Raw genomic sequence first — 113,550 nt, 5'->3', positions numbered from 1 at the left:
AGCGGTTTATCGCTACCAGTGGACTCCCCAAACCACCCCCGATGGCACCCTGCACGAAACCATCGACTACCCTGGCATTATTGTCGATCCGGCTACGGTCACCCAGATTGACGAAACCTTAGACGGGGTGAAAATTCCCCTACGGCTACACATGGGTTCGATGGGAGTTGCCCCCAGTGAAGCCGACATCGTGGATTCTATTCCTCCCAGCTACTTTGGTGGCAATATTGATAACCGCAACATTGGTATTGGCACCACCATGTATTACCCGGTGGCCGTCCCTGGGGCTCTGTTTTCTGCCGGAGATGCCCATGCCTCCCAAGGGGATGGAGAACTGGATGGCACCGCCATTGAAACCTCTATGGATGGCATCTTTCAATTTGTCTTGCACAAGCAAGCAGACTTAGCTGGCACTATTCTTGAAGGGGTGAACTATCCTTTGCTGGAAACCGCCGAAGCTTGGATTGTCCATGGCTTTACCTACCCTAACTATCTGGAGGCCCTGGGAGATGAGGCCCAATCCAGAATCTATGAATTGTCGTCTTTGGACCCAGCGCTGAAAGATAGCTCGGCTAAAATGCGCGACTTTCTAATGAACGGCATGACCATGAGCGAAGACGAGGCTTTTTCCCTGATGACCGTAGGGGCAGACTTTGCCATTACCCAAGTGGTTGATGGTAATTGGGGGGTCCACGGCATTATTCCGAAGGGAATTTTTGCCGCAGAAAACGTTAAGCCCAAACCTTCGGCAGATTAGGAGACTGCGCAAATTGCGCAGATTACTAGTAGGCTGTCAAGCCAGAAGTAACGGGTTAACAGGGTCTGCGGTGCAAGGTCTACGGTTCACGGTCTACGGCTTGCCTTAAACCGTGAACCCTAAGTCCCATCTCCCGTCATTAATTGTTTTGACTGAACACCAGCCTGGCACGCTAGTAATCTCCGGCATACGTTGGTCAACTGGTCCTGAGACCTACTACCCGGCCCCTGAAACCCTCAATCAGATTCGGTCAGATATCTATCAGCCAATCTTAGGTTGCTGGCCCACCGAGGGCTGATTGCCGTTGACGCATAAGAGCAAGATAGGCCTGTTCCCAATGGTTAGCGCTTATTTGAAGTTGACTGGGATCATCTAACCCTTGGGCCCGGTATTCACGAATCGCCTCTAGGGCGGCCTGGTTGCTTAACAGGGCCAGGTCAGCCCCATTCCAGCCTTCGGTGCGACTGGCCCAATTGTTCAGGTCTATACCCTGCAAGGGGCGATCGCTGTTGTGGACCTGCAAAATTGCCCTGCGGCTATCGGCATTGGGTAGCCCCACTTCCAACTGTAGGTCCAGTCGGCCTGAGCGCAGGATAGCTGGGTCCAGGGCGCTGGGACGATTGGTGGCGCCAATCAGCAGCACGTTAGGACAGCTCTGCAACCCATCTAGCTCTGTCAACAGTTGCCCCACCACCCGATCGCTGACTCCTGAGTCGCCTTGAAACTGCCCCCGGGCGGGCACCAGCGTGTCAATTTCATCAATGAAGATGACACAGGGAGCGGCTTGACGGGCTTTAGCAAATAGTTCGCGCACCGCTTGTTCTGCCGCCCCCACCCAACGGCTGAGCAACTCTGGGCCATTGACCGCGATAAAGTTGGCTCGGGCTTGGGCGGCTACCGCCTTCGCCAATAGGGTTTTGCCAGTACCAGGTGGCCCCCACAACAGCAACCCCCGTGGCGCCTTGGCCCCCGTTTGGGCATACAGTTCAGGATATAACAGCGCCCCTTCCACGGACTCCTGCAGGGTTTGCTTGATCGCCTCTAAGCCGCCAATATCCTCCCAGGCGATCGCCGGAGACTCCACTTCCACCGATCGCAGGACCGAGGGTTTGATTGCTTTAATCGCCTGTAAAAAGTCGGCTTGGACCAGGGTCATCTCGTCCGGCATGGGGCCCGTGAGGGAGGGCACCTGCCGCCGCAGGGCCAGATAGGCTGCCTTTTGGCACAGAGCTTTGAGGTCAGCGCCCACCAGCCCCACCGCCAGGTCAGCAATCCCTTCCAGATTCACCTCATCCAGAGGCATCTCCCGGGTTTGAATCTGCAAAATCTCTAACCGTCCCTGGCGATCCGGTACCCGAAAGGCCACTTCTCGGTCAAATCGCCCTGGTCGCCGCAGGGCTGGGTCCAAATGGTCGGGACGGTTGGTGGCCGCTAGCACAATCACCCCATTCGTTTGGGCAAAACCATCCATCAATCCCAGCAAAGTAGCGACTAGGCGTTTCTCCACTTCCCCTTCCACTTTGCTGCGATCGGGGGCGAGACTATCGATTTCATCAATGAACACCAGACAGGGAGCCGCCTTTTTAGCCTTGTCGAAAATGGCTCGCAGGCGCGCTTCGGCCTCCCCGTAATATTTACCCATCACCTCAGGGCCAACAATGGCGATGTAGTTTACCCCTAGATCCTCTGCCAGGGAGCGGGCTGTCAGGGTTTTGCCGGTCCCGGGCGGCCCCACGAGCAATACCCCCCGGGTGGGCTCTAACCCCAGCTTGGCTAGCACATCTGGACGTTTGAGGGGAATTTCCACCAGCTCGCGCAACTCCTGGAGGGTGTCAGAAAGGCCACCGACGTCTTGGATGGTGGGGGCGGGTGGAGGACTAGATGGGGAGGTAGGGGAGGTGGGGGGTGGGGTGATGATGACATCATCGTCGGGGGAAGGGGCACCGGAATTACGGCCCATTTTGCTGACCCCCATATCAGGAATGTTTCCCTGGCGGGGAATACTGCTGAGCCCGCGGGCGTTAATCTGGACGTTTGTTTTCAACTCGCCGTTTTCGGCTTTTTCTTCCAGGGTCTTGGCCAGTTCCAACAGTTGCTCAAAACCTTTAAAGAAGTCATTCATAGCAATACTAGGGCTAACAGCAGCGGAAATGGCCAAGGTATAGTCATCCCCATCGGTTAGGATGCACCGGTCAGGGACAACCCTATCGGGGACCCCCTAAGACGTTATAAAAATTGAACTAAGCCAATGGCGCAGCACCCGCCAACGGTGATGGGCGGTAGGTAACCGCAGCCAGTAGGCCCAGCGACGGGAAACAGCGCCCAGTCTGCCGGTAATACATAGGCCAAAGCCACACACCACGGCATTGTTTCGCCCTAGGGTGAGCATATCTCCCAGGTGGACATACCCAAAGGATCGCAGTGGCCGCTGCGCCGCCAATGCCCAAATATTATGGGCCACCACAGGAGCGGCCTGGTAGGCGGATTGGGCCGTCATGGGGGCGCTTGACCCTGGTCGGCGATCGCGGGTTATGATTGGCATTTCGGCCATATCCCCCAGCACAAACACGCGGTCATCCTGGGGGATCTGTAGGGTGGGACGGACTAAGCACTGCCCCAGGGGGGATGGCTTTAGGGGATCGAGCCCAGGCCAGGAGCGAGGCACGGTCCCCACGGTCCACACCACCAGATCGGCAGGTTGCTGACAGGTTTGGCCCTGGTACTGATAGGTGACAGTGGCGGCATCTACAGTCTGAATGGCAGCCCCTAAATACACAGTAACCCCCCGTTGCTTCAGGGCTTTGGCCGCAGCCTGGCGTAGGGGTTCTGGATAGGCCCGTAGAATTTTCCCCCGCCGGTCTAAGATGGTGACCTGTCCTTTGGCCCCCAGGCGATCCGCTAATTTGCAGGCCAGTTCCACGCCGCTCGGCCCCGCCCCAGCCACCACCACCTGGACCAGCCCTGTGGCGGCAGCCCGGTCTAAATCGGCCAGCTGCTGCTCTAGCCGCCATACATCTGCCAGGGTGGAAAAGGGGAGGGCCTGGCCCTGGTGGCCAACGGCTGCTGGAGGGCGCATCTGACTTCCCATCGCCACCACTAAGTAGTCATAGGGAAGGGAGTCTCCCTGGTGGAGTTTGACCAGGCGGTTAGGCAGATCAATTGTGTTCACCGTAGCTTGCCGCTGTTGAATCGAGGTGTGCCCCAGTAGCTGCTGGTAGGAGGGGGCAATTTCCCAGGGTTTGAGCTCATCGGTGAGCAGCTCATAGAGCAGGGGGGTAAATGTAAAGCGATCGCGGGGCTCCACCAGGGTGACCTGAACGGGCTGAGGCCAACGCTTTAGATATCGATGCAAGGCCAGAGCGCAGTAGAGGCCGCCAAAGCCACCGCCTAAAATGCATATCCTGGTCTGAGGTTGATGGACATCTGATGGCGTCGAGTGATTGTACGCTTGCATCTGAGGAGGCATACCCATGAACAATCCCATCACAGTACTTACAGGATCAAAGGCATTAGGGCCGCCTAATGCCTTTGCGGCCAGCGAGTGTCCCCTCGCCCCAGCCCATGCTGTTCAGCCCATGCTGTGCTGACGGCTGACGGTGATTCAAGCATGCCCACTCGGCTTGACAATATTGATAGATAGCTGCGATCGATCCATACTCAATCCGAGTCAGCAACCCCCTCAGCGTATCCCAACGAAAAGAACAGCCATGTCCAGGACGCGAACTCGGTCAGTTGGGCCCGGTCGCGGCAAGATTTCGGATAAGTTTTAGTTAGCTGGAACACGCTAAACGCATTGACAGCAATTTTCAGTCGCGATCTAGCCGGTATTTGGTGCCGACTAAGCCACTTGTCCTCCCCTGATGAAAGCTAAGTGGCATGGCTGTCCTTTTGACCCCAAATGGCCTAAATTTGGGATATGACTCAGTTCGGCTCTACCGACACCTCTGTAAGCCCAATTCCGGACTTGGGCGATGTTGTCCATGTGTGGATGATTCCGTTGACGGAGGACTCTAGTGCTGATCTTGAGGCTTTAGCGACCTGTTTATCCGCCTCAGAGCGCGGCAAACTGCAACGGCTCAGTCGACCCGCTGGTCGCCAAGCGTTTCTTGTCAGTCGAGGGGCGTTGCGCCACATTTTAGGGGGATACCTGCAACAGCCACCCAAAGCATTCGATTTCACCTACGGTCCCCAGGGGAAACCTGCCCTTAAGCTTACACACCCTACGGTCCAGCACCGGCACGACTCGCCGTCGCGTTCCCTAGAGTTCAACTTGTCCCACTCTGGTGACTGGGTCGTCATTGCCCTCTGCCAGGGGAGAGCCATCGGGGTTGATATCGAGTTGGTGCGACTTTTGTCACAGCTACCGAGTCTGTGTCAACGCTGTTTGACCCCTGCTGAAACCGCTACGGTGCAAGGGCTCGAACCAACTCAGGCGAATCTCCGATTTTTACAATACTGGACTGGCAAAGAAGCCTACCTGAAGGCCCTAGGGTTAGGACTGACCGCATCTATGACCTCTGTCGAGCTAGCGATTCCCCCTGGAGCGATCGCCCCTCAACCAGCCCCCATTACCCCTGGCCCACTGCACGATCAGGGCTGGCACATTTACCAATGGCAGCCTAGCCCAGCGTACATCGCTGCGATCGCCGTGCAGACCTCAGATTTAACCACACATCCCCAGATTCGGCTGTACCAAACCACCGCCAAACAGTTAATCCACGATGACCACCCACAGCCTACAAGGCTTCCAGTTCCGGAATGCCCAACGTAGGTGCAATATCGTCCTGGTTCCAGGAGATGTCAGGCATATTGCTGGAGGCCTCCCGTAACGCCACCTCCCAATGCTTGCGCATCTTAATTAAGTAGGGATCACCCGCCTGAAACTGAGCCCGATGGCGAACGGCAAAGGTATCGGCCTTGTACATGGCCATATGTACCGGTGGACCCACCGACAGGTTCGAGCGCATGGTGGAGTCAATGGACAGCAAGGCACATTTGGCAACCGCATCCAGCGGTGAATCGAACGTTAGGGTGCGATCCAAAATGGGCTTGCCATACTTTGTTTCACCAATTTGCAAAAAAGGAGTCTCTGGGGTGGCCTGAATGCAGTTGCCCTGGCTGTAGATTAAATACAGCCCTGGGGGCTCCCCCTGCACTTGTCCCGCTAGCAAGAAACTACATTGAAAATCAACCCGATCCTTCTCCAACCAGGGGCGATCGGTCTCTTGCATCCGACGAATGTGCTCGCCAATGTGTCGCGCCATATCATACAACGTGGGCAAGGCATATAGATTGTCCGGGCGATCGCGCTTAATATCTTCCGTTAGGTTATGCACAACGGCTTGAGTCACCGATAGATTCCCAGAGGTGCAGAGTAAAATCACCCGGTCCCCAGGCCGAGATAAGTCAAACATTTTGCGATAAGAAGAGATATAGTCAACCCCGGCATTGGTGCGCGAATCAGCCGCCAACACCAGACCCTCTTTGACTAACACCCCGAGACAATACGTCATAGGCTTGACCCCAACCCAATATCCACCAGGCCCATTGTTATTCATGCAGTCTAGACCCTGAATGGCCCAATAAAATCAGCCCTAGGGCCACCAGGGGCATGCCCTGAAAAAAAGGCGCTGATAGAACACCAGCGCCTTGAGATTTTTCACAAAGAGTATCTTTCACAAAGACTGTTTTTCACAAAAACCATCCTTGAATTCGGTCATCCCCCTGTTTAGCAAAAGCAGCTTAACAAAAGCAATGGCCAAAACCGTAATACCCATACGGGGTATCGCAATACTGTTAGCTAGGGCTAGCCTTAGCCACTATCGCCAAACAGTCTACAGCCTTTAGCCCCATAACCTTTGGCTTTATAAGAAGAGGTGTACCCCTTAGGATTAGCCCATCTGCCAAAGCTTACCTGCTGCAACTGAGCGCCATACCAGCGCCTCGATATCAACATCTCGCAGACCAAAGCCTCAATAGACCATAACGAGTCTAGGCACCCGTTTGCTTACTAGAGGTTTGGATGTACAGAATCAACAGGAACACAGTGGGAACCAGCACAAAGAGAATGCTAGCTACAAACCCAAGTTTATTTACTTCCATCGGTGCTTGCCTCTACTCTCTTACTCTCAATCAAACAGCAGTCCATCAAGTTGTAACCTAACGCTTTTAGAATACCACCTGACTTTCCTCCTGGGTGATGGAAACTTGGGAAGAGGCAAAATTGGCCTGACAGCCATTGCCCGCCGACTCGGTCCTGGGGGTACCCCCATCGGTTAAGCGGTTTTTGACTGCTGGGAGGATGAGCGACCTGATTTCTTGGGCTTAGTGGCGATCGTCACTGGTCCATGGACCGTTGTTTGACAAGCCAATCGGCAAGTTTCCGGCCATTTCTTTAGCTTACGCTCTTCTACAGCAGTGCGGGGAGACAGATTCTCATGACCATCCACCACATCCACCACACAGGTACCGCACTGGCCATACCCCCCGCAGTTCATTAGTTTGCCGCTGAAGGTATACAGGTCAATGCGATTTTCCAACGCCTTAAAGCGCAGGTTGGCCCCGTCTGGCATCGTAATCTGAGTATCTTCGTTAAGAAACTTAACAGTTGCCATGGGCCTATCTCCTTATGATTGCGGCGTCAACAATGACTGATAATTCGAGCGTTTCGCGGCTGATGTGTGTATTCCTCGGAGCTGCTCTCAGCTGAAATCTAGCCAGAATCAAGCCATAAGCTTGCGAGGAGGATTTCAACTAGTTACACTTCTTTAAGTAATTTCATTGTTACATCTCATCTGTACCAAATGAATTCTTATCCATCAACGGCCATGGCAATTGCCAAACGATCCCGGAGGATGGAGATGGGATAGGGGATTCTGTGAGCCCAATCTGATAGGCTTATCAGTATCTGGCATTCTTAAGACAATTTCAAAACAACACTGTTTTACCTAGAGGAGGAGAGTAGTCAATGGGACTACCCTGGTACCGGGTACATACGGTCGTCATCAACGATCCCGGGCGACTGATTTCTGTACACCTAATGCATACAGCCCTGGTGGCTGGCTGGGCTGGCTCTATGGCCCTGTTTGAACTAGCCACCTTTGATCCAAGCGATCCTGTGCTTAATCCCATGTGGCGGCAGGGCATGTTTGTGTTGCCTTTCATGGCGCGCCTAGGCGTTACCCAATCTTGGGGCGGCTGGAGTGTGACTGGCGAAACCGCTGTCAACCCTGGCTTTTGGTCTTTTGAAGGCGTTGCTGCTGCCCATATTGTATTGGCAGGCCTGCTATTCTTGGCCGCCTGCTGGCACTGGGTTTACTGGGATCTCGATCTATTTCGGGACCCTCGCACTGGGGAGCCTGCCTTAGATTTGCCCAAAATGTTTGGTATTCACCTGTTCCTGTCCGGGCTACTGTGCTTCGGGTTTGGAGCTTTCCACTTAACAGGGCTTTGGGGTCCTGGCATGTGGGTGTCGGACCCCTACGGTCTCACTGGCCATGTGCAGGGTGTGGCCCCAGAGTGGGGGTCGGCTGGGTTTAACCCCTTTAATCCGGGGGGGATTGTCGCCCACCACATTGCGGCTGGCATTGTCGGTATTATTGCCGGGCTATTCCACCTGACGGTACGTCCACCGCAGCGACTGTACAAAGCGCTGCGCATGGGTAATATCGAAACCGTACTGTCCAGCAGTATTGCCGCTGTTTTCTTTGCGGCCTTCGTGGTCGCAGGCACCATGTGGTATGGCAGTGCCGCTACCCCCATCGAATTGTTTGGTCCTACCCGCTATCAGTGGGATAGCAGCTATTTCCAGCAGGAAATTCAACGGCGAGTTCAGTCTGAAGTAAGCGCCGGGGCCACGTTAGCTGAGGCCTATTCCACGGTTCCTGAAAAATTGGCGTTTTACGATTACGTGGGTAATAGCCCTGCTAAGGGGGGCTTATTCCGAGTTGGCCCAATGAACCAAGGTGATGGCTTAGCCCAGGGTTGGCTAGGGCACCCCGTCTTCAAAGATGGTGAAGGCCGAGTTCTGTCCGTGCGTCGTTTGCCCAGCTTCTTCGAGACTTTTCCAGTTGTGCTGGTGGATGAAGACGGTATTATCCGAGCTGATATCCCCTTCCGCCGGGCCGAATCGAAGTATAGCTTTGAGCAAACCGGTGTTACGGCTACCTTCTATGGGGGTGAGTTGAATGGTCAGACCATTACCGAACCAGCCCTGTTGAAACGTTATGCCCGTAAAGCTCAATTGGGTGAGCCCTTTGAGTTTGACTTAGAAACCCTGGGGTCGGATGGTGTGTTCCGCACCAGCACCCGTGGCTGGTTTACCTTTGGTCATGCTGTGTTTGCGCTGTTGTTCTTCTTTGGCCATATCTGGCACGGTGCTCGTACCCTGTTCCGGGATGTGTTTGCGGGCATTGACCCCGACCTGTCTGCCGAGCAGGTGGAATGGGGCTTCTTTGCCAAAGTAGGGGATACCTCTACGCGCCAGGAAGAAACAGTTTAAGTTTGACGCCTGTTGATGAACAATGTGCCCGACCGTTGAGCCTGTCCGCCCATCTGTCGGGCACATGACATCTGAAATACCTGTAAACTAAAGATAGCTAGTTAGAGTAGGAGCCTGTTCACTATGGAAGCTGTCGCTTACATCTTCATTTTTGCTTGCGTTATCGGTACGCTCTTTTTCGCAATTGCCTTTCGTGAGCCGCCTCGCATTTCTAAGGACTAAGCTGGGGATTAAGCTGGAAATTCCCACTGCCTGGTCTAGGCTATGCCGGAACTTTGCTGAGGTGGGTAATTAATTTAGTTGCTTTTTGCACAATTTAATTAATATAGAAGCAAGTTTTCTTTTTAAGAGGGCTTGCTTCTGTCGTTGTTACTCTAAATTTCTGACAGAGGGTCCGTCGTTCGCATCTTCCGTCCCCCGGGAGCAAACCCATGCATTGTCCGTTTTGCCAACATCCCAACAACCGTGTCCTAGAATCTCGTTCCGCAGAAGCTGGACGTAGTATTCGGCGACGGCGAGAGTGCTTACGGTGCGAACGACGGTTTACTACCTACGAGCGCATTGAGTACGTGCCGATCACCGTGATTAAACGCAATAGTGACCACGAACTCTTTGAGCGATCTAAAGTGCTGCGGGGAATTGTCCGCGCCTGTGAAAAAACCCCTGTCACCCCTCAAACCATTGAAACGGTAGTGGACGACATTGAGGCAGAGCTTCAACAGCGGGCCAGTCGGGAGGTTAATAGTGCTGAAATTGGTGAAATGGTACTGGCAAAGCTGCAAACCATTAATGAAGTTGCCTTTGTCAGGTTTGCCTCGGTTTACCGCCAGTTTCAAGGTATCCGCGATTTCACCGATGCCCTAAATCTGCTCCAAGACCATGCCAGTGAGACAACATCGGAACAAGCTGATCCAGACGCATCCCCTGCTTATGCCGTTTCCGTTTTCAGATCTTAACTCTGAGAGGTTCGAGGGTGGCGAAGGGTTGGCATGACTTACATCGAGCTGTGTTCCTAGCGGCTGACAAGCCTTGGCTTCTCCGGAGATAGTTGCACCAACTATTCACCAACGCCATTTCATCAGTTATAATTTTAATCCTGTGGGTTTATCGGTCAGTCTGTGCCGATGCGTTGTCGCATGTATCTGGCGTGGGCTTCTAACTAACTGAGTTGATTGTTTTGTACGTCTGCACAGAAACCGCAGTATTTACGGAGAAAATCATAGGAAAACACTAGCATGCTCAATCAGGACGTAAAAGACTTTGACATCGGGTTTACACACGAAGATTTTGCCGCACTGCTGGATCAGTACGACTATCACTTCAACCCCGGAGATACTGTAACCGGAACCGTGTTTAGTCTTGAGCCCAGAGGCGCCCTGATTGATATCGGTGCAAAAACCGCTGCCTACCTCCCCATTCAGGAAATGTCTATCAATCGGGTAGATCATCCTGAAGAGGTACTGCGATCTAACGAGAGCCGTGAATTCTTTATTCTGACTGACGAGAATGAAGATGGCCAGTTGACCCTCTCCATTCGTCGGATTGAGTACATGCGCGCTTGGGAGCGGGTACGGCAGCTGCAACAAGAAGATGCCACCGTTCGCTCTGGCGTATTTGCCACCAACCGAGGTGGGGCCTTGGTGCGCATTGAAGGGTTACGGGGCTTTATTCCTGGCTCTCATATTAGTACTCGCAAGCCCAAGGAAGATCTTGTGGGTGAGGATTTGCCATTGAAGTTTTTGGAAGTCGACGAAGAGCGTAACCGCTTAGTCCTCAGCCATCGTCGGGCTCTGGTTGAGCGCAAGATGAATGGTTTGCAGGTGGGTGAAGTGGTTCTAGGGGCTGTACGGGGTCTTAAGCCTTACGGTGCCTTCATTGATATCGGTGGTGTTAGCGGTCTTCTGCACATTTCCGAAATCTCCCACGATCACATCAATACTCCCCATGATGTCTTTAACGTCAATGATGAAATCAAAGTGATGATCATTGACTTGGATGCGGAGCGGGGTCGCATTTCCTTGTCTACCAAGCAACTTGAACCCGAGCCTGGGGATATGGTGAAAAATCCTGACCTGGTTTACGACAAGGCCGAGGAAATGGCTGCCAAATACCGGGAGCAACTGCGTAAACAAGCGGCTGAAAAGGCGGCTGAACTGAACGGTGAGGTCTATGAGGAAGAGGTTGCCCTGGTGGCTGACTAGAGTTCCGGAGTTGAGTCTTTGAGACCCTTAGAGGGCTGCTGAGGCCGCTACCGAGGGGGGCATCAAGTAGTTTAGCGAGAAAAGGTCTTTGGACGTTTTCTCGCTTATTTTTTGGATGATCATGACTCAAGTACGCTGCCAGCAGCAGCTCATCGCTCCTGTAGCTGCCATCATTTTCGATAAAGACGGCACTCTGGCTGACTCTCGGGAGTTCTTGCGACAACTGGCGATCGCCCGAGCGGAAACGATTACCCAGTCAGTGGTCGGTAATCTACCCCTAGGGCCTAGCGCTCTCATCGAAATGTTGTTGGCTAGGGTTGGGGTCACCGCCGACGGGTTAGCCCCAGATGGGCTGATGGCGGTTGGCACCCGGCAGGCTAATGTTGATGCGGCTATAGCGGTGTTAACTCAGGCCGGATATCCGGTGGATCAGGCCTTTGAGCTGGTGAATCAAGCATTTTTTCAAGTGGATCAACAATCCCAGGGCAAAGCAGCCTATACACCTCCCTATGAAGGAACTAAGGAGCTGTTGCAGCGACTTAAGCACAGTGCTATTCAAGTGGGCGTGCTGTCGTCGGATAGTAGTGCCTATGTCAAGGAATTTTTAGATCACTATGGCCTAACCCCCTGGGTGGACCAATGGCAGGGAACCGATGCTGGCGATTTGCCGAAACCAGACCCTACACTGTTTTATGGTCTATGCGATCGCCTCCAAGTCAACCCCAGCCATACCATCATTGTGGGTGATAGCTGGGTGGATCGCAGCCTGGCAGTCCATGGGGGAGCAACATTCCTGTCTGTTTCGGAGCCATGGGGGCGATCGCCAGTCCCCGGCGCACATCTAGTGCTTCACACCTGGGATGATCTACAGGTTGATCAGTAACACGCTTTAGAGAGCTAAGGTTAGGCTGAAAGAGATGGAACCAGGAGGGTGAAGCCATGGTAGATTGGGCCTTCAAGGAATGGTCAGTGGCCGTAACCGCGTTGCTCAACGGTGACACGGTACTGCTCATCCGTAAGGGCGGCATTCGAGAACATCAGGGCCAATTTTCCCTCACGGCTCAGCAGATGTTGTTGCTACCCACCCTAGAACACCAAACCGCCGAGTTGTTAAAGCCGCAGTTTACAGCTCAACTACCCTGCTATCCAGCCTCCCCTGCTAGGGCAACAGTCAGCTTTGAGGGCTGGGCCACCGTCACCCATGCCTTTTTACTGGGGCCAGGTGCCGATCTATCCCCCCTCTTGCCTTACCTAATTTGGAATCAGCGGTTTTTGCAAGAACGCCTAGATTGGCAACCCGATCGCCCTACCTATGCCATGGTATTGCGGGCCTATCGGTTGCCCCACCCCCTGGTACTGCCCTGGCAAAAAAGCTACGGGGGCTGTCGGTCCTGGGTTAACCTGGGGCAGTCGGTGGCGGTAGAAACCACCCAGCCAGCGCTCTCAGATAGGGGCTATGGGCAGCGCGTTGACGCTGTTTTGGCGGCATTACCCGAATCGGCAACAGCCCTACCACTCAAGATCTTGACCGTGGATAGTCAAGCCAGCTATGGCACGGAAGTGTTCACAGGCTAGAAATCCTCTCTAAACCCGAATAATACCTAGGAGGCGGATAAAGCTTTTGTAAATAGCCCAAACCTGAGGATTGTCTAATGATCGGAAACCCGCTTTAATGGCGTCAGCCCAGGTGGGTTGCTTAGCTTAAACAAGCATCTTTGCCGACTCAGCTAGATTTATCCAACCTGTCTGTCAGGAAATCGTCACGCTCAGTTCTAACTAATCCAGTTCTAACTAATCCATAGGAGTTCCTCCAGAATTGGCAAAATTCTGGAACTAAGATCAAGGGTACTATCTACCAGATCGATCACACCCGATCAGCTCATGATCGTCATGGGCTAGGTTCAGCTTCTAGAGATTGTCGTTAGCGATGGAATCGATGCGTTTATGGTCTCCTCACAGTCTTCCCAGCCCCAGTTTAAGACGTCGTCCTTAGATCAGCCTTCCCGCTCACCGCTGTCTGGCCCACCCAAGGACGCTCCTTGGCTGTTAGACACATTGTTTCATAATTTTGAATACGACTTAGAGCAGGTGGCAGAGGCGATAGATCCGATCTTGACCGCTCAAAACCACTGCTGCAATTCCCCTTGGTATTTACAAGGGGTTGTTGTACAGGAACGAGCCTTTTTGAGTACTAACATTAATCACCACCAGACCATTCAGTTAACCCTTTGCGATACCCGGTGGCTGTTGGGCTACAGCACCCAATGTACCGTTGCAGTTCCCCACCAAGAGGTGGCCCTATGCCATGCCGCCATGAGTTTCGATTCAGGCCTAGGCTTCGGTATTACCGACTTGGACAGTCCATCTGGCACGTGGGTTAACCATTGCCGTTTGGCACCGATGCAGCCCTACTCTCTGAAAGATGGAGACCTAATTCAACTTGGTTCCATGCAGATTGAATTCTTACAAGAGACCTGTACTGATGTTGCCTATCCGTCCCATGGTTAGGGCTAGGGCGATCGCTGATAGCGCATGCCTGGTAGTTGAATCACCGCCCCCATCAGTTCTAACTGAACTAAGGTACTCAGTACTTCGGCGGTGGGCTGTCCGAGTTGGGTTACCAGTTGGTCGAGGGTAACGGGGTCATGGCCAATAGCATCGAATACCGCTGCCATGGCTGGCGCCAATAGGGGAATCTGAGGTGCAGACTCTGGCCGACTTTCAACTTTGGCGGCGGCGCTGTCTAACTGGGGCAGATAAGCCATCTCAGTGACCAGGGTCTTTTCATCCAAGATCATTTGGGCTCCCTGGCTGATCAACTCTAGGCAACCTCTACTACAGGGGTTATCTAGGGAGCCTGGTAAAGCAAACACATCTCGGCCATAGTCATTGGCCAGGCGAGCAGTGATTAATGCCCCAGAGCGGATTGGGGCTTCGGTCACCACCACCGCCCGGCTGAGGCCAGCAATAATCCGGTTGCGGCGGGGAAAATGTACTCGGTCTGGAGGTGTGCCGTTGGGGTGTTCACTCAGGAGCAAGCCAACGTTGGCAATCCGTTCCTGCAGAGCACGGTTTGCCCAGGGATACACGATATCGACCCCCGTGCCCAAAACAGCGATAGTTAATCCATGGCTCTCTAGGGCTTGGTAGTGAGCATGGCGATCAATCCCATTTGCTAGCCCTGACACCACAATCACCCCATGTATCGCTAGCTGCTGTGTTAACCGACGGGTCCAGCGTTGGCCATAGTCGGAGGGGCTACGGGTTCCCACTATGCCTACCGATGGCTGAGTGTTTAAGGCCTCAGCCAGTTCTGGACGACCACGGTAAAACAGCAGGGGCGGTGGATCAGTAATTTCAAACAGCAGTGCCGGGTACTGGGGATCGGCCGGGGTCCAAAAGTTGGGCTGTTGCTGCTCAAAGGTGGCCAAGGTTTGCTTAGGGCAGACGGATTGCCGGTATTGCACCAGGCTCGACCCTAACCCCAGACCAATGCCTTCAACGGCAAGCAGATCGGCGCCATCTGCCTGCCAGGCTGCTTCTAAACTGCCAAAGTGGCTATGCAGCCGCTTTAGTAAGACTGGCCCTAGACCTTTGGCCTGGGCCCACGTTAGCCAATATGCCCGCTCTGTACTCACCGGTCACCGGGATAGATGTTGCCAGCCAGTCACGTCAATCAAGACAGGCATGATTGACGTGTTGCCTGACTGTAGTATGCCCATCCCGGGTTTAGGACTGACTACCGGCGAGGCCGAGAGTATCGCTGACCCTGATTACGGCCAATCGATTGCCTAAAGGGTAGCCAATTGGGGGTCTGTCGAATTTGTCGACCAAATCTGCGAATTGGTTCTGGTAGATCCAGATTCCTGGGCTCACCGCCGGGGGTAATCCACCAGGCCCCAATGGTGCCTCCCGCTATTCCGGCGATCGCGCTAAACCCAATACTGGGGATAATGCCATAGTCCAGCAGCAAAAAGACAAATAGAAAGCCTAGCCAAATTTTTAACGCTCGCGGGATAATTTTATCGGCCATCGTGTTCTCCTCGCCTTGTCAACCTGGCTGCTATGCCCCAACTATAGCCGCTATTTGAGGTGCTAGGTCGTCGGTCGTATCGATGGTCTGTACCAGGGGTTGTTCGGTTGTGGTAAATGGTTCCATGTGTTGCTGTTGCAATACCGCTACCGTAGCGTCGGCAATATCCCCAGAGCGAGCGGCCAGGCGAGCTTCTAGCACGGCAGGGGGGGCGGTACAGTGCAGCAGGGTAATCGGTAAGTTAGCTGCTTGAGCGGCAGCGATAGCTGTTTGCCGAAAAGCTGCCCGATCATATTTAGCATCTAAAATTACTGTAAACCCAGCCTTAGCCAGGGTCAGCCCTAGGGCTAGCAGGCGATCGTACGTGGCCTGACTCATGGCTGGGGTGTACAGGCTGGAATCGCCCCGCTGATCTAGGGAAATGCCCGCCAGATGCTTGCGCACCGCATCGGATCTCAGGTGAATACCATCGAGCTGTCGGGCGACAGCTCGGGCTGTGGTGGATTTGCCAGCCCCAGACAGGCCTGCCATCAACATCAGTCGTCCTGACTTGGGTTGGACGGCGGCCCAGGCTAGGCGATAGTAGCCCGCTGCGGTAGCCTCGGCTTGGCGCTTGGTGTCAGTGTCTATGGCAGAATCCGCCAGTAAAAATGACGTCACTTTGGCTCGCACATAGGCTTGGCGGCTAATATAAAGTGGCAACAACTGGAGCCCCAGCCAATCACCGGTGCGCTCCACATAATGATTCAAAAAAGTATTAGCGAAGGGGGCGCAATCTTTAGCCAACAGGTCCATGACCACAAAGCCCACGTCGTACATCACATCCACGTAGCGAAAGGGCTCGTTAAACTCGATGCAGTCAAATAAGTAGAGTTGGTTCTGCCAATAGCAGATGTTGTTCAGGTGTAGATCACCATGGCCAGCGCGAATCCAATTTTGCTCGACCCGCTGGTGAAATAACTCTGATTGGGTGGCAAAAAAGTGATCGGTGTAGGCCTTGGTTTCGTCAAACTGACTCTGGGTTTGGGGGCCGCCAATGAACCCAGTGGTTTGCTCGTAGTTTTCGTCAAAGGCCTGCCGAATCTGACTAACCTGGCCATAGCTGCGAATATGATCATTGGTCTCGGCCGCCAGGTGAAACGCCGCCACTGTTGTCGCCAATTCCTGCATCAGGGTGTCACTCAGTTCGCCGCGATCGTACAGGGCACTCAACAGGGTGTCCTGGGGAAACTGCACCATCTTGACGGCGTACTCGACTGGGTTGTCTCCCTCCAGGCTGTAAGTGTCACCAGTTTGACTAATGGTCACCACCTCCACATACAAGGGAGCTGCTCCCCGCTGGTTCAGGCGTAACTCTTCCTGGCAAAAGTGGTGCCGCTTTTCTAGGGTGGAATAGTCTAAAAAGCCAAAGTTAACTGGCTTTTTCACTTTGTAGGCATAGTCCCCGGTCAGCAGCACATAGGACACATGGGTCTGAATTAGCTGAATCGGCTCGGTTACGGGGTGGGGGTAAAACCCCGGCTGGCACATCCGTTGAATCAGCAGCGGCAGGGTGAAGTCAGTCATAGGGGATAGACACTAGCTCTAGCTAAGACGAACGAAACAAAAGGCGGTCGCTGGTATGGCCCCATCTTCTGGCCAGGCGTTAAGGCACTCATACAGCAAGACAGTAAAGGGGCCAGGATTACCCTCCTTAGCCCCCCCATGGACTGATGCTAAAACTTAATCTGAGGGGCGCTTAAAACACCCTAGACCAGCCTATAAACGACGTGATAACGGCCTATGCCTCAGTGGTTTCAACCACAGGTAGGGCGACCTCGACGCTTTCTGTCTCGGCTGTTGGTTCTGCCTTGCGGGCTTGCAGCACAGTGGCGATCGCCTGTTCTGGCTCACCCACGACCTCGGCTCCATCCGGCAGCTGCAGATCGGCTAGGGTCAATGACCCCCCCAGGGCCAGGCCAGACACATCCACATCGATGCTCTCAGGAATGTCGATCGCCTTACACCTAACGGTGACTTCGTTAATTTCTGTATTCAGCACACCCCCTTCGTCGCTGACGCCCACCGGCTCACCCACAAAGTTAAGCACCACACCAACTTCCACCTCATCCTGGGCTTTGACCGCAAAGAAGCTGAGGTGGTAGACCAGATTCTTCCACGGATGAGACTGCACCTCCCGCAGCAGCGCCTTGCCGGTCCAAGACTGGTCTGGAATCTTTAAAGCAATCATGGTGTTATTCACTGCTGCCTTGCGCAACAGCAGGTCAGCGGCCTTCTGATCTACCGTCAGAGACATCGATTCGGTGCCATTGTGGCCGTAGAGCACCGCAGGCATCAGTCCCTGACGGCGCAGCGCATTAGCCTTAGCTTTTGGATCCCGTGCTTTACACTCAATTGTCAGTTCCATGGCAAAATCTCCCCCGTAAAAAATTAATAAACCGTGTAATCGTAACCCCTTTAGCCCAGCTGATCTAAGCGACCTGGGACTCACCGCTGCTGTATAGCAATGCCCGTTTAGGCCCGTGGATCGGATCTTCCACAATGATGGTTTGATCGCGACTGGCCCCTAAGGACACAATGGCGATAGGTACCTCCATCAGTTCCGCCAAAAACTTTAGGTAGTCTAGGGCGGCCTTGGGTAAATCACTCAGGGATCGGCAGTGATCCGTAGGCTGCTTCCACCCCGGCATGGCTTTGTAGATGGGCTTGCAGCGGGCAAAGGCATAGGCACTGCCCGGTAGCTCCTCACAATGGGTGCCGTCTAGCTCGTAGGCGACACAGACGTTAATTTCATCTACATCATCCAGGACATCCAGCTTTGTGATTGCTAAGCAGTCGAGCCCATTGATGCGCACTGCATAGCGGCCAATCACCGCATCAAACCAGCCGCAGCGACGACGACGACCGGTGGTGGTACCAAATTCGGCACCGCGATCGCAGAGTTGCTCCCCAATCCCACAAGTGAGCTCAGTGGGGAAAGGACCTTCCCCTACTCGAGTGGTGTAAGCTTTGGCCACCCCAATCACCCGGTCAATCACGGTAGGGCCAATGCCAGTGCCAATGCAGGCTCCCCCAGCCACTGGATTAGAGGAGGTGACGTAAGGGTATGTACCGTGATCAAGATCCAGCAATGTCCCCTGGGCTCCTTCAAACAGCACGTTTTTGCGCTGACGAATGGCCTGGTACACATGTAGAGAGCTGTCAATCACATAGGGCCGCAACCGCTCGGCATATTGGATATACTCGTCTACCACAGCCGCTGGATTGAGGGGCTCGATGTCGTAAAGCTTTTCCAAAATGCCATTCTTGTACTGAATGGTCCACTCCAACTGCTCCCGCAACTTGACGTAATCCATCAGATCAATGATGCGGATGCCAATGCGCTCTGACTTATCAGCGTAAGTAGGTCCAATCCCCCGCTTAGTGGTGCCGATCTTGTTGGTCCCACGACGCTCCTCTGCCGCCTGATCAATCAGGCGGTGGTAGGGCATGGTCACATGGGCCGCATTGGAAATAAATAGATTTTTGCTAGAAACACCTAGTTCCTCTAGCTTGTCAAGTTCGCCAATCAGCGCCTTGGGATCAATCACGGTGCCGCTACCGATCACACATTCGGTGTCAGGGTAAAGAATGCCCGAGGGAATCAGGTGCAACTTAAAGGTCTGATCTTGAACAACAACCGTGTGACCAGCATTAACACCACCCTGGTAGCGCACCACCACATCTGCTGAACGGCTCAACAGATCGGTAATTTTACCCTTTCCTTCATCGCCCCACTGGGCTCCAATCACTACAACGTTTGCCAAGGGAATTCAGACTCTCAAGTTCACACAAATTCCCATTATCGTGACTTAGATGTACATGTGTCAACCCATGGTTAAGGATTGGCTCCATGGCACTTATCCCAGGATAACCTCACTTTAAATGGGCTTAACCATATACCCAATCTGTGAAATATGCGATAAAACAGTACAAATAGTCTTGTTTATATATCTTCATGTTTCCGTGACTGTGGGGATCTTAAAAGAGGTGTGACATTATGAGCCTATATGCTGAACTTCACCGCCACCTGGGCGGTTCGGTGGTGCCCCGCGTTCTGTGGCGCTACTTCCAGCGCAACCGCCCCGATTTATCCGATCGGTTTGCGGACTATGGAGCCTTTGAGCAGTTTTATACTCAACCCCGCAATACCCTAGCTGAATATTTAGAGCTACATACCCTGGTGGAAAGCGTGCAGACCCAAGAGGCTCTGCCCTACTTTATTTATCGTCTGATTCGCGGAGCCTATATCTTTGAGAATTTAGCCTACCTGGAGTTGCGCTATACCCCTTACCTGCGTACCCCTGACCATTTGCCTCAAAATCAGCGCATTGAGGCCATGGCCAATATTGTAGAAATCGTAGGGCGGGCCAGTCAACAACCCGAGTATCCGATTGTGACCAAGCAGATTCTCTGTATGCACTCCCGCTTACCCCATGCGGTTAACCAAGCGATTGTGGAACTGGCGGCTCAGTACCCGGACTATGTGTGTGCTGTGGATGTGGCCGGGGGAGATGCCCAATATGGCGATCGCATGGCTGAGTTTATTCAGCTTTACCAGCGGGCCCAGACACTGGGGGTGAACACCACTGGCCATCTCTATGAAACCGCAGATGGGTGCCATCCCCAACTGTTGCCTTACCTGATGCGGATTGGCCATGGCATTCAAATTCCTCTGCTGCGGCCAGACCTCTTACCCGAAGTGGCAGCCCGGGGCCAGTGTTTAGAGGTGTGCCCCACCACCTATCTGAAAACGGGTACCCTGGAAGACATTCACCAACTCAAGCTAGTCTTTGATCGCTGCTTTGATGCGGGGGTAGATATCGCCATCTGCACCGATAACGCTGGGCTCCACAATGTTCGCTTGCCGTTTGAATACGAGAACTTGTTGACCCACGATGTGATTGGCTTTGATGGCTTGCAAGCTTGCCAGGAGGCGGCTTTTCGTCATGCGTTTGCCTGGCCCCATCGGCAGCCCCCCAGCATATTGCTGACCGACATGTTGCAACCCACGCCAACATCCCCTGGGGCTGATAGCCCTAACCAGGAAGCGTTGGCCCTGTCATAGTCAGCTGTCTGTAGCCACCCAACTCAGGCTATCTACCCTGACAGATGCGATCGCCTAGCATCTAGGCAGAACGTCCACACCCTCGTAGACTGGAATCTAGGATTTGTGCAATAGCGGGGCGGTATGGAAATTCTTTTTGTGGCAGCGGAAGCAGCGCCCCTGGCCAAGGTGGGGGGCATGGGGGATGTAGTAGGGTCCTTGCCCAAAGTGCTGCGAAAAATGGGGCACGATGTGCGGGTGTTTTTGCCCTACTATGGCTTTCTACCGGACAAAATTGACATTCCAAAGGAGCCGGTGTGGCGGGGCACCGCCATGTTCAATGACTTTGCGGTGTACGAAACCACCCTACCCGAGTCGGATGTGCCGCTGTATTTATTTGGCCACCCCGCCTTTGATCCCCGCCGGGTTTACTTTGGTAATGACGAAGACTGGCGCTTTACCTTTTTCGCCAACGGGGCGGCTGAATTTGCCTGGAACTATTGGAAGCCGCAGATTATCCACTGCCATGACTGGCATACGGGCATGATTCCGGTGTGGATGAACCAATCGCCGGATATTAGCACGGTCTTTACTATCCATAACTTGGCCTACCAGGGGCCCTGGCGCTGGCGACTTGAGCAGATTACCTGGTGTCCGTGGTATATGCAGGGCCACAACACCATGGCGGCGGCGGTACAGTTTGCCGATCGGGTGAATACCGTGTCGCCCACCTATGCCCAGCAAATTCAGACCGCTGACTATGGGGAAAGCCTGGAAGGACTACTGTCATTCATTAGTGGCAAATTGAGCGGTCTCTTAAATGGAATTGACACAGAGTCGTTTAACCCGGCTACGGATAAATATATTGCTAAGCCCTTCACCGCCGATACCCTGGAGCATCGCCGCAAGAATAAGGTGGCGATTCAAGAAGAGTTGGGCCTTGAAGTGAATTCAAAAGCGTTTCTAGTGGGCCTCGTGGGCCGCTTGGTGGAACAGAAGGGGCTTGATCTGATTTTGCAAATTTTGGATCGGTTTCTCTCCTATACCGATGCCCAGTTTGTGCTGTTGGGAACCGGCGATCGCTACTACGAAACCCAGTTGTGGCAAATGGCTGGTCGCTACCGGGGCCGTATGGCCACCTACCTGCTGTACAGCGAAGGGCTAGGTCGGCGGATTTATGCCGGGGCCGATGCCTTTTTAATGCCGTCGCGGTTTGAGCCCTGTGGCATTAGCCAAATGATTGCCATGCGCTATGGTTGCATTCCTGTGGTGCGCCGTACAGGCGGCCTGGTCGATACGGTGCAACACCATGACCCTGAGCACCAGGCTGGCACTGGCTACTGTTTTGACCGCTATGAGCCCCTCGACCTGTTTACCAGTCTGATTCGCGCTTGGGAGGGCTATCACTACAAAGATGCCTGGAGAGCACTACAACAACGGGCCATGGCCCAAGACTTTAGCTGGGACAAGTCAGCGGTGGAATACATCAAACTCTACAGTGACGTGCTCGGCCTTGATTACCAGACTCAGTTACCCCAACCTGACCCAGCTCCCAGTGCTGTTGTACAGGAGCCAAAGTCGACGGATCAGCCGCCATTAGATCCGCCATCCCAACCCTTGCCACAGCTCAAATAGACCAGGACTTAAGCCAATGGGAAAGGTTTACCCAGACATCTCGGCTCCCTTGGGTCAGTGGATGGAACAACAGCCAGTATTTTTTGTCGCTACGGCTCCTTTGGGGGCAGAGGGACATGTGAATTGCTCGCCAAAGGGCGGGGACACCTTCCGGGTGATTGATCCGCTCACGGTGGCTTACCAGGATCTGACCGGTAGCGGTGCGGAGACCCTGGCTCACCTGCGGGAAAATGGTCGCATGGTGGTGATGTTTTGCTCGTTCGAGCACCCTCCTAAGATTGTGCGCTTGCATGGCCAGGGGGAGGTGCTGACGGGTGACCATCCAGACTTTGCCACCCTCATGCCCCTGTTTCCGCCTCACCTGGGCAACCCGATCCATTGTGCGGTTGACAGTTAGTCGGGTCAGCGACTCTTGCGGCTACGGCGTACCCCTAATGACTTTACAGGCGCCCAGACAGACACTGCAAACTTGGGCTGAGAAAAAGGGAGCGAGTGGCCTGATCACCTATCGCCAGCAAAAAAATCGCCTGAGTATTGATGAGCTGCCCGCCTGGGAAGAATCCTAGTACTGCCTGCAGAAGTATGAAAACCGTTGCTGAAGGTGTTAGCTGCTAGGTGACAGTTAACAGGAAGGATTGGCCGACTTGCCGCAGAGAACTAGGGGATAGCTTTGCTCATCGAGTAATGGCGCACGTCTGGGGCCTGTTGTTGAATCTGATCGACCAGTGCCGAAATTTTCTGCGATCGCTCTACCATAGCTAAAGATGGCGGCAGGTCAAAGGTGTCGTAGACCACTTGCAGGCGATGCAGCCAGTCATGTTTGAGTAAGGCATTGATCACATTGTTGCGCCGGATGGCCGCCACCCGCTCTGGCTGAGCGTCTAAGTCAGCGATCGCCGTGGCGATGTCAGGAGCATCAAAGGGCAGGTGAACCACGGCGTCTTCCCAGTCAAAGTATTCTTTAAATACTCCTGTCTCTGGTGGTGTCCCCATCATCACCGTGCCAGCGGCAGCTCCCTCAAAAAAACGACTGGGGATTTCGCTTTTGCCTCCAGTCCTTTCAGGAGCATTAATAAAGGCCCGATTAGCAATGAAATAGCGACTGTGCTTGAGTAGGTTAGCCAAAAGCAGTCGATGCTCTTGATGGTTTTTAACATGAAAGGTGGTTTGCTTAGCGGCATCAGCGACGCCACTGGTTGAGACAGTATCGTAATAATAAAACAAATCGTTTTGCTCGGCCAAGTCTAGCAAGGCCCGATGAGTAATATCGGAGCGACGGCCAATGTTGCAAATATCAATATTGCGAACTTTTTCTGATCTAACAAAAGGACAAAACGTCAGGGCATCGATGCCGATGGGTAGGTAAGTACAGGGTTTGCCCGTCAACTGGGAAACGCTGTTAACACTGTGGTGCAGTCCCACGAAGATGTGGTCAAAGTCTTTGAGCAGCTCCAGCAAATAGGTGCAGTCCTTTAATTCTCGCTCCCAAACTTCGTTGATAAAGCAAGCAGCATAGCGACTGCGATCGCGCCATCCTTCTACTGATTTGAGGGCAAACAGTTCAAAGGGACTATTGAAAGATGGGAAAAATAAATCGTAGTCATTCTGCAGGTGGAAACGACTTTGATTTGGAATGTAATGGCGAGACAAAAAATTACTAAGATTACCTGACTTGTCAATGGCTTTAAAGGCTTTGTATATTTTCCTGCTAGCTTCAATAGCCTGATGATCCTTGATTTGAATCAGACTGGCATGATTATTATTTTGAATAATATCCTCAAATTCGTAGAGGGATGTGAAACCAACCAGGTTGCGGATTTGACGAACTGAAAGCCCTAGGACATAGGACCGATAATCGGTACATAGGGTCATATTTAATTTTCCAACCTTCCAATTTTTCTGACTTTTGATTGTCTAGTTACAGAGTCTCTCTGAAACAAATTAATGGGCTGAATTAATTGAGAGAAATTTAAGAATTATATTACTGGTTCATATAGTACAACTACTCCGCTCACCTCAGGCGATCGCGTCTTTAAAGATATGATGCTTTTTCTATGAAGTGTTTTTTGAGTACTCTGCGGCAGATGTCGGCTAACGGTACCTGACACCTGGTATCCTGTCCTATGTCTGCCAGACAGAACTCGCCTCAAACCTTCCACTCGCTAGGTTAAGGCAGACCTGGTTGCCCCCCAGGGAAGATGGCCGACATCCCATGGTATTCATGCAAATTGACGATCAAAGATCAAAGCTCTACGATCAAAACACTAGCGTCAGGGCAATCTCCCACTGGGTGCCATGGCGAATAATGTTGATGGTCTGGATGAACTCCCGGAAGAAAAAGCGACGCTCAGCTTCAGACAAGTCATGCCAGAACTGGGGAATGGACACTGACTGGGAGAGCTCTTGTAGATTTACCGGCGGCAGTTGCGCTAGACGTTGCTCAAGCTCAGCCATTTCGCCGCGCAATGTGTAGCGTCGCAGGTCAGCTGTCGCTTGATCTAACACCCCATTGTCCACCAGGATCGGGAGTTGCTCTAGAGCCATTTGTTTCTGCTGAATTTGCGCCTGCAGGCCCGTTCCGGCGGGGGGGAGTTGCTCTGGGCCACTGGCAAACCGCTGGGCCACAGCCCGAGGTAAGTCTTGGCAAATTTGGCTGATGATGTGATCTAAGGCGCGATCGTAGGGAATCGCCGGGCAGGGCTGTTGCCGCCCGCAGGCCCTGGGCCGCAAATACAGATAGCGGTGACGGGTCTGGCGGTTGGTGGTAGTTGACACAGCCAGGGAGCAGCCACATTCCTGACAGGTGACTAACCCCGCTAACGAGCGAGGGGCTCCAGCGGTGCGAGGGGGAAGTTGACTGTTGCGGCGTAGCAGGCGATCGATTTGGGCAGCTTCTTCACGGCTGATCAGTGCGGCGTGAGTGTTGCGTAGCACTTGACCGTCGTGGTACTGCAAGTCCCCTCGGTACACCGGGTGGGTCAACCAGCGACGCCCCGTTGAAACTGAGATGCGTTTGCCAAATCGGCTTTCCACAAAACGTACCGCTGCCCGTAGGGATCCGTACAAGAGGAATTCATTGACAAAAGCTGTGACCACAGGGGCCGCACTACGATCGATCAGGTAACGCTCTTGGCCACGGCGGTAGCCGTAGGGGGCTTTACCAGGCGGGGGAAGCGCGTTGAGCCGATTCTGGGCATGGCCAGCCCGTAGCCGACGACGGTGCTGCTGCTGCGCCACCTGATGACCCAGCTCCACACCGGGGGGCAATGCCGTAACCCCCTCTAGGCTAGCTTCTGCCTCGCTCCCAGCTAAGCACACCACTTGAGTACCGGCGGCTTCTAGGATACTGAGGCAGGCTTTGATCTTGTTCAGGCTCTCGCCGAGCTGGCTGAGATCCGCCACCAGCACCACCTGAGCCGGGGTGATTTGATTATCCGCCAGCAATTGCGCCAACTGGGGTCGATAGTCAGGGGAGGTGGGTAGAGCGACATCGGTATACACCTGGGCAATGGGCCACATCTGCCCCTGACGTTGAATAGATCCCGGCCACGGATTAGACCCTGGCGGGCTAGAAGCGTCTTCACAATATTGGTAAGCAATGACCCGCATACCCTTAGAACGCTGCTTTTAAGGCTTCTCGTACAGCCACCGCCTGGACTGCGTCTTGGCTAGAGACAATCATCATCACCGTGGTGTTACTGGGATTCTGCAGGCACACAAACACGGCTGTTACCTGGTCAGACTGTCCGGCAATGCTATTATCGTCAGCTTGGGTCAGGGCCAGGTCCTGACTATTTAAAGCCTGGCTGGCTCGACTGATGCATTGATCTACATCACCGCTCAGGCTTTGCCAGGCATAGTATACCCCCGGCGGCTCGGCCTGGGCGGCGGGGATGACGCCTAAAGCCCCTAATCCCACAACCCCTGCCCCTAAAGTGTGAATGACAGCCCTCATACTTGGTAATCCTCTTGCAGTTGACTGATCTCAGTGGCGGCTGGCCTTGGTCTAGCCTATGGCCTAGGTGATGCTACCCTGCTGTGATTCCACCAATTGTGGCGGCCCATGCCAAGATAGGAGAGTTGGTAGAGGCCAGTTTCTTGCAAATCACGTTTTTGGGTACCAGTTCCGGGGTTCCTACCCGATCGCGCAATGTGTCTAGTATCGCCCTACGGTTACCTCAGAGAGCTGAGGTATGGCTATTTGACTGTGGCGAGGGCACCCAACACCAATTTTTGCGTAGCGACGTTAAGTCTAGCCAGATTCGGCGCATTTTTATTACCCATATGCATGGGGATCACATTTTTGGGCTGATGGGACTATTGGCCAGCTGTGGCTTAGCAGGCAACCGCCAACAGCGGATTGATATCTATGGTCCCAAACCCCTGAATGATTACCTTCAGGCCTGTCGCCGCTATTCCCAAACCCACTTTTCGCTACCGATTAAGATCCATCCGGTGGAACCAGGGCTGGTGTTTGAGGATGAGCAGTTTCGGGTGGTGTGCGATCGCTTAGAACATCGAGTGCCGGCCTATGGTTACCGAGTGGAAGAGCGCGATCGCCCTGGCCGATTTGACGTGAAACGAGCCAAGGCCCTGGGGATTCCGCCGGGTCCCATCTATGGCCAACTGAAGCAGGGCTTGCGGGTCACCCTGCCCGATGGCCGCAGTATCAATGGGGCTGACCTGTGTGGGCCAGACCTGGTGGGGCGTAAGCTGGTGTACTGCACTGATACTATCTATTGCGATCGCGCCGTTGCACTGGCCGCAGAGGCCGACGTGTTAATCCACGAAGCCACCTTCTCCCACCGGGATGCCGAGTTAGCTTACCAACGGCTGCATTCCACGTCCACAATGGCGGCGCAGGTGGCGTTGGCGGCTCAAGTCAAACATCTGATCATGACTCACTTCAGCCCCCGCTACGCCCCTGGCAATGATATTCAACTGGGGGATCTACTGGCTGAGGCGCAGGCTATTTTCCCTAGCACCACCATGGCCTACGATTTCATGGTTTATGATCTGGCCCGCCAGGCGGAAAAGACCCTGGTTTCTTCTGCCTCATAGGGGCCTCTGGATGGCACCGAGTCAAAACCAGAGGCGATATTCACCCGACGCTGAATATCGCTGAGACGGCGATCGCTGTCTACTGCCGTGCGCGGCACCGGCACATCATAATTCGGCCAACTGCTTAAATCATCACAGGGGCAGGGAGATTTTGCTATCCCTAGTTCTGGAATGGCTAAAGGCATATCACAGCGGGCACAGGAGGTAACCACCCAGGCCGGAGAGAGCATATCAGCCACGCTCTGGGTTGTCCCCTTGAGATAACAGCCCTGACCACTGGTTACCATAACGTTGTGCCAGCAATCTTCAAAGGACTGGCTGTACGTCCCCTGGTGGTAGATCGGGCTGGGTAAATGCTCTCCTCTATTCTCAGCCAGTACGATGGGCTTGCCCAACTGAAACCAATGGGCTAGAAAGTCTCGAACTTGCTCTTGAGATGCCATAAAAATTGCCTCTGTGTAGTGCAAGCATAGAGTAGTGCAAGCATAGATTCTGCCCCGTGCAGACAATGCATACATTCATTGATTTTGATCCTAACGCCTAAAAGCTTAGCCGGAGTATATCTAAGGATATTCTTCCGAATGTCGGTGGGACATAGGGGACGGGAGACGGAGGTTGGGTTCGGCGGGCTAAAGTCTGCCCTGTCAATGCAACTCATCCTACAATCTGAATCAGTAACCCCCAATCGAATTGAGGACTCTGCCAAGGGGGGTATCACCTTCAAACCTGGGTAGCCGCCGCAAACACCAAGCTCAACATAGGGCTGGCTTAACGAAAGTTAACATCAGACTGGGCTACCGGATCAAAGTGCCTCGGAACCGGATAAAGTGGCCATATGTATGATGACGACTTAACTACCCTGAATCCAGACCTTGAGTTTGCTGACCCTCTTGATGCCCTGGGGCCGCCTGAAGAAAACAGTGCCCCCCCGTACGATCCTGAGGTGATGCTGCCATTGTTGGATGCCACAGACCCCCAGCAGCGGATGTTGGCGGCCCGTGCCTTTTGCGAGGTGGAAGATGGTCGTGCCATTCCAGCTTTGGTGCGGCTATTGCAAGATACATGCCCCCTAGTGCGGGTGAGCGCCGCCTATGCCCTGGGTCGTAACCCCGACCCATCGGCGGTTGATTCCCTGATTACGCAACTGGCCGCTGACTGGAATGGCTACGTGCGCAAAGGTCTCGTCTGGGCCTTGGGTAACTCCCACGATGGTCGCGCCCTCTTTCCTTTGATTGATGCCCTTAAAACAGACATTCCAGCAGTGCGTCTTTGGGCGGCCAGTGCTTTAGCGCAAATGGCCCAGGTGGGGTATGAGCCGGTGATTGCCGCTATCCCGCCGCTGATTGAAGCTATGCGCCAAGACAGTGTGTCGGCGGTGCGCAGCAACTGCGCCTGGGCCATTGGCCAGCTTTGCCGCGAGTTACCGTCTAATGTGGTGTACCACACGGCTATCGATGCTCTGATTGAAACCTTTGCCGAAGATAAGGACCTGGGGGTACGGGAAGATGCCCGCTCTGCCATCCTCAAAGTAGGGGATACCCGTGGGCTACAGGTGATCGAAGAAATTGAGCAGGATGGCTTTTTTTAAGGCTTATACCCGGTTCATACCAAATTCGAGTCACACAACCCCGATTCCCAAAAGGCCGACCGTAGGGTGCATAGCGCCAAGGGCGCGGCTCTGCCTATGCGGCTACAGGGACATCCGGGAACGTCCTAGAGCATCGGTACAGTATGGCAAGATCCCAGGGTTCTCAGGCTGATTGACCATGAACTTTAGGGCGTCTCAAGGCAGAACCCTGGGATCTGTACCAGCGTTCTAGTCGCTTTGGTTAGCCGCAATGCACCGCTGGGGTATCGGGGGAGGTAGCCTGAGCTTGTCGAAGTAAGTAGGGGTGGGTCCACTCAAGCCCGAAGGAACCCACCCCGCCCTCCGAGCACCCCTCCCAGGAGGGGAATGCCTATTCCAACCCCGGGTTGATTTATACCAAGTCCAGACTTGGCTCTGGTTTAGTTAGAAGCTTTGATCAGTAAATACAGCCCAATGGCCAGCCCCAGTAAGGTAGGCAGCCAAGCGGCCATAAATGGAGAGAGAATCCCGACTTCTCCCATGGCGTTCGTAATGAATGACAACAGGTAATAGCCAAAAATAATCACGATACTAATGCCAAAGCTGGTGGCCCGGCTGGTGCGCTGGGGCAGTACCCCAATCGAGGACCCTACCAGGCCAAACACGACGCAGACAAAGGGAAGGGCATATTTTTGCTGAATCCGAATCTGCCAGCGGCGAATTAAGGCTTCGTCGCCCCCCTGGCGCACCAGGTCTAGTTGTTGAGAGGCTTCGGCAATATTCATTTCAGTATCGTTTTTGGTGCGACCGGCCAGGTCTAGGGGCGTGCGGGGCAGTTGCAGCTTTTGATTTTCAAAGGTGATGATGTTGCGGAATGAGCCGTCCGGGGCAACGGCATAAATCGTGCCATCGTAAAAGTTCCAGGTGTTTTGACTAAAGTCCCAAGTGGCTGAATCAGCGCTGACGACCTGGCTGAGGCCCTCCTGGGAAAAGTCGAGAATGGTCAACCCGTACATGGTATCGCCGTCAAAGCGGCGGGCGTAGAATTGCCGCTTCAGTTCCTGGGCGGCGGGGTCATCCCTGGCCGGTTGAAATTCTTGGTAAAAAATGTTGCGCTCTTGAAAGGGGGGGCGTTCGGAATTTAAGGCTCGCTCTAGGGTGATGGCGGCTCGATAGTTGGCGGCAGGAGTAATCAGCTCATTGAACACAAAGGTCATGCCGGTGACCAGCAAACTAAGCACCACCGCTGGGGCAATAATCCGTCGAATACTGACGCCCACCCCTCGCAGGGCAATCAGCTCGCTATCGCTGGAAAATCGGCTATAGGTCATCATCGTCGCCAGTAGGGTAGCCATTGGAAAGGCCAACACAATGAATTCTGGCAGCTTGAGCATGAAAATTTGGATGGCCAGGGTAATGGATAGCCCTGACTCGGTGATGCGCCGGATCAACTCAAACAAAGCGCCGATGGAAATACCAATGGAGGAAAAGGCCCCGACGCCGAACATAAATGGTAGGGAAAGCTCTTTGGCGATGTAGCGATCCATCACAGAAATCACAGTCCGACTTTGGCGGGGTCGGGGAAAGGATAGTTGAGATGGAGAAGATGCTTGAGCCATGGATAGGATCTGAGAAACAATCGGAGGGAAAGAACTGTTGTCCTGAGGGCTGAAAGTGACCTGAATCGTTCAGTCGTTACCCATTGGGAGTCGGGTTAAAGGGCGAAGTCTTTGCCGAGATAGTGCTCGCGCACTAGGGGATTGTTATAGAGATCATCAGCGCTGCCTGACGCTAGAATTTGACCGTCGTTCATGATGTAAGCCCGATCGATAATTCGCAGGGTTTCCCGCACATTGTGATCGGTAATTAAGATGCCCATATCGCGATCGCGCAGTTGAGCAATAATCTCTTGAATTTCAGCTACCGCAATCGGATCGACCCCAGCAAACGGCTCATCTAAAAACAGAAACCGAGGCCCCTCTGGGCCAGAGGCCAGGGACCGGGCTAGCTCGGTGCGCCGCCGCTCGCCCCCAGACACTTGAATGCCTAGGGTGTTAGCCACCTTTTCAAGGCGAAACTCTTTGAGTAGGTCTTGGAGGCGATCACCATATTCTTCAGGGGCGACTCGGGTTTGCTGCATCACTAGCAAAATATTGTCAACCACAGACAGGTTGCGAAAAATGCTGGGTTCCTGGGCCAGATAGCCAATCCCCAAACGAGCTCGCTGGTGCATGGGTAGATCAGTAATATCAATTTGATCGAGGCACACTCGGCCACCATCGGGACGCTCTAGGCCTGTAGCCATGTAAAACGTTGTGGTTTTTCCAGCCCCATTAGGCCCCAGCAGCCCCACAATTTCTCCTTGGGCAACGGAAAGGCTGACCCGGTTAACCACCTGGCGCTTGCCATAGGTTTTTTGAACATTGTCAAGAACGATTTTCAAAGGTTTGCCTGGGCGACGACACAATGCCAAACCTAAAAAATTGTATCAAAGGCTCTTCCCTATCTAGGTAGTACAGGTACCCATTCCGATAACCGGCACACAGCTTTCAACTATCCCCTAGCCAACTTTAAAACGCTACCCTGGGGGATTTGCCCCCCATCAGCTAGGATCGGCTGGCTCAATTGGGCTGACATCTAGCAGGACTGGTGGGCGAGAAGAAGATGGCTGGGCCGGTGGACTCGAAGCGGCCCCATTGCCATTGGGGGCTGCCTGAGATTCTGGCAACACATAGACTGACTCCACCTGGTTATTGGGGCTAGGCACCGCCACAAACTGCCCTTCTTCGATTAGGTAGGTCACCACCTCGGCCCGTACGGTACTGCCCCGCTGGTCAATCAACACATTGCCACTGAGTACAATGCGCTGTTCATTGCTGTAATACTCTGCCTGGGCTGAGGTGGCCCGAATTTGCTCCGCCGGATAGTCAATTTGCACATTCCCCCGGGCGGTAATCACCCCTGTAATCGTATTGGCCTCCTGGACGTCCGATCGCAAGGTGATGGTGTCCTGGGCCTGGGCCTGAGGTGGCACTAACGGCGATACCCCGGACTCTCCGCCAGCCAGTACCAGGACTGCGGTGATCGACATGCCTAACCAAGACCAGCGAAGAAAACGCGCCATAATCCGACCGGACCAAAACAACTGATGGCTCAATTCTAGCCCAGCGATTGACAGGCCTAAGGCGATCGCCTCGAGGAGCCGGTTTTTGACCATCGCCGCCAGATGATCCCGCTATGCTAAAAGCAGCCCTATGTCCTCCGGTGTATGGATTCCCTCCCCTGGCCCACCCTTACGGTGATCATTCCCACTTACCGGCGGGAGGCGGTGCTGTGCGACACCTTAGCCAGCCTGCTAGCTCAGGATTACCCGGCCTATGAGGTGATTGTGGTCGATCAGACTCCGGTCCACCAAGCCTCTACCCAGCAACAGCTGATGCACTGGGCCCAAACTGGACAAATTACCTGGTATCAGGTGCCTTGGGCCAGTCTACCCGCCGCCCGCAACCTGGGGATCGAGCAATCTACTGGGGAGATTGTGCTGTTTATCGACGATGATGTGGTGTTGCCTGCCGGGTATCTATATGCCCATGCCCGTAGCTTTTTGCAGCAGCCTCAGGTGGGGGCGGTGGCCGGTCGGGTTCATGATCCCAGTAAGCTGGCCGAGGCCCCAGACCTGACCATTGATTACCTCCCCCCAGAAGCGATGGACCCTGGCGTTGCCTGGTATCATTTGGACCTGGTACGGCCTACCCAGCCCCAGGCGGTGCTGACAGCACGGGGCTGCAATATGTCGTTTCGGCGGCAGGTGTTTAACCAGTATGGGCTCCGGTTTGACGAGCGCTTCTACGGCACGGCGGTGCGAGAAGAATCAGACCTGTGTCTGCGGTTGCGCCAGACCGGCTACCTCGTCTGGTACAACCCCCAGGCCTACTTACTCCATCGGGGGGAAACAACCGGCGGTTGCCACCATATTGCTACTCAGACCCTGCGCTATCAGCTCGATTTCTACCACAATCACTTTCTCTTGGGCCTGAAAAATTTAACCTGCCGTCAAAATCGCCAGCTGTTTTGGAGATTGTTTACCTGCCATGTGCTCGGGCATCCCCCCTGTAACAAAGATCGCCATACAGGCAAAGTGATGATCCGAGGTCTATGCTACGGGCTGGGCTTTCTGTATGTGCTGTACACCCTGGTTACCACCCTGGGTAAACAGGGCCGCCTCTACCCCAGCCAGCTAGTTGCTGCCTCTTTAGGAGGAGAGTCCACTTTGGTCAAGGTAAGTCGATAGTGATATAGAGCAACGGGCTGGTCTAGAGCCTTAAAGAACTCGGGATCTTGGGGAGACAGATAGACAGCGGTCACTTGGTCAGCAACGATTCCCGCTGGGGTTTGGCTGTAGTCGGTAATGATATCCACCTGATTTAGGTAAGGGATGGCAGTGCCGCTAAACACTTGCTGAAACCGCTCAGTGGTAACAAAGCGTTCAGGGGAGGGGGTTTCAGTACCACGGGCCGTGACTGTCGAGGTTAATTGTCGCCCGTGGTCTAGCAAGGTGACCTGGCGGTTAGGGTTACTGGGATCCACCTTGACTGCTTTAACCGCTCCATCGCTGAGGTAGGCTCGGGCTAGGTTTAGCCCATTAAAGGCGCGATCGCTGATAACCTGAGACTGGCCCTGCACCAAAGGTACGATCCCCCGGCTCACTTTAGGAACTGACAGGAACCGTACCACACAGGTAACCGGCTGATGCAGCCAAGTCTGATTGCCCTCGAAACCGGGGGTAGTCAGTGCTGGCGCCAGGGGAGCAGTTAACTCCACCAGGGTACTGGTCAGTTGCCAAGTGCCCTGAAACCAGTCTGGATAGACCAAATCCCCTTGGGCCGGAGCCAGGGAGGGAAGAGCCTGCCCACTGGGGACATGCTGGATGCGATAGTCAAAGACCGGCCCCTTGAGGTCATCGCCCAAGACACCAGCCTGAGCCTGCCCACTGCACAGTAGCCACACAGCCAACAATAGCAGCAGCCAGGTGAGACGACGGCGCACCAATAGCTTTAGGTGACGAAGCATAGGCAATTTGTTCTCACAGGGTAGGGGGATGGGTTGCCGTTAGCCATCGAACCAGTCTAAAGTCGCCTGCAATGGCTAGCCTAGACCCGGATTAGGCTTAGCTCAACGCTCCAGCATCTTCGTGATCAGTACAACTAGACCTACTTTACTGTTACTATCCTACCGCTACTGGCCTACGCTACTGACGCACCCATACAGATCCTGATGTTCTGGTCAGCGAGGCTAGGGTTATCAGCAAATACTCGGTATAATAAATATCCTTAGCCGACGAGCTTTCTACCTAAATATACAGGCATCTGCCCTCATCCTTGAAATTAAACTCATCTGGTCAAATTAGCCAAATGGCTAACGACCTGACCGGCCACTAAGGACTAAAATTTGGGGTGAATGGCACGCTTCAGCAGCGGTGTCGTTATCATCTCCGGTCACTGGTCTGGGTGCAGGGGGCATATGCTTGACATGCTGATAACTTTGGTCATTCCTTGCCTGCTCTCCCTTGCCCAAGCAATTTGTGAGCAAGGTAACTCTAAATCGGTCCCGTCGGACCATTTCTGTCCTGAAAATTGTTGCATTTGAGACCCGTCATTGGAAACCTCATCGTTCAATCACCTACGCTCCCCTGAACCACCCCAGGAAATCACGGCCGATGCCCTGCTCGAAAGTTACCAGGCTGGCGAGCGTGACTTTCGGGGGGTGCAGTTAATTGGTGCTGATTTAGCCCACCAAGATTTGAGTGGCGCTAATTTTCGTCAGTCCTATTTCCAGCACACCAACTTCACTGGGGCCACCTTGGTGGGAGTCAATTTCCGAGAAGCACAAATGGCCTCTGTTTGCCTCCACCGAGCCAATCTACTGTTAGTTAACTTAATCGGTGCTGATCTGACCGAGGCCGATTTACGAGAGGCCGATCTGACCGAAGCTGGCTTGCGTAGTGCTCTGTTGATTCGGGCAAACCTGAGTCAAGTCAATTTAGACAACGCTAACTTGAACGAAGCCACCTTGGACCAGGCCTCTCTCTACCAAGCTACCCTGACGGAAGCCAGCTTGAGTCGGGCCAAACTGATGGGGACTGATCTGCAACAGGCCAATCTGGACCATGCCAACCTCACCAGCGCCTTGATGAATGGCACTAACTTACAGGGGGCCAGCCTGGTGGGGGCTTTTCTGAGCGGGGCTAGCCTGGAGGGGGCGAATCTGCAAGATACTGATTTAAGTCGGGCCAAAATGACCAGCACTAACTTAGTCAATGTCGACCTGTCTCGATCGAATTTGCGAGGCACTAATCTCAGTTGGAGTTCTCTGCGGGGGGCCAATCTCCAAGGGGCGACCCTTTACCGGACCCGACTTAGTTGGTCAAACTTAAGCGGTGCTAACCTGACCAACGCCGTCATGATCAATGCCAAGCTTGACTACACTAACCTCCGCCACGCGAACCTGCAGGGCACTACTTTGCCTGATGGCTATGTCAGCAATTCCTAAGGGGTGGCTCGGTTTCCTAAGGGGTGGCTCGGTTAGAGCCATGGCGTTGCGCCTGGAGGTGAGGTGAGAAAAAGCGGCGGGGCCGGTAAATGGCTGTTAATGATGGGGGGCTGGTTCTGAGATAAGCCAGCATCTGTCGTTGCAGTGTCTGGAAATGGTCTTGCACGGCCATGGCTTCTAGATGCAGTAGTGAGGAGCCGTAGGCCATCAGCGTTTCTTGATGGTAAAACGCCCCCTGTCGCAAACGGGGCCAATGGCTGAGCCGGGCCGGTAAATCCTGGCTGAGGCGTAATGAGAGGTCGTCTGTAGAGAAGAGTTGGGCATAGTCAGCACTCAACATCGGGGCGTAGGCATCAGCATCGTCAGTTTGCTGCATGATGAAGCTCAGACTAATGCCCTGGAAAAACTGACGCATTGCCGCTGTGGAACTGTCAGGCACCTCTGGCATAAAGGGGATCCGATGTAGATCCGCATTGAGGTTATCGGGATCGCCCACACTGAGGTGAGATCCGCCAAGTACCGTCATCAGATACTTGGGCCCGGACAGCTGCATAAATGGCCCCAACTGCTGCTTAGCCATGGGGGTAACACTATCATGGGTGCTGGCTACCATCAGGGTGGGGACCTGCACCCGGCTCAGGCCCGCTTCCCCAAATAGCAGACCCGTAAGCGGGTTGGTGACAATCAGCTGGCTAATCCGGTTGTCTTTGAGATTGGCATATTTCACTGGCAGATCTAACGCTGCACATTGCAACCAGTCAGCTGGGGAAAAACTAACGGGGCTGAGATCGGGGCAAAACGATTGCAGCGATCGCAAGTCCAGGGCCGCCCCCGCCAGGGCCAGACCGGTATATCCGCCCAGGGAATGACCAATCAGGGTAACCTGATCGGTATCTAAGCGGCCCCGGAGGGTGTAGGAATACAGATTTAGTTTCTCTAGGCGATCAAGCACAAAGCTAATGTCGCGAGGCCGATCTAGAAATTCAGTGGCTGGCAAAATGCGGCTAAGCTTGTCCTCTTCGGGGGGATCGACCACGGGTAAGGACATCAGAGCCGCGACGTTACTGCCTGGGTGCTCCACTGCCACTACCGTTAGCCCGTGGGAGGCCAAATGCTGAGCTAAGTAGGCAAAAAAGCGGCGATCGGCCCCAAAGCCATGGGAAATCACCACCAGGGGACCTTGGGTATCCCGACTCCAATAGACATCGACAGGGATCTGGCGATCGCGTTGGCGATCGCGCAATAGCAATTCCCATCGCTCCACCTGGGATTCCCCTTCAGAAAATGGATCCATATCCTCCAGGGGGGTGATATCCACGGGGGTGTCCGACAAGTCTTTGCGCAGGACTCGACTGAGGGCCTCGCTCTCCATTTGGGCCAACCGAAACTGGGAACCAAGGGAAATTAATGTCCCCAAATTAATTTCCAGCGTGTCTTGGGGAATCACCCGCAACAGCCCTAATAAGGTCAGTCCCTCCGGGGATTTCGAGGCTTCATCAATGGTGGCTTTTAGATCTGCAGGGGTCAAATTAGGGGCCACCGCCTCCAGGGTTTCCAGAAGTTGGCTACCGCCAGGGGTGGTCAGAATTTCATCTAAGATCACCTGGCTGACGTCGGGATCTAGAGAAATCTGGTCTCCTAGGGCCTGGCGCACACTAGGGGTCAGCACTGGACGATATAACCCTAAAGACGGCGGCACCTCCCCTGTGGCCACAAAGGTCTCTAGATCGGCCAAGGCAATGGTTTGGGAAAACCGGCCCAGGCGAATTGTCACTGTTTCTGCAGCCAAGACTGATGTGCCTAAACCAGTCCCCCCCATCACCAAAGCCCCTGTCACCGCCATGGCGGTGACTAGCCCTAGGCCCAGGCGTTGGGAACCGAAAATTTTCAACCGAGCGACGACAGAGAACCGTGGAATCATGTATGCAGTCAGGGCGACAGGGCCCTAATTTTCTCTATGGGTTAGTTTAATCTAAACGACAGCCTTGCCAGTTGGCAGGGGGGAGATCGTCAAGTTTTCTTGCGGCTTAGGAGGATATCGCTCATGTCCAAAGTGGTGATTGGGGTCATGGGACCTGGAGAACAGGCTACACCGCAACAAACCGCTACGGCCTATGCCCTAGGGCAGGGGATTGCCCAGGTGGGATGGGTGCTCCTGACTGGGGGGCGCAATGCTGGGGTGATGGCTGCCGCCAGTCAGGGGGCGAAAGCCGGGGGCGGACTCACCATTGGTATTTTGCCCAGCGCAGGCCCGGTGGATCTATCCCCAGCCGTCGACATTCCCATCATGACAGGTCTGGGCCAGGGGCGGAATCTGATTAATGTTTTGTCCAGCCGCGTGGTTGTGGCCTGTGGCCTAGGGCCAGGGACGGCATCAGAAATTGCCTTGGCCATCAAAACCCAGAAGCCAGTGATCCTAATGGAAATGGATGCCGCCGCTGTGGCTTTTTGGCAAACGTTGACCCCATCGCCTATGCTGAAAATAGACACTGCCAGCGAGGCGGTAACTCATATTCAAGGCCTTTTGATGGCAGGTCGTGCTTAGGGATGCGCCTCAAGATAAAGTACCTGCTAGAGCAGTTACCCCATCACGCACTCCCGCCTGTGCGGACATGGTGTCTTGCTGCGACCGACCCAACGGAATGAGTTCGCGTCCTAGAAATGGATGTTTTTTTAGTTGGGATACTCTGAGGCAAAAACCAGTTTATTCTAATGAGAATCTAACCAGTGATGATTGGTGCGCCATTCTAGAGTGTTATCTTAGCTAGTTCGCTCAAGTCTGACGATGCTGGTTCCCAGCCCGATATGTTAACCCTTTTCCATGGCTATTCCTATGACAGATCAAAAGCCATCCCCTAAGGACGACTTTCTATTTCCTCGCAGCAAGTACTGGGGTGAATTTACTCCCCAACGGCTTGCCTTTAACGCCAACCTGCAGGAGTTTGCTCAGCGGGTTTCCTTTGTGTGCAATCTGGAAACTGGCGGCAAAATGTCGGCCCAGGAGGCCTATGACGAAATTAAGCGGTTGTGGAAATCCCTGAAGCAGTCAAAGGCGAACTTGCTGGACACAGAGCCCCAGAATCCTCCTGAAATACCCCCGGAGGAGGGACAGGAGTGAGCTTCACTTAGCCTCCATCCAGTTGGGGCCAGCGTGGGCTTCAACCCTGAGGGGTACCTTCAAGTCCATGGCTGATTCCATGGTGGTGATGATCGTGGGTTCCAGTGCTGCCCATTCCTCGGGGGGAACTTCAAACACCAGCTCGTCGTGCACTTGCAGCAGCAGATTGGCTTGATACTTTTTCAGCAACTGATGCAAGCGAATCATCGCAATCTTGATGATATCGGCGCTGCTGCCCTGGATGGGAGCATTGGCCGCTGCCCTGAGTAAGCCGGCATCATAGCCATTGGTACGCAGTGCTTCTAGATCAATGCTGGCGGGGTCAGTGCCTCGCAGCGATCGCAGTTTGCTGTCGCTAAAGTTAACATAGCGCCGCCGCCCCCGGATGGTCTCCACATAACCCTGGGCGATCGCCTGGCGTTGCATCTGTTGCAGGTACTCAAACACCTTGGGGTAGCGATCGTAGTAGCGATCGATAAAGGTTTTGGCCTCGGTGCGGCTAACGCCGGCTTCCCGGGCAAACCGGGAAGCCCCCATACCGTAAATCACCCCAAAATTAATCACCTTGCCCATGCGCCGTTCCTCGGGGCTAATGTCCTCTTTTTCAAACAACAGCCGGGCCGTGAGGGCATGGACATCGTCATTTGTGTTATAAGCCTCTACCAGCACCGGCTCATCACTGAGATGGGCGAGAATGCGCAGCTCAATTTGAGAATAGTCCGCTGCCACCAGCCGCCAGCCCGCCTCAGGAATAAATGCCGCTCGAATTTGACGACTGAAGGCGGTGCGGATCGGAATATTCTGCAAGTTAGGGTTCGATGACGACAGCCGCCCAGTGGCCGTCACCGCTTGGTTAAAGTCAGTGTGGACCCGCTGGGTATCGGCTCGAATTAGAGTAGGCAGAGCATCCACATAAGTGGATTTCAGCTTGGATAGGGTGCGATGTTCTACCACCAAATCCACCACCGGGTGATCCCCCTGTAGCTTTTCTAGGGTGGCCGCATCAGTGGAATAACCGCCCGATTTATTTCTGCGGGACTTGCGCTTATCGAGTCCCAGGGTTTCAAACAACAGCTGGCTTAGCTGCTTGGGAGACCCTAAATTAAAGGTTTCTCCGGCCTCCTGGTAGGCGGTTTCCTGAATCCGGGCCAGGTCCGTTTCCAGCTGCTGGGACAAGTTGGCGAGGTAGTCAGCATCCACCCGAATACCCTGTTGCTCCATGGCGGCTAGCACCGGTTCTAAGGGGAGCTCAACGTCGGTAAACAAGGCATGGAGGTTGGGCACCTGTTCCAGTTCGGCCCGCAGCTTAGGCACCAGCAAATAGGTGGTGTGCACATCGGCTCCGCAGTAGGTGGCGGCGGCAGCGATGTCCACATCGGCGATAGTCTGGCCCTTTGGTACCAGGTCTTCATAGCTTTGGGCTACCAGGTTGAGGTAGCGCAGGCTGAGATCGGTCAGGTTATGGCTGGCCTCTGGGTTGAGCACGTAGCTGGCCAGCATGGTGTCAAACACTACCCCTTGCAGCTGGATACCCTGGTTCAAGAGCACTAGCCTGTCGTACTTAGCATTTTGCAGGGCTTTGGGAAATTTTGCGCTTTCCAGCACTGGGCGCAGCGCTTCTAGCACCATGGCTAGAGGCAGCATCTCTCCTTGATTGTGGCCCAGGGGAATATAGGCCATTTCGTCGGGCCCGGTGCCCCAGCAGCAGCCGATGCCCACCAGGGTGGCATCCCGTGGTTCCAGGGAGGTGGTCTCGGTGTCCCAGGCGACGGGGGCGGCGGGATTCTGTTGCGCTGACAGACTGTCGAGTAGTTCGTAGAGTTGGGCCTCGGTGGTGACAATCTGGGGCTGAATGACGACGTCATCTACCCCCTGGGCGCTGTCAGTTTCCTCTGGGGAAAAGAAGGCCACATCGGCCCCCTCATCCTTTACCCCTGCACTCTTCGCTTCCAGCGCCCGGCTTGCCTTTGCCGCTGTTTCCTCCGCCTGCGCCCCGCCAAAGGCCGCCTGTAGCTTGCCAAGCCGGTTAATAAAGTTCTGGAACTCCAGCTTTTTTAGGGCTGGAATCACCACATCTGGGTCAAACCCCTGAAGCTTGCAGGTGGCTAGATCCACATCGAAGTCTACATCGGTGACAATTTTGGCCATAAACCGCGAGTGGTAGGCCGATTCTTGCCCCGCCTCTAGCTTTTTCTTGGTGGCCCCCTTGATGTGGTCAATATCGCCATAGATGGCATCAAGATCGCCATACTCGTTCAGCAGTTTGGCCGCAGTTTTAGCCCCAACCCCCTTCACCCCAGGGATATTGTCGGAGGAGTCACCGCATAGGGCTTTATAGTCCACCACCTGAGCCGGAAAAATATCTAGCTTGGCCTTCACATCCTCAATTTTAAATTCCTGGGCCAGGCCATTTTTGGCCCCTTTGGCAAAGGCATTACCCAGGTGTAGTACCGTGATGCGCTCCTCTGGATCAATCAACTGAAACAAGTCCTGATCGCCGCTGAGAATTTTGACCCGGAACCCCTCTCCCAGCGCCTTAGTGGCCAGGGTGCCAATCACGTCATCGGCCTCATAGCCTGGGGCTACATAGATGTTGAGGCCAAAGTCGGTGAGTAGCTGTTTCAGATTTTGGACATCCTCTAAGAACCCCTCTGGTGCCTCTGGGCGCCCATCTTTATAGGTTTTGTCTGCCGTGTGGCGAAAGGTGGGCTGGTCCAGGTCAAAGGCGACGGCGGCGTACTGGGGCTTTTCCACCTCCATCATGTCGAGTAACGACTTGAGAAAGCCGTAGCAGACACTGGTGGGAGTGCCGGTGGAGGTGCGCAACCCCCCTTCAGCATTTTTAGCGAAAGCATAGTAGGAGCGGAAAGCCAAAGAATGGCCATCCACCAGCATCAGGGTGGGCTGGTCAGAGGAAGAGGTCGTTGCCACAGGTTTTGTTTCGTTGTCTACGGGTTTCTTGATTTTGACGCACGGGCTGGCCCGATGGATCGATGCATTGAATCAATCCATCTAAATTTTGCATGTTAGGGATTAAAGGTCCAACTAGGGCAAATCTGTCGTGCAGCTTAAAATAAATCGGCCCACTCTTCGGTAATGTCTTGTCTTCTTTAAAGCTGTCTGTCCTTATCTCCGAGGCTAATTTAGGCCCTCTGTACGCGGTATTGGCCTATGCTGCTTGGGGCATCTTGCCCATTTACTGGAAGTGGTTTGGGGCAATCCCCGCCATTGAGGTGCTCAGCCATCGCATGATTTGGTCAGCGGTGTTTCTTTGTGCCATTTTGCTGGCGCAGCGACGACTACCGGCACTGCGGGCCCTTTTGCAGTCCCCTCAGGCGGTGGCGGCGCTACTGCTGACCGCTAGCTTGCTCAGCCTCAATTGGGGGCTGTATATCTATGGAGTCAACAGCGATCGCGTCGTAGAAGCCAGTCTGGGCTACTACATCAATCCCCTGGTGAGTGTAGTGCTGGGGTTTGTCTTTCTGCAAGAGCGACTGCATCGGGTGCAACAACTGGCCGTCGCCCTAGCGGCTGTGGGTGTGGGCTACTTTATCTGGCAGTTAGGCCAGGTTCCCTGGATTGCCCTTGGTCTAGCCCTTACTTTTGCCGTTTACGGTCTGGTGCGAAAAGTCGTCCCAGTAGCCCCCTTGGTGGGCCTAACGGTTGAAACTTTATTAATTACCCCGTTAACCCTGTTGTTTGTTAGCTATCTAGGATTAACGGGGAACGGTCACTTTGGCCAATCCTTTCCTATGACTGTGTTGTTTATGGGCGCAGGGGTGACCACCTCGCTACCCCTGTTGTGGTTCAATAACGCTGCCCAGCGTCTATCCCTAGCCAGCCTGGGTTTCTTTCAGTATCTGGCGCCATCGATTGCCTTACTGCTCGGCATCTTTCTCTATGGCGAACCTTTCACCCCTACCCATGGCGTTACCTTTGGTAGCATCTGGCTCGCGTTGGGCCTCTATTCTGTCAGAGCCTGGGGCCATGCCACCCGTCCCCAACCTGCGGCCACGGATCTGGCCGACACACCAGAAAAGAGGGTGACTACCGATCGAGTGGGGCGCTAGATCTGTCGTGATCTGGATCAACAGGATCCCTGATCCGAATCAATTGTATCCATTATCCCTATCACAGCTTTGCTACAGGGCTATCACAGTGGTGACCCTGCAATTACGCCATAGTTAGAGTACGAAAAAAGCCCATCACGAGTTGAACGGTGCCATGGCTACCACCACCTCTTCCCTGAAAACCATCGTCGATCAAATCTTTGCCGATCGCCGCATTACCCGGCAGGTGCAGCAGGACCTAATGCAGGCGTTGCTGAGCCAGCCAACCCTCAGCAGCCAGGATAAACGTATGGCCCAGCAGGTGTTCGATGCCATTCAACAAGGCCGCCTGAGGGTTGTCGACTGATAGGGATCCTAGAGCATCGGTACAGTATGTCAAGATCCCAGGGTTCTTGGGCTGATTGGCCACGTTTTTTGGGGCATTCAGGGACAGAACCCTGGGATCTGAACCGGCGTTCTAGTGATCTACGGCATCGATCGGCCAGCTATTCCTGATACCTGTGTAACCCACCCCTGCCCATCCCAGGAGGGATAACGACATCTGACACCCTCAGCAACGGCAGTTCTATGTCTGCCGGACAAGACTACCTTGCCCGGGGACTTAAGGCTTCAGACCACTGCGATCGCTTAATTGTCTTCACTGGTGTCGTCGTCTGTTTTCACCGAGGGAATAAAGTCTGGCTTGTCTTTGCCTTCCCAACCAGCGGGACGCTTCGAGTTATACCAAGCGATAGAGCCAATGGTGACTGCCGCAATAAACCCGACGACGTAAACCAACACAAATGAAGATGGCAGACCACCTACTGCGGCAAGAATCATAGTCATAGGACGTTCATCTCCAAAGAAACATCGGTGCGTCAGTGTTGACGTTGGACTGATCATGACAGAAAGTGACGGCCCTTGAGCGGAAACCCTGCGGTAGCAGTGGGGCATTCTTCCTGACATCCGATACTGCTACCCGATACCCAAGACCTCCCCCCTAAGCGTGGCCAGATCTCTGCCAGTCAGTCCTAATCTCCCCCGTTGCTGGGGGGCGGGCTCTCTAGGGGGGCTGGGGGGGCCAACGGCGGCGGTGCCGGGGCTGGTGGCGGTGCTGGGGCCACCGGGGGTGGCTCTTGGTTGACCGCAGGCTGAGGGGCTGGGGCCGGTTGGGGGGTCGGGGTTGACGGCGCAGCAGCAGGTTCGGATGGGGCAGAGGAGCCAGAACCATTGGACGACTCGGAGCTGGTTCCCCTTGATCGGGTAGAGGAGCTGCCGGTACCGCTAGAGCCTGAGCCGCTACCACCAGACGAAGTCCGGGGTGATTCAGAGGACTCAGAAGACTCCGAAGAGGAGGATGATTCAGAGGAATCGTTAGCAGCGGTAGGGCTTGGTGCCGATGAGCCAGAACTGGCAGTTTGGCCAGGACTATCATCGGCCACCACTCGACCGGGTCTAACCGGTTGCAGCTCTACAGTGGCCTCACGCCCGCCCAGGCGAGGTAGCTCAGGAAACTGCTCTACGGGAATGTCATCCGTCAGCTGGGCCATAAACATCCGCCAGATGGCAGCGGCGGTCGAACTGGCTCCTCGGGTAGGCGTGCTGTCGTCATTCCCCATCCAAACCCCGGCGGCTAACTGGGGAATGTAGCCAATGAACCACAGATCTCGGTAGTTTTCAGAGGTGCCGGTTTTACCGGCAACGGGCCGCCCGAGGCTAGCATTACCACCCGTACCTCCTTCAACCACCCCTCGTAGCATCCAGGTCATGATTGCGGCTGTATCTGGGTCAATGGCCTGCTCCCATTCGTTAGGGGTTTCATAAATCACCTCGCCGTTCCCGTCTAGAACGCGACGAATCCCATGGGGCTGCCGATGGACCCCTTTGTTGGCAAAGGTGCCGTAGGCACTGGTTAGCTCCAGAAGGTTGACCTCAGAGGTGCCCAAGGCCAAGGAATAAGCTGGTAGTAAGGGCGACTCAATGCCCAGGCGCTGGGCCACTTGAATCACCGGATCGAAGCCGACATCCACTAGCAGCTTTACGGCGACGACGTTGACAGAATTGCGCAGGGCCCGCAGCATGTCGATGTCGCCGCTAAAGGTTTTGCCATAGTTTTCAGGCTCGTATCCGTCTACCACGTAGCGGGCATCGGTGTAATTTTTGTAAGGGGAAAGGCCCCCTGCGATCGCGGTGGCATACACAAACGATTTAAAGGTAGAGCCAGGTTGCCGCTGGGCCTGGGTGACCCGGTTAAATTGGCTGTCATTAAAGTCATTGCCGCCAACCATGGCCTTAATCTCGCCATTGCGGGGATCAACGGCAACTAGAGCCATTTGCTCAACCCGTTGCCAACGACCATAGCGTTCTGTGGCCTCAGCAATCGTTGCTTCGGCCTTCCGCTGCCAGGACACATTCAAGGTGGTTTCGACGGTGAGCCCCCCGGCTTCTAGTTGTTCGGGGGGTAACAGCTGCTCTAACTGCTTTTGAATGTAGATAGTGAAGTATGGAAATTCACTGTAGAGGTATTTTGGCTGGTTTGGGGACACCTCCACATCGGCGGCCAAGGCCTCTTCGGCTTCCGCTGTGGTAATGGCGCTGGTCGCTAACATGCGCCGAATCACCCGGTTGCGCTGCGATCGGGCTGCCTCTTGATTAACCGCTGGCGAATAGAGGCTAGGGGCTGGGGCCATCCCCGCAATCATCGCCGACTCGGCCACAGTCAGCTGGTCAATGGTCTTGCCAAAGTAAACCCAGGCGGCATCGGCGACCCCATAGGCCCCAGACCCCAGGTAAACCAAATTCAGGTAGCGCTCAATGATGTCCCGCTTACTGAGGTTTTCTTCAAGCTTTAGGGCCAGTAATCCTTCTTTGATTTTGCGTTGGAAGCTGCGTTCTTGATCGAGAAACACAATTCTGGCCAACTGTTGGGTGATGGTGCTTGCACCTTCCACCAGGTCACGATTTAGCAGATTGGCTCGGGCTGCCCGGGCAATGCCTCGATAGTCAATGCCGTTATGATTGTAGAACCGCTGATCCTCGGCGGCGATAAACGCCGCTACCAGCTCGTCAGGCAAATCTTCATAGGCAATGGTTTCCCGAGATGCTGGTCCTAGCTTCTGGAGGATGGCGCCATCGGCGGACACCATGGTGACGGTACCATCCCGTTGGAAGGTCAGAGCCTGGGAGGTGTCAGGCAGGTCTTCGTTGGTGGCTTGCCACACGCGGTAGGCCCGAGTAGAGCCCCCTGCTAGCCCTGCTGCCAGCAATAGAACTAGCCAGAATAGAGGTCGCAGAAATAGCGGCCGATAGAAGCGGGGCGGCGGCGACTGGATGGTTTGGGGCTGGGCTGGGGGCTGGGGCGATCGCTGAATGGGGGCTGTGCGGGCAAAATCCGTATGATCATGGGGATGCTTACGCTCAGCTGACAGTAGCGATAGCCAGTTCAACCAAAATCGAGTGATCACGATGTCTATCCTCCACCGCCGTGAAACATCGAGGTCCCTAGACCCCAATGACTTTACTCTGACGTTACTGCCCTCCTGCTCTCACCATAATCCTTAGACAGTGAGGGCGACTTTTGGACAAACGCCAAGGACCAAAAAGGCTAACAAGCACTTTATGGGGTTTCTGCTATTTCATCAAGGGTAACGGCTAAATCCCCGCATGGCCTAGGGCCAGTCCTGTAACTAACATCCCCAGGACCAGAAAGGGCTGAGCACTAGCTTGGTATTTCACATCATTGCCTAGGGGGTCCCGCAAAAAGTACATGTCCTGGAAGGTAATCTGCGGAATAATCAACAAAATCAGCAGCACGGCATACAGATTTTGCTGAATCGCCATCAGGTAGGCGGCCATGCCCCCTTGAAAAAGGTCAATCATTAAGACACAAATCCAGGCGGCGGTGCTGACGCCAAACATCACCGGCAGTGACTTTAGGCCCATCTGGCGATCGCCCTCAACGCTTTTAAAGTCATTCACCACAGCAATGCCCAGCCCTGCCAAGCTATAGAGCAGGGTGAGGATCACGATGGTCCAGTTGAGGTCGCCAAACAGGGCATGGCCAGCCCACCAGGGCAGCGCAATGTAGCTTGCCCCCAGGGCATAGTTACCCAGCCAGCCGTTCTGCTTCAACTTTAGGGGCGGTGCTGAGTAAATATAGGACACCAGCGATCCCCCAATAGCCAGCACCGTAATCATGGGGAAGTCGTGCCCGGCCCACTGGTCTAGACCGTAGGCCACAGCAATGCCAGCCCCCAGTAATACTAAAATTTGAGTGGTTACCTGGGGAATGGAAATGGCCCCGGAGGGAATTGGGCGATAGGGTTCGTTGATGGCGTCGATGTCGCGATCGTAAAAATCGTTGAGGGTTTGGGTGTAGCCGGTCAGTAGGGGCCCTGACATCAACATACAGGCGGCAGAAATCAAGACGTATTCTAGACTCCAGCGAAACTGCCCGGAGGATGCCGCCCCACACACGACGCCCCAAATTAAGGGAATCCAGGTGATCGGCTTCATCAACTGCAAGCGAATTTTCCAGATGGATGTTTCGCCAGGGTTAGCCCCTTTCATGCCTAACAGCTGGCGAGCCTTGCTCCCCTGGTCCTCAGGGTTAGGGGCAGGGGTAACAGCGTTGTCAGCGGGAGTGGATGGTTCTGCCATGGTGAACGCTAGTAGATATCGTGGTCAAAACGCTAGTGCTCACTCCGGGCTTGATGGCCTGTGGAGGGCATAGCTCAATGCTCAACTAATTAAATGAGATCACCAGGTATTGTTCCTGGAATTTGGCGCCAGCGATCGCGCGTCCTTGCAGGGCGGGTGGCAATAACAAATTGCGGCGTTGATCACCGGCTTCCACGGTCACCTCTGGACCGTACTGGGTTAGCTTCACTTGGCTTTTGTCGAAACTGGGTAGGAACAGCTTGACGGTTTTGGCCGCCACATCAACTACCGTAGCGTGGGGGGCAGAACTTACCAAGGGCTGAGGATCTGGGATCGCCGCCATCAAGGCCTCCCATCCCTGGGTTTGCTGGGACGGCATGGGAAAGTGGGGCAAGGGTACAAAGGCTTCGATTTGGTCTGAGGCCAGCTCCCCATGGTTGACCAGCACCCCCCCCACGGTTAATCCCACCTGCTGGGCACTGCCCCAAAAGTAACGGGCTGAGGCCACCGCATCGGCTGCCGGGGTGGTGACTAAAAAGGCCATGACCCTGGCCGGATTACTGACCGCATCTCGGCCTTGCTCGAGCAGCGATCGCACTTCCCCTGTGGGTTGATCGAGCAGATCCCCTGACCAGTCAACCGCCAGCACCGCCGCTGACACGGGCTGAATAAAGGGGGATAACACCCGCCCCAGATCCGACTGCTGAAATACCCCCCGAAAGCGGCGCACATACCAGTCCAAAATCTCTGGTAGGCCAAACATGCGCAAGGTATCAATGGCGCTGGTGCCATCGTAGACAATCACGTCATACTGGCCGCTGGCATCGTACTCCCGCAACAGGTTCAGGGCTAGGGCACTGTCCATGCCGGGCATAATACCCAGCTCTTGTCCGTACACAGCCTTGAGTAGGGGAGTCCGTAGGTATTCAGTTTCCAGGGCTTTCAGATCATCCCAACTTTTCTCTAAAAGGTGGGTGGTGTGGACCTGTAAGGCCCAGAGGTTAGTGCCGAGGGGGGCAGGCTCAGGGGTTAAGCCTTGGTTTAACAGCACGGCAGGCCCAGGGCTGATATCTCGAATCACCAGCAGCACCCGCTGCCCCGCCTGAGCCAGTTGCTTGGCTGTGGCGATCGCCAGGGTGGTACTGCCACAGCCCCCTTTGCCTAAAAACGTCAGAATCTGTGCCATACCACGCCTTGTCTTAAACCGTTAGGGCCAGGCCCGTTAACAATCACTGGGCCGGAGAAAGCTCGTCTTCAAAAAACCAGGTGGCGTATTTATCGTCAAATTCAACCACCACACCAATGCCACTACCGTCTACCATCTTGAACTGGCTGACGATGCCACTTTTACCTAGGCGGTCGGCCACGTCTGGGGAGACGCGATCGCGCAGGCGGGCAACTTTAACTTTCTGTCCGATCTCTAAACCCATGACTGCAAAGGGCTCCAACTGCAATTCCAACGATAAAACCAGATCACAGTTTATCAGCGTCTTGCCCCGTAGTGATCTATGGTAAAGCGGTAAATCTACCGTGGCAGATAATTGCCCAGGCCAGGGTCTCCCCTCGGGGAGCAATCCTGAATCAACGCCCATGGGGCGCTACCTCGGCAGATAGTCGCTGTGGGCCAGGTAATAGCACCGTATTTTTAAGGTTTGGGTAACCGCAATGTTGGCAAAACGAATTCTTCCCTGCCTAGATGTGAAAGCCGGTCGGGTGGTCAAAGGGGTTAATTTTGTCGACCTGCGAGATGCTGGTGACCCCGTGGAGTTGGCCCAGGCCTATAACCAGGCCGGAGCCGATGAGTTGGTGTTCCTCGACATCACCGCCACCCACGAAGACCGCGACATTATTTATGACGTGGTTTACCAAACCGCCGAGCAGGTATTTATTCCGCTTACCGTCGGGGGTGGCATTCAATCCTTAGAAACAATTAAAAAATTGTTAAGGGCGGGAGCCGATAAGGTCAGCATTAACTCGGCGGCGGTTAAGCGGCCGGAGTTTGTCAACGAAGCCAGCGATCGCTTTGGGTCACAATGTATCGTTGTGGCCATTGATGCGCGTCGCCGAGCAGGGGCAGAGACCGCTGGTTGGGATGTGTACGTGCGCGGGGGGCGTGATAACACCGGGTTAGATGCCGTCGCTTGGGCCGAAGAGATGGTGCGTCGGGGCGCTGGCGAGCTGCTGGTTACTAGCATGGACGCTGACGGTACTCAAGCTGGCTACGACCTAGCCCTGACTCAGACCATTGCCCAGCGGGTGCCTGTACCCGTGATTGCCTCGGGGGGAGCCGGTAACTGCCAGCACATTCACCAAGCCCTGACTGAAGGTCAGGCGGAAGCCGCCTTATTGGCCTCGCTGCTCCACTACGGCCAACTGACTGTGGCTGAGGTCAAAGCTTATCTGCAAGCCCACCAGGTTCCAGTGCGGTTGACCTAAATTCTAGTCCCCTGGCACCCCGTCCTCGTCAGCATCTCAGGAAATCTGAAGATCTAAAGATCTGAATTCTTTCTATGGAAAGGCTGTTAGTTTTATTAAAGCCTGTTACGATGTGTAACATAAGGCTTTGATATCTGAACTATTTATACCTGTCTACAGCATTTCCTGTTTTATGCTTTTCCTCATCCTGGCTATTGTTATTGCACTTGTGGCTTGGGCTTTGCGCTTGATGGAACAAGCTGTCAAAGGTCAGGAATTTTCCTTGATGCTGGCTGGCTTCTTGGTGGCCACTTCCGCTGCGGCCATGATGGGAGTGTACTTTCTGATGAGTAACTATCTGCTCTACCGTAACCAGGCTTTTCAGCTCGAATCATTTGCGATTCAGCAACCGGTTTATACCAGTGCCTCCCTACCCGACCGGGGCGACTTCGCCAATGATTGGTTGTCTCAGACCCGGTAATTAGGTTCAATCGTTCAATCATAGGCTATTAGGTTCAAATTGTTACAGTTCTGGAACTGATCTTGAGTTAAGCATGGGTTGACCTTAGTATTTGGGCCATATAGGCTGCTTTCAGCCTGATGCCTGATCATGCTCCTAGGGCCATTAAAAGGCCCATGCTGCTCCTCCTAGAACTGGCCGCAATAACACAAGAACCTTGAAGTGATGATAGAAACCATTGAAACCATTAATGGCGCTATCAATGGCGTTGTTTGGGGTCCTCCCTTTATGGTGCTTCTGATTGGCACCGGACTATATCTGACGATTCGGTTACGGTTTTTCCAATTTACTCATTTGATTCCAGCTTGGAATCAGACTTTTGGCCAACTGTTTTCAGGCCGATACAGTGACGAACCGGGCGCGATTACCTCCTTCCAAGCGGTTGCCTCAGCCATGGCTGGCACCATTGGGGTGGGTAATATTGCCGGGGTCAGTACGGCTATGGCTCTAGGGGGCCCTGGGGCTGTTTTTTGGATGTGGATGTCAGCTCTGGTGGGGATGGCCACTAAGTTTGGCGAAGCGGCCCTCGGGGTCCGCTATCGTGAGATCGATCCTCAAACTGGAGAGGTTTCCGGTGGGGTAATGTATTACATCGAGAAGGGGCTAGGTCAGAACTGGCGCTGGCTGGCGATCCTCTATGCCCTGTTATCTGGGTTGGCGGCTTTTGGCATTGGCAACATGGTACAGGCCAATACTGTTGCAGCTGAGCTAGAGACTCGCCTGGGTATGCCCCCCGTCTTGACTGGAATTATTGTTTTGGTCCTGGTTGGTTTAGTCACCCTGGGGGGCATCAGCCGCATTGCCAAAACTACTGAAAAGATTGTGCCGACCATGGCGGTCCTGTATATCATTGGGGCTACCCTGATTGTGTTGGTTAACCTGCCTCGGGTACCTGGGGCGATTGGTTCGATTTTTTACTACGCCTTCAATCCCAGCGAAGCCTTGGGTAGTTTCCAAGGGGCTGCAGTGGGTATGGCCGTGCGCTATGGGATTGCCCGGGGGATTTTCTCCAATGAAGCGGGCCTAGGGGCGGCCTCTATTGTTCATGCCCAGGCCCGAAATACCCCCGCCCGCCAGGGGATGTGGGGGATGTGGGAGGTGTTTATCGACACCATCATTGTCTGTACGATGACTGCTCTGGCGATTCTGGTGACGGGTAGTCTAGAAACCGGTGAAACAGGTGCTGTACTAGCTTCTTCGGCGTTTGACACCGCCTTGCCTGGATTCGGTGGCTGGATTGTCACCATTGGTATTGTGCTGTTTGCCTATTCCACCATGTTGACGTGGAACTTTTACGGCGAAAAAAGCTGGGAGTATGTGTTTGGTCCCCGGGTAGTGTTTATCTACCGCCTGCTGTTTTTAGCCTTTTTGTTCATTGGGGCGATTGGGGGGCTGGTCCTGATTTGGGATATTGCTGACACCCTGAATGGGTTGATGGCCGCGCCTAACTTAATTGCCTTGCTGATGCTGGCCAGTCCGCTGGTGAGCGAGAAAAATCGCTATCTGCGGGAAGAAGCAGCGGCCGGGCCTAGTGAGCCTGTGAGTGAGCTGTAACCTGCTTGCAGAGCGCTTTAGGTAAGAACAGCTAGCAAATACTTGCTTTCGCTAGGGCACCTTGACAGTGCTGGTAATACCCACCCTACGATCACTGGTGAAAGCAGGGATGGTCTTGCTGGGAAGTGTCCTTAGTTGCCAGAATCAAAAGATCTCTCCATTTGGACGTAGCCTTGACTCCTCCCCTCTGTAGATGGGTGCTGAGGTCGTGACCTTTACAGTGTGTGTAATGACTGTAATTCAAGGAACCGACCGTTATGTCTATCGAAGATCGGGCTAAAGCTACTGCTAAGAACGTTGAAGGTAAAGCTCAGGCGGCTATGGGTGAAGTGACTGGCGACCCCAAAGATAAAGCTGAGGGGAATGCTAAACAGGCTGAAGCTGAACTCACCCAGGCCAAAGAAGACGCTAAGGATAAGCTGAAAGATATGATTGACTAGCCCTTGGGGTAAGTCGGTCTGGAAACCTTTGGCTGAAGCCTTTTGCTTTAGTTGGCTTAATTTAGTTTCCTGACTTAAAGGGCTGCTTAACGCAGTCCTTTTTTGTTATGGATTCACGTAGCGGTCCCACCATGTGAGTACTTGATAAAGGTTGTCCCAAGGTCCTGCTACAGCGGACACCCTTGGCGCAACATTGGATGCAGTGCAAACTAGCAGGTTAAATCCGTGCTTAACGACGACGGTTAACGTTTACCGCTCTCCCTAAAGGCAGTAACAGTCTGCATCGCTTAATTCTATGTTCTCTATCTTCATTCTCACCTACAACGAAGAGCGAGATATTGCCGCCTGTATCGAATCAGCTTTGCTGTCTGATGATGTGATTGTGGTGGATTCTGGCAGTGGCGATCGCACTAAAGCGATCGCCACCCAGTATCCTGTGCGGTTTGTAGAGCACCCCTTCAGCAGCCATGGTCAGCAGCGCACCTGGATGTTGCAACAGGTTCCCTGCAAATACGACTGGGCTTACATCCTGGAGGCTGACGAGCGCATGACCCCAGCCCTGTTTGCCGAGTGCTGGCAAGCGATTACCCGGTCCGATGCCGTTGGCTACTACGTGGCCGAGCGAGTCATGTTTTTGGGCACCTGGATTCGCCATAGCACTCAGTTTCCGCGGTATCAGTTGAGGTTGCTGAAGCGGGGACAGGTCTGGTTTGACGACTACGGCCATGCCGAACGGGAGGTGGTAACGGGGACCACTGGCTTTTTGCACGAGACCTATCCCCACTACACCTGTAGTAAAGGCCTTGGTCGCTGGATTGAAAAACACAACCGCTATTCCACCGACGAGGCCCAAGAAACCCTACGACAGTTGGCCACAGGGCAGGTTCAGTGGCGATCGCTGCTATGGGGTAGATCGGAAATTGAACGACGCCGAGCCTTGAAGGATCTTTCCCTGCGTATTCCTTGCCGGCCCTTGGTGCGCTGGCTCTACATGATGCTAGTGCTAGGAGCCTGGCGAGATGGCCGGGCCGGTCTAGCCTGGTGTACCCTCCAGGCGTTTTATGAGTATTTGATTGTGCTCAAGGCAGAAGAAATCAAGCACCCGGAGTACTTAACGGGACAGCCGTCAGTGGCCCAGACTGACCCTATTGATTGCCCTCAAACCACTGGTACCACACCAGGTTCCCCGTCACAGTCAGCACCAGGGCGACGCCTCCCCCGACCCAAGCGAGCTGTGGATTGTAGCCTCCCTTAGATAGATTATTTAGCCAAAGGTGGGTGCGATCGCTAGGCCAGAACCAGTCCAGCAGCACTGGACACAAATACATCAGGGCCGCACCCACCAACAACCAGCCCACCATGGAGACCAACAGAAATAGCGTTTTTGCCTTAGATTGAGTTCCCATGCTTGCTTTCAAGACCAAAGAGTGGAGAACGAAGAGGCGAAGAACGAAAAGCAGCTAGTGGTCTGTCAAGCCTAAAAATTAGGGTAAGCGCTTTACAAAAGCCTCTGATCTTCAGGTAGATTGCTTCAAACACATCAGGACTTTATGATCCCCTCCCACGGAGGGGTGCCCGTTCGCGAAGCGTTCCGCAGGAAAGGGCGGGGTGGGTCTTTTCGGGCTTGCTTGACCCACCCCTACCCCTCCAAAGGAGGGGATTTCAGACTTTGATGTCACCAAATCTCTACATCTGCTAACCCTAAACTCAAGACTTGATGCTGCACTAGTACATTCAACTATTCCTAAAACCTGATACCTGCAACCTACTACCTCCCCCCTCAGCAAAGTCCCTAAGGATAAAACGTAACACTAGGTAACCCCACAGATTCATCCAGCCCCATCATCAGATTAAAGCACTGGACCGCCTGGGATGCCTGGCCTTTCATTAGGTTGTCGATGGCGGACAGCACAATGATCCGACCGGTACGAGGATCGGTTTCCAGGCCGATGTAGCAGCGGTTGGTGCCCCAGGCCCATTTAGTCTGGGGGTAGGTGCCGTTGGGCAGTACGGTCACCCAGGGGGAAGACCGGTAAAAGGCTCCATAAATGGTCAGCAGATCATCTCGGACCAGGCCAGGATCCCGTAAGGTGGCGTAAATCGTGGCTAAAATCCCCCGCACCATTGGGATCAAGTGGGGAGTAAATTGAACGGTCACCTCGTGGCGGGCCAGATGGGTGCAAATTTGCTCAATTTCTGGAGTATGACGATGGCGGGCCACCCCATAGGCCCCCAGGGAATTACTGGCCTCGGCCAGCAGCATTGGGGTTTTGGCGACTCGACCGCCCCCAGAGGTGCCCGATTTAGCGTCAATAATCAGGGTTTCAGGCTGAGCCAACCCCTGTTTGAGCAGCGGGGCAATGCCCAACAAACTGGCGGTGGGATAGCACCCAGGACAACCAATTAACTGGGCGGTGCGAATGCGATCGCGAAACAGTTCGGGCAAGCCATAAACTGCTTCTGCCGCCACCGCTTGATCCTGGCGATCGCCCCCATACCAGGACTGGTAGGTGCCCAGGTTCTCAAACCGGTAATCCGCCGATAAATCTAGCACTTTGCAGCCCTTGGCCAACAGAGTGGGGGCCATGGTGCAGGCCAACCCATTGGGTAGGGATAAAAACACCACCTGGCAGCGGCTGGCAATCACCTCTAAGTCCACTGGTTCTACAGTTAAGCTGACCCGGTCAGCCAAGTGGGGATAGATGTCTGTATAGGCTTGGCCGGCACTGCTATCGCCTCCCAGGTAAGTTAACTCCACCGCTGGGTGCTGGGTCAGTAGGCGCACCAACTGTACCCCCCCATAGCCCGACGCCCCAACAATGCCTACTGAAATTTTCTCCGCCGGTAACTCGCTCATGCTCTAAAACAGGGTGAAAACGACCTGGACTAAGATAACGACCTGGATAGATGTGCCCTAGGGACTCAGTGACTTCTAGAAAATTTTCCCCAGTGGTGGGCAATGCCCTACAGTAGCTACGATCGCTGACTTAAAGCGGGGATATTATTCCTCGGAAGTCTCCTTAATCTCCTTATGTAACCAACTGAATGTAAACAACTGACGTTTAGCAAACTAGGATCTGGATCCTAATGTATGGGCGGCTGGATAATGCAGGCATAGTAATACTAAACCAACATCTTGAAGTGAGATGCGTCAGATTTGTTAATTCAGAGGTTAATCCAGAAAAATGCCAGAAAAATAATTTAAGCGGCGATCGCGCTTTTCGGAGGCAATCCCAGGGTGGTCCCAGCATTAACGCTAGAATCGTAGCGAACCCTTTAATTGAGCGCCAGTAGCCTATTTGGCCCGTGGAGAAGCGCCAACTGTCGCTTTGGCCCGCAATTGAGGACCTATACCGTACAAAGGCCAGCCAAGATTGTGTTTGATCCAGCATCGGGGATGTCTGATCCCAACCGCACCGCACCACAGCCCCTGCCAGACTTTCAATTTGACACCATTGAGTCGGCCCTGCAAGACTTAGCGGCCGGGCGTGCCATTGTGGTGGTTGACGACGAAAATCGAGAAAACGAAGGGGACGTGATCTGTGCGGCCCAGTTTGCCACCCCCGACATCATTAACTTTATGGCCGTAGAAGCCCGAGGTCTAATTTGTTTAGCCATGACCGGCGATCGCCTTGACGAGCTAGATTTGCCCCTCATGGTGAGCCATAACAGTTTTGAGGATGAAAATGAGCAAACCGCCTTCACCGTCAGCATTGACGCCGCCGTCTCCTGGGGGGTAACCACCGGTATTTCTGCTGAAGATCGGGCCCGCACCATTCAAGTGGCCTTGAACCCCAACGCCCGCCCCAGTGACCTCCGTCGCCCGGGGCACATCTTTCCGCTGCGGGCCAAAAAAGGGGGGGTGCTGAAGCGAGCGGGCCACACCGAGGCTGGGGTAGACCTGGCCCGACTGGCCGGGCTGTACCCGGCCGGAGTGATCTGTGAAATTCAGAATCCGGATGGCTCCATGGCTCGACTGCCAGAGTTGATCGAGTATGCCAAAAATTTTGGTCTAAAGCTGATCAGCATTGCCGATCTGATCAGCTACCGACTTCAGCACGAGCGCTTTGTGCAGCGGGAAGCCGTGGCAGACATGCCCACCCAGTTCGGTCAGTTTCAAATTTACGCTTACCACAACCTGCTGGATGACTCTGAACACGTTGCCCTGGTCAAAGGAGACCCGGCCACCTTTGCCGACGCCCCAGTGATGGTGCGGGTCCATTCGGAATGTCTGACCGGCGATGCCTTTGGTTCCCTGCGTTGCGACTGCCGCATGCAATTGCAGGCAGCCCTGAAGATGATTGAATCCGCTGGGCGGGGCGTTGTCGTCTACCTCCGTCAGGAAGGACGCGGCATTGGCCTGGTTAACAAACTCAAAGCCTATTCCCTTCAGGATGCTGGTCTAGACACCGTAGAAGCGAATGAAAAGCTAGGGTTACCGGTCGATCAGCGCAACTATGGGATTGGCGCCCAAATTCTGAATGACATTGGGGTACGACAGTTTTGCCTAATTACCAACAATCCTCGCAAAATTGCTGGTATCAAAGGCTATGGCCTGGAGATGGTGGACCGGGTGCCGCTGATTATTGAAGCCACCACCTATAACTCCAGCTATCTGGCCACCAAGGCCCAAAAGCTAGGTCACCTGATGGTGCAAACCTATCTGGCTACGGTGGCTATCCACTGGCGATCCGGCCCCCTATCGGTAGAAACCCGCTATCCCAAGCTAGAGAAACTCCGCCATCAGGCCGCCAATCACGGACTGCTGCTACAAGAGGAACCCCGACGGGTGGCCGCCGCCCTGTTTAGCCAACCCCACTTGATTGTGCACCTGGGCCTGGATACCCAGGGGGCGATCGCTGAGGATTGGTATCAGCAGCCCGACCACCCCCAACTCAAGGCAGTGATGGCTATGCTCAATGACCTGGTCACCTGGCCAGACATTGATCAACTGGCCTTTTTAGTATCTGCCGGGGGCGATGACCCCTTTAGTCGGCTACAGGTGGGCTTAGACCGCCAGATTTTTGATCGCACTACCCCGGCCAGTCCTGACCACATCACCCCGACTGATCTGATCAGCAATTTAGAGACCCAGCGGATATACGTGTTTTCAAATCACATTCCTGGGGACTAGTAGGGGAAGGCAGAAGGCAGCTTCCCACTAACCCCGCTGGGGTGAGCACAAAGTGGAAGAACCAAAACTGTTTCCAGTTTGGCGACAATCAGGATTTTTTGGCATCAATTAGGTTTTGTTTCTTAGGAGGAGAAGTCTCTACACGTAAAGGTTTGCGCTAACAGAAGTCAATGAGTCATTTCTGCCGTCCCCTGTCTCCTGTCTCCTGCCTCCTGTCTCCTGTCCCCTGTCCCCTGTCCCCTGTCTCCTGTCCCCTTACCCCTTACCCCTGAGGAATCTCATCCCGAGCCGGTGGCCGCTCCTGAGGGATGGGACTCACCCCCGGCACTGGCTCCGTTTCCCAGTCGTCAGCATCTTCGCTCTGCTCGGCCTCACTTGCCCCTGGTTCCGTCGGTATAGCGCGAACATTGGGGTTGCCCACGGGGGCCACAGGCTGGCTCATCTCGGCGTGGATGGTTTCAGTCATGCGACGAATCAGCTCACTGGCACGACCGTCGTTGTCGGGCCGCTGCACCAACAGCGACAGGGCATAGCGCTTGCCATTGGGCACATCCACCAGGGCCACATCCCCCAGCAGACCACCAATGTCACCGGTTTTATTGGCCATCAATGAGCCATCGTTGATCCCAAAGGGAATCAGGGAGCGGTTGACGGTTCGTTGCATGATGCTGAACAGGCGATCGCGCGATCGCGGTGTCAGCAATCCCCCCTGGTCGATCAGGGCTGTAATCAGGGCCAAATCCTTGGTACTGGTGGTATTCGTACCCTCCAAATCCGGCAGTGGATTGCGCAATACCGTAGCCTCTAAGCCCCAGGAGTCAAACAATTGGTTCAAGGCATCTTGCCCGCCTAGGGCGTCGATCATCATGTTGGTGGCTGTATTGTCGCTGGTGACGATCATGCGAGTGGCTACATCCAAGGCTGTATACTCAGTCCCCACCGCATCATTGCGCATGGTGCCTGAGCCGCCAGCCATGTGATCCTCTTGCATGACCAGTGCCTGATTCAAAGCCATGGTACCTGCATCCACCTGTTGTAAAAAGGCAATTAAAATCGGCACTTTGATGGTGCTGGCTGCGGCCACGGTCGAGTCTCCCCCCAGGTCCACATAGCGCCCAGTATCGAGGTCGACGGCAAAGGCAACTGGGGTAAGGCCGGGGGTAAGGGTGGCCAACTGCTCTAGCTGAGCGTTAAGCCGGGTTAACTCGCTGGATAGGCCTAAATCAGCCACGGTGTTAGCGGTATTGCCCTGCACCAGACCGCCGCCCGGTGCCGCCGCTGGTGCCGATCGCCCAGCACTGGGGCTATCCCCAGGCGGAGAGGCCACATTGGCTGGGCTCAAGACCGATAGCAAGGTCCCAGCAATGGCAGCCACCCCGACCCCCAGAATCACAAGGCGAATCAGGTAAAGCACCGGCAACGGCGGCTTCGCCATTCGTCGCCGTGGAGAATTGGGCCGGGGCCTGGAGCGTAGTGCTCCTGGGGCCGCAGTGGTGGCGGTCGCCGTAGCGGCTGGCGACGGCGGCGCAGAAGACAGTCTAGACCGCTGGCGCAAGGGACGGCGTAGGGGCGTCACCTTGTCAGTAGTAGGCTGGGGAGGCAACGACGACGGAGATGCCATCGATTCAGGGATGGTACGGGCAGCCCCGCCACCCGCACCAGACCCTAGTCCCCGCTTCCCCCCTGCGTTGATAGTCGGGGAGATGCTATGGGGATGCATTTGTAGCGGCCGTCCTACGGTCTGGTTAGCCATGGGCAAGTGTGCCTGTCGCCCCGCCCCTACCGGAGTCCTGCCGTCTCCGGGTGATGGCCCCAGGGTGTAGCTGGGGGAGGCTTGAGTTCCCGTTGCCTTCGGCGGTCCCCCTACATTGGGTCGCTGGTTGAACTGGGGTAAAGCCGCATTACGGGAAGGTTGGGGTGGCGCTTCCGGCTCCGTTGTAGCTGCCGCCGGTAGGCCAAAATCTGGGGTCATGTAGCGATGCTCGCGCCACTGATTCCGACGGCGGGATAGGTTCAGTGGCCGGGGTTCAGCCTTAGACGTGTCCTCTGGGGCAGAAGAACGGTTGGTCGCATCCCCCAGGTTGCGGCTGGACCCATCACTCCCTGGCGATCGCCCCAGGGAAGAAGACGGGTTGTAAGGGTCACCGTACTGTGCCATAGCTCGTTTACCTATGCCGTTTACGCCTGCTGTTTACCTAACCACTAGCACCATGATCAGACCATACCGCTAACTAAGCCTCCGGTTGATCCGATGACTGCTTTAATGACTGATCTGGCGACTGCCCTGATGATTGTTCCGACGCGATCGCCCAGTTGACTTGTCTTAAAACGCCCCTAAGCATAGCTAATTCTTGAGAATTGGGCTCGGCCCGTTGCAGCAATCGGCGCAGCTTAGCCATTCGACTAGCTGCGGTATGGGGGTAAAGATAACCGATTTTGAGTAAAAGCGATTCTAAATCTTGATAAAATCCTTCCATTTGATCTAGAGGGGCTTGATCGAGGGGAACCTGGGGGGGAGTGGCCAAGTCTGGCCGTGGCGGGGGAAGGTTGGTGGATTGCGCTGCCAGCTTTGCCATCCCTGCATCCCTACCCTGGGCCGAATCATGCAGTACATAGGCACAAATGGCCACCGCCTGGGCCAGATTCAAAGACGGGTAGGCATCGCTCACGGGAATCCGCACCCAGCGCTGGGCATAGATCAATTCCGCATTACTCAGCCCTCGGTCCTCTGGGCCGAAGATCAAGGCTGCTGCCCATTTATTGGGATTAGGCATCGGGGATAACAACCAGGGTAACGCCGCCTCTGGGGCCTCCAGCGGCTGATCTTGGGGATGTAGGCGGCCAGTGGTGGCGATCGCCCGCTGACACCCCACCAAAGCCTCTGACAGCGTTCCTACGATGCGGGCAGCCGCCAGCAGATCGCGGGCATGAACGGCCATGTGCTGGGCCTGCTCGCACTGGGGGTCACATTGGGGATTGACCAGAATTAACTGGTGCAGGCCCATATTTTTCATCACCCGGGCTATGGCCCCAACGTTCAGCGGGCCAGCGGGCTCTACAAGTACAATCCGAATTGGTTCTAACCGCCAAAGCCCCATGATGTTAACTGGCCGGGTCATCTTCAAAGCGATACCCTACCCCCGTCACCGTCTTCACATAGGTGGGTTGGGAAGAGTCGGGCTCGACTTTTTTGCGTAGACGGGCAATGTGGGTATCTACCACCCGCTCATCGCCAAAAAAGTCTTCCCCCCAGAGCTTTTCGATTAAATGATGACGACTCCAAACTCGACCCGGATAGCTCATAAAAGTGGCCAGCAGGTCGAATTCTAGGGGGGTTAAATCAAGCAGATCAGCAGGAGCGTTTTGATGATGACGATGGGCAATCCGCTGGTCTAAGTCCACAGAAAAGTGCGCAGTCTGATAAACCTGGGGCGCTGGTTCTTGACTGTGGCGCAAGCTACGCCGTAGCAGGGCACGCACCCGGGCCACCAGTTCGCGGGGGCTAAACGGCTTGACTAAATAATCATCCGCCCCGGTAGATAGGCCAATAATCCGGTCGATTTCTTCCCCCCGGGCGGTGAGCATCAGAATATAGGGATCCTTAGCCCCTGGTCCTTGCCGAATACGGGTACAGACCTCCAAACCATCAAGCTTTGGTAGCATCACGTCCAGAATAATCAAGTCTGGCTGTAGCGTTTGCTGATAGCGCAGGGCAGTCTCCCCATCCTCGCAGACCTCACAGTTAAATCCCTCTTTTTCCAAATACAGCCGAATTAGGCGGGCAATTTCGGCTTCGTCTTCCACAATTAAGATTAGCACCGCAATTGATTGTCCCAGAATGTCAACCTTGCACTAGCATACTCACAAGACCCCCTCGGTTGTCATGGCGTTGGCCGCAAAGTCAGGGTTCTATCCAGGGGGCGTCTGGCCTACTTGGGTCTACAGGGGGCATCGCAGACTGGTTTAGCCACGTTAGGAGCACTGGTTTTTCAATCAACGTTTATTGATACCCATGACCTTCTCTGTATCCCCCACCCATGCCGGTCTTGAGCCCTTGAGCCAAGCCTTTGGTGACTATTTGAAAGCCATCAATCCCTATCCTGGGCTAACCACGGTTGAGTGCTCTGAGCGGTCGGGAAAGTTGCTGCTGCTGGCCGAGCATCCTGCCCCAGAGGTGGAGAACCCGAATGACCTGCTGCGGGAACTAGAGGCGGCATTTCGCGACCTGGTGCCTACGGTCGGGTTGCCAGAGGCGGACTGGGCCATGGTCGACCAATTACCTGTGCGGATTTATCTCAAGGTAAAGCGGACAGCTGACCCTTACGCTATTCATACGTTCACCTGGCAGCCAGGGGATGCGGCCCAGCTCCTGTTTCCCCTGGCTGAGCCAATGGCCGAGCAGACGCCCCCCGTCCAGCCCCAGGACGCTACCCCTGCTGCTACTCCCAGCTCGCCGGGCATCACTGGCGCCCCGACGGCTGCGCCCCCTGCCCCCGATGGGGTGACACCCTCATCAGAACCTGTAACTGGCGAAGACACTGGCGATCGCTCTGAACCTGGCCCCCTCTACCTAGGCCCGTCGCCCCATGAATCCACCCCTTTCCCTGATGCGGCCCTAGCCTTCCCAGATACGGCTGTGGAGCCGCCAGATCCCAACCCCTGGACCCAGCGAGGTCAGTACTGGAGGCATCAAAGCTGGCAGTTTCTGAAGGATTACTGGAGCTATGGCTTAGCGGCCCTAATTTTGCTGGGCAGTGGAGCCTTTGCCTATGCCCTAACTCGGCCCTGTGTGGTGGGCAGCTGCGATCGCATTGATAAAGCCGCTAGTTTTTATGACGTGGCCCAAGTTAGCCTCACCATTAGCCCCACTAGCGAAGATCTGGTCACCGCCCAGGCAGACCTGCAAGCGGCCATTGACCTCCTCGCCTCAATACCCAGTTGGTCAGGGTACTATGACGCCGCCCAGCCTAACCTACAGCACTATCGAGCCAGCCTCGCCTCCCTAGATGCGGTGCTTCAAGCTCAGTCCCTAGCTGGTCAAGCGGCTGCCCTCAGCCAAGACCCGCCTCACCCGGTTGAACGCTGGGTTAAAATTCATCAGCTCTGGCGGCAGGCCACCAACTGGCTAGACAGCGTTCCGGCCGATAGCCCCGTGTTTGACTATGCTCAGCAGAAACTGAGCGAATACCGCTCTAACTACAACGCCATTGGTCGGCGGATTATTGCCGAAGAAGAAGCCGAAGCCAACTTTAATACGGCATTGCAAACCGGCGACCTGGCTCGCCAGCGCATGGATACGGCCAACTCTCTGGCGGGGTGGCAGCTGGCCGCCAAAGAGTGGCAAGCGGCCATTAAAGGACTCACCCTGATTCCCCGGGGCACCATGGTCTACCAGGAGGCCCAAGCCCAACTCCAGGACTATCGCCAACAACTGTCCCGAGCTGAAAACCGCTCCACCCTAGAAGAAACTGGCGCCCGTGGCTATGACCAGGCCGTTCAGGCGGCCCGCCAAGCCGCCGCCTACGAAGCTCAGGGTCAATGGACGCTAGCGGTGACCTACTGGCAACGGGCTGTCGCCCAGACTCAACAAATTCCGGCCGACACCCTGTTGGCTGAGGAAGGGGAGATTTTACTCGCTACCTATCAACCCGCCCTCAGTAATGCCCAAAAGCGGCTTCGGTCAGCCGTAGCACTGCAAAAGCTAACGGCCACCATCGGAGAATTATGTGCCGGGTCAGCCACCCCCTGCGCGGTACGGGAAAGCCCGAGCCAGGTGCAAGTGACGTTGTCGAGTCAGTATGCTGAACCCCTGCGCCAGGCCATCACTCCCCCCGCCGCCGATGGCACCTTTGCCTTCACCAATCAACTCAGTCCTGAGGCCCAACAGCTAATTGAGGCCATGACCACCACTAGCCATCAAATTAACCAACAAATTGCTATCTATGATGCCCACGGGGGCTTCGTGGCCCGCTACCGACCAGACTTAGGAGGATTTATTAAGAACTAACAACAGGATGAGCTACGACCTGATTTTTGCCGTTTTGTTTAGCCTCATATAGCGCTGTATCAGCATTTTTGTAAGCCTGATTAAAGGACTGTTTAGCAGCACTAATTTCACTGATGCCAATGCTGACCGAAATGCCTGTGTTTGCATTGGTTGCCAGGGCTGCATCCAATGGTTCCTCAGACAGCTCAAAAAGGGGAATCTTGCGAATTGCCTGACATAGCTTCTCAGCAATAGCTCTGGCCTCTACCGTGGAACAGCCCACCAGCAGCAGCGCAAATTCGTCGCCCCCTAACCGGGCGGCCAAGTCAATTGAACGAGTGTGACTGTCAAGCACCTCAGCGACCGCCCTCAGCAACGCATCCCCGACCATATGTCCATAGCGATCGTTCACCTGTTTAAATCCGTCCAGGTCTAACAGTACGAGACTATGGTCCAGCAGCTGATTCCCCTTTTGGCAGGGTAATTCAGTAATAGCGATTTCTAGACCTCGACGGTTGGCAATCCCGGTCAGCGGATCCTTCAGGAGCATCGCCTGGGTGGTAATCAATTGTTGCTGGGTCGATAGCAGTGTCGGCACCACTCGCTTGAGCTCTAAGGCGGTGTATAGGCTAATACCCGCTGTGATTGCCGTCCATCCGCCTTCTAGCCAGTAGTTAGCATGCCAAATGTTCCAAATGTCTAAGCTATGGCCGATGCCACAGCTGAGAATAAAAGCAGCAAATAGCAGCAGTAAAGGACGCATTCCTGCTTCAATGTGCTGACGACTGAGATATAAGAGCCCAGGAATGGAAAAATAAGCGATAGATACCCCAATATCGCTAGCAACGTGTAAGGAGGTGAGCCAGGGATCCCACAGGAAGCACGAGCCATGGGGCATTAAGCCGATTGTAAAAACCATGATGTGATGTCAGACCGATGCCAAGTCTGGGCTATGTCGCTCTTCGGTTGTAACAAGCTTTGCTGGGGACAACGGGTAAAGGTTTACCTAACTTGAGGTAACACCTCGACGATCACCCAATCACATTGAAGGCCAACGTATTGCTCGGCCATTAGCGGTCTCGGTCAGCGCGGAGCATCTCGACCACCGTTGGTGTACCAGAAGGCGGTGTCCAGCGGTGTCTAGCGATGGAGGCTAGGGTTTCGTGAGTGGGGGGCTGGGTAGAGGGGGCTGGCACCAGGTGCTGGGCAATGCGCTGGCCTAAGATGAGGGAATGACAGGCCATAATGGGAGGAGTGCAAAGCTGAGGCTGGTTTTGGCCTGGATAGAGATTCACCAGGATGAATTGATGGCTAACTGGGAGTTAGCTGTTGCTGGAGAGCAAATATTTAAGATTGATCCGTTAAGGTAGGAGGTCAGGATGTCTCCAAGGGTAGTGCAAGTAGAGCCTCTTGCTAATAACTACTTGAGGCTATTTTTTGATAATGGAGAGGTGCGGCTATTTGATGCCTCGCCATACCTGGATAAGGGTATTTTCCAGGAATTACGTAACGATTCTTATTTCAAACTGGTGAAGCCTTTTTTCGGAGGTGTGCAATGGCCCCACGAGCAAGATTTTGGGCCAGATACGCTGTTTTTGGAGAGTGAGCTAGAGAGTACTTGGGAGGCGGCGTAGATGAAGGTGGGCAGTGCCCACCCTACGAGACTCACTAATACTCAGGCTCGGCACGGATCATCTGCTGGAGGATGCAATCCAGTTTGTATCCAAAATCGTCTGGTTTCTCGAATAGAATCACTCTCTGGATAACGAGTATCGTTCAAATCAAGACGATGACAAGTTGCGCGACCAACAGGAGTAGTTCATTCTATGACTACTCCTTGATCTTGCCAGGCAAAATGCTCTGACCACCTCTGTCTACGGGGGTTAAAGAGGGGAACTATGTCCTGAGTTTCTGGATCAATTCCCGCCACAAAGTTGTAGCGCCTCTCATTGCAACGACGGCAGGCCAGCGCAAGGTTGTCGATCGCATCAGAACCGTCCAAAGACTTTGGGATGACATGATCAACGGTAAACCGATTAGCACTTAACCGTTCTGGAGAGTGACAATACTCGCAAATATAGTTCGCCCGCTCTCGAATGGCCTGTTTGAGCTCATCACTGATTGGCATTTTGAGCAGCAAGCATCGCATTAATATGAGTAAAAATGCGATCTAACTCCCCGATCGCATCTAGTTCTGCAAGTTCATCGGGAGTAAGCTGGTCAGCTTTTTTCTTTTCTAGAAGGGCTTCCATTCGAAATTGAAGAGATTCACTGAATTTGAACAGATTCCAGTTGTCAACTTTTTCAAGCTGGATTTCATGAATCAGAGAAGATGGCTTATTCAGAGTTGTAACCATTTGACCTCCAGGGCATTATGCTTGTCTGTGTTCCAAGCTGAGCAGTTGTATGATTGCCGCTAGGATGCTGCTAGTTTTAGGCTGGCCACTAGAGGTAGCTCTAGCAAATCTGAGCCCAGCAACCGCTTAGAGAAAAACAGAATCTCAAGATTTTCGACTTCGCCAGAGTTCGGGTTGAGGCGGGCCACTATTTCGTCGCCAATTTCCTCAGATTCTTGTTCGGGATAGGGGGAACATTGGTCGATATAGAGAATATCGCCAACCTTGTCGTACCGGAAGGTCAGTTTTTCTGCCATAGTGCCTTCATGAACCACATATTGCTCAGCCATTAGCGGTCTCGGTCGGCGCGGAGCATCTCAACTACGGTTGGCGCTTCGGGGGGCGGCGTCCAACGGTGGCGGGCGACGGAGGCGAGGGTTTCGTGAGTGGGGGGCTGGGCAGAGGGGGTTAGCACCAGGTACTGGGCAATGCGCTGGTCTACGATCTGAGCAATCATTTGCTGAAGATCGTCCAGGGTCATATTGGAGAGGTTGGGGGATGGCATAGAACCCTCTGATTGCTCACTCCAATTTTAACCACTATTCCCACGTCCCTCACCCATCCTCCCATCCTCCCATCCACCCATCCACCCATCCACCCATCCACCCATCTACCCCTCTCCGGCCAAGTAACTTGCAACTGCACCAGGCTGCGACCGAGGGATGACTCGAAGGGGCCAGCGGGGGCTGAGTCGCGGTCAAACTGGGCTGAGGGCGGCGGGGGAGGCGGCGTAAATCAAGGTGGGCATTGCCCAACCATCCCTGTCAAGGTGAGGCAGATTTAGGGGTCGATCCCTCGGATTTCTGCTTTGAGCCTTGGACTTCTAGTCCTTGGCTCAAAGCAGAAATCCTCTGAAGCGGATGGGGAGCGGCGTTTTCCAGTCTGCTTTAGCAGACTTCTGCGGTGAGCCAGGGAGTTCACTCCCTGGTGGTTGTGGCCGGAGTCCCTTAACACATTGGCTTTTCGAGAAAAGCACCGCCACCTTGACAGGGCTGGCATTGCCCACCCTACAAAACTGTGGTTGTTTTTTGATAATGGCGAGGCACGTTTGTTTGACGCCTCGCTGCACCTAAACAAAGGTATTTTTCAGGATTTGTGTAACGATGTTTATTTCAGGCTAGTGAAGCCCTTCTGTGGGGGTGTGCAATGGCCGCATGAGCAAGATTTTGGGCCAGATACGCTGTTTTTGAAAAGTGAGCTAGAGGGCACTTTGGAAGCAGCTTAAACTGATAAAGCCTTTTCTAGACTGGAGAGGAATCGTTCCACGAGCAAGATTTGACCAGTTATGCTATGTTTTGGAATGAACATGGAGAGTCGTTTGGAATTTGCATAGATACTAAATAAGTGAGGGGCACTCATGAAGTCTCAGTTATCATTCATTTTAATGTCCATGCTGGCATTCTTCTTTGCCATGCCTTCATCGGCAGAACTAATGAAAGATGAAGACGGGGTGGTATTTGATCGGTCGACGCTACAGATACTACCTTTTATTGGGTTTGCTTGTGAAACAAGGCGACTCGGTGAAGACAGAAAAAGAGTACCCATTACAGTAGGCTATACCTCTACAAGTCAGGGAGTGGTCATATATAAATGGGTGCGTGACTATTACTCTGAAAGTGCGGAGACACCTCTTGAGATTTGTAGTCGTGTTTCAGCAATTTTCGATATTCTTAGACAAGAAGATCTTATTGAAACTATTGCTATTGGAATTGATGAAAACAAAATTCAATCAGTTTGTGCGGGAGTGACTTGCAACAGACCAATCTTTAATCTTTTACCTGATGAGAATCCAGAAGAGGTGATTGAGGACTTATATCTTGCTTTAACAAGAGTTCCTTCAGAACCAGGAGAAGCCATGAGGGAGGAGAATCCTTCAGGAGTCCAAATCAATGAAAATAGAAACTTAGATACTGAGGACAGTATAATTTTTGACACTAACAGGCCGCGTCCCAGCAATATTTTTAATAATATTTTTCAAGAAACTCGAAGAAGATCAGTGGTTTTTGACAGAACAAGATCAGGAGGGTCAAGATAAAGATTTCACTCTAAAGAAATTGCAGGTCATCTAGTATATCTACACTCTTCTTTTATTCTAGGATATTCCGTCTCATATTCCTTAAGTAAATTACAAACTTCTATGATTAGGGAATTGAGATTGTAGATATCATATTTAACAAGAGGCTCACTTTCATAAGAGACGATTATGAAATTTCCGTCTTGGCTAAAACTTAAGTCCAAAGCTCGGCCTTTAGGGCTTTCAAAAAAACCAAGTAGCTGTCCTCTTAAATTCCATATTTGGATATCCCCCCCAGAATTTATAGTGGCAATTCGCTTTCCATCTGGACTTAATTCAATTCGCCTGATTTGATTTTCGTAACTTTCAAAATGTCTACTTGATTCATCTAAAATACTTCGGAATTTAATTTCTCCAGTTAATCCTACTGTAACAAGATATTTTCCACTTTGATCAAATGACATACTGACAATTCGACCAAAATCTGAGGTCATAACATTTTTTAATTCAATGAGCCTCAATTCTTGCCAAGACCAGCGATAAATCCCAACAACTCCTGCCCCATTTCTTAAGGCTAGCAGTTGACCATCATTGCTAAAAACAAAATCTGTTAAAAATTCCGAATTCTCGTCGTCGCCAAACGATCGTATCACTTCGCCAGAATGATTCCATATCCTAATAATTCCATCGCTCGACAAGGTTGCTAAACGGTCGCCATCAGGACTCATTTGAAGACTGGAAATCGTGCCGAAGTTTGTTGGAAACTCTTCTAGATAATCTTCATTTGTTGAAAATACTTTTATTCGGCCATCTTTGTTTGCAAGGGCTATATAGGTTCCAGCAGAGTTGAGATCAATAGCCGTGAAAATATCTTCGGAGTCTGAAAGGCCAAAAGAGACGAGTCTTAATGAACTATGGTCAAGAAAATTTGACGAGTCAGAAAGATTATTGAGAATGCTTTGAAGAATTATAATTGGACTGGTTGCAGGATATTCCAAAATAGTTAGATCGTAATTTTCAGACAAATCCTTAAGCTCTTGTCCAATTTGAATTGCACTAATGGCAATATTAATATTCCGAACTCTTGAATCAGAACTACTTTGCTTTAATAAATTATTTCCTGCTCTCTCCAACCGGCTGCCTTCCTGCGCCAAATGTAAAGTTTCTCTAGCTTTTTGGAGTGCTAGCTCTGTCGCTTCTCTATAGGATTCTGCAACTATCCGAGCAGATTCGGCTAGTGATCTTTGTTCCCTCGCAATCTCTAACGCTCCTTCAGATTCTAGTGCTTTATCCTCAGCTTCTTGGATACGTTCTTGTAACTCGCGGGTAATCTGATTAAGCTGAACTTCAGCTTCTTGTCTTTCAAGTCTAGCGCCTTCCAAGTCAATCAAGGCTTTGTCCACTAATTCTTGAGCTTCCTTCTCTCTAAATTCTGCGCGACTAATTCTCTCATTGGCTTCTCGAATGTTAATTGCAGATGACTGTTCTATTTCAGCTTTTTCAATTCTAGAATTCCTGACTTCTTCACTAAAACGAAATGCTAGAGTTCCTGATATCCCAGCAACTAGAGTTCCGGCAGTCGCCGCTGTCAATCCTAGGAATACACCTCGTTTTAAGCGTCTTTCTGCTTTTCGTTTTGATTCTTCCGATGCTTTCCCTGAACGTATATATTCTTGCTGTAAACCTGTTGGTCGTGGCTCTGTTTCAAATCTGGCAGCTATCCATAACTCTGCTGTTTTTAGTTCTTTGCCTCGAAGTAGTAAACCTTCATCTCGTCCTTTCTTATCCCATTCTAAGGCCCGCACCAGCAGCCGCGTATGGGTCTCCAAATGCTCCCGATCGGTAGCCAGCGTCCGCAGCAACCCGGCAAAATTCTCTTGAAAGTCGCCGTCGTGGTCGCGAAAATCGAGCCATTGCAGCTTGGCCAGCACCGGGTGCAGGTCTGCCGTGTCAATGGGCCGATGCAGCACCGTCACCATGCGCTTGTTCAGCCCCTGGGCATACTCCACCTCATCGGCACAAAAAGGCGAGTTCACCGACTCTGGCGACAGCACAAACACAAACACATCCGAGCTTTCGATGCCCCGGTAGATCTCCTGCTGAAAGTCGCTGCCGGTGGCGATGCTCTCCTGGTCAAACCAGGTGCGCTTGCCCTGAATTTGCAGGGCCTCATTCAACCGGCGGGCAAAGTCAGAATCGACCCGCGAGTAGGAGATAAACACATCCAGCGCAGCATCTGGCGGCTGGCGTAGGCTCTCGGCAATGAACTGCTCGTGCAGGAGGGTGGGGGGGTGGCGGTGGTTGCGGGCCACCTTTAGCCAGGTTTCGGCCCGACGCAGGTTGTAGCCCCGCAGCAGCAGGGTGGGGTTTTGCTGCTGACGCTGCCATTTTAGGGCCTGCACCAGCCAGGTTTTGTGCTCGGTATGGTAGGCGGCATCGGTATTCAGCAGCTTCAGCAGTTGGCTTTCGTCGGCCTGGTAATCCCTGGGCTGGGTGTTGTCGGTCAGGTCAATGTGCTGAAGGTTCCTCAGCCCGTCGGGCACCTGCTCGGGTTCCACCGTCTCGGCCAGAACCGGAATCACTCGCTTGTGCAGTGTCAGGGCTTGGGCCAGTTCCTGCTGGCAGTAGGGCGACTGGGCCGAATGGGGTGACAGCAAAAAGATAAGGTTGTCGGCTTCTTCGATGCCCTGGGCGATCGCACGGTTATAGTCCTGGCTGGTAGAAATATCGGTACGGTAGTTCCACACGGTGATGCCCTGGCGCAGCAGGGAGCGACGGATCTGCTCAGCGGGGGCTTGATCCTGGTCGCTGTGGCACAAAAACACCTGGGTCATCAGGTTGCTGGCGTTTTTAGTGCTCTCGGTGATGTATTCGCAGTGCAGGTCGGTGGGGGTGCAGGGCAGGGGATCCCCATTCACCGTGCGGGTCTGTAGCCAGGTTTCGGCGGCTTGACGCTCGGCACCCACCAGCAGGTAGCGGGTCTGGCGGTGGTGGCGGTTCCAGCTGAGGGCTTGGCTGAGTAGGGTGGTGTGCTGGTGAACGTAGCTCTGGGTTTGGGTCTGGGCCTGTCCAGTGCGCTCATCGCAAAAGCTGAGGGTGCGGCTGAGTTTTGCCAGGGCGGTGTCTGGGTCGTCGAGCCCCTCTCGAAAAAAGATCCAGTTCAACTGGCGAATGGCGGTGGACCCGGTGGGGTCAGCACTGGCCCAGGTGTCAAAGTCGCCCCCCTCTACATGCATCAGGGGAATCATGCGCTTGCCGTAGTCCTGCGCCAGGGCCAGCTCAAACTGGCAGTAGGGGGAGGCCATGGCTGAGGGAGAGATGATGTAAACGAATTGGTGCGATCGCGCGATCGCCGCCTGAATCCGCTCTTGCCAGTCCGTGCCGGAGGGAATGTCGTCTAGATCTAGCCAGACTTGGCTCAGCCCCCGGACCTTGAGCTGCTCTTTCAGGGCGATGGCAAAGGCTTTGCTGTCGGCCCGACCATAGGAAATAAAGGCATCTTGAAAAGCCGCCATGTTGCTGATTCTTTACCCATTACTGGAATATCGTCGCATCGGATTGGGGAAAGCGGTAATTTTGTCACTAAGTTTTCAGCTTATGGCGATCGCCGTCCCTGGGCTTTTAGCCAGCTATCTATCCAGGCTAAGTCTGTCTCAGACAGAGGGGGCAGGGGATCTTGGTTGTAATCAATGAAGTAGTCATAACCGGCGCGATCGCTGCACCGTTACATCAGGTCGCCCCACCAGCAACGTGTTGAAGCCCATGACGTCGTACACACGTTTTTCAATGTCCACCTGGTACTTGGGTAACAGTTGGGGGGTCAACTCATCGGCTAGGGCCACGATCAACCGGTTATGTACCGTCGACCAGCGATCGGGATGCTCAAGGTAGGGGTTCATCCCTGGAAAAGGAGAGGCCATGGAAATTCACCTTAATCCAGCGATATCAACGGCGTTGCTTTTATCTTAGATCAACGCGATCGCCCCGTTATCCCAAGTCCCGCCGCCCCAGCACCGCCATATCTTCCTCATCTAACTCCACCGGGGTGCCACTGCGAATCAGCTCGGCAAAATCTTCGTTGGGCACCATAATGCACAGGGCATAGAGTCGGCAGGGGCCAGTGTTTTCTACCACATGCACCCCGTTTGGAGGCACCAAAATACTGTCCCCGGCCCGAATCTGCACCGTTTTGCCATCGCAGGTGGCTCTGCCTTCCCCCTTCAGTACAAAAAACATTTCCACGGCAATCTGGTGACGATTGGCAGGGGTTTTGCCGCCCACGTCAAAAATTTCCACACAGTAGGTCAAAGACATATCGGCAATGGTGGGGTCAAACACCAGCGCTAGACGATTGGTGTCCCCAGGGCTAATGCGAAAGGCCTGGTAGTCTTTGGGGGACTTGTACACCGGCACAACGCAGCTGGTCGGTAGCGTGCAGGTCAAGGTATCCATAATATTAAGCTCAGCAAAGGACGATCAAACCCAGCCCATGGCCTAAACGCCTTAGGCAAAACCCTCTCTACGCTTATCAGACTCCCATAGTCGGCAAGGTGACTGTGGGTACTTTTCATAAAATGTTTCGTCCCGATCTTTCCAGCCCTGGCCAGCGGGCCGCCCTCTCCTGGGTGTCGAACTCAGGTTTAATGGAATAGGTAAGGGATTTTTCAGTGGGGCTTTGCCGTTGGTATCGCAGTGGGATCGATTGCTTAAAAATCAGGGCACCTGGGTGGGATCATTCACTCAGCTGTCGCCCCAGGGGGAGATGCTACAAGATACCCCCACTGAGGTGGCGCTGACTCCCACCGACCAGGGGCAGGGGATGCGCCAGGAAATTCGTAAATACCTGCCGGGGCAACCGATGGAAGAAACGGTGCTCAATTACCGCTCTTTGGGGCGGGGGGTGCTGTTCTGTGACACTGGGGCGTTTTCCCAGGGGGCGATCCAGTGGAGCCCGGTGAGCGAGTTTGGAGCGGAACTAGGCCTGATCCATGGCCAGGAGCGGTTACGACTGGCCCAGGTGTTTCAGCGGCAGCCCCAGATCAGCACCCTAACCTTGATTCGAGAGCATCTGCAAGGCAGTGCCCCAACCCAGCGACCTCCCCTGTCGGTGGATCAACTGGTGGGCACCTGGATCGGTCAAGCGACGACTGTCTTTCCGGACCTGCAACCGGAGCAAACCATGACAAGTCAATTGGTGGTACAGCGACCCGGGGGCAATGGCCCCAAGGGGCCGGCCGTTGACCATCGCCTTCAGCAAACCCTCACCTTTGGCCAGAGTCCCCCGATTCAAACAGCAGCCCGCCCACAGGGCAACATCCTCCAGTTTGACCAGGGAGAGCAGCCCGTGACCTTACTGTTGCTACCTGACGGGGCCTCAGCCACCTTTCCTACGGCCATCCAACCGGGGAAGCCCTTCTTTTTAGAGGTGGGCTGGTTGATTGCCCCCAACCAGCGGCAGCGGTTAATTCGCACCTACAATGCCCAGGGCACCTGGGTGAGTTTGACCCTGGTGATCGAACAAAAACAAACCTAGGCCATGCGCCGCCGCAACAGGGGTTGAATTAGGGCCAAGGCTACCCCACAGAAAATAACCAACACCCCCAGGCTAGCGCCCAGTGTGACCCCGGCAAAGGGGGCCTGCAACACGACACTACCCAGGGTCCAATCCGGGTGCAGATAGACGTAACGAATTGGTTCGATCGCATAGGTCAGTGGATTCAGACTAGCCACAACCTGTAGCCACTGGGGCATAAAGTCTAGGGGCACCAAAGCAGTGCTGGAAAACAGCAGGGGCAAGTTGGTGACAAAAATGACGGCAATCAGCTCGATGTGGCCGGGCAGGGCAAAGGTCAGGCCCAAGCTCAGGGCCGTTACCCCCAACACCAGGGTCATCACGATCCCCAGCACCAGCACCAGCCCGGGCAAGTTGGGAAACCCCGCCCCCAGCACCGCACTCAAGGCCAAAATGGCGGCGGTTTGCACTAAGCTAAGGGCAGCGATAAAGATGGCAGAAGCTACCACGATCGAATAGCGAGAGGCCAAAGGGGCCACCAAAAATCGGTTGAGGAAGCCAAACTCCCGGTCAAACATCACCGGTAGACCGGCATTCAGGGCTCCCCCAAAGGCGGTAAATACAATGATGCCGGCCCCTAGGAACTGGCCATAGTTGCTACTTTCGCCAAACAACCCGGCCGGGACATTTTGAAACAAGGCTCCAAACAGCACCAGCCAGATCAACGGCTGAATAATACCGGCAATCAGAGTGGATGGGCGGCGTTGCAACTGGATAAACAGCCGCCGGGTCATCGCTAGGGTTTCTTGAATAAAGGCGGCAGACAACAGACCCTGGGACTGTTTGGACGGATCGCCTAAGCTCGCTTTCCAAGTGCTTAAGTCGTCATTCTCTAGGGGCCTGGAGCCATTGCGGCCTGAAGTTGGGATAGTCGTACTCATGGGGGCTGCTCTCCTAACGTCCCTTCATAGCTTGTTTCTTTTCTTGTTTTAAATCCCGCTGACCAACGGCCGCCAGTTCCGCATCCATCAGGGTGCGACCGGTGGCCGCCAGGTAGACGTCATCTAGGCTAGGGCGCGACTGGGAAATACCAAAGACTGGTAACCCTGCTGCGGCCAGCGACTGCTGCACCGCTGTCAGGGCATCCGCCTGCCGTTCAACCACTAGATTTAAAGAGTTCCCCTGGGCTGGGTTCACAATTACATCCTGGACGAAGGGCAGGTCCGCCAGCATCGCTTTAGCTTTGGCGGCTTCGTCGTCGGGGGTAAACTCACGAATGCGCAGGGTAATGCGATCGCCGCCAATTTTGTCTTTCAAGTCGCTAGGGGTGCCTGCGGCAATCACCTGGCCTTGATCAATAATCGCCACCCGATCGGCCAGAGCGTCTACCTCTTCCAGGTAGTGACTGGTAATTAAAATGGTGGTGCCAGCGGCCTTGAGCTGCCTCAGAAAGGACCACACCGCCGAGCGGGTTTCAATATCCAGCCCCACGGTGGGTTCATCCAACACCAACACATCCGGTTGATGCAGCAACCCCAGGGCCAAATCCAAGCGCTTTTTCAAGCCCCCGGAATAGATCCCAGTCTTTTGATCGGCCCAGTCTTGCAAATCCAGCAGGGAAAGCATTTGCTCAATCCGGCCCAGGGCAACGCTTTTGGGCATGTGGTAAATCGCCGCTTGCAGTTCCAGTAACTCGCGCCCGGTAAGCACCTTATCGAGAGCCACCTCCTGGGCAATGTAGCCCAGGTAACGGCGAGCCACCTGGGGCTGTTCTAGCACTGGAATACCCATCAGCTCAATCCGGCCACTATCCGGCACAGCCAAGGTACATAGGCAGCGGATGGTGGTGGTTTTGCCCGCCCCGTTAGGTCCCAGCAGCCCAAAAATTTCCCCAGGCTGAATGGTCAGCGACACATCCTGGATAGCGGTCACAGATCCATAGGACTTTCTCAGGTTTTCGATGGTAACTGCGGCAGCCATGCGGCAAACCTAACCCTAGAAACAACAGTTCGTGACTTTATTCTACAGAATATAGCCCGATAGGCTAGAGACCAGCAGCTTGGTCACGGGCCAGCTGTCTATGACCATGCCTGCCGACAGCAGCATCATATAGAGAATGGAGTACTTAAACAGGCTGCGGGCCAGGTCGCGATCGCCGGGAGCGTTGAGTAATGCCCAGGCTTTACGCACAAAGACACCTCCCAGGAACAGGGCGATCGCGCCATAGACCACCCCAGTGGCACCCAGGGGGTAGGTCATCATCAGGGTAAGGGGAACGAGCACCAGGGTGTAATACCAGATTTGGCGGGCGGTGGCAGCATCGCCCACCACCACGGGCATCATCGGTACTTTGACCTTGGCGTAGTCGTCTTGAATCAGCATGGCCAAACCCCAAAAGTGGGGCGGTGTCCAGATGAACACAATGCAGAAAAACAGCCAGGCAGCCAGGGGCAGATCCCCGGTGACGGCGGCCCAGCCCACCAGAGGCGGGACAGCCCCGGCCGCACCCCCAATCACAATGTTTTGGGGGGACGATCGCTTCAGCCAGTAGGTGTAGACCCCCACGTAAATGGCCAGGCCCACCATAGCCATCACAGCGCTGAGCAGGTTAGCAAAGACCAGCAGCAGGGTGAACGATAGGGCCGCCAGCACCCCGGCAAAGACCAGGGCATCACGAATCTGGATGCGCCCCGAGGGAATCGGTCGATGGCGGGTGCGTTCCATATCGTAGTCGATGTCGCGATCGTAAATGCAGTTAATGGTCTGGGCCGAGGCCGCCGCCAGGGTACCGCTGAGCAGGGTGACCATCAGCAGCACCGGGTCAACCTGTCCCTGGCCCGCCACCCACATGGCAGCAGCGGTTTCAATCAGCAAAAGGGGAATAATCCGGGGCTTTGTGAGCTGCACATAGCTCCGAATTACAGCCTTGAACGAGTCATGGTGCCGGGTGGCATCGTTCCAGGTGGTTGTTTGATTCATGCAGAGAAAATCCTCATCAGGTCTGAACTTGAAGACTGGGTGGAAAACGGTAACCGGTAATCGCTGAGGCCTTAGAGGAGTCACCGGGGAGAGGGATTACAGGGGGTAGAGGACAGTCCTTGCTGTCCCTACCGCTAAAAAACAGGTCAAGGGTTTGGGGCAGAGCCGGGCGCGGGCTGGGGCCGGAGGCTGATGCGATGGTCAAAGACCGGCCCCTTGGCGCGATCGCGCCAAGCCAGCACCGTAAAGCTAACCAGGATGCCCACCAGGGCTGCCCCCAGGGTATGGTGCACCACCGTCAAGGGCTCCACCTGGAGTCTGAGGCGAAAGGTGGCAATTCCCATCACCAACTGAAACACCAACAGCATGCTAGCTAGATTGCCCAGGCGGCGCAGCCGGTAGTCGAGGGCTGGGGTACGCCATACGGTTAGGGTCAGGGTTAATACAGCCGCCGTCGCCGGTACAACCCCCAGCAGATGAGAATTCATCACCTGGCACAGTTCACGCAGGCCAAAGCATTGGTGGGCCGCCCAGCGGGAGCCCACTAGCCCTCCTAGTAGGCACTGGCCATACACCAGACCAGTAGCGCCGGTGCCCAACCAAGGCAGAGAGCCAACGGTACCGGTCGACACTTGGGGCAACAGGAGGGTGCCCATCGCCACCATGGCGCTAAAAAACAGCAGTGCCGCGCCCAAGTGGGCGGTGACAATGTCAAACCGCAACAGCTGGGTGACGGTCAGAGCCCCCAGCCCCCCTTGCAACCCAATCAGCGCCACCGCCCCGACCGCAGCCCAAGGGAGCCACGCTGGTAGCTGACGCCGATACCATAGGCTGAGCCCTACCAGCCAGAGGGTACTTAACCCAATCAAGGCGGCATCCAGGCGGTGAAACCACTCTAGAAACACCTGCAGGTTCATTTGCTGCCGAGGCACCCACTGGCCGTAGCAGAGGGGCCAGTCTGGGCAGGCTAAGCCCGCATTCATTACTCGGGTGGCACTGCCCACGGCCATCAGGGCCAGGGTGGCTAAAGCGATTTTCCAAACCAGGCGACGCACCCGATCCACCGGGGAAGCGGGCAAGTCCGGCGATCGCTCAGTGCCTCCCATGGGGGATCGCCGCCAACCGCCATCAGTGCTAGACGATGAGAGCGATGCAAAATTTCCAGCCATGTCGCCTCCATAGATGTAACCGCCAGCCTACCGTTAAGCCTTCGTATCGCCGATCAAAGCTCGATCACCAGCCGCTGCTTTAAATTTCGTAGCATTTTGGTTGCTCAACCCCGGCACCAGCAAGCGTTGTTCTCTAATACTTTAGGGACGACAATCAGTCAACGGCCAAAGCTTTAGGTTTTTCTTCGGAATTTGCAGGTGTTTTCTTTAGATAACGAATAATTTTTATTGCGTCACAGTTCTTAACGTTGCGAAATCTGAGGTGACGGGTCTAGCGTCCAGGTTCCATGAACATCAGGTCAGTTCAGCGGCACCCCCGATTTACCAGCCGCAGAACTATCAGCAGAGGGCTAGATCAGCAGAATTGATTCAAAAGCGAGTGCTCCTGCCTATAGACTCGGTATTAGGTCAACCCAATACACCTCAATTCGGAGATCACCATGACCGATCAGCTTACGGTTAACCTGTCCCAAGGGTCCGTACGTTTTGCCTTTCCCCCCGAGGCGGCCAAGGCCCTAAAAGTCTCCCTCGAAGATTTAATGGCTCAGTTGAAAGTAGCCAGTGCTCCAGCCGAAGGGCGAGCTCGCCCTACCCCAAAGGCGGCTATGGAATATCGATACACTGGGGAGGTGTTCCTAGAGGTGTTTTGCAATCCCAATATCTGGTCGTCTCCCTTTGCGGCTCAAGCCCTGATTACCCTGCGGGACGATCGCATTCGGATTACCACTGAAGTCGGCCTACCCCAACTTTATGACGACATCAAGCTGTATCTAGAGCAGGTCTAGAATGACACCAAGTCTAGATCCCGAACTGGACTTTCCCACAGGCAGACCCCCAGATCTGGACTTGAGTTTGGTTTATATCCACTGGCCACTGTGATCGCTCAGTCGTTCTAAGAGTCGTTCCAAACGTAAGCTCTGATGCCAAAGCCAAAAACTAGGGCGCGGTAGTATAGTTCTGGGGCCGCTTTCTTAACTCACTGCCTTTGGCTGAGGTCATGCGGTACCCTGTCGGTGTGTTTCTAGGGCAACAGAGCGTTATGAATCCGGATACTCTCTCCCAAAGCTTGCAGAAAGGGTTTCGTGTCACCCTTGGAGCTACAGCCTCCCTGATCGAAGCGATGCAAGATCCCCAACAATCGCGTCAGACCTTCTCTGGCTTGGGGAACGATGTCAATCGGCTCACCGAAGAACTTGAGATCAAGGGGGAAGTGACTGAGCGTGAAGCCCGCCAGTTCGTAGACGGACTGATGAGTCAGATGCCCGACCTATTTCAAGGGACCGATCTGTTTCAAACCGATGGATCGTCTGCCCCCCCAACCGTTAATACCGTTGCTACCCCTGTGGTTGATCTATCTATCCAGGCTGAATTAGAAGCGCTAACCCAAGAACTCACCCAGATTCGCCAGGATATCGAAACTCTCAAAGCCGGTGACTCCGGGGCATAATTTTTAGATAAACCAGATCAATGGGGCTGTTAATGGTCTATAATCGTAGACCGTGCATATTGGCAGGCCCTATGAACGCAGAGGAAATAATCCGCTCAATAGAAGCGGAGCAATTAAAGACAGATGTCCCTGAAATCTACGTCGGCGACACAATACGTGTTGGCGTCCGGATTCAAGAAGGGGGTAAAGAGCGGATTCAGCCTTACGAAGGTACTGTCATTGCCATGCGCAATGGCGGCATCAATCGATCGATTACCGTGCGTAAAATCTTCCAAGGAATTGGGGTAGAACGGGTGTTCCTCATCCATGCTCCCAAGGTAGCCAGCATTAATGTGCTGCGCCGGGGTAAGGCTCGTCGTGCTAAGCTCTACTACTTACGCGATCGCGTTGGTAAGGCCACTCGCTTGAAGCAGCGTTTTGATCGCCCTATCAAGTAAGATAGAGGGGGTTCGCTTCTACCGTTAGAAGCATCTGCCTCTACGGCCCCATGCGTCCTTAGTTCAGTTGGTAGAACGCGGGTCTCCAAAACCCGATGTCGGGGGTTCGAGTCCTCCAGGGCGCGCTGAGTGACAACAGCGTTAATGCCCGGAGCTTTTATAAATCCTGAACCGGGTTCAGGGAATGTATGGGCTGCGGGCATTGTCTCTGTTTTAAACTCTTCCATCTGTTGGTCGCTCTCAAGCTTTTTGATGGCAGTGTCCGACCGATGGTGAAAAGAGCAATGTGAACAAGCAACTCGGTTTAGTTAGGACTGACAACCAGCAGGAGCCAATCCAGTGGTTAAAAAAGAAGCCGCAACAGAGTCCAAAAGTAAAAGCAAAAAAGAGGTCGCTGCTAGCGCCAACGATGGCGGATTTAAGCTAGGTGCTTTTTTGAAGGGCACTAAGGAAGAGCTTGGTAAAGTTGTGTGGCCTAGTCGTCAGCAACTGATCAGCGAGTCTGCGGCGGTGATCTTAATGGTCAGTCTTTCGGCTACTTTGATTTATTTGGTAGACCAACTGTTTGGCTGGGTTTCAAGACAGGTATTTTAATGGCTTTGACTTCAGACGACTTCAACTATGACGATATTGATGCTCTAGATGAAACCAAAAATCTAGAGGACAATCTCGATGATGACTTGTCGGAGGCTGAAGCGGCCAGTTCTGATGAGCAATCCTCCAAATACTATCAGCGCAAAGCTCGTTGGTATGCAGTTCAGGTAGCATCGGGGTGTGAAAAGCGCGTCAAGCTTAACCTAGAACAGCGGATTGGTACCCTTGATGTGGTTAATCGCATCTTTCAGGTAGAAATTCCCCAAACCCCGGCGGTTAAGTTGCGGAAAGATGGCTCTCGCCAAAACATCGATGAGAAGGTCTTCCCTGGCTATGTTTTGGTGCGCATGTACATGGATGATGAAGCCTGGTCTGTGGTCAAGAACACGCCCCATGTGATCAATTTTGTGGGAGCTGAGCAGCGTCGAGCCTATGGACGCGGCCGGGGGCACGTTAAACCCATGCCCCTTAGCCCAGGAGAGGTTAAGCGCATCTTCAAGCGAGCAGAAGAGCAGCAACCCGTGGTCAAAGTGGATATGGCTCCTGGGGATAAAATCACGGTTCTCTCTGGTCCCTTTAAGGACTTTGAAGGGGAGGTGGTGGAGGTCAGCCCCGAGCGTAGCAAGCTTAAAGCGCTACTATCCATCTTTGGGCGTGACACTCCAGTTGAGCTGGAATTTAATCAAGTGGAAAAAGAGAGTTAATCAATGGCCAAGAAAGTTGTTGCGTTAATTAAGCTGGCAATCCCTGCTGGTAAGGCGAATCCGGCTCCCCCCATTGGCCCAGCGTTGGGTCAGCACGGGGTGAATATCATGGCGTTCTGCAAGGAATACAACGCTCGCACCCAAGATAAAGTGGGCCTTGTGGTGCCTGTGGAAATCTCGGTATTTGAGGATCGTAGCTTTACCTTCATCCTTAAGACCCCCCCCGCCTCCGTCCTAATTAAAAAAGCCGCTGGCATTGAAAAAGGTTCTGGGGAGCCCCGGACCAAAAAAGTAGGCACCATTACCCGGGCTCAGCTCAAAGAAATTGCTGAGACCAAGATGCCTGACCTCAACGCTAATGACATTGAAGCTGCCATGAACATTGTCGAGGGGACGGCTCGTAACATGGGTGTTAGCGTTGCTAACTAACCCACTATTCCACAGCTAAGCTAATATTAACTACTGTTCATTTACGGGGAAGAGGCGTTAGCTTCGTTAGCACCCCAAGGAGATACCATGACCAAGACCATATCAAAGCGCCTAAGGGATGCCCAAGCTAAGGTAGAAGACCGGCTTTATGAGCCCCTTGAAGCGCTGCAGTTGTTGAAAGACACCGCAACGGCCAAGTTTACAGAGTCAGCAGAAGCCCACATTCGCTTAGGGATTGATCCCAAGTACACCGACCAGCAGTTGCGGACGACAGTCATTTTACCGAAGGGTACGGGTCAAACCGTTCGTGTCGCTGTTATTGCTAAGGGCGAGAAGGTGGCTGAGGCAAACGCCGCCGGGGCCGATCTAGTGGGCTCGGAAGAGTTGATTGCCGAAATTCAAAAGGGCATGATGGACTTTGATGTCTTGATTGCTACCCCCGACATGATGCCCCAAGTGGCTAAGCTGGGTCGTCAGCTGGGCCCCCGAGGTTTGATGCCTTCCCCTAAGGGGGGAACGGTTACCTTTGACTTGCCCCAGGCGATTGAAGAGTTTAAGGCCGGTAAATTAGAATTCCGGGCTGACAAAACGGGTATTGTTCATGTTATGTTTGGCAAGGTTGATTTTTCTATTGAAGACTTGCTGGTCAACCTCAAGGCGCTACAAGACTGTATCGATCGCAATCGTCCCTCGGGGGCCAAGGGTCGTTACTGGCGTTCTGTGACAGTGTCATCCACCATGGGTCCTGGCATTCCTGTGGATGTTAGCGCTCTACGGGATCTTAAGCTGGATGCTGTGGCGGCCTAACTGTCGCTGTTTAACAGGTTGTGGCTAGCCCCATGGGGCTTTCGATCAGGAGATTTGTCTATCGCTTAACTTCAACAACGTTATAGGTCAGACCATAGACAGCCGGTATCCGCTTATGGTGGTGTAAATCCAGCCGAGGTTGACAGAGTCTACAAGTGCTTTGGTTGATAAAACGGCACAGTGTAGTGAGTCTACCCCGGCCATGGCGTCGGGGTTTTGTCATGGAAGCCTGAGGTCTAAGTTGCAGCGTTGATAGATATCAAAGTTTGTTCCCTATCCCCGCTAAAAAGGAGGTGAGATTGATATGGGGAGAACCCTAGCCAATAAAAAGGAACTGGTAACAGAAATTCAGGAACTCCTGAGTGATGTGCAGTTGGCTTTGGTCATTGACTATAAGGGTCTTAGTGTTGCCGAAATTACGGATTTGCGTAATCGGCTGCGGCCAAAAGGGGCTGTCTGTAAGATTGCCAAAAATACGCTGGTGCGCATTGCCGTAGATGGCGATGAAAACTGGCAACCGATGACCGAGTTCCTCAGAGATTCATCAGCGTTTCTGCTGATTAAAGATGATTTGGGGGGGGCGATTAAAGAGTACCAAGCCTTCCAAAAAGACACCAAGAAAACCGTCCTGCGGGGCGGGGTGATGGAAGGTCAGGCCCTGAGCGAAGAGCAGATCAAGGCCATTACTGAGCTACCCACTAAAGAAGAGCTTATGGCTCGTTTGGCTGGTGCCATTAACGCGATGCCAACTCGTCTGGCAGTGGGCGTTAAAGCTGTGCCTACCCAGTTGGCGGTGGGGGTCAAGGAAGTTCCGGCTTCTCTGGCTCGTGCTCTACAAGCTGTATCCCAACAGGATCAGGATGCAGCTTAGCGTGTTCCAACCAATTTTTCAGCCAAACCGTTGGCTAAACTTGCCTGTTTGGCTGAGTTCAGCATCGATGCGGCGGATATGTTTTGGCATGGAATACGCTTAGGACCGTTAAATTGTTTCGATGTGTTTGTGTTTTGTCGTCTTAATCCAGGAGTTAATAGCAAGCTATGTCTGCTAAAACTGATGAAATTCTCGAACAGCTTAAGTCGTTGTCTTTGTTAGAAGCCTCTGAGCTGGTTAAGCAAATTGAGGAAGCCTTTGGGGTTGATGCCTCTGCTTCTGCGGGTGGTGGCATGATGATGATGGCCCCTGGCATGATGGCTGGTGGCGCTGCGGCGGCGGCTGAGCCCGAAGAAGAGAAGACTGAGTTCGACGTGGTGCTGGAAGAAGTGCCCGCCGATAAGAAGATCGCCGTGCTGAAGGTTGTGCGTAGCCTCACCGGTCTTGGTTTGAAAGAAGCCAAGGAAATTGTGGAAGCAGCGCCTAAGGCGATCAAGGAAGGCGTGTCTAAGGATGATGCTGAAGATACCAAGAAGCAGCTGGAAGAAGCTGGCGGCAAGGTGTCTGTTAAGTAATTCCAACGCTTTTTCTTAGGTCATTAGTTTCTCTTAGTTACGAATGGCCCTGGTTGACTGACAAAAGTTGTTGGCCCTCACCCCCAACCCCTCTCCCAGAGGGCGAGGGGAGCCGATCCACTCTCTTGTTCCCTCTCCCCTCGGGAGAGAGGGCTAGGGTGAGGGGCTTCCGAAGGATCTGTGCATAAGTTTTGTCAGTCAATGAGCGAATGGCCTAGGTTTGAATCATCAGCCCTCTACAATGCTGTGGAGGGCTTTTTTGTGGTAAGCCTGGAAGCATAGGGCATCTGGTTAAGAAGTAATCGCTAAGATGGAGAAGTAGCTAGGGCGCTTGTTCAATCCATGCCTCTGGTTCAATGTTCTTTACCTGGTTTGAACCATGGCCCAGCACCTAAAACGATGGGAGTCGCCCCGACGCAGTGGCCGTAACCACAAGGGACGGGGGGGTACAGCCCGGCAACGCCAACTGTCAAAGCGGCAGCAGACCCTGCGCCGTCGGCTCAGGTCTACCCCGGACACCAATCAGCATAACCCCTTCCCTAAGGAGAGCCAGGGCTCTCCTTTTGTTTTACGGGGACTGGAGTAGCTAGACTACCAAAGCATATTAGGATATTGGACTGGTATGACCCCTTATGGCTTATAGCGAATTCACCTTAGCCCATGTCAAAGATGCTTTTGGGCTAACCCTAGATGAAACTCAGGACTTATTTAAATCGGTGGAGGCAGTTCCTCCCTCGGCTATTTTGTCAACGATGCTGGTTGATTACATTCCTTTGGCGACAGCTATTGCTACGGAAAAAGCCAGATCTGAGTTTTTGATTGCTCCGATTTTGGCTGAGGTCCGGCGGCAGCTCAATGGCCAAATTTCGCTTTTTTCTGGTAGCGAGTTTGTGGTGGACCCATCCCAAGGATTACAAGGATTTTGTGACTACATCATTAGTGCCTCCCAAGAACAGCTGTTGATCACAGCGCCTGTGGTGATGATTGTGGAAGCGAAGCGAGAAGACATTATCGGCGGACTGGGGCAGTGTATTGCGGCCATGGTGGCGGCTCAGGTGTTTAACCAGCGACAGGGAAATCTTAAGCCATTGATCTATGGGGCTGTGACGACTGGCACAAACTGGAAGTTCTTGACTCTGGGTGGGACGGTGGTGCGGGTTGACCGGGTAGAGTATTACATCAACCAGATTGATCAGATTCTGGGAATTTTAATGGAACCACTGCGCCCGTCTGTGGCGTTAACGGCTGGCTAGCCGATTAGCAGTTCTTCTTCGGGATATTGGACGGCGGTCGGTTTGGGATCGCCCACCAGGGCGGCCATAAAGAGTAGGACGCCCACCCGTCCCAGGTACATGGTGGCGATGATGACGTATTTGCCGAAGTCAGACAGCTCGGCTGTAATGCCCGTGGAAAGGCCCACCGTGGCAAAGGCGGATACTGACTCGAACAAAATGCGAATGAAACTGAGGGTGGGATTAGAAATGGCTAGGAGGGAGGTAGTGGTGACGACCACCAGGCCAGATCCGACAACCACGGCGATCGCTTTTAGAACCCGGCTGGTGGAAATTTGCCGTCGGTAGGTAATGACGGCCTCTTGACCTTGGAGGACCATGCGGGTACAGGCCAACAAAATACGTAGGGTTGTGGTTTTAATGCCACCGCCGGTGCTGCCAGGACTGGCCCCAATGAACATCAGGGCAATCATAATAAATAACGAAGCATTGCCCATGCCCCCAATATCGATGGAGTTGAAGCCAGCGGTGCGGGCAATCACGGATTGAAACCAGGCCATCAACAACTTAGTTTGGGGGGCAAAGGGGCCTAGGGTATCGGGGTTATTAAATTCGGTGAGAAAAAAAGCGCCTGTGCCCAGGACGAGCAAAATTGCCGTGGTGCTAGTGACAATTTTGAAGTTGAGGGAAAACATGGTGCGGGTGCGGCGGCCTTCGGTGCGATCGCGTAGCCACATCACCAACTCCATAATCACCTGGTAACCGATGCCACCAATAATCACCAGGGCGGTGACCACTCCATTCACCCAAGGGTTAAGGGCGTACCGCACCATGCTGTCTGCGAACAGGCTAAACCCAGCATTGTTAAAAGCGCTAATGCTGTGAAAGATCGAAAGCCAGAGGCCCAGCCCTGGACCATAGTCCTGATGGAAGACTGGGTAAAAACAAAAAATGCCAGTCAGCTCAAACACCAGGGTCATTGCAATAATCGACAGAATCAGCGATCGCCCCCCGGACAGCCCAGAATTATCCATAGACTGCTGAATGGCGATGCGTTCTCGTAGCCCCAGTCGCCGCCCCAGCAGCAGCACCAGAAAGGTGTTCGCCGTCATGTAGCCCAGCCCCCCCACCTGAATCAGGGCCAGAATGATGCCCTGGCCCACGGGTGAAAAATAGCTACCGGTATCGACTACGATCAACCCGGTCACACAGACCGCTGAGGTGGCGGTAAACAGGGCCACCAGGGGGCTGTTCCAGTTACCGCTGGCGGTGGCCACTGGCAAGAGCAATAGCACGGTTCCCACCCCAATTAGGACCAAAAAGCCAGAGCATATGGTGCGAGAAACCGTCATTTGCATAGGATGTATGAGTCAGCATGGCTAAACTGTGCGATCGCGCAGAGCAACCCTATATTTCCATGAGTTGACCCTCTCGACTACTATGCCAAAAGAATTTTCCCAAAAACCGGGAAGAACCGGCGCTAACTTTAATCACCTACTGTTTGACGTAATCAACCATGGCTAATCCCCTATACGACCAAATTCGCACCTTTTATGACGACGCTTCTGGGCTGTGGGAGCAAATTTGGGGAGAGCACATGCACCATGGCTACTATGGCCCTGACGGCGGTCAGCGCAAAAATCGCCGTCAAGCCCAGATTGACTTGATTGACCAATGCCTGGCCTGGGGCCACGTGACCCAGGCCCAGAGGATTCTGGACTGTGGCTGTGGCATCGGTGGCAGCGCCCTGGTATTGGCCCAGCGGTTTAACGCCCAGGTCACGGGTATCACCCTGAGTCCAAAGCAGGCCCAGCGGGCTACAGAACGGTCAGTAGCGGCTAACCTGGCTGGTGACACGTCCCCCTGCGCCCAGTTCCAGGTGGCCAATGCCCTGCAAACCCCCTTTGCCGACCAAACCTTTGACCTAGTCTGGTCGATGGAAAGCGGGGAGCACATGCCTGACAAAGTGGCCTTTTTGCAAGAGTGCTACCGGGTACTCAAGCCCGGAGGCAAGCTGCTGATGGCCACCTGGTGCCACCGCCCTACAGACTCCCTGGGAGGACCCCTGACCACCGCAGAACACCAGCAATTGGACTGGATCTATCGAGTCTATGGGCTACCCTATGTGATTGCCTTGCCCGAGTATGAGGCGATCGCCCATACCTGTGGATTCCAACAGGTGACCGCCGCCGACTGGTCCCCGGCGGTGGCTCCCTTCTGGGATCAAGTCATTGCCTCAGTGTTTACTGTGGAGGCGCTGCTGGGGCTGATTAAAGCTGGCCCAGGTACAATCCAGGGAGCCCTGGCCTTGGTACCGATGCGCCAGGGGTTACAGAATGGCTTAATTCGTTATGGACTGTTGCAGGGGGTGCGTTAGCTGCCAAGGGACGGCTCAGGCACAGTCGTTAAATAGCCCTTCTACTTACGCCAGACTGTACGACTAACCCCAAGCCGATCGTTGAATCCTGGTGATCGGCTTGGGGTTGTCGAGGGAGTTGTTTGACAGTCAGGTGACCCTACTGGGGTCGATGCGCTGGGCAATCCACCATCCGTGCCGCCGTGGCTGCAGTATAGTCCCGCAGGGCCATGGTATTGGGGGCAAAGTTGGTGCCCGTTTCATTCAAGGGTGTTGCCACACCACAGTAGCCTGCCATTTGCCGGATGGTCGCTGCCCCCCAGTGGCCGCTGATATCCGTAAAGTTAGGCGGGTTGCTGACGTTAGTGGGTAGGGTGGTGGGCAGGTCTTCAAATCCAGGCACCGGAGTGTCAGTGGGATCAAAGGTATCCACATTGTCACGAATCAAGGCCAGGCGGTTCATCATCGCCATCAACTCCGCCCGGGACACGTTGTCTGTGGGGCGGAACAGTCCTGTGCCAGCATCCCCTCTGACAATGCCCAACTGCTGGGCCTGGCGAATTTTAACCGCACTCCAGCGGTTGACCGCCACATCCGGGAAGGGGGGGCTGAACACCTGCTGGTCCCGTTCGGCAATTAGCGAGGTGGGCAGAATTCTAGATGCGGTTTCAATCACCACCGACACAGCCTGTTCTCGGGTGAGGGAGCTGGTGGGTCTAAAGGTATTGTCTTCAGGGAAGCCAGAAATTACCCCTAGCTCTGAGGCCCGGTTGATTTCAGTGGCATAGCGGTTACCCCGAATATCCGGGAAAGCCAGCGTGGGCTGGGGCTGGGGTTGAGGGCGGGTGGGAGGATCGGTGGCTACCTCACCATCTAACAGCTGGGCCAGGGTGGCATCGTTCTCAAAATACACCAGGTGAGAGCTGACCACTTGCCCCTCGAAGGTGCGTTTACTTAGGAACCAGCCTGGATCTAACTGCAGGCGAGTGAAGCCAGTGGGGCTAATGCCATTGCTGCGACCGATGGTGAATCGCTGACGAGAGACAATGGATGGGGACACCTGCAACACTAGGTTCCCCCCCCGCTCATTCACCTCAAACCGAACCCCCGACCCGACGTCTTGCCCGGCTAAGCGTACAGCGTAACCGTTGGAGTCCCGCTGCAGGCGACAGACTCCTGAAAAGTCAAAGGTGTTCCACAGGGCATTGACGTGGGAGCGGCCATCGCCGGAGTCAGCAAAGGTCCAGCAGTCACGGTCTGCCCCGACTTGCTCAACAATGTAGAGGCGATAGGGAATCGAGGCTGTCCCTGGTACAGCCACGACTAACAGATCGCTTTCGTCGACTCGGGTGCTGCCAAATTGCTGTTGGGCCAGCATGGGGTTGGTAGGATTAGCCAGACGATTAGCCGATGCTGGTGCTGGCACAGCGGCCACGGCTGGACCAGCGCCACCCAAAATGCCTAGGGTGGCTGCGGTGAGGGCGATCGCTTTAAGATTCGCAACTAGGTTCATTGTCCCCTTTCCTGAATAGAGTAACGGGTATGAGCACATGTCATCAGCAATGAAGGGCTTTGACAGCGCTGAGTTGGCTTTTGAGCCAGGCTTTTGACAACCTGTAATAGAAACGACCACTGGGTAATAGGCAATGACCAATAGCTTCCGGCGACCTTGAATGGTAGACGGCTTGAGGCTAAGCAATTGAGCTTGCCCACCCTGCTAGAAAACCGAAATTATTGTACGGGACTATCTAGCCTATGGAGCCAATATTTCGATATTTCAAGGATTCATCCATTCTTTGGAAATGTGTATAGATTGCTAGACAGTTTAATAAACTGACACAGCTTTTAGTAAAAGGGACAATGCTACAACTCAAATTCATCCAAAGAGGGTGTCTCTAAACCCGCTGGTGTGACTGAACGGCTGACGGTCGCCTTATAACTTTCCTGCTGGGTCATGATATCAACCGTAATCGCTTCAAACCAAACTTCCAAACAGCCCATGGGCACCGTCAGGCGTAGGGTCCCTTCTAACTGTCCACGGCCATTGGGGGCCAGGTTCATCACCTGTCGGGGTTCGTCGACCAATGTCCGTGTCTGGGGATCGATCAGCCACACTTTGACATATAACCGGTTGGGATGGAAAGGAACCCGCAGGGTTAGCATGACCCCATCCCCAGCCACAAGCTCTCCGTCAGGTACATCAATATCTGGCACAGGCGGGGTAATAATCTCCGCTTCAGCCTCTGGGCTAGGGGCAGTGGGATGATTGGGGCGATCGCCTGGTATTGTGAATGGCTCGCTACCCAGACTGGCCCCCAGGGTCTCATCGGCATCGTCATAAATCACCACCTCCCCCGCAAAGGGCACGAAGGGGGCAGCTGGTTCTTGCACCTCGGCCCCATCGGTTGCTAGGTCTAGGCCTTGGGCCTCAGCAGCATCTTGTTCAACTCGTTTTTGGTGGGCATCCTGTTGAATGTTCTGGGCTAAATCATTGAGTCTGGCCCAGAATCGGTCCTGGAGCTTTAGATCCTTGAAGCCCATGGCTTCGTGGGAGGGCAATAGTGGCACCTTGGACGGTGGTGAGCTCTGGGTGGTTCGGCTTGAAGTGGCTGGGTCTAAGGTTTGGCTGGAGCGCTGAACCACCGGGGGCAGGGTTAACCCCTGGCCAGGGGTAGCTGGGGTGGTAGCTGGGGCTACCGAGCCAGTGGCGGTGGGGGGCGGTGGCACGGGATGGCTGGCAGGGGAGTCCGGCTCACTATCGCGATCGCCACCAGCGGGCGGTGAGGTACTATCGGCCACGCCATCCCCTGGGTCAGGGGGTGTGGGCTGGGTCAGGGGGCTGGGCTTAACGTTGCCCGTGGGAGGTAAGGTGGGCCGGTGCGTTTTAGCTTCGTGGGGAGAAGGGTAGTAGATTTTGGGCGGCAGGCTAGCGCTACTGCGGGGTAGGGTGACGACGGGAACTACCCGGGGGGGAGATTGGGGCAGATCGACGAGGGTCCAATCGGTGCTAGCGTTGACGCTGGATTCAGTTTTGGTCTCAGTGGAGGGGGACGGCGGCTCATCCCTACCCTGGCCGGGGCTGCTGGGGAAAACCACATCCAGGTCGGTTTCAGATTCGGCCCGATTGGCGATCGCATCAAACAGGGAGGAGAGATCCACTGTTACGGTAAACCCCTGCAACGCCAGGATATTCACGGTGCCCGCCGACAGCGATACCAGCCCCACTTCGCCCACCAGCAGCCGAGTCGAGAGCTGGGGGGGGAGGGTAACGGTTAAGTTGATCCCAGTGGGTAGGGCTGAACTGCCCAGGGCAAAAGGTGTCAAGGTCAGGACTTCGGCAGTCTGGGGATCAAGCAGACGCACGACCAGAGCCATATCAGAACAGGACTCCCCTGCCACTACCCCCCGCACCTGACCTGTTAAGCCGATGGGCTGCCCCTCTCCCCCCACCAGAGCCGTCTGGCTGAGCTCAATTTTGTAGAGTCCATCCTGCTGGGCTTCTGGGGCTGTGGCCAAATGCTGCCGCGCCTGATTCAGGGCGTCAGTCACCAGGGTTAGATCGAGCTGTGGCCAGACAGGGGCCGGGCTAGGCGGGGACGGCTGGGCTGAGGCGGCTGACCGGAGAGACTCTGGGAATGTGGAGCCCCTGGGGGTAGTGCCCTCATCGGCAAACCAGTCACTGTCCTCGTCAGTTCCTTGGGCAATAATCCGCAGTTGAATGGCATAACGCCAGGTTCTACTGGCCTGATCTCCAGACGTATCTGCCGTGGCTGGCAGTGTCTCTTCGGTATCGCCTGCGGAGCATTGAATATCCCAGATGCCCGCGCTCAGACGGGTAAAGGGCATCACCACCATCAGACCATCGTCATTGGTTTTGCCCTGACGACGCAGGGTCCGTCGTTTAGGAGGCACCTGATTCAAAAGTCGTTGGCTAATCTGTACCTGAACGGGAACTTGGGCCTGGCTACTGTGAGCCATCACCCGATAGCGCCCCTCTAAAATTTCCACCTGCGAAACGTCTAAGGGGAGCCAGCTTTGATCACCCTCCTTTTGCAGCAGAAACTCCCAGTACTCCATAGTTCAAACCCTGTAGTGACACAAGCAAGCTGATGATGCTTCAGGATACTCGCTACTGGGGGACATGGATCGATTAGCCAGTCGTAACATGCCGCCCCTGGCAATGGCTGGCTATTAGTTTACTGCATGTCCCCAGGGTGGTTCCGACAGGATGGGCCGTAGCCGATCGAGGCGGTGACGAACATCACATGCGCGAAGAACCCACCCCGCCCTCCGGGCACCCCTCCCGGGAGGGGACGGTAAGCCTGACTGGATGAGGTGAATTCCCTGAAGATAAGCAATGTTTACAACGTCGTCACCCTGATTTCTAGCCTTGACAGACCACTAACCTAAGGCCGCTTTCAGGTCCTCATCGCTGGCTCGGAATCCAACCAACACCGCCTGGCCATCGCGCACAAACAGGGGACGCTTTAGCAGCATGGCATCGGCGGCAAAGGCGTCAATCCACTGGTCATCGGTCCAGGTTTTCTTCTCATCCCCCAGGGCGCGATAGGACTGGCCAGAGGTGTTACGCATCGGCTTGGCCCCTAGGGTGTTAACCCAATCAGCGATGGTCTCCCGGTTGGGTGGGTCTACCTTGGTGTTGACAAAGCTGTAGGCTATGCCGTGGCTGTCCAGCCATTGGCAGGCTTTTTTGCAGGTGCCGCAGGTGGGAATACCGTAAACCGTGAGGGCCATAAATCCTGAATCAATAAAAAAGTAGACAGTAAGACAAAAACGTTCGGTCAGCTATAGGACTACTGGCCCTCACAAATAGCAAGAACGCCCTGGGGTAGAGGACGTTCTTGGGGGCGATCTAGGGAACCTGCGATCGCCAGGGTCACATGCTGTACCTCCCTAGTTGTCGTATACCCGACACTCGTCGGCTTCAGGGTTATTTTCGCAATAGGTTTCAAAGGAACTTTTGTCAGTACCTTTGTCCCGTTGGTGGGAGGCTTCGGCCTGGAGTTCTTCTACGGCGTCCCAAGCGGCGGCACATTCTTGGGATGTGCTGCCTGCGGTATCACAGGCTTCTCGAGCTGTCTCGAGCTCTTTTTCGATGCGATTTTTGATATTTTCAGCCATAACGTTGATTACCTTCTGCAAACTACAGCCTAACTAAATCTAAGCGGTACAGACAAGTCAAGCCTTGGCAACTAACCCTGTCTGCGGTTCATCCCAGATCGTAAATCAGTATAGTCTACCCCCTAGGTCAGACCAAGCCAGAAACCCGAACCCTGAGGGAAGGGTTGTCAACCTAGGCTGTTTGTAAATTAAGGGGATGATCGCCCAGATTTTACAGGTAGGACTGGAAATCCGATCTAGACTGAAGCCACTACGCCAGAAGGACGAGGCCATGAGTGCAACTTCCCAGCCGATGCGGTGGGCCAATGCCATATCGACCCGGGCTTCTTTGGAAGCAGCCGTGCAGGAGGTGGTAGACCAAGTTAGTCGCCAATTTGAGGGTGATCCTGACTTGGGCTTGGTGTTTATTTCCTCGTCGTTTACCAGTGAATTTTCTCGCCTGCTGCCGCTACTGCATGAGCGGCTGGCTATCCCAGTGCTGATTGGTTGTAGTGGCGGTGGCGTGGTTGGTATGGGGCCAGAGGATGCCCCAGTTGAGGTAGAAGATAACCCGGCCCTAAGCTTGACGGTGGCCTCCCTGCCAGGGGTGGGGCTGCGCAGCTTCCACATTGCCAGTGATGACTTGCCGGATTTAGATAGCCCCCCCGGGGCTTGGGTTGACCTGGTGGGGGTGGCCCCAGACCAAGACCCGCAGTTCATTTTGCTAGGGGATCCCTTTTCATCCAGCGTCACAGATCTATTGCAGGGCTTAGACTTTGCCTACCCAGGGGCCGCCAAGGTGGGGGGCATGGCCAGCGTGGATGGGTTTAACCGTAACTGTGGTCTGTTTTGCGATCGCACGCTCTATGACGAGGGTATGGTTGGGGTAGCGCTATGGGGACCGGTGGTGTTGGACACCATTGTCGCCCAGGGGTGTCGGCCCATTGGCCCTGACTATCGTGTCACCCAGGCTGAACGTAATATTGTGTTGGCCCTCAGCGACCCCATGGACGGAGCAGAGCAACCTCCCCTGGTTGTCCTACAGGAGTTGTTTCAAACCCTGAGCGAAGCGGATCGCAAGCTGGCCCAAAGCTCGTTGTTTATCGGTGTGGCCCAGGACAGCTTTAAGCTGTCCCTGGACCAGGGGGATTTTTTGATTCGCACCCTATTGGGGGTTGACCCTAAGGTGGGGGCGATCGCGGTGGGCGATCGCCTACGCCCAGGGCAGCGAGTGCGGTTTCATCTGCGAGATGCCCACACCTCAGCGGAGGATCTCGACCAGCTACTGGGGCAGTACCAGACCCAAATGGCTGCTGGCCATGCCCCGGCTGGGGCCTTGATGTTTACCTGTATGGGGCGCGGGGAAGGGCTGTATCAGCAGGCCAACTTTGACTCGGGCCTGTTTTACCAACACCTGGGGCCTGTGCCCCTCAGTGGCTTTTTCTGCGGCGGCGAAATTGGTCCCGTGGGCAAAACCACCTTTCTGCATGGCTACACGTCGGTGTTTGGCATTTGCCGCCAACCTTAGGGGCTAACCTTAATGGGTATTAACATTTCAGGTCCATCCTGTGTCCAAAAAAGGCAGTCACAGGGAAAGTTCCAACCTGAGAAAATGCTACCTAAAAGAGCAGACTGCTGGAGCTATGAGCTATGGCTTAAGATACTTTTATCTTATTGAAAACAGGTCGATCACCGTAGTGCGCAGCTGCATTATTCCTCTAAACGCCCCACCTGGTCAGCGGGGGTGAGCCCAGTCACGGTGAGGGTGTACTCGATGGAACTGCCCCCTAACCCTTGCCAGCCGGTAATCTGGCGATCGCTGTTGAGGAGGGGGTTATTGTTGTAGGTGGTAATAGCAGCGTAGTACACCCCAGTGCTGGGCAGAGAAACATCACTCAGCCGCGATTGTAACCGGGTGAAGTCGTCATTATCGGCCAGCAGGCGGCCTTCGCTATCGAACAAAAACAACTGAGAGTCATCGTCGTGATACAGCAGCCCCGGTAGAATACGAGTGACATTCACATCCAGGGTAACCACATCCCCGGCCTGGGCCAAAAAGGCATAGACATTCACCCCCCGGTTGACGGCCCCCGCCGTTACCCCGCTGCCATTGCTGGTATTAAGGCGCTGGGCTGGGGAGAGGGCCGGTATGGGGGTGGCATGGATTTGGTGCAGACCAGCGGCATAGACCGCCTGCTGACGGCGAATGTGTTGGTCAGAGGTGACATTGGGCTGCCCCTGGCCAACGCTGGCATATAAGGCGGCGTCTAGGTTTAGGGGTTGTAGGGGGGTAAACCCAGAGATGCCAAAGCCCGTAAGTAGGGGGTCGCACGCTTGGGTTGGGGGATGGGCTACCCGATCGAGTCGGTAGCGTTGAAATTGCCGCTTTAGCACCACCAGGGTGGCCCGATCTTTGGGGGGTATTTCTGGGGACGCCAGGAGACGGTCGATCTGGTTCAAGGCCCCATGCCAATCACTGAGGCAAACCGCCAGTTGCAGATTAGTCTGTACGGTAGCGGTGGGTTGGCCCCAAGCCACCCTAGCCCCCAGCCCGGTGAAAAGCAGAGACGATAGCAGCGTCGTGCCCGCTGAAAGCCCTAGCCAGACTAGTTGTTTCATAATCCTGTTCTCCTTAGTGGCTCAATTTTAGCCATTGAAGGTGGATTGAACCGCTTTTGGCGTTGCATTGCCATCGATATAAGGCTTCATCTACTATGGCCCCGCCATAGTGGGCCACCATAGACTGCCCGGTTACCTGCCGCTGCACCCAGGCCCACAGCTGATCCCCCAGGGAAAAGTGCCACCACTCTTTTGGGTGGCGACAAAATCCAGCGGCGGCCATGGCCTGATACAGGTACTGGCGATGGCGATGATAGGCCTGTTCTGGCCCTTCGCCGTAAGCTTGAAAGTGGTCGGGAAACGACCGGGGTGAGACGTCATCGATCGCTGACCCCATGGCTACCGGTTGACCGTCGCTGTCCACCAGAGTGAGGTCGATGGCGGCCCCAGTACTGTGGGGGGGCGGGGTAGCCGGGTCGTCGCTGGGCCAGGCCCAAAACTGCAACACCTCCACCATCAAGGCCTCCTGTTGAGCGGCGGTAAGGGCGGTGGGGTCTAGGCGGTGCGATCGCGCCAGGTCTGCCAGGGTATGCTCGACCATGAATCGCTGTACCGCGATCGGGCGGAAGGCATCGAAGATTTGCAGTCGCCAACCGGGGTGGTGGGCCTGTAAGTACTGCTGAGCTTGCAGTAGGGCAGCCACTACCCCCTGCCGCAAAAAATAGGGGGATTTATCGCCATAGGGCGCTCCCAACCGCTGGTAGGGATGGGGCCGAACCACAGCAAAGTGTTCTAGGGGAATCGGCACCAGTGGTTCACCACAGTCAAAAATGGGAATGGTGTGATAAGGCTTCATTGCTAGAGTCGCTACAAGAATAGCTGTTCTGACAGCCGAGGTTAGGCCTATTATGCAAATAAGACAAGTCTTGTGATCATAGATTTGACCTACCACCAAACCAGCGAAATCTCGATTCCGACGGACCCTACAGCTTTGAAGTCGGTACTGGCCTGGTTTGATCAATTTCGGTCAGCCCCGATCCCTCACAAAACCTGGATGCAATGCCAGCTGGCCTTAATCGAAGGGGTGACCAATGCGGTACGCCATGCCCATGCCGGTTTACCTGCCGCGACCCCAGTGCGGGTAACCGTTGATATTCAGGATGACACCGTAAGTATGTGTATTTGGGATCAAGGGCCAGGGTTTGACCTGACGACGGTGCTCAAGAGTAAGCTAACGACTGACAACCGTGAGGCGGACGGTGGCCGGGGGTTAAAAATTATGTACCTGGTGGCAGACCAGCTGACCTATGCCCCTAGCCCCGGCCAGGGAAACTGTCTGCGACTACAAAAGACATTTACCCCACCCCTGACCTGAAGACCGTGATACCTTGCAAAAAAGCCTGAGGATGATGTGATGCTGCCGTTAGATTCAGCCTGGCTGCCCTGGATAGAGGGAATGGTGATTAACACTGGGTTATTGGCCCTGGCCTGGCTGGCCCCCAAAAAGCTCCTGACCCCAGCGGGTTATGGGCATGCCTGGGCTTTAGGGGTCTTGCTTTGGGGGTGTTTAGGCTGGCCCGGTTATGCCCTGATGATGATTTACTTTTTAGTCGGCTCGGCGGTCACGAAGGTGGGGATGGCACGGAAACAGGCGGCGGGCATTGCGGAAGGCCGATCGGGTATGCGGGGGCCTGAGAATGTCTGGGGTTCTGCCCTGGCGGGGACCCTATGCGCCCTGGCCATTTGGGGGTTAAACACCTGGGCTGGCCCTAGCCCAGGTGTCTGGATCGCAGCCCTGGGGTTAGGCTATGTGGCCAGCCTGAGTACCAAACTGTCCGACACCACCGCCAGCGAGGTGGGCAAAGCCTATGGTCGCCGTACCTTTTTGATGACCACCCTGAAGCCAGTGCCAGCGGGCACCGAAGGAGCTGTTAGTTTAGAAGGCACCCTGGCCGGGGTGCTGGGGTCGGCGGTGATGGCGATCGCGGGGTGGGGCGTCGGTTTGATCGCCCTCTGGGGTATCCCCATCTGCCTGGTGGCGGCGTTGATCGCCACCAGTGCCGAAAGTGTGATTGGGGCAACGGTGCAGGGGCAGTGGCCCTGGTTGACCAATGAGGTGGTGAATATCATCAACACCACCCTGGGGGCTTTGGTGGCTATGGGGTTGGGGTTGGTTTGGGTGGGGTTGGGTTGATGTGGGGAGATGGGGAGATGGAGGGATGGGGGAGGCGGAGCCCTGAGCGGAGTCGAAGGGTGGGGAGATGGGGAGGTGTAGACGCGGAGCGGCTTCCCGGAGGGTAGAGGTGGGGGAGAATTTTGAGTTTTGAGTTTTGAGTTGAGGGTGGTGTAGGGGCAGACCTGGGTGTCTGCCCCTGGTGAGTTACGGAGATAGGGAGCATCTGTAGAGGCGGTGGTTAGGGGGAAGGTGCCCGGAGGATAGATGTAAGGGGGCAAAATAGAAGATGTCTGAGCACGAAGCTATCCTGCAGGGTGGGATGTAGGCCCTGGGGCAGGTTGATCAGCTGACAGATTGCAGCAAAGATGGGTATTTTCGTGGTCAGACTTGTCCATAATGTTCCACTGACCGATTGAGCTGATGACCGAAAATCCCCGTGAGCTTGCCAGAACCCAGTATCTCCAGGGCCAGGAGGCCTTTGATCGAGGTCGCTATCGAACGGCGATCGCCTGCTTTGAAACAGCCATGACCTTGGTGAATCCCACGACATCTCTGGGGGGAGACATTCAAATCTGGCTGGTGAATGCCTATAGTGCGGTGGGCCGCCAGCCAGATGCGATCGCCCTTTGCCAGACCCTGACCCAGCATCCTGACCTGGAGGTGCGTAAGCAGGCCAAAAACTTGTTGTATATCCTGCAAGCTCCTCAACTCAAACGGCCCAGCAACTGGATGAGCCAGATTCCCGACCTGGGGGCCGGGGCGGAGGCGGCTGATCGCAAGGCCTACGTGGTGGCGGCCAAGACCACCCCCCGCAAGCGACCCCAGCCTGAACCAGAGCCCCTGGACCCCAGTCAGATCAATAGCAAAGACAATGGCTTTTTGTGGGTGGCCCTGGGGGCAGTTGCTCTGATCCTGGGGGGGCTGTTTTGGCTGGGTTAGGATGAGTAGTGTAGATTATGGCGTTGTTGACCCAATGTGTGTTGATGGCGCAAACCTCCCGGCTGGCTGCCGTCAAAACCTTTCGGCGGGGTATTTAAACCAAATTCAAGTCCAGACCTGGAGTTCTACCTGTGGGCAACGTGAGTTCGACAGAGAATACTTCTTGGACAAACAGGCTAATCGTCCCCTCCTGGGAGGGGGAGGGGTGGGTTTTATCTGGATAGAAGGAGATTTTTCTCCGTATTCAGAAGCTTGCTTTTTGTCGCCATTTTGACCCACCCCGCCCTCCGGGCACCCCTCCAAGGAGGGGATGGGGCCGACTTTACTGCTGCATGTGATTCCATCGAACTGACGTTGTGGGAAAACTCCAGATCTCGGGCTGGACTTGGTAGAAGCTTTCGTAGGGTGGGCATTGCCCACCACCCACCACTCGGTAGAAAGTTTCCTAAAAGTTACTGAGTACAAGTTACGCCAAAAGTTACTACAACTCTACTGGATGCTGGCCGTAGTAGGGCAACACCTCCGACCAGGGGGAGTTTTCCCCGGCTTGCCAGCGGGCATAGGCCAGGGTCAGTACCTGGGGCACGGTGTCGGCCAGGTCATCCCCCGCCGTGACCGCCAGCAGCGGACGTGGATGCTGGGCCAGGGTTGCTTCCCAATCGGCCAGGGTCAGCACTTGCTCGGGTTGAGTGGAAGTCACTGGCGTTAGGGGTAACCGGTTCGCCCCCACCCGATAAATCCCAGTAAACAGCATGCCCCGCTGAGCCCGCATGGCGACGGCAAGGTCAGGGGCAGGGTTGGTGTGGAGAAGTTGCTGCTGGGCTGGGTCAGGCTGCGCTACCACCCGTTGGGCCACAGCTGCCAGGGTCGATACCCCAAACAGGGGAATATTTAGCTGCTGGGCTAGGGTGCGAGCGGTGACTACCCCAATGCGGGTGCCGGTAAACCCCCCAGGCCCCTGTGCTACCGCCAAAAAGGCTAAATCAGTCCAGGGGTGGGGCTGGATAAAGGTGATCAAGGTGGTGTGGAGGTGGGCGGATAAGTCCCGGCCAAAGGCCCAGGTTTGGTGGCGACTGTCGAGGGTGGCGAGGGTGGGTGGGCTAGCCTTGGGGGGCTCTTCTTGAAGCTGACAGAGGGCTAACCCCAGGGCGGGACCAGCGGTGTGAATGGCTAAGCCTAACATGGTGGTGGAACCCGGAACCAGTGAACGGTGGCATCGGTGTCATCAAGGCCTGGCCAATGAGGTTACGATGCCGCCGACATCATGCCATAGTTTATGGAGTTTAACCCGCCGACTAATCTCAGCCTCCATGAGCCCTAAGAACATCATTTTCTTCTCTCTGTTGGTATTCATTCCGATTTCCCTGGTGGCAGAGGGATTGCAGTGGGGAGAAATGGTTGTGTTTACGACCGCTGCGATCGCTATTTTGCCCCTGGCCGGTTTAATTGGCGAAGCCACAGAAGCGATCGCCGTGGTGCTAGGGCCATCCTGGGGGGGATTACTCAATGCCACCTTTGGTAATGTAGTTGAGCTAATTATTGCCCTCCTGGCCTTAGAAGAGGGGTTAGTGGATGTGGTTAAGGCCAGCATTACCGGATCGATTATCTCTAACCTGCTGCTGGTGATGGGGGTGTCGATGTTGCTAGGCGGGTTCAAGTACAAGGAACAAACCTTTCAGCCCCTGATTGCCCGGGTGAATGCCTCCACCATGAACCTGGCGGTGGTGGCCATTTTGCTGCCCACGACTATCGACCTCACGGCTACGGCCATCGATGACTCCACCATTCAAACCCTGTCCAACGCGGTGGCAGTGGTATTGATTGTGGTCTACGGCCTGAGCTTATTGTTTTCGATGAAGACCCATGCCTATCTGTACGAGGTGGGTCTGGCCGAAACGGCTCCCCCGGAAACCGCCAACCCCCTATCGGGTTCAGCCATGGTCGATGGGGCAGAGTCGATCGCCGATGATGCCAAGGTTGCCCCAGCCGCAGACCCTCCCCAACCCCGCCTTTGGCTGTGGGTAGGGGTGCTGCTGGTTACCACTGCGGTGGTAGCCCTAGAGTCAGATTTGTTGGTCAACAATTTGGCCTTGGCGACGGACCAACTGGGGCTAACCCAGTTGTTTACGGGGGTGATTTTGCTGCCACTGTTTGGCAATGCGGCAGAACATATTTCAGCGGTGACCGTGGCAATTAAAAACAAGATGGACCTGTCGGTGTCGGTGGCTATGGGGTCGAGCTTGCAGATTGCCCTGTTTGTGGCCCCTGTGCTGGTGCTGGCGGGCTGGCTACTCAACGAACCCATGAACCTGGACTTTGGACCGCTGGATTTGGTGGCCGTCGGAGTGGCGGTGCTGATTGCCAATTCCATTAGCGGCGACGGTCGGTCTAACTGGCTGGAGGGGGCACTGCTGATTGCCGCTTACATAGTGCTGGGGATAGCGTTTTTCTTCTATCCGGCGCCCTAGTGGGAAGAGGTTTCAGGGGCACTCAATCCAGCGATCACTGTCGTTAGCCTGGTGGGCCAAATCCATCAAGCGCTGGGAGACAACCCCCTCAACAATCGAGGGAGCTGTCGCTTGCCCCTGGTCAATATTGTTCACCCAGTGATCGACCACCCGCACAAAGGGGGCGATGCGGCCATCGGGATAGGTGGTGGGGAATTGGAGGCGATCGGGAATCGACAGTTCCTGGAGGGGATTACCCCCCTGGCTGCCCCACAGCTTGAAGCCGTGCACATAGTCTTTCAGGTTGTCGCTGCCCAGCACCAGGGTGCCGCGATCGCCGTATACCTCCAGCCAGTGCCCCCGACCGGCATAGGTGACTGAGCTAATGGCCACCTGGCAGGTGGCCCCATTGGCTAAGTCGAGAATCAGACTACAGGTATCGTCCGAATCCACCGGCTTGAGCTGGCCAGTGGTGGGGTCAGGGCGCTGGGGAATGGTGGTACTGAGCCGAGCACTCAGCCGCTTAACGGGGCCGAACAGCCAGGTGATGTAGTCAAAACTGTGGGAGGCAAAGGCTCCTAGGGCACCTCCCCCCTGGGATTTCTGGGCATACCAGTTCCAGGGACGGTTAGGGTCGGCCCGACCAGGCACGGTCCAGGTCAGGTTAACAAACCGCAGGTTGCCCACGTAATTTTCGGCCAGCAGTTCCCCTAGGCGCTGCCACTGGGGCACAAACCGAAATTCAAAGTCCATGGTGACAATCCGGTTGCGATCGCGAGCCAACTGAGCGATCGCCTCCGCCTCTGTGGCAGACAGTGCCGTGGGTTTTTCTAGCAGCACATGCTTGTTACCGGACAGGAGCGTCTTGGCCATGGGGTAGTGCAGGGCGGGTGGGGTGGCGATGGTGACAGCCTGCACCTGGGGCAGGGCCGCGATCGCCTCCACCGAATCATAGGCCTGGGGAATGCCATGGGCCGCCGCCACCTGCTTGGCTGTGGCCAAGTCCCGGTGATAGACCGCCACCACCTGGGTGCGATGGTGGGCCTGCAAGCCGGGAATATGCACCTTCTGGCCAAAGCCAGTACCTACTACGGCCACCTGAATTGGATCGTCTGCCATAGTTACCTCCTTAATCTCACATCAAGCTCCTGCACCTTCTAGGACGCCGGTACAGATCCCAGGGTTCTGCCTTCTGCCTTTCTCTACTCGTTAGCCAAATTACGAGAAGCTTCAAAGTATCGAGCCCAGGTCCGCACATCAGGATTAGCTTGCCAATCATTGCGGCTGACCGGCACCATCAAAATTGGCACCGCAATGCCCTGGTTATCGCCCACCACCGTGATCACCACGTCGGTGATTAACACATCCGCATCAAAGCTACGTTGAATCGCGGCCCGGGCCACGATCTCCGATCGCTGTACCAGAGTATCAAAGCTTTCCCCCCCTGCCCTCACCAGAAAGACCGTATGCCGTGACGTATAAGCCTGCACTGCGGGCGGCGCTACCAGGGCCGGAATCACAGCGATGCCAGCCCCTGCCAGGGCGGCGATCGCCCATCGCCTCCTGATCTGACCTCGGCCCCAGCCAGCCAACCTCCAGCCTGGACGCATGTTCCGCCAGAGTTGCCATGTTTGAAATCGGTTCATCGCTATATCCTCCCCAAGACAATGAGCCCCGTTGCCCAAGGTCGGGACGGATAGCCCTTAATTAGCTTAATAATAAATAAGAATGTCGAAAAAGCGCCTTAACTCTAACGATGGCGGGGTAAATCGTCAATTAAATTTGGAGAACGCTAACCAGCCTCCCCTGTCCTAACAATTTTTGGCGTCAACCATGCAAACGGCGGCCCAAGCGTTACTATGGCAGGGGAATTTTCCCAGAGTATCCCAACTAACAAAATGTCCGTGGTATGGACGCTGAACCCAGTCGAGTGGGTGGGTGTAGCCAACATCCTGGATAACCGATTAGCTAGACTACTCTGATTGGGTTGAAGGCACCAAAGGAGGCACTCCACAGCCATGGCAAGCCACCGGCCAGTTATTGTCGGCATTAACCAATATGAAAAGCTACAGCCGTTGCTGTATGCCCAGTTCGATGCCATCGAACTGAAGGATTGCTTGGTTAAGGAAGCGGGGATTGCCCCCCAAGATTGCTCACTGCTGGCGGATATTTCCCCGGTCATTTACCAGGGGGCCGCTTTCCCGTCACGGGAAATTATCTTGAAACGCCTGACCCAAACCGCTGAACAGTCGGCACCAGAGGATACTCTATGGTTTTTCTTCAGTGGCTACGGCGTTCACTGGGAAGGCCAAGACTACCTACTGCCGATCGAGGCAGACCCGCACCAGGCCTTAGAAACCGGGATCGCTGTCCAGACTATCTTCAACATCTTGCAACGGGGAGCACACCGACAGTCCCTGGTGATGTTGGATATGAATCGGCCCCTGTCAGCCCTGGATAGCCAGCGTTTGGGGGTGCAGTCGATGGAACTGGCGAAGCAAGCGGGCATCCCCTTGGTGCTGGCCTGTCGGCCCCAGCAGTTTTCCCAAGACTCCCTGGCGGTGCGCCATGGGTTATTTACCGAAGCCATGATTGAGGGCTTACGGTTTCATGGCTGTGCCACCCTGGCCCAAATGGGAGCCTACCTGACCCACCGGGTGCCAGAGCTCTGTCGCCATCACTTTCGGCCCGAGCAAAATCCAGTGTTGGTGACTCCCCCCGAGCAGCGGTTTATGCTGCTGATCCCTGCTGAAGGGGTAGGGAAATTACCGGGTGCGGTGGCCCCTAGCCCCTGGCCCCCAGAGTCGGAGCTATCCCCCGGGTCTCCCTCTCCCTTGCCGGATGACGGTCCTGACAGTCCTACCTTGCCACCCCTGGAGCCCAGCTTGCCTGACCCTGACGAGACAGATGAGTTAGGCTCAGAGGCTGAGCTCCCCACCACCAAAGATGCCCCAGGGGGGTCGCGTTGGTGGCCGTGGAGCCTAGTGGCGATAGGCCTGTTGCTGCTAGGAGTGTTGTGGCAAAACCAGGGGATGTTTTGGGGAGATATCGCCCTAGACCCAGAGGATGACATCCCCGAGGACACTGTTCCCGATGTCTCCGACCCCGATGTCCCCGACCCCGAGCCCCCCCCCGAGGCAGATCTCGATCCACTGTTTCCGGGGACAGAGGTGGACCCAGCCCTCGCCCTGGAGCGGGCCAGAGCCGCCCTAGACCAGCGTCAGTTTGCCGAAGCCTTGACCTGGCTAAATCAAATTCCCGAAGACCAGCGACCAGAGGACTATGACGACCTGGTGGCTCAAGCAGAGGTTGGCGTGGCCAACCTGGCCGTGACGGGGGAAGCGGCCCTAGGGGAGGCACGGCGAATCTTGGAACCGGTTTCGGCCTCTTTATTTAATGACGCCATTGAACAGGCGCGGCAGGTGGCCGTTAGCGACCCCGACTATGCCCAGGCCCAGGCGGATATTCAACGCTGGAGCCAGGTGATTTTAGACTTGGCGGAAGGGCGGGCGGCCATGGGCAATTTTAACGGGGCGATCGCGGCGGCGAGCCTGGTCCCCGACGACCAAGCTGAGGTCTACCCGCTTGCCCAAACCCAAATTCAGCGCTGGCAGCAGCGCCAGGAAAATCGACAGTTATTGCAACAGGCCCAGGCCATCTTAGAACCGGGTCAGGCGACATCGTTTCAAACGGCAATCGCCCTGGCCCAGCAAATTCCCCCCGACTATCCCGAGTATGCCACCGCCCAAGAGCGGATTGACGAGTGGAGTCGGAATATCCTGGCGATCGCCCAGGCCCGGGCCGCCGATGGCGAGGTACCCGGTGCGATCGCCGCCGCCAGCCTGGTGCCCCCCGACACCAGCGCCTACGATCTGGCCCAAACCGAAATCCAACGCTGGCAGGGGGATCTGTAGCCGCGACTCTGGGGGTGGCTTACAGATTGCCAACCCTATTTACCGGGAAGTGTTGCCCAAAGTGTTGGCGAATACTGCGATCGCATCCCTCACCTTTGTCCAACCTACCTGGCTGCTCCCCGATGGTCACCTCAATGCCGACCAATTGCTTACCGCCTTTATCAATTGCTGACAACAGCATGGCGAGCCTTTACCCAGCAGTGTCCCCTATGCAAAAGTGGCATCCCATCTGGTGTTAATGGCCTTTTTGCACCGGGTAGTCAAGGCGGCGGCCTGACTGCCTGACACGTCTTTAGGCGGCCTCCCAGGGTAGTAATTGGCATCGCAAGAGACTACCGAGAGTGGCTATTCAGGAGCTCGCTCCAGCTGTACTGACGCTGGGGCTGAGCCTCGACGATGAGGATTTTTTTGCTGCCCTGGAGGGCATTCAGCGGGGGCTTGATGACTTTGAGCGAGGCGAGTTTTCTAGTCTTCACGAGTGGCTCTCTACACATCAATGATGTCGAACGGTTGGCGACCATGGATTCGGTAGATTAGGAAATCAGAATCAAGGGTAAAAATCTGGGTGAGTCTGGTATTCTCTGCAGCTAAAACCAGGGTTGCATCGGCCAAATCCATAGGCAAATCTCTATACTTCTCCATGAGTTGCAGAAGCCGGACATAATCAACGGACTGGATATCGTAAATGCTCAGCAAACCGTCGGTCAAAAGGTGGCCTAGCTTCTTTTGCATAGTCCAGCCGCCCCGCGTAAGCGCCAGATACATCGCTTCTGTCAGGCAGGGCCAAGTAGTGATGAGGGGTTGATTTAAGGTGCGGATGGCCTGGACGTAGGCAGAATGCTTGGGCTGAGTCCGATCAACCAAACAAAATAAACCAGATTCAAGTCCAGACCTGGCGTTCTGCCTGTGGGAAAACTCCAGATCCCGAGCTGGACTTGGTATAAAACTCCCGCATCGCACAACGTCAAAGGTCAAGCCCTTGCTAGCGATATTTCTCTACCAAGTGGTGCTGGTACTCGGTAGTGGGTGGAGAGGGTTGGATATCTAGGGTACCAAGATCGTGCAACCAGGCTGACCAACGAGCAGCCAGGTTGGTACCAGGTGTCGGGACAGCAGCAAGGGTGTGCTTCATAGTCACAAAGTCGATAAAGTCGCTGACTTCTTCGAGCAGCGGCTCAGGTAGGTGCTGAATTTTTGCGATCGCTGCTTCCCTAAGATCCATAGTCATCCGTTGGGTTTCTTCCACCTTAACCTATCCACCCAAGCAGTACGGTATAGAGCGGCCAGGGGAGATCGGGCGACGAGTTTATAGGCCAAAATAGGAGGCAACCTGCCTCTGCTGCTACTAATGACTAAGCCTACCGCTCCAGATCCCAGCTCCGAACGCCGCTATATGCAAAAGGCTGTGGATGCCCTAATTCAGTGGAGCCCGCTGGGGGGCAGCGGTTGGGCTTTTGCTCACTTTTTGGTACAGCAAGAGTGGGCCATGGCCATGCTCACTTTTCCGGCCATGGTTGTGACGGCGGTGTGGGCCAGATATACCGGCAACTTTACCGCCCGGCTGGGGGAAATTGCAGGCGATCGCGGTACCCAGGACGCCGATGCCTTTGCCCGCCTGCTGGATCGGCTGGATCGCGCCATCCGCTGGCGGTTTTCGGGGAAAGAAGGCCAGTATCTCAAGGCCCAAGCCAGTGCCTGCCGTCCCTACGTCAGCCACAACGAAGTGCCCCTACCCTCCGGCATTTTGAACCCTGACCTGGATGAAGTTTACGTGCCGCTCAAGCTCAGCAGCGAATTTTTGCGCAACTTTGAGGGCCAAGCCCTGCCCACCTTGCCCGGCTTTGGCGACAAACCCGACGACATTCTGCAACAGATGCAGGAACGCCCTACCCAGCGCATTTGGGACATCCTTGCCCTTAGCCCCAAAACGCCCCAGTTTCGCCATCTGGTGATCAAAGCCTACGGCGGCTTTGGCAAAACCACCCTGCTGCGCCACCTCACCTACCTCTATGCCACCCGCCCCCGACTGGTGCGCCGCCGCTATAAAGCGCCTAGCCTTATTCCCGTACTGCTGTACCTGCGCACTTGGCGCGACACTCTCGCTAAGCCCGACGCTCCTACCCTGCCAGAGCTGATCGCCCAGCACCACGCCAAAGCCCTGCCCCAGGGCAAAGCTCTGGAAATGCCCACCCCCTGGGCCGCAAACCTGCTGCAAGCCGGACGCCTGCTGGTGATGCTGGATGGCTTTGACGAAGTAGCCGAGGCCCAGCGCCTCGCCGTTAGCCAGTGGATTACCACCCAAATGCAGACCTATCCCCAGGCGGTGTTTTTGCTCACCTCGCGCCCCACCGCCTACGACGCTGACTACTCGGCGGAGAAAGTACAAACCCCCCTGGCCGTGCAGCCCTTCGACGCAGACCAGCGCCGCCGCTTTGTGGAGCAGTGGTACCTGTGCCAGGAGCGGTTTCACCGGGGCAACCGCCTCACCCCGGATGTCAAAGAAGCCGCCCAACAGCGAGCCGACAACCTGCTGAGCCAAATTGAGAACCGCAAAGAGCTAGAGAGCATGGCCGAAAACCCGCTGATGCTCAACATGATCGCCATGTTCCACCGCAGCTACCCCAACGAGCAACTGCCCCAGCGCCAGGCGGAGCTGTATCGCGGCATTTGCAAGCTGCAACTGGGCGATCGCCCCATGGCCAAGCGGGTGGATCTGCCCCTGCCCGCCGAAGCCAGCCAGGCGGTGCTGCAAACGGTGGCCCTGGCCATGGTGCAGGCTGAACAGCAGGTGATCCCAGTAGATGATTTGCTCGACCTGATTCAGCAGGGTTTGGCCGACCAGGACGAAACCGTGGCCCCCCGCCAGTTTCTTCAGACCATTGAGCGGGTGAGCGAACTGCTGGTAAAAAAAGACGACGGCTACGAGTTTGCCCACCGCAGCTTTCAAGAATATTTGGCCGCTACCGAAATTAAAGATCGGGGCCGCGAAGACCTGCTGTTGCAGCACTTTGAGGAAGAATACTGGAAGGGCACCATTTTGCTCTACGTCGCCCAGGTCAACCCCACCCACCTGCTCAGCGCTGCCTATCGCCGCAGCCACGCCGCCGCAGCCCTGGCCTACGATTGCCTGCGCGTCACCCGCCGCCGCCTGGATGACGACCTGGTGGCCGATATTAAGATTCGCCGCTTTGGACAGCTAGAGGAGTATTTGCAGCAGGGCCAGTGGAAAGAGGCCGATATCGAAACCTGGCGGCTGATGCTGCAAACCTATGGCAAGGAGTTTGGGCAAATGCTTTACAGGAACGAGCTGCTAATTTTCCCGTGCCCCGACTTGCTGTGCCTTGATGGGCTGTGGGTGAAGTACAGTCAGGGGAAGTGGGGCTTTAGTGTGCAGAAGCGTATTTATGTGGAGTGCGGGGGCAAACTGGATGGCAAGTACCCAGGTGCTAAGATTTGGGAAGAATTTGGCGATCGCGTCGGCTGGCGCGTAGACGGCGAATGGATATACACCTATGACTCTCTCAACCTGGACCTCTCTTTATCTCCTGCGGGAGAATTTCCCGAGTTAGGTAGATCTTCTCGCGCGTCGTCCTTGGGGTGGTGTGTTCTCTTCTCTCGCATCGAGACTTGTGAACTGTAGCACGAGCCAGTTCTAGGCGTTTTTTAAAGTTTGTAAAGCACTGCTTTTTACACGATTTACCTACCTTTCAGCGATCCGTTACCTGGCACCACGGGGCAGACCTCCGAGTTTTTGAAAAACTCGGAGGTCTTTCCTCAGGGCGGCTCAAACCGTAGGCGAACTACCTCCGGGTTCAGGCAATTCGCCAGCACAAACTTCTCCGCCACCTGGCGAATTTCCTGGGCGGGTGTTTCCCACCCCTCCCATAGGCTCTTTTGCCCAGGGCTGGGCTTTTTCTTAATCTTGCTCCGCGCCTTGATCTGTGCCAACAGCTTGCTACCCCAATGATTCCGCTTCTCTGGCTTGGGCTTGGGTTTATATTTTTTGCAAAACGCCCGATACGCCGCCGCGCACAGTTCCAGCGTCACCCCTAGGGCCATAAACGCCGGGTGCCATTGGGTTAGGCCGTCGTTGGTGAGTCGGTCGTAGCTGCCGTAGTTGCTGTAGTCATAGAAAAATCCCTGCTGCATGTTCGCCGCCTTGGGGTTGGCGTGAATGTAGCGCAGCGTATTCAGCACCCGCCGATAGTCGGTATTAGGGAACCCAGTGCTGTGGTACCGCTTTTCCCAAAAGTGCCCCGTCCGGTTCAACATGCGATTGAAGCACATGGCCGTATACCAGTTTAGCCAGTGCATGATTAGCGGCAAGTCTTCCGGCTGCTTGGGCTCTAGCAAATAATGCACATGGTTGCTCATAATGCACAGGGCATACAGCTTAAAGCCATACTTCTCTTTGCATCGGTCAATGGCGTAGAGCAACACCTCACGACATTCATCGCGAATTAGTTTGAACTCGCGATTGTTGCAGCGGACGGTGATGTGATAGCAATAGCCTGAGACAAGCTGGCGCGGAATGCGCGGCATGGGGACAACTTAACCCTGCCTCCCATGACCGAGGAAGGCAATCGGTGGTCGGTACTCATAATTATCTACGATGGGTTACTCGACATCAAAGGTCACCTACCTTAGGCGATCTCTAGGAAAGATTTTCCCTTGATGTAGCTCGATTCCTGAGGGGCACGCAAGCTTTGCCCATCCTACGGGGGTATTTTGTTATCCAGAGATTGCCTTAGTGCAGCGTCGAGTCTTGAATCTAGGGTTAACAGATGTAGACAATTAATAGCATCAAAGTCCGAAATCCCCTCCTTGGAGGGGTAGGGCTGGTTGACTGACAAAAGTTGTTGGCCCTCACCCCCAACCCCTCTCCCAGAGGGCGAGGGGAGCCGATCCACTCTCTTGTTCCCTCTCCCTTCGGGAGAGGGCTAGGGTGAGGGGCTTCCGAAGGATCTGTGCATAAGTTTTGTCAGTCAATGAGGGGGTAGGGGTGGGTCAACTCTCCTAAAATCCAAAATCCAAAATCTAAAATCGCATCGTTCCCTAAACCTGACCCGCAACCCCGCGCAACTGCTCCTGCTCTTCTGTAGTCATTTGCCACCCCAAGGCCCCAGCATTTTGGCTAGCTTGGCGGGCATTTTTTGCCCCTGGAATCGGCAGTACATTCCCCTGGGCCACCAGCCAGTTCAGGGCCACCTGGGCCGGGGTGCGGTCATAGGTTTCGCCGATCGCCTGTAGAGCCTGAATCAACGGCATTAGCTTAGTCAGCCCACTCTCGCTAAAGCGGGGGTTCAGCCAGCGAGCGCCAGCCGGTTTGAGGTTAGCCTCTGGGGTATATTTGCCCGTCAGCAGCCCCTGGGCCAGGGGGCTGTAGGCCAGAATCGTCACCCCCAGTTGCCGGGCGGTTTCCAGCACCCCGTTGGTTTCGATGTTGCGGTGCAGCAGGGAATATTGCACCTGGTTCACGGCCAGGGGAACCCCTTGTGCGGCCAGATAGCCATGGGCCTCTCGCATCTGTTGAGCCGAGTAATTGCTCACCCCGATCGCCCCAATGCGGCCCCGTTTGACCTCGGTGGCCAGGGCCTGCATCAGCCCCTTTTGCCCCAAAAAGAAATCCAGGGGCCAATGCACTTGATACAGGGCGACGGCATCCACCTGCAGGCGCTCTAGACTGGCGGTCAGGGCAGCGGCCACCGATTGCTGGGAAAAGCGCCAGGGCAGCGGAAAGTACTTGGTGGCGATCGCGGGGGTTTGGCCGGTAGCTTTCATGAACTGACCAATCAGCCGCTCTGACTGCCCTAAACCATAGACCTCGGCGGTGTCAAACAGGGTGAGTCCGGCCTCTAAGGAAGCCTGAAATGCCGCTTGCAGGTCACTGTCATCGTAGGCTTTACCGTAATCCCAAAAAAGCGAGTCGCCCCAAGCCCAGGTGCCCACCCCCAGGGCCGGTACGGTAGGGCCATCAGGCCCCAGGGTAAGGGTTTGCAGAGTGATGCCAGTGGTCACGGTAATGCCCTCAGCGATGGTTTCTGCAGCTTAGCCTAACGAGTTTCACCAGTCGCGGCAACGGTCGGCAATCGTGGGGAGCAGACGACGGGGGCTGGCATAGCCGGGGCGTTGGTTGGATTCACTAGGAGGGGTGATTGGCACTGGTCTCTAAAAGCATGGTCCTTGAGTCCTCATTACCCAGCACCCTTGTACAGCAGGCGTTCTAAAAAACGTCCCACTTTAGCAGTCCCATGCCATTTCCTACCACTCAGACGTCCAAAAGCGTCCAAAAGTAACCAACCCCACCCCCCTTTTAGAAGAATCGGGATGGCGGGATTCGTAGCTGGCTTGCTGAAGGCTACCCACGGCTGGGGGCCGTGGGCGCAGTATTGATGTCAATCGGGATGGCGGGATTCGAACCCACGGCCCCTTCGTCCCGAACGAAGTGCGCTACCAAACTGCGCTACATCCCGCTTAGCATAGTCTAGAGTAACACAGGAGCAGAACTCCCTCTTTCAACGTCACTCTAGTAACGTATTGAAAATACCGCAACACCAGTAAAAGATCCAAGGCAACATTATCCTACATCCCTCTATTCCTTGACTTCTAAACCACAACTACCAACAAGAGGGTTCCAGCTAAAACCCATCCAGAGTCTGGACGCTGCATCAGCTCCTATGGCTGAGCCTAGCGTCTGAGGTGTTGATCCGGACAAGGTTGGATTTCTTGTAGAACTCTCATTAAACTCTCGGCTCTAGGTAAATTATTGATGGAGGCGAAGGACGGCCTATGCTGTACTTAGCCGAAGCGAGTAAACTCAAGAAAAATCACCTTTCTCCTGCCCCCTTATTGTTTGGACCCTGCCATGGCAGCACTTTCTGGCCCCATTCCAGCAACCCCAAAACCGATTAAATTTGGCACTGATGGCTGGCGTGGCATCATCGCCGCTGACTTTACTTTCGAGCGAGTAGCCCAGGTAGCTGCCGTTTCAGCCCATGTCCTACACAAGTGCTTTGGGCCATCCACAGGCAGTCGAACGATAGCAGTAGGATACGATCGCCGCTTCCTGTCCTCAGAATTTGCCCGCACAGCAGCAGCAGCCATTGCCAACCAGGGGTTTGATGTTTTACTCTCCCAAGACTACGCCCCCACCCCAGCCTTTAGCTTTGCTGCCAAGCATCGGCAGTTGCTAGGGGCCATAGTGATCACCGCAAGTCATAACCCTCCTGCTTATTCTGGTCTCAAAATCAAGGGAGCCTTTGGTGGTTCAGTCTCTCCAGAAGTCACCCAACAAGTAGAAGCCCTCTTACCTACTCCGCCAACTCCCATAGGCGCAAGGGGTACCGTATCCGACTTTGATCCCTGGCCCGAGTACTGCAATGCCTTACGGGCTGAGGTGGATATTGCAGCCATCCAGGCGGCTGTCGCTAGCGGCAAACTAACAGTATTTGCTGATGTGATGTACGGCTCTGCCTCCGGCGGGCTACCCCGCCTACTAGGAGCAGACACTGTCCACGAACTACACCCCCAGGCTGACCCCCTCTTTGGGGGCAACCCGCCTGAGCCTCTCCCCAAGTACTTAGGGGAAATGCTAGACACCGTTAAGTCCTACCAGACCCCTCAAGACGGGCTGAAGGTGGGTCTAGTGTTCGATGGCGATAGCGATCGCATTGCTGCAGTAGACGGTCAAGGGCAGTTCCTCAGTTCTCAAATTCTGATTCCAGTTCTGATTGATCACCTTAAAGCCCGTCGGGGATTTAGTGGCGAGGTAGTCAAAACGATCAGTGGTTCCAATCTGATTCCAGCTGTTGCCAAACTCCACGGCCTTGAGCTATATCAAACCCCCGTTGGCTACAAATACATCGCCGATCGTATGCAAGAAGCTACTGTCCTGCTAGGCGGCGAAGAGTCTGGTGGCATTGGATATGGCCACCATATTCCTGAACGCGATGCCTTAATGTCAGCCCTTTACGTCCTAGAAGCTGTGGTCACATCAGGCATGGACTTAAGCGATTACTACCAAACTCTACAAGAGAAAACTGGATACTTCTCAGAATACGATCGCATCGATATCCCCCTAGCCAGCATGGATGTCCAAGCGAAACTACTCAAGCAATTAGCCACAGCTCCTCCGACCGAGGTAGTCGGCAAAGCTGTGAAAGACTGTCTGGCGATTGATGGGTATAAACTCACCCTAGCTGACGACAGTTGGCTACTCATTCGCTTTAGCGGCACCGAACCTGTGCTAAGGCTGTATAGCGAGGGCAAAACCTTAGACGACGTCCATCAGCATCTTCATTGGGCTAAAGACTGGGCCAGTCAGTTCTAATAAAGCACCACTAGTAAAACACCACTATCCAACTTCAATTGGGAAGACCCAATCCATATAGTCCACATCCCGGCCCTCAGTAATCGCTGTCAACTTGTCCCGCAGTCTCTGCGTCAAAGGACGATCAGTCGGCAAGATATAGGTTTCAACCTGCCGCACTGGAGTAATCTTAGCGGCAGTGCCACTTAAAAACACTTCATCAGCAATGAGCAGTTCCGACTTATCCAGCGATCGTTCTATCACCTCAAGACCCAAACCCTTAGCCACAGTGATAATGCTGTCACGGGTGATCCCTTCTAAAATGTCTTGATCGTAGCCCGGTGTAATTAACATACCGCCACGCACCACAAACACATTCATCCCCGAAGCCTCACTCACTTTGCCCTGGGAATTCATCAAAATTGCTTCATCAAATCCCGATTCTACAGCCTCTGTTTTAGCGAGGGAAGAGGTAATGTAAGCTCCGCTAATTTTACCTCGTAAAGGCAAACTGCGATCTTCCTGGCGATACCAAGAACTGATGCGGCAAGTCACCCCTTCAGGGGATAAATAATCCCCTAGCTCCAGACCATACACAAAAAAGTTTTTCTCTACCTTATGTAGCCGAGGTGAAATTCCCAGGTCAGAGGTATACACAAATGGCCGAATATAGAATGACGTCTCTGGGCGATTCTTTTTAACAAAGTCAATGATGACCGACTGGATTTTATCCGGCGATAGGTCATAGTTTAATAACCGGGCACTGGTACTCAAACGCTGGCAATGGCGATCTAAGCGGAATAACAAGATCCGCCCTGGATTCTGTGGATCGGGGATACCTCGCAATCCTCCAAAAGCTCCAGTACCGTAGTGCAGTGCGTGGGTAGCAATGGAAATATTGGCATCTTTAAAGGGGCAAAAGCGATCTTCAAAATAGGCAATTGGCAAAAAATTATGCATGGCTACCACTGGACTCAACACTGCTCTTTTAAGCATAATCTCAATCTTCGCGATTAAGATCACAACTACAGTGTTCTTAGAGATTCCCTCAGTCAGCGCTTAAGCCGCAAAAAGTCGCTTGACGCTAATGCTAAGAGGACGCTGTGTCGACGCTTATCTGGCGGCAGTTCGTTTAGCGATTACTCAGGGATCGGCACCCCAAGGCATTCACCCCTATATAAAAACAAAACACCCCCAGACCTTTCAGACTGAGGGTGCTGTAATAGAGCCCTGGCATCGCGCTATTTTAACAAGGGGCAACCCCCTCACTATCTTCGCCGCAGCTGCGTTTCACAACCGA

108 protein-coding genes, 2 tRNA genes and 3 pseudogenes (1 of these 113 only partly in view) are annotated in these 113,550 nt (G+C 54.6%); 55 read left to right on the top strand and 58 right to left on the bottom strand.

Features of this window, described 5'->3' with window-relative positions; all coding sequences use genetic code 11:
* A protein-coding gene (locus E1H13_RS02465) for an acetamidase/formamidase family protein (protein WP_169611798.1) crosses the window boundary here: on the top strand, positions 1–757 show its 3' portion. 644 nt of this gene lie to the left of the window's left edge; only the last 757 of its 1,401 coding nucleotides appear in the window; the start codon falls outside the window, past its left edge; the stop codon is at positions 755–757.
* A 271-nt stretch (positions 758–1,028) separates the two neighbouring features.
* Here the strand turns inward: E1H13_RS02465 and E1H13_RS02460 are convergent, their stop codons facing one another.
* Together E1H13_RS02460 and E1H13_RS02455 are read right to left on the bottom strand one after the other, a co-directional pair.
* Positions 1,029–2,879 carry an AAA family ATPase gene (locus tag E1H13_RS02460; protein ID WP_169611797.1) on the bottom strand — a complete coding sequence of 617 codons (1,851 nt, stop codon included), beginning with the start codon at positions 2,877–2,879 and terminating at the stop codon, positions 1,029–1,031.
* Positions 2,880–2,975: 96 nt separating this feature from the next.
* Positions 2,976–4,229, bottom strand: a complete 1,254-nt coding sequence (locus E1H13_RS02455) for an NAD(P)/FAD-dependent oxidoreductase (RefSeq protein WP_169611796.1) — start codon at positions 4,227–4,229, stop codon at positions 2,976–2,978.
* A gap of 444 nt (positions 4,230–4,673) precedes the next feature.
* Between E1H13_RS02455 and E1H13_RS02450 the strand changes: the two genes are divergently transcribed.
* Positions 4,674–5,528, top strand: coding sequence for a 4'-phosphopantetheinyl transferase superfamily protein (locus E1H13_RS02450; protein ID WP_169611795.1), 855 nt, complete (start codon positions 4,674–4,676; stop codon positions 5,526–5,528).
* On the opposite strand, the gene E1H13_RS02445 is transcribed toward E1H13_RS02450, so the two are convergent.
* The 3 genes from E1H13_RS02445 to E1H13_RS02435 all read right to left on the bottom strand — a co-directional run bounded on the left by E1H13_RS02445 (position 5,494) and on the right by E1H13_RS02435 (position 7,371).
* Positions 5,494–6,270: a proteasome-type protease gene (locus E1H13_RS02445; protein ID WP_169611794.1), complete on the bottom strand. Its 777-nt coding sequence runs from the start codon at positions 6,268–6,270 to the stop codon at positions 5,494–5,496. The genes E1H13_RS02450 and E1H13_RS02445 overlap by 35 nt on opposite strands.
* A 478-nt stretch (positions 6,271–6,748) precedes the next feature.
* A complete protein-coding gene (psbM, locus tag E1H13_RS02440; protein ID WP_169611793.1) occupies positions 6,749–6,859 on the bottom strand; it encodes a photosystem II reaction center protein PsbM in 111 nt (36 codons plus the stop codon).
* Between the two features lie 173 nt (positions 6,860–7,032).
* A complete protein-coding gene (locus E1H13_RS02435; protein ID WP_169611792.1) occupies positions 7,033–7,371 on the bottom strand; it encodes a 2Fe-2S iron-sulfur cluster-binding protein in 339 nt (112 codons plus the stop codon).
* A gap of 353 nt (positions 7,372–7,724) precedes the next feature.
* Between E1H13_RS02435 and psbB the strand changes: the two genes are divergently transcribed.
* From psbB to E1H13_RS02400, 7 genes are all read left to right on the top strand, one after another.
* Positions 7,725–9,257 carry a photosystem II chlorophyll-binding protein CP47 gene (gene psbB / locus E1H13_RS02430; RefSeq protein WP_169611791.1) on the top strand — a complete coding sequence of 511 codons (1,533 nt, stop codon included), beginning with the start codon at positions 7,725–7,727 and terminating at the stop codon, positions 9,255–9,257.
* A gap of 123 nt (positions 9,258–9,380) precedes the next feature.
* A complete protein-coding gene (locus E1H13_RS02425; protein WP_169611790.1) occupies positions 9,381–9,479 on the top strand; it encodes a photosystem II reaction center protein T in 99 nt (32 codons plus the stop codon).
* Between the two features lie 209 nt (positions 9,480–9,688).
* Positions 9,689–10,213: a transcriptional regulator NrdR gene (gene nrdR, locus E1H13_RS02420; RefSeq protein WP_169611789.1), complete on the top strand. Its 525-nt coding sequence runs from the start codon at positions 9,689–9,691 to the stop codon at positions 10,211–10,213.
* A gap of 279 nt (positions 10,214–10,492) precedes the next feature.
* Positions 10,493–11,458 (top strand): 30S ribosomal protein S1, encoded by a 966-nt coding sequence (locus E1H13_RS02415; protein WP_169611788.1) that lies wholly within the window; start codon positions 10,493–10,495, stop codon positions 11,456–11,458.
* Positions 11,459–11,579: 121 nt separating this feature from the next.
* Positions 11,580–12,341 (top strand): HAD-IA family hydrolase, encoded by a 762-nt coding sequence (locus E1H13_RS02410; protein WP_169611787.1) that lies wholly within the window; start codon positions 11,580–11,582, stop codon positions 12,339–12,341.
* Positions 12,342–12,397: 56 nt separating this feature from the next.
* Positions 12,398–13,033, top strand: a complete 636-nt coding sequence (locus tag E1H13_RS02405; protein WP_169611786.1) for a DUF1802 family protein — start codon at positions 12,398–12,400, stop codon at positions 13,031–13,033.
* A 369-nt stretch (positions 13,034–13,402) separates the two neighbouring features.
* Complete coding sequence (locus E1H13_RS02400) at positions 13,403–13,966, top strand: FHA domain-containing protein (RefSeq protein WP_169611785.1); 564 nt, start codon at positions 13,403–13,405, stop codon at positions 13,964–13,966.
* 2 nt (positions 13,967–13,968) lie between these two features.
* Here the strand turns inward: E1H13_RS02400 and dprA are convergent, their stop codons facing one another.
* The 5 genes from dprA to E1H13_RS02375 form a co-directional block, all read right to left on the bottom strand.
* Positions 13,969–15,096, bottom strand: a complete 1,128-nt coding sequence (dprA, locus tag E1H13_RS02395; RefSeq protein WP_169611784.1) for a DNA-processing protein DprA — start codon at positions 15,094–15,096, stop codon at positions 13,969–13,971.
* A 101-nt stretch (positions 15,097–15,197) separates the two neighbouring features.
* Positions 15,198–15,491 (bottom strand): hypothetical protein, encoded by a 294-nt coding sequence (locus E1H13_RS02390; protein WP_169611783.1) that lies wholly within the window; start codon positions 15,489–15,491, stop codon positions 15,198–15,200.
* Between the two features lie 30 nt (positions 15,492–15,521).
* Positions 15,522–17,057 (bottom strand): bifunctional aminoglycoside phosphotransferase/ATP-binding protein, encoded by a 1,536-nt coding sequence (locus E1H13_RS02385; RefSeq protein ID WP_169611782.1) that lies wholly within the window; start codon positions 17,055–17,057, stop codon positions 15,522–15,524.
* Between the two features lie 214 nt (positions 17,058–17,271).
* The gene (locus E1H13_RS02380) at positions 17,272–17,898 is read right to left on the bottom strand and encodes a 50S ribosomal protein L25/general stress protein Ctc (RefSeq protein WP_169611781.1); all 627 of its coding nucleotides are present in this window, start codon (positions 17,896–17,898) and stop codon (positions 17,272–17,274) included.
* A 64-nt stretch (positions 17,899–17,962) separates the two neighbouring features.
* Positions 17,963–19,297, bottom strand: coding sequence for an adenylosuccinate synthase (locus E1H13_RS02375; RefSeq protein ID WP_169611780.1), 1,335 nt, complete (start codon positions 19,295–19,297; stop codon positions 17,963–17,965).
* Positions 19,298–19,530: 233 nt separating this feature from the next.
* Between E1H13_RS02375 and E1H13_RS02370 the strand changes: the two genes are divergently transcribed.
* The 4 genes from E1H13_RS02370 (at position 19,531) to E1H13_RS28260 (ending at position 22,778) form a co-directional block, all read left to right on the top strand.
* Positions 19,531–20,598, top strand: coding sequence for an adenosine deaminase (locus tag E1H13_RS02370; protein WP_169611779.1), 1,068 nt, complete (start codon positions 19,531–19,533; stop codon positions 20,596–20,598).
* Positions 20,599–20,721: 123 nt separating this feature from the next.
* Complete coding sequence (glgA, locus tag E1H13_RS02365; RefSeq protein ID WP_169611778.1) at positions 20,722–22,212, top strand: glycogen synthase GlgA; 1,491 nt, start codon at positions 20,722–20,724, stop codon at positions 22,210–22,212.
* A 16-nt stretch (positions 22,213–22,228) separates the two neighbouring features.
* Entirely contained in the window at positions 22,229–22,609 is a 381-nt protein-coding gene (locus E1H13_RS02360; RefSeq protein WP_206069913.1) for a pyridoxamine 5'-phosphate oxidase family protein, read from the top strand.
* A gap of 37 nt (positions 22,610–22,646) precedes the next feature.
* Positions 22,647–22,778, top strand: a complete 132-nt coding sequence (locus tag E1H13_RS28260) for a hypothetical protein (RefSeq protein WP_256378480.1) — start codon at positions 22,647–22,649, stop codon at positions 22,776–22,778.
* Between the two features lie 91 nt (positions 22,779–22,869).
* Here the strand turns inward: E1H13_RS28260 and E1H13_RS02355 are convergent, their stop codons facing one another.
* The 3 genes from E1H13_RS02355 to E1H13_RS02345 form a co-directional block, all read right to left on the bottom strand.
* Positions 22,870–24,084: a glycosyltransferase gene (locus E1H13_RS02355; protein ID WP_169611777.1), complete on the bottom strand. Its 1,215-nt coding sequence runs from the start codon at positions 24,082–24,084 to the stop codon at positions 22,870–22,872.
* 384 nt (positions 24,085–24,468) lie between these two features.
* Positions 24,469–25,731 (bottom strand): recombinase family protein, encoded by a 1,263-nt coding sequence (locus E1H13_RS02350; protein WP_240966369.1) that lies wholly within the window; start codon positions 25,729–25,731, stop codon positions 24,469–24,471.
* A 94-nt stretch (positions 25,732–25,825) separates the two neighbouring features.
* Positions 25,826–26,167 carry a hypothetical protein gene (locus E1H13_RS02345; protein ID WP_169611775.1) on the bottom strand — a complete coding sequence of 114 codons (342 nt, stop codon included), beginning with the start codon at positions 26,165–26,167 and terminating at the stop codon, positions 25,826–25,828.
* Positions 26,168–26,310: 143 nt separating this feature from the next.
* Here E1H13_RS02345 and E1H13_RS02340 point away from each other — a divergent pair, with 143 nt between their 5' ends.
* On the top strand, positions 26,311–27,273 hold the full coding sequence (locus E1H13_RS02340; RefSeq protein WP_169611876.1) for a ribonuclease Z: 963 nt from the start codon (positions 26,311–26,313) through the stop codon (positions 27,271–27,273).
* On the opposite strand, the gene E1H13_RS02335 is transcribed toward E1H13_RS02340, so the two are convergent.
* Positions 27,222–27,716, bottom strand: coding sequence for a hypothetical protein (locus E1H13_RS02335; protein WP_169611774.1), 495 nt, complete (start codon positions 27,714–27,716; stop codon positions 27,222–27,224). The genes E1H13_RS02340 and E1H13_RS02335 overlap by 52 nt on opposite strands.
* Positions 27,717–28,108: 392 nt before the next feature.
* On the opposite strand from E1H13_RS02335, the gene E1H13_RS02330 reads away from it, so the two are divergent.
* Positions 28,109–28,861 (top strand): HEAT repeat domain-containing protein, encoded by a 753-nt coding sequence (locus E1H13_RS02330; RefSeq protein ID WP_169611773.1) that lies wholly within the window; start codon positions 28,109–28,111, stop codon positions 28,859–28,861.
* A gap of 419 nt (positions 28,862–29,280) precedes the next feature.
* Here E1H13_RS02330 and E1H13_RS02325 read toward each other — a convergent pair whose 3' ends face one another.
* The 3 genes from E1H13_RS02325 to E1H13_RS02315 form a co-directional block, all read right to left on the bottom strand.
* Positions 29,281–30,387, bottom strand: a complete 1,107-nt coding sequence (locus E1H13_RS02325; protein ID WP_169611875.1) for an LptF/LptG family permease — start codon at positions 30,385–30,387, stop codon at positions 29,281–29,283.
* Between the two features lie 167 nt (positions 30,388–30,554).
* Complete coding sequence (gene lptB / locus E1H13_RS02320) at positions 30,555–31,283, bottom strand: LPS export ABC transporter ATP-binding protein (protein WP_169611772.1); 729 nt, start codon at positions 31,281–31,283, stop codon at positions 30,555–30,557.
* Between the two features lie 159 nt (positions 31,284–31,442).
* The gene (locus E1H13_RS02315; protein ID WP_240966368.1) at positions 31,443–31,964 is read right to left on the bottom strand and encodes an LptA/OstA family protein; all 522 of its coding nucleotides are present in this window, start codon (positions 31,962–31,964) and stop codon (positions 31,443–31,445) included.
* 144 nt (positions 31,965–32,108) lie between these two features.
* Between E1H13_RS02315 and hpsN the strand changes: the two genes are divergently transcribed.
* Positions 32,109–33,131, top strand: a complete 1,023-nt coding sequence (hpsN, locus tag E1H13_RS02310; protein WP_169611771.1) for a hormogonium polysaccharide biosynthesis glycosyltransferase HpsN — start codon at positions 32,109–32,111, stop codon at positions 33,129–33,131.
* Here the strand turns inward: hpsN and E1H13_RS02305 are convergent.
* Positions 33,065–33,910 (bottom strand): DUF6816 family protein, encoded by an 846-nt coding sequence (locus E1H13_RS02305; protein ID WP_169611770.1) that lies wholly within the window; start codon positions 33,908–33,910, stop codon positions 33,065–33,067. The genes hpsN and E1H13_RS02305 overlap by 67 nt on opposite strands.
* 585 nt (positions 33,911–34,495) lie before the next feature.
* On the opposite strand from E1H13_RS02305, the gene E1H13_RS02300 reads away from it, so the two are divergent.
* Positions 34,496–35,389: a pentapeptide repeat-containing protein gene (locus E1H13_RS02300; protein ID WP_169611769.1), complete on the top strand. Its 894-nt coding sequence runs from the start codon at positions 34,496–34,498 to the stop codon at positions 35,387–35,389.
* A gap of 16 nt (positions 35,390–35,405) precedes the next feature.
* On the opposite strand, the gene E1H13_RS02295 is transcribed toward E1H13_RS02300, so the two are convergent.
* The gene (locus tag E1H13_RS02295; protein WP_169611768.1) at positions 35,406–37,310 is read right to left on the bottom strand and encodes an alpha/beta hydrolase; all 1,905 of its coding nucleotides are present in this window, start codon (positions 37,308–37,310) and stop codon (positions 35,406–35,408) included.
* A gap of 123 nt (positions 37,311–37,433) precedes the next feature.
* On the opposite strand from E1H13_RS02295, the gene E1H13_RS02290 reads away from it, so the two are divergent.
* Entirely contained in the window at positions 37,434–37,934 is a 501-nt protein-coding gene (locus tag E1H13_RS02290) for an LOG family protein (protein ID WP_169611767.1), read from the top strand.
* Between the two features lie 288 nt (positions 37,935–38,222).
* The gene (locus tag E1H13_RS02285) at positions 38,223–38,507 is read left to right on the top strand and encodes a hypothetical protein (protein WP_169611766.1); all 285 of its coding nucleotides are present in this window, start codon (positions 38,223–38,225) and stop codon (positions 38,505–38,507) included.
* A gap of 3 nt (positions 38,508–38,510) precedes the next feature.
* On the opposite strand, the gene polA is transcribed toward E1H13_RS02285, so the two are convergent.
* Positions 38,511–41,402, bottom strand: coding sequence for a DNA polymerase I (gene polA / locus E1H13_RS02280; RefSeq protein WP_169611873.1), 2,892 nt, complete (start codon positions 41,400–41,402; stop codon positions 38,511–38,513).
* A gap of 206 nt (positions 41,403–41,608) precedes the next feature.
* Between polA and rarD the strand changes: the two genes are divergently transcribed.
* Together rarD and E1H13_RS02270 are read left to right on the top strand one after the other, a co-directional pair.
* Positions 41,609–42,577 carry an EamA family transporter RarD gene (gene rarD, locus E1H13_RS02275; RefSeq protein ID WP_240966367.1) on the top strand — a complete coding sequence of 323 codons (969 nt, stop codon included), beginning with the start codon at positions 41,609–41,611 and terminating at the stop codon, positions 42,575–42,577.
* Positions 42,578–42,731: 154 nt separating this feature from the next.
* A complete protein-coding gene (locus E1H13_RS02270) occupies positions 42,732–42,923 on the top strand; it encodes a hypothetical protein (RefSeq protein ID WP_169611765.1) in 192 nt (63 codons plus the stop codon).
* A 281-nt stretch (positions 42,924–43,204) separates the two neighbouring features.
* Here E1H13_RS02270 and E1H13_RS02265 read toward each other — a convergent pair whose 3' ends face one another.
* The 5 genes from E1H13_RS02265 to E1H13_RS02245 form a co-directional block, all read right to left on the bottom strand.
* Positions 43,205–43,402, bottom strand: a complete 198-nt coding sequence (locus tag E1H13_RS02265; RefSeq protein WP_169611764.1) for a hypothetical protein — start codon at positions 43,400–43,402, stop codon at positions 43,205–43,207.
* 185 nt (positions 43,403–43,587) lie between these two features.
* A complete protein-coding gene (locus E1H13_RS02260; protein ID WP_347404108.1) occupies positions 43,588–46,020 on the bottom strand; it encodes a PBP1A family penicillin-binding protein in 2,433 nt (810 codons plus the stop codon).
* 187 nt (positions 46,021–46,207) lie between these two features.
* Positions 46,208–47,215 carry a chlorophyll synthase ChlG gene (gene chlG / locus E1H13_RS02255; protein WP_169611763.1) on the bottom strand — a complete coding sequence of 336 codons (1,008 nt, stop codon included), beginning with the start codon at positions 47,213–47,215 and terminating at the stop codon, positions 46,208–46,210.
* 85 nt (positions 47,216–47,300) lie between these two features.
* Positions 47,301–48,401: an ArsA family ATPase gene (locus E1H13_RS02250; RefSeq protein WP_169611762.1), complete on the bottom strand. Its 1,101-nt coding sequence runs from the start codon at positions 48,399–48,401 to the stop codon at positions 47,301–47,303.
* A 43-nt stretch (positions 48,402–48,444) separates the two neighbouring features.
* A complete protein-coding gene (locus E1H13_RS02245) occupies positions 48,445–48,645 on the bottom strand; it encodes a DUF2862 domain-containing protein (protein ID WP_169611761.1) in 201 nt (66 codons plus the stop codon).
* Positions 48,646–48,880: 235 nt separating this feature from the next.
* Between E1H13_RS02245 and hisF the strand changes: the two genes are divergently transcribed.
* From hisF to E1H13_RS02220, 5 genes are all read left to right on the top strand, one after another.
* The gene (gene hisF / locus E1H13_RS02240; protein ID WP_169611760.1) at positions 48,881–49,651 is read left to right on the top strand and encodes an imidazole glycerol phosphate synthase subunit HisF; all 771 of its coding nucleotides are present in this window, start codon (positions 48,881–48,883) and stop codon (positions 49,649–49,651) included.
* 229 nt (positions 49,652–49,880) lie between these two features.
* Positions 49,881–50,111 (top strand): hypothetical protein, encoded by a 231-nt coding sequence (locus E1H13_RS02235; RefSeq protein ID WP_240966366.1) that lies wholly within the window; start codon positions 49,881–49,883, stop codon positions 50,109–50,111.
* A gap of 204 nt (positions 50,112–50,315) precedes the next feature.
* Complete coding sequence (locus tag E1H13_RS02230) at positions 50,316–51,704, top strand: sodium:alanine symporter family protein (RefSeq protein ID WP_169611759.1); 1,389 nt, start codon at positions 50,316–50,318, stop codon at positions 51,702–51,704.
* 257 nt (positions 51,705–51,961) lie between these two features.
* On the top strand, positions 51,962–52,144 hold the full coding sequence (locus E1H13_RS02225; protein WP_169611758.1) for a CsbD family protein: 183 nt from the start codon (positions 51,962–51,964) through the stop codon (positions 52,142–52,144).
* A 295-nt stretch (positions 52,145–52,439) separates the two neighbouring features.
* Complete coding sequence (locus E1H13_RS02220) at positions 52,440–53,399, top strand: glycosyltransferase family 2 protein (protein ID WP_169611757.1); 960 nt, start codon at positions 52,440–52,442, stop codon at positions 53,397–53,399.
* Between the two features lie 537 nt (positions 53,400–53,936).
* Here the strand turns inward: E1H13_RS02220 and argC are convergent.
* Positions 53,937–55,001: an N-acetyl-gamma-glutamyl-phosphate reductase gene (gene argC / locus E1H13_RS02215; protein WP_169611756.1), complete on the bottom strand. Its 1,065-nt coding sequence runs from the start codon at positions 54,999–55,001 to the stop codon at positions 53,937–53,939.
* A 540-nt stretch (positions 55,002–55,541) separates the two neighbouring features.
* Between argC and ribBA the strand changes: the two genes are divergently transcribed.
* On the top strand, positions 55,542–57,278 hold the full coding sequence (gene ribBA / locus E1H13_RS02210; RefSeq protein WP_169611755.1) for a bifunctional 3,4-dihydroxy-2-butanone-4-phosphate synthase/GTP cyclohydrolase II: 1,737 nt from the start codon (positions 55,542–55,544) through the stop codon (positions 57,276–57,278).
* Positions 57,279–57,540: 262 nt separating this feature from the next.
* On the opposite strand, the gene E1H13_RS27150 is transcribed toward ribBA, so the two are convergent.
* The 3 genes from E1H13_RS27150 to E1H13_RS02195 form a co-directional block, all read right to left on the bottom strand.
* Positions 57,541–59,436 carry a serine hydrolase gene (locus E1H13_RS27150; RefSeq protein WP_169611754.1) on the bottom strand — a complete coding sequence of 632 codons (1,896 nt, stop codon included), beginning with the start codon at positions 59,434–59,436 and terminating at the stop codon, positions 57,541–57,543.
* Positions 59,437–59,509: 73 nt separating this feature from the next.
* Complete coding sequence (locus E1H13_RS02200) at positions 59,510–60,397, bottom strand: RNA methyltransferase (protein ID WP_240966365.1); 888 nt, start codon at positions 60,395–60,397, stop codon at positions 59,510–59,512.
* Positions 60,381–61,097 (bottom strand): response regulator transcription factor, encoded by a 717-nt coding sequence (locus tag E1H13_RS02195; protein ID WP_169611753.1) that lies wholly within the window; start codon positions 61,095–61,097, stop codon positions 60,381–60,383. Before E1H13_RS02195 ends, E1H13_RS02200 begins: the two co-directional genes overlap by 17 nt.
* A 193-nt stretch (positions 61,098–61,290) precedes the next feature.
* On the opposite strand from E1H13_RS02195, the gene E1H13_RS02190 reads away from it, so the two are divergent.
* The gene (locus E1H13_RS02190) at positions 61,291–63,285 is read left to right on the top strand and encodes a hypothetical protein (RefSeq protein WP_169611752.1); all 1,995 of its coding nucleotides are present in this window, start codon (positions 61,291–61,293) and stop codon (positions 63,283–63,285) included.
* Here E1H13_RS02190 and E1H13_RS02185 read toward each other — a convergent pair.
* Positions 63,275–64,183 (bottom strand): GGDEF domain-containing protein, encoded by a 909-nt coding sequence (locus E1H13_RS02185; protein ID WP_169611751.1) that lies wholly within the window; start codon positions 64,181–64,183, stop codon positions 63,275–63,277. The two genes, E1H13_RS02190 and E1H13_RS02185, sit on opposite strands and share 11 nt — an antisense overlap.
* Before the next feature lie 151 nt (positions 64,184–64,334).
* Complete coding sequence (locus tag E1H13_RS02180; protein WP_169611750.1) at positions 64,335–64,508, bottom strand: hypothetical protein; 174 nt, start codon at positions 64,506–64,508, stop codon at positions 64,335–64,337.
* A gap of 9 nt (positions 64,509–64,517) precedes the next feature.
* On the opposite strand from E1H13_RS02180, the pseudogene E1H13_RS27855 reads away from it, so the two are divergent.
* Positions 64,518–64,634 (top strand): annotated as a pseudogene (locus E1H13_RS27855) (DUF4160 domain-containing protein); the annotation flags it as partial.
* Between the two features lie 9 nt (positions 64,635–64,643).
* A complete protein-coding gene (locus E1H13_RS02170; RefSeq protein WP_169611748.1) occupies positions 64,644–64,898 on the top strand; it encodes a DUF2442 domain-containing protein in 255 nt (84 codons plus the stop codon).
* 41 nt (positions 64,899–64,939) lie between these two features.
* On the opposite strand, the pseudogene E1H13_RS02165 reads toward E1H13_RS02170, so the two are convergent.
* From E1H13_RS02165 to E1H13_RS02150, 4 genes and pseudogenes are all read right to left on the bottom strand, one after another.
* Positions 64,940–65,392, bottom strand: a pseudogene (locus E1H13_RS02165) (HNH endonuclease).
* The gene (locus E1H13_RS02160) at positions 65,379–65,621 is read right to left on the bottom strand and encodes a hypothetical protein (RefSeq protein WP_169611747.1); all 243 of its coding nucleotides are present in this window, start codon (positions 65,619–65,621) and stop codon (positions 65,379–65,381) included. Before E1H13_RS02160 ends, E1H13_RS02165 begins: the two are co-directional and overlap by 14 nt.
* A gap of 59 nt (positions 65,622–65,680) precedes the next feature.
* A complete protein-coding gene (locus E1H13_RS02155; RefSeq protein ID WP_169611746.1) occupies positions 65,681–65,917 on the bottom strand; it encodes a DUF2283 domain-containing protein in 237 nt (78 codons plus the stop codon).
* Positions 65,918–65,949: 32 nt separating this feature from the next.
* Positions 65,950–66,165, bottom strand: a complete 216-nt coding sequence (locus tag E1H13_RS02150; protein ID WP_169611745.1) for a hypothetical protein — start codon at positions 66,163–66,165, stop codon at positions 65,950–65,952.
* A 450-nt stretch (positions 66,166–66,615) separates the two neighbouring features.
* Here E1H13_RS02150 and E1H13_RS02145 point away from each other — a divergent pair, with 450 nt between their 5' ends.
* Positions 66,616–66,885, top strand: a complete 270-nt coding sequence (locus E1H13_RS02145; RefSeq protein WP_206069911.1) for a DUF2442 domain-containing protein — start codon at positions 66,616–66,618, stop codon at positions 66,883–66,885.
* Positions 66,886–67,017: 132 nt separating this feature from the next.
* Complete coding sequence (locus E1H13_RS02140; protein WP_169611744.1) at positions 67,018–67,695, top strand: COP23 domain-containing protein; 678 nt, start codon at positions 67,018–67,020, stop codon at positions 67,693–67,695.
* 26 nt (positions 67,696–67,721) lie between these two features.
* On the opposite strand, the gene E1H13_RS02135 is transcribed toward E1H13_RS02140, so the two are convergent.
* The 3 genes and pseudogenes from E1H13_RS02135 to E1H13_RS02120 all read right to left on the bottom strand — a co-directional run bounded on the left by E1H13_RS02135 (position 67,722) and on the right by E1H13_RS02120 (position 72,126).
* Positions 67,722–71,189 (bottom strand): TIR domain-containing protein, encoded by a 3,468-nt coding sequence (locus E1H13_RS02135; RefSeq protein ID WP_169611743.1) that lies wholly within the window; start codon positions 71,187–71,189, stop codon positions 67,722–67,724.
* A 195-nt stretch (positions 71,190–71,384) separates the two neighbouring features.
* Positions 71,385–71,594, bottom strand: a pseudogene (locus E1H13_RS02125) (DUF4058 family protein); the annotation flags it as partial.
* Positions 71,595–71,661: 67 nt separating this feature from the next.
* Positions 71,662–72,126: a cupin domain-containing protein gene (locus E1H13_RS02120; RefSeq protein ID WP_169611741.1), complete on the bottom strand. Its 465-nt coding sequence runs from the start codon at positions 72,124–72,126 to the stop codon at positions 71,662–71,664.
* Between the two features lie 223 nt (positions 72,127–72,349).
* Here E1H13_RS02120 and E1H13_RS02115 point away from each other — a divergent pair, with 223 nt between their 5' ends.
* Entirely contained in the window at positions 72,350–73,207 is an 858-nt protein-coding gene (locus E1H13_RS02115) for a DUF3598 family protein (RefSeq protein WP_347404107.1), read from the top strand.
* On the opposite strand, the gene E1H13_RS02110 is transcribed toward E1H13_RS02115, so the two are convergent.
* The 4 genes from E1H13_RS02110 to E1H13_RS02095 all read right to left on the bottom strand — a co-directional run bounded on the left by E1H13_RS02110 (position 73,204) and on the right by E1H13_RS02095 (position 77,271).
* Positions 73,204–74,127: an ABC transporter permease gene (locus E1H13_RS02110; RefSeq protein WP_169611740.1), complete on the bottom strand. Its 924-nt coding sequence runs from the start codon at positions 74,125–74,127 to the stop codon at positions 73,204–73,206. The genes E1H13_RS02115 and E1H13_RS02110 overlap by 4 nt on opposite strands.
* Before the next feature lie 13 nt (positions 74,128–74,140).
* Complete coding sequence (locus E1H13_RS02105) at positions 74,141–75,166, bottom strand: ABC transporter ATP-binding protein (RefSeq protein WP_169611739.1); 1,026 nt, start codon at positions 75,164–75,166, stop codon at positions 74,141–74,143.
* 42 nt (positions 75,167–75,208) lie between these two features.
* On the bottom strand, positions 75,209–76,165 hold the full coding sequence (locus E1H13_RS02100) for a heme o synthase (protein ID WP_169611738.1): 957 nt from the start codon (positions 76,163–76,165) through the stop codon (positions 75,209–75,211).
* Between the two features lie 146 nt (positions 76,166–76,311).
* Positions 76,312–77,271 (bottom strand): heme A synthase, encoded by a 960-nt coding sequence (locus E1H13_RS02095; RefSeq protein WP_169611865.1) that lies wholly within the window; start codon positions 77,269–77,271, stop codon positions 76,312–76,314.
* A gap of 503 nt (positions 77,272–77,774) precedes the next feature.
* Here E1H13_RS02095 and E1H13_RS02090 point away from each other — a divergent pair.
* From E1H13_RS02090 to E1H13_RS02035, 12 genes are all read left to right on the top strand, one after another.
* Entirely contained in the window at positions 77,775–78,119 is a 345-nt protein-coding gene (locus E1H13_RS02090) for a hypothetical protein (RefSeq protein ID WP_169611737.1), read from the top strand.
* A 212-nt stretch (positions 78,120–78,331) separates the two neighbouring features.
* Complete coding sequence (locus E1H13_RS02085; RefSeq protein WP_240966362.1) at positions 78,332–78,781, top strand: hypothetical protein; 450 nt, start codon at positions 78,332–78,334, stop codon at positions 78,779–78,781.
* A gap of 71 nt (positions 78,782–78,852) precedes the next feature.
* A complete protein-coding gene (rplS, locus tag E1H13_RS02080; RefSeq protein ID WP_169611736.1) occupies positions 78,853–79,218 on the top strand; it encodes a 50S ribosomal protein L19 in 366 nt (121 codons plus the stop codon).
* Between the two features lie 52 nt (positions 79,219–79,270).
* A tRNA-Trp gene (locus E1H13_RS02075) sits at positions 79,271–79,343 on the top strand.
* Positions 79,344–79,557: 214 nt separating this feature from the next.
* Positions 79,558–79,812 carry a preprotein translocase subunit SecE gene (gene secE / locus E1H13_RS28255; protein WP_169611735.1) on the top strand — a complete coding sequence of 85 codons (255 nt, stop codon included), beginning with the start codon at positions 79,558–79,560 and terminating at the stop codon, positions 79,810–79,812.
* Complete coding sequence (nusG, locus tag E1H13_RS02065) at positions 79,812–80,516, top strand: transcription termination/antitermination protein NusG (protein ID WP_169611734.1); 705 nt, start codon at positions 79,812–79,814, stop codon at positions 80,514–80,516. The genes secE and nusG overlap by 1 nt, the downstream gene beginning before the upstream one ends.
* Before the next feature lie 3 nt (positions 80,517–80,519).
* Positions 80,520–80,945 carry a 50S ribosomal protein L11 gene (rplK, locus tag E1H13_RS02060; protein ID WP_169611733.1) on the top strand — a complete coding sequence of 142 codons (426 nt, stop codon included), beginning with the start codon at positions 80,520–80,522 and terminating at the stop codon, positions 80,943–80,945.
* Between the two features lie 87 nt (positions 80,946–81,032).
* Complete coding sequence (rplA, locus tag E1H13_RS02055) at positions 81,033–81,752, top strand: 50S ribosomal protein L1 (RefSeq protein WP_169611732.1); 720 nt, start codon at positions 81,033–81,035, stop codon at positions 81,750–81,752.
* A gap of 304 nt (positions 81,753–82,056) precedes the next feature.
* Entirely contained in the window at positions 82,057–82,623 is a 567-nt protein-coding gene (gene rplJ / locus E1H13_RS02050) for a 50S ribosomal protein L10 (protein ID WP_169611731.1), read from the top strand.
* A 167-nt stretch (positions 82,624–82,790) separates the two neighbouring features.
* Positions 82,791–83,198: a 50S ribosomal protein L7/L12 gene (gene rplL, locus E1H13_RS02045; protein WP_169611730.1), complete on the top strand. Its 408-nt coding sequence runs from the start codon at positions 82,791–82,793 to the stop codon at positions 83,196–83,198.
* A gap of 379 nt (positions 83,199–83,577) precedes the next feature.
* Positions 83,578–83,784 carry a hypothetical protein gene (locus E1H13_RS02040; RefSeq protein WP_169611729.1) on the top strand — a complete coding sequence of 69 codons (207 nt, stop codon included), beginning with the start codon at positions 83,578–83,580 and terminating at the stop codon, positions 83,782–83,784.
* Between the two features lie 46 nt (positions 83,785–83,830).
* Positions 83,831–84,451 (top strand): hypothetical protein, encoded by a 621-nt coding sequence (locus E1H13_RS02035; RefSeq protein WP_169611728.1) that lies wholly within the window; start codon positions 83,831–83,833, stop codon positions 84,449–84,451.
* Here the strand turns inward: E1H13_RS02035 and E1H13_RS02030 are convergent.
* Complete coding sequence (locus E1H13_RS02030; RefSeq protein ID WP_169611863.1) at positions 84,448–85,782, bottom strand: TrkH family potassium uptake protein; 1,335 nt, start codon at positions 85,780–85,782, stop codon at positions 84,448–84,450. The genes E1H13_RS02035 and E1H13_RS02030 overlap by 4 nt on opposite strands.
* 164 nt (positions 85,783–85,946) lie before the next feature.
* Between E1H13_RS02030 and E1H13_RS02025 the strand changes: the two genes are divergently transcribed.
* Positions 85,947–86,807 (top strand): methyltransferase domain-containing protein, encoded by an 861-nt coding sequence (locus E1H13_RS02025; protein WP_169611727.1) that lies wholly within the window; start codon positions 85,947–85,949, stop codon positions 86,805–86,807.
* A gap of 139 nt (positions 86,808–86,946) precedes the next feature.
* Here E1H13_RS02025 and E1H13_RS02020 read toward each other — a convergent pair whose 3' ends face one another.
* The 4 genes from E1H13_RS02020 to E1H13_RS02005 all read right to left on the bottom strand — a co-directional run bounded on the left by E1H13_RS02020 (position 86,947) and on the right by E1H13_RS02005 (position 91,928).
* Positions 86,947–88,299: a DUF3747 domain-containing protein gene (locus tag E1H13_RS02020; protein WP_169611726.1), complete on the bottom strand. Its 1,353-nt coding sequence runs from the start codon at positions 88,297–88,299 to the stop codon at positions 86,947–86,949.
* 350 nt (positions 88,300–88,649) lie between these two features.
* Positions 88,650–90,863: a hypothetical protein gene (locus E1H13_RS02015; protein ID WP_169611725.1), complete on the bottom strand. Its 2,214-nt coding sequence runs from the start codon at positions 90,861–90,863 to the stop codon at positions 88,650–88,652.
* A gap of 324 nt (positions 90,864–91,187) precedes the next feature.
* Positions 91,188–91,541 carry a Spx/MgsR family RNA polymerase-binding regulatory protein gene (locus tag E1H13_RS02010; protein WP_169611724.1) on the bottom strand — a complete coding sequence of 118 codons (354 nt, stop codon included), beginning with the start codon at positions 91,539–91,541 and terminating at the stop codon, positions 91,188–91,190.
* Between the two features lie 159 nt (positions 91,542–91,700).
* Complete coding sequence (locus tag E1H13_RS02005) at positions 91,701–91,928, bottom strand: Calvin cycle protein CP12 (protein WP_169611723.1); 228 nt, start codon at positions 91,926–91,928, stop codon at positions 91,701–91,703.
* 271 nt (positions 91,929–92,199) lie between these two features.
* Here E1H13_RS02005 and E1H13_RS02000 point away from each other — a divergent pair, with 271 nt between their 5' ends.
* Complete coding sequence (locus tag E1H13_RS02000) at positions 92,200–93,435, top strand: FIST N-terminal domain-containing protein (RefSeq protein ID WP_169611722.1); 1,236 nt, start codon at positions 92,200–92,202, stop codon at positions 93,433–93,435.
* A 182-nt stretch (positions 93,436–93,617) separates the two neighbouring features.
* Here the strand turns inward: E1H13_RS02000 and E1H13_RS01995 are convergent, their stop codons facing one another.
* Positions 93,618–94,526, bottom strand: a complete 909-nt coding sequence (locus E1H13_RS01995; RefSeq protein WP_169611721.1) for a pre-peptidase C-terminal domain-containing protein — start codon at positions 94,524–94,526, stop codon at positions 93,618–93,620.
* Positions 94,527–94,539: 13 nt separating this feature from the next.
* Entirely contained in the window at positions 94,540–95,322 is a 783-nt protein-coding gene (locus E1H13_RS01990; RefSeq protein ID WP_169611720.1) for a M15 family metallopeptidase, read from the bottom strand.
* A gap of 72 nt (positions 95,323–95,394) precedes the next feature.
* On the opposite strand from E1H13_RS01990, the gene E1H13_RS01985 reads away from it, so the two are divergent.
* The 3 genes from E1H13_RS01985 (at position 95,395) to E1H13_RS01975 (ending at position 97,581) form a co-directional block, all read left to right on the top strand.
* Positions 95,395–95,841: an ATP-binding protein gene (locus E1H13_RS01985; protein WP_347404106.1), complete on the top strand. Its 447-nt coding sequence runs from the start codon at positions 95,395–95,397 to the stop codon at positions 95,839–95,841.
* A gap of 39 nt (positions 95,842–95,880) precedes the next feature.
* Positions 95,881–96,660 carry a TIGR00297 family protein gene (locus tag E1H13_RS01980; protein WP_169611719.1) on the top strand — a complete coding sequence of 260 codons (780 nt, stop codon included), beginning with the start codon at positions 95,881–95,883 and terminating at the stop codon, positions 96,658–96,660.
* Positions 96,661–97,062: 402 nt separating this feature from the next.
* On the top strand, positions 97,063–97,581 hold the full coding sequence (locus tag E1H13_RS01975) for a tetratricopeptide repeat protein (RefSeq protein ID WP_169611718.1): 519 nt from the start codon (positions 97,063–97,065) through the stop codon (positions 97,579–97,581).
* A 481-nt stretch (positions 97,582–98,062) separates the two neighbouring features.
* Here the strand turns inward: E1H13_RS01975 and tsaB are convergent, their stop codons facing one another.
* Positions 98,063–98,764: a tRNA (adenosine(37)-N6)-threonylcarbamoyltransferase complex dimerization subunit type 1 TsaB gene (gene tsaB / locus E1H13_RS01970; RefSeq protein WP_169611717.1), complete on the bottom strand. Its 702-nt coding sequence runs from the start codon at positions 98,762–98,764 to the stop codon at positions 98,063–98,065.
* 127 nt (positions 98,765–98,891) lie between these two features.
* Between tsaB and cax the strand changes: the two genes are divergently transcribed.
* Entirely contained in the window at positions 98,892–100,049 is a 1,158-nt protein-coding gene (gene cax / locus E1H13_RS01965; RefSeq protein WP_169611716.1) for a calcium/proton exchanger, read from the top strand.
* A gap of 12 nt (positions 100,050–100,061) precedes the next feature.
* Here the strand turns inward: cax and E1H13_RS01960 are convergent, their stop codons facing one another.
* On the bottom strand, positions 100,062–101,147 hold the full coding sequence (locus E1H13_RS01960; protein ID WP_169611715.1) for a Gfo/Idh/MocA family oxidoreductase: 1,086 nt from the start codon (positions 101,145–101,147) through the stop codon (positions 100,062–100,064).
* Positions 101,148–101,230: 83 nt separating this feature from the next.
* Positions 101,231–101,674: a hypothetical protein gene (locus E1H13_RS01955; RefSeq protein ID WP_206069907.1), complete on the bottom strand. Its 444-nt coding sequence runs from the start codon at positions 101,672–101,674 to the stop codon at positions 101,231–101,233.
* 372 nt (positions 101,675–102,046) lie between these two features.
* Here E1H13_RS01955 and E1H13_RS01950 point away from each other — a divergent pair, with 372 nt between their 5' ends.
* Positions 102,047–103,942: a caspase family protein gene (locus E1H13_RS01950; RefSeq protein WP_169611714.1), complete on the top strand. Its 1,896-nt coding sequence runs from the start codon at positions 102,047–102,049 to the stop codon at positions 103,940–103,942.
* Positions 103,943–104,283: 341 nt separating this feature from the next.
* On the top strand, positions 104,284–104,442 hold the full coding sequence (locus E1H13_RS01945; protein ID WP_169611711.1) for a hypothetical protein: 159 nt from the start codon (positions 104,284–104,286) through the stop codon (positions 104,440–104,442).
* Here E1H13_RS01945 and E1H13_RS01940 read toward each other — a convergent pair.
* Together E1H13_RS01940 and E1H13_RS01935 are read right to left on the bottom strand one after the other, a co-directional pair.
* Positions 104,429–104,806, bottom strand: a complete 378-nt coding sequence (locus E1H13_RS01940; RefSeq protein ID WP_240966361.1) for a PIN domain-containing protein — start codon at positions 104,804–104,806, stop codon at positions 104,429–104,431. The two genes, E1H13_RS01945 and E1H13_RS01940, sit on opposite strands and share 14 nt — an antisense overlap.
* Before the next feature lie 118 nt (positions 104,807–104,924).
* Positions 104,925–105,170 (bottom strand): DUF2281 domain-containing protein, encoded by a 246-nt coding sequence (locus E1H13_RS01935; RefSeq protein WP_240966360.1) that lies wholly within the window; start codon positions 105,168–105,170, stop codon positions 104,925–104,927.
* Positions 105,171–105,290: 120 nt separating this feature from the next.
* Here E1H13_RS01935 and E1H13_RS01930 point away from each other — a divergent pair, with 120 nt between their 5' ends.
* Positions 105,291–107,582: a GUN4 domain-containing protein gene (locus E1H13_RS01930; RefSeq protein ID WP_169611713.1), complete on the top strand. Its 2,292-nt coding sequence runs from the start codon at positions 105,291–105,293 to the stop codon at positions 107,580–107,582.
* A 134-nt stretch (positions 107,583–107,716) separates the two neighbouring features.
* Here E1H13_RS01930 and E1H13_RS01925 read toward each other — a convergent pair whose 3' ends face one another.
* From E1H13_RS01925 to E1H13_RS01915, 3 genes are all read right to left on the bottom strand, one after another.
* Positions 107,717–108,484 carry a transposase gene (locus E1H13_RS01925; protein WP_169611712.1) on the bottom strand — a complete coding sequence of 256 codons (768 nt, stop codon included), beginning with the start codon at positions 108,482–108,484 and terminating at the stop codon, positions 107,717–107,719.
* Positions 108,485–108,997: 513 nt separating this feature from the next.
* Positions 108,998–109,960, bottom strand: a complete 963-nt coding sequence (locus tag E1H13_RS01920; RefSeq protein ID WP_347404105.1) for an aldo/keto reductase — start codon at positions 109,958–109,960, stop codon at positions 108,998–109,000.
* Between the two features lie 381 nt (positions 109,961–110,341).
* Positions 110,342–110,415 (bottom strand) — tRNA-Pro (locus tag E1H13_RS01915).
* Positions 110,416–110,807: 392 nt separating this feature from the next.
* Here E1H13_RS01915 and E1H13_RS01910 point away from each other — a divergent pair.
* Positions 110,808–112,271 carry a phosphoglucomutase/phosphomannomutase family protein gene (locus E1H13_RS01910; RefSeq protein ID WP_206069905.1) on the top strand — a complete coding sequence of 488 codons (1,464 nt, stop codon included), beginning with the start codon at positions 110,808–110,810 and terminating at the stop codon, positions 112,269–112,271.
* 24 nt (positions 112,272–112,295) lie between these two features.
* Here E1H13_RS01910 and E1H13_RS01905 read toward each other — a convergent pair whose 3' ends face one another.
* A complete protein-coding gene (locus E1H13_RS01905; protein WP_169611857.1) occupies positions 112,296–113,210 on the bottom strand; it encodes a branched-chain amino acid transaminase in 915 nt (304 codons plus the stop codon).
* Between the last annotated feature and the right edge of the window lie 340 nt (positions 113,211–113,550).

The organism is Nodosilinea sp. P-1105 (assembly GCF_012911975.1).
GTDB lineage: Bacteria > Cyanobacteriota > Cyanobacteriia > Phormidesmidales > Phormidesmidaceae > Nodosilinea.
The sequence above is the reverse complement of the archived record's forward strand: the minus strand, read 5'-3'. Positions and strand labels throughout refer to the sequence as shown.

What these genes read in the sequence shown, in the direction of transcription:
- E1H13_RS02265 (WP_169611764.1), bottom strand. Translation starts at nt 43,402, where the DNA reads ATGACTATGATTCTTGCCGCAGTAGGTGGTCTGCCATCTTCATTTGTG.
- E1H13_RS02040 (WP_169611729.1), top strand. Translation starts at nt 83,578, where the DNA reads ATGGCCCAGCACCTAAAACGATGGGAGTCGCCCCGACGCAGTGGCCGT.
- E1H13_RS02000 (WP_169611722.1), top strand. Translation starts at nt 92,200, where the DNA reads ATGAGTGCAACTTCCCAGCCGATGCGGTGGGCCAATGCCATATCGACC.
- E1H13_RS02450 (WP_169611795.1), top strand. Translation starts at nt 4,674, where the DNA reads ATGACTCAGTTCGGCTCTACCGACACCTCTGTAAGCCCAATTCCGGAC.
- E1H13_RS01935 (WP_240966360.1), bottom strand. Translation starts at nt 105,170, where the DNA reads ATGACTATGGATCTTAGGGAAGCAGCGATCGCAAAAATTCAGCACCTA.
- E1H13_RS02230 (WP_169611759.1), top strand. Translation starts at nt 50,316, where the DNA reads ATGATAGAAACCATTGAAACCATTAATGGCGCTATCAATGGCGTTGTT.
- E1H13_RS02200 (WP_240966365.1), bottom strand. Translation starts at nt 60,397, where the DNA reads ATGACCCGGCCAGTTAACATCATGGGGCTTTGGCGGTTAGAACCAATT.
- E1H13_RS02305 (WP_169611770.1), bottom strand. Translation starts at nt 33,910, where the DNA reads ATGCTTCGTCACCTAAAGCTATTGGTGCGCCGTCGTCTCACCTGGCTG.
- E1H13_RS02345 (WP_169611775.1), bottom strand. Translation starts at nt 26,167, where the DNA reads ATGAGGGCTGTCATTCACACTTTAGGGGCAGGGGTTGTGGGATTAGGG.
- E1H13_RS02385 (WP_169611782.1), bottom strand. Translation starts at nt 17,057, where the DNA reads ATGACTGACTTCACCCTGCCGCTGCTGATTCAACGGATGTGCCAGCCG.
- E1H13_RS02325 (WP_169611875.1), bottom strand. Translation starts at nt 30,387, where the DNA reads ATGGATCGCTACATCGCCAAAGAGCTTTCCCTACCATTTATGTTCGGC.
- E1H13_RS01960 (WP_169611715.1), bottom strand. Translation starts at nt 101,147, where the DNA reads ATGGCAGACGATCCAATTCAGGTGGCCGTAGTAGGTACTGGCTTTGGC.
- E1H13_RS28260 (WP_256378480.1), top strand. Translation starts at nt 22,647, where the DNA reads ATGACTTTACAGGCGCCCAGACAGACACTGCAAACTTGGGCTGAGAAA.
- E1H13_RS02425 (WP_169611790.1), top strand. Translation starts at nt 9,381, where the DNA reads ATGGAAGCTGTCGCTTACATCTTCATTTTTGCTTGCGTTATCGGTACG.
- chlG (WP_169611763.1), bottom strand. Translation starts at nt 47,215, where the DNA reads ATGGCAGAACCATCCACTCCCGCTGACAACGCTGTTACCCCTGCCCCT.
- E1H13_RS02150 (WP_169611745.1), bottom strand. Translation starts at nt 66,165, where the DNA reads ATGCCATCCCCCAACCTCTCCAATATGACCCTGGACGATCTTCAGCAA.
- E1H13_RS02120 (WP_169611741.1), bottom strand. Translation starts at nt 72,126, where the DNA reads ATGGATACCTTGACCTGCACGCTACCGACCAGCTGCGTTGTGCCGGTG.
- E1H13_RS01910 (WP_206069905.1), top strand. Translation starts at nt 110,808, where the DNA reads ATGGCAGCACTTTCTGGCCCCATTCCAGCAACCCCAAAACCGATTAAA.
- E1H13_RS02025 (WP_169611727.1), top strand. Translation starts at nt 85,947, where the DNA reads ATGGCTAATCCCCTATACGACCAAATTCGCACCTTTTATGACGACGCT.
- rplS (WP_169611736.1), top strand. Translation starts at nt 78,853, where the DNA reads ATGAACGCAGAGGAAATAATCCGCTCAATAGAAGCGGAGCAATTAAAG.
- E1H13_RS02190 (WP_169611752.1), top strand. Translation starts at nt 61,291, where the DNA reads ATGACCTTCTCTGTATCCCCCACCCATGCCGGTCTTGAGCCCTTGAGC.
- E1H13_RS02140 (WP_169611744.1), top strand. Translation starts at nt 67,018, where the DNA reads ATGAAGTCTCAGTTATCATTCATTTTAATGTCCATGCTGGCATTCTTC.
- rplJ (WP_169611731.1), top strand. Translation starts at nt 82,057, where the DNA reads ATGGGGAGAACCCTAGCCAATAAAAAGGAACTGGTAACAGAAATTCAG.
- E1H13_RS02330 (WP_169611773.1), top strand. Translation starts at nt 28,109, where the DNA reads ATGTATGATGACGACTTAACTACCCTGAATCCAGACCTTGAGTTTGCT.
- E1H13_RS02455 (WP_169611796.1), bottom strand. Translation starts at nt 4,229, where the DNA reads ATGGGTATGCCTCCTCAGATGCAAGCGTACAATCACTCGACGCCATCA.
- argC (WP_169611756.1), bottom strand. Translation starts at nt 55,001, where the DNA reads ATGAGCGAGTTACCGGCGGAGAAAATTTCAGTAGGCATTGTTGGGGCG.
- E1H13_RS01925 (WP_169611712.1), bottom strand. Translation starts at nt 108,484, where the DNA reads ATGCCGCGCATTCCGCGCCAGCTTGTCTCAGGCTATTGCTATCACATC.
- E1H13_RS02225 (WP_169611758.1), top strand. Translation starts at nt 51,962, where the DNA reads ATGTCTATCGAAGATCGGGCTAAAGCTACTGCTAAGAACGTTGAAGGT.
- polA (WP_169611873.1), bottom strand. Translation starts at nt 41,402, where the DNA reads ATGCTGGTGGATGGCCATTCTTTGGCTTTCCGCTCCTACTATGCTTTC.
- E1H13_RS01930 (WP_169611713.1), top strand. Translation starts at nt 105,291, where the DNA reads ATGACTAAGCCTACCGCTCCAGATCCCAGCTCCGAACGCCGCTATATG.
- E1H13_RS02315 (WP_240966368.1), bottom strand. Translation starts at nt 31,964, where the DNA reads ATGGCGCGTTTTCTTCGCTGGTCTTGGTTAGGCATGTCGATCACCGCA.
- E1H13_RS02085 (WP_240966362.1), top strand. Translation starts at nt 78,332, where the DNA reads ATGCGGTACCCTGTCGGTGTGTTTCTAGGGCAACAGAGCGTTATGAAT.
- psbM (WP_169611793.1), bottom strand. Translation starts at nt 6,859, where the DNA reads ATGGAAGTAAATAAACTTGGGTTTGTAGCTAGCATTCTCTTTGTGCTG.
- E1H13_RS02160 (WP_169611747.1), bottom strand. Translation starts at nt 65,621, where the DNA reads ATGGTTACAACTCTGAATAAGCCATCTTCTCTGATTCATGAAATCCAG.
- E1H13_RS02235 (WP_240966366.1), top strand. Translation starts at nt 49,881, where the DNA reads ATGGAACAAGCTGTCAAAGGTCAGGAATTTTCCTTGATGCTGGCTGGC.
- E1H13_RS02180 (WP_169611750.1), bottom strand. Translation starts at nt 64,508, where the DNA reads ATGGCCTGTCATTCCCTCATCTTAGGCCAGCGCATTGCCCAGCACCTG.
- E1H13_RS02010 (WP_169611724.1), bottom strand. Translation starts at nt 91,541, where the DNA reads ATGGCCCTCACGGTTTACGGTATTCCCACCTGCGGCACCTGCAAAAAA.
- E1H13_RS02270 (WP_169611765.1), top strand. Translation starts at nt 42,732, where the DNA reads ATGGCTACCACCACCTCTTCCCTGAAAACCATCGTCGATCAAATCTTT.
- E1H13_RS02030 (WP_169611863.1), bottom strand. Translation starts at nt 85,782, where the DNA reads ATGACGGTTTCTCGCACCATATGCTCTGGCTTTTTGGTCCTAATTGGG.
- ribBA (WP_169611755.1), top strand. Translation starts at nt 55,542, where the DNA reads ATGTCTGATCCCAACCGCACCGCACCACAGCCCCTGCCAGACTTTCAA.
- rplK (WP_169611733.1), top strand. Translation starts at nt 80,520, where the DNA reads ATGGCCAAGAAAGTTGTTGCGTTAATTAAGCTGGCAATCCCTGCTGGT.
- hpsN (WP_169611771.1), top strand. Translation starts at nt 32,109, where the DNA reads ATGGATTCCCTCCCCTGGCCCACCCTTACGGTGATCATTCCCACTTAC.
- E1H13_RS01905 (WP_169611857.1), bottom strand. Translation starts at nt 113,210, where the DNA reads ATGCATAATTTTTTGCCAATTGCCTATTTTGAAGATCGCTTTTGCCCC.
- E1H13_RS01955 (WP_206069907.1), bottom strand. Translation starts at nt 101,674, where the DNA reads ATGAACCGATTTCAAACATGGCAACTCTGGCGGAACATGCGTCCAGGC.
- E1H13_RS02095 (WP_169611865.1), bottom strand. Translation starts at nt 77,271, where the DNA reads ATGGGAGGCACTGAGCGATCGCCGGACTTGCCCGCTTCCCCGGTGGAT.
- cax (WP_169611716.1), top strand. Translation starts at nt 98,892, where the DNA reads ATGAGCCCTAAGAACATCATTTTCTTCTCTCTGTTGGTATTCATTCCG.
- E1H13_RS02155 (WP_169611746.1), bottom strand. Translation starts at nt 65,917, where the DNA reads ATGGCAGAAAAACTGACCTTCCGGTACGACAAGGTTGGCGATATTCTC.
- E1H13_RS01995 (WP_169611721.1), bottom strand. Translation starts at nt 94,526, where the DNA reads ATGAAACAACTAGTCTGGCTAGGGCTTTCAGCGGGCACGACGCTGCTA.
- nrdR (WP_169611789.1), top strand. Translation starts at nt 9,689, where the DNA reads ATGCATTGTCCGTTTTGCCAACATCCCAACAACCGTGTCCTAGAATCT.
- E1H13_RS02185 (WP_169611751.1), bottom strand. Translation starts at nt 64,183, where the DNA reads ATGGTTTTTACAATCGGCTTAATGCCCCATGGCTCGTGCTTCCTGTGG.
- E1H13_RS02390 (WP_169611783.1), bottom strand. Translation starts at nt 15,491, where the DNA reads ATGGCCGATAAAATTATCCCGCGAGCGTTAAAAATTTGGCTAGGCTTT.
- E1H13_RS01990 (WP_169611720.1), bottom strand. Translation starts at nt 95,322, where the DNA reads ATGAAGCCTTATCACACCATTCCCATTTTTGACTGTGGTGAACCACTG.
- psbB (WP_169611791.1), top strand. Translation starts at nt 7,725, where the DNA reads ATGGGACTACCCTGGTACCGGGTACATACGGTCGTCATCAACGATCCC.
- E1H13_RS02370 (WP_169611779.1), top strand. Translation starts at nt 19,531, where the DNA reads ATGAGCCTATATGCTGAACTTCACCGCCACCTGGGCGGTTCGGTGGTG.
- E1H13_RS02405 (WP_169611786.1), top strand. Translation starts at nt 12,398, where the DNA reads ATGGTAGATTGGGCCTTCAAGGAATGGTCAGTGGCCGTAACCGCGTTG.
- E1H13_RS02170 (WP_169611748.1), top strand. Translation starts at nt 64,644, where the DNA reads ATGTCTCCAAGGGTAGTGCAAGTAGAGCCTCTTGCTAATAACTACTTG.
- E1H13_RS02100 (WP_169611738.1), bottom strand. Translation starts at nt 76,165, where the DNA reads ATGAATCAAACAACCACCTGGAACGATGCCACCCGGCACCATGACTCG.
- glgA (WP_169611778.1), top strand. Translation starts at nt 20,722, where the DNA reads ATGGAAATTCTTTTTGTGGCAGCGGAAGCAGCGCCCCTGGCCAAGGTG.
- E1H13_RS02415 (WP_169611788.1), top strand. Translation starts at nt 10,493, where the DNA reads ATGCTCAATCAGGACGTAAAAGACTTTGACATCGGGTTTACACACGAA.
- E1H13_RS02105 (WP_169611739.1), bottom strand. Translation starts at nt 75,166, where the DNA reads ATGGCTGCCGCAGTTACCATCGAAAACCTGAGAAAGTCCTATGGATCT.
- E1H13_RS02360 (WP_206069913.1), top strand. Translation starts at nt 22,229, where the DNA reads ATGGGAAAGGTTTACCCAGACATCTCGGCTCCCTTGGGTCAGTGGATG.
- E1H13_RS27150 (WP_169611754.1), bottom strand. Translation starts at nt 59,436, where the DNA reads ATGGCACAGTACGGTGACCCTTACAACCCGTCTTCTTCCCTGGGGCGA.
- E1H13_RS02005 (WP_169611723.1), bottom strand. Translation starts at nt 91,928, where the DNA reads ATGGCTGAAAATATCAAAAATCGCATCGAAAAAGAGCTCGAGACAGCT.
- tsaB (WP_169611717.1), bottom strand. Translation starts at nt 98,764, where the DNA reads ATGTTAGGCTTAGCCATTCACACCGCTGGTCCCGCCCTGGGGTTAGCC.
- E1H13_RS02015 (WP_169611725.1), bottom strand. Translation starts at nt 90,863, where the DNA reads ATGGAGTACTGGGAGTTTCTGCTGCAAAAGGAGGGTGATCAAAGCTGG.
- nusG (WP_169611734.1), top strand. Translation starts at nt 79,812, where the DNA reads ATGGCTTTGACTTCAGACGACTTCAACTATGACGATATTGATGCTCTA.
- hisF (WP_169611760.1), top strand. Translation starts at nt 48,881, where the DNA reads ATGTTGGCAAAACGAATTCTTCCCTGCCTAGATGTGAAAGCCGGTCGG.
- E1H13_RS01980 (WP_169611719.1), top strand. Translation starts at nt 95,881, where the DNA reads ATGCTGCCGTTAGATTCAGCCTGGCTGCCCTGGATAGAGGGAATGGTG.
- E1H13_RS02250 (WP_169611762.1), bottom strand. Translation starts at nt 48,401, where the DNA reads ATGGCACAGATTCTGACGTTTTTAGGCAAAGGGGGCTGTGGCAGTACC.
- E1H13_RS02035 (WP_169611728.1), top strand. Translation starts at nt 83,831, where the DNA reads ATGGCTTATAGCGAATTCACCTTAGCCCATGTCAAAGATGCTTTTGGG.
- E1H13_RS02335 (WP_169611774.1), bottom strand. Translation starts at nt 27,716, where the DNA reads ATGGCATCTCAAGAGCAAGTTCGAGACTTTCTAGCCCATTGGTTTCAG.
- E1H13_RS01950 (WP_169611714.1), top strand. Translation starts at nt 102,047, where the DNA reads ATGGCAAGCCACCGGCCAGTTATTGTCGGCATTAACCAATATGAAAAG.
- E1H13_RS02350 (WP_240966369.1), bottom strand. Translation starts at nt 25,731, where the DNA reads ATGTGGCCCATTGCCCAGGTGTATACCGATGTCGCTCTACCCACCTCC.
- E1H13_RS02380 (WP_169611781.1), bottom strand. Translation starts at nt 17,898, where the DNA reads ATGGAACTGACAATTGAGTGTAAAGCACGGGATCCAAAAGCTAAGGCT.
- rplA (WP_169611732.1), top strand. Translation starts at nt 81,033, where the DNA reads ATGACCAAGACCATATCAAAGCGCCTAAGGGATGCCCAAGCTAAGGTA.
- E1H13_RS02460 (WP_169611797.1), bottom strand. Translation starts at nt 2,879, where the DNA reads ATGAATGACTTCTTTAAAGGTTTTGAGCAACTGTTGGAACTGGCCAAG.
- E1H13_RS02135 (WP_169611743.1), bottom strand. Translation starts at nt 71,189, where the DNA reads ATGGCGGCTTTTCAAGATGCCTTTATTTCCTATGGTCGGGCCGACAGC.
- E1H13_RS02110 (WP_169611740.1), bottom strand. Translation starts at nt 74,127, where the DNA reads ATGAGTACGACTATCCCAACTTCAGGCCGCAATGGCTCCAGGCCCCTA.
- E1H13_RS02400 (WP_169611785.1), top strand. Translation starts at nt 13,403, where the DNA reads ATGGTCTCCTCACAGTCTTCCCAGCCCCAGTTTAAGACGTCGTCCTTA.
- E1H13_RS02220 (WP_169611757.1), top strand. Translation starts at nt 52,440, where the DNA reads ATGTTCTCTATCTTCATTCTCACCTACAACGAAGAGCGAGATATTGCC.
- E1H13_RS02020 (WP_169611726.1), bottom strand. Translation starts at nt 88,299, where the DNA reads ATGAACCTAGTTGCGAATCTTAAAGCGATCGCCCTCACCGCAGCCACC.
- E1H13_RS02295 (WP_169611768.1), bottom strand. Translation starts at nt 37,310, where the DNA reads ATGATTCCACGGTTCTCTGTCGTCGCTCGGTTGAAAATTTTCGGTTCC.
- E1H13_RS02090 (WP_169611737.1), top strand. Translation starts at nt 77,775, where the DNA reads ATGACCGATCAGCTTACGGTTAACCTGTCCCAAGGGTCCGTACGTTTT.
- E1H13_RS01975 (WP_169611718.1), top strand. Translation starts at nt 97,063, where the DNA reads ATGACCGAAAATCCCCGTGAGCTTGCCAGAACCCAGTATCTCCAGGGC.
- E1H13_RS02355 (WP_169611777.1), bottom strand. Translation starts at nt 24,084, where the DNA reads ATGACCCTATGTACCGATTATCGGTCCTATGTCCTAGGGCTTTCAGTT.
- E1H13_RS02410 (WP_169611787.1), top strand. Translation starts at nt 11,580, where the DNA reads ATGACTCAAGTACGCTGCCAGCAGCAGCTCATCGCTCCTGTAGCTGCC.
- E1H13_RS02435 (WP_169611792.1), bottom strand. Translation starts at nt 7,371, where the DNA reads ATGGCAACTGTTAAGTTTCTTAACGAAGATACTCAGATTACGATGCCA.
- E1H13_RS02290 (WP_169611767.1), top strand. Translation starts at nt 37,434, where the DNA reads ATGTCCAAAGTGGTGATTGGGGTCATGGGACCTGGAGAACAGGCTACA.
- rplL (WP_169611730.1), top strand. Translation starts at nt 82,791, where the DNA reads ATGTCTGCTAAAACTGATGAAATTCTCGAACAGCTTAAGTCGTTGTCT.
- E1H13_RS02445 (WP_169611794.1), bottom strand. Translation starts at nt 6,270, where the DNA reads ATGACGTATTGTCTCGGGGTGTTAGTCAAAGAGGGTCTGGTGTTGGCG.
- E1H13_RS02285 (WP_169611766.1), top strand. Translation starts at nt 38,223, where the DNA reads ATGACAGATCAAAAGCCATCCCCTAAGGACGACTTTCTATTTCCTCGC.
- E1H13_RS02245 (WP_169611761.1), bottom strand. Translation starts at nt 48,645, where the DNA reads ATGGGTTTAGAGATCGGACAGAAAGTTAAAGTTGCCCGCCTGCGCGAT.